Here is a 115,343-nt window from a genome sequence, read left to right as displayed (position 1 = left end):
CGATTTCCGAGATAATCGTTGTGACCCAAGCGTATAAATTGCCATGTTTTTTAAATTTTTTGGTCTTTTTTTCTTGATTCATTGTAAACCTCCTTTAGTTATAACGTAATAATACGATAATCAAGAAAAAAACAACATCGATAAAGAGCATTCGTTTATTACAGTTTTGAAATAAAAAAAATTCAAATAGACGAGAAATAAGAGATTTGAGTAATACGTGTCTCTTTTGGATTGTTTGCAAAAAGTATAGTAATCCATGTTGTGGAATGGAGTCATTTACTCAATATAATTACTCAAATTAAATTGAAAGTTGACTAAATTTCTTCAAAATGGTAGAGTACCTCTGAGGAAGGTGTTTCAAATGTACGTATTATTTATTTCAACTCTTAGCTCCCTACAACTTATTTTTGATGAAGTGTTGTGTGGAGCTTAATCGGAAAGCTTATGAGCTTTTCTTATTCATCAGTAAATGTCGTATACTAAAAAATAGCACAAGTTTGCTATGTATTTAGTCTACCTATTTACTGAAGAATATATAGATTATAAGGCCCTAGACATTTTGTCTATGGGTCTTTTTTGTATGTTCTTTAGTAAAAATCTATGAAACCAAATGGAAGAGGAAAAATAAAATGGAATTATTACAAGTCAAAGAATTAACGTATGCAGTACCAGATAAACAGCTTTATGAGAACAGCTCATTTACTTTAAGAAGCAATGAACATATGGGAATTGTTGGTAAAAATGGTGCAGGAAAAAGTACCTTACTAAAAATGCTCTTAGGCACAGTATTACCAGATGCAGGATCGATATCGTGGAATCCAGCGGCTACATTAGGGTATTTAGACCAATACGTGGATATGGATCAATCGCTAACCATCAATGAATTTTTAAAATCAGCCTATCAAGAATTATTTGCTACGGAAAAAGAAATGTTGAAACTCTATGAAACCTATGGAGAAACGGGCGATGACCAATTATTGACAAGAGCAGCTACTTACCAAGAAAATTTGGAACTGAAAGGTTTTTACCAAGTTGAAAACGATATTAACAAAGCCATTACAGGACTTGGGATAAGCGATGCTGATCAACCATTAGCAGCTTTAAACCGTGGAGATCAAATCAAGGTCATTTTGGCAAAGTTACTATTAGAAAAACCGTCTGTCTTGATTTTAGATGAGCCGACTAACTATTTGGACCAAGAACATATTGAATGGCTGACAGAGTATTTAAATGCTTTTGAAAATGCCTTTATTATTGTTTCCCATGATACAGAATTTTTAAGTAACATTGCAACGTGTATCTGTGATATCGATTTTGGTTCGATCAAGAAATACCATAGTAATTATACTGACTTTTTAAAACAAAAAGCTCATTTAACAGAGGCTTACCAAAGTCAGTTTGAAGCGCAACAACGTAAAATCAAAGAAACAGAAGCGTTTATTCAAAAAAATATTGCAGGGATCAAAACGAAAATGGCGCAAGGCAGAAGAAAACATTTGGAAAAAATGGATCGTTTGAAAGAACCAGAGAAAAAAGTGGCATCTAACTTTTCCTTTAAATTAATACCTCAAAGCTCACCGAATGCGTTAACGATCGATGAACTAACAGTAGGCTATAAAGCCCCCTTACTTACTGTACGTGATCTACAAGTGAAAAAAGGCGAAAAAATAGTAATTACGGGTCAAGATGGGTTAGGAAAATCTACACTAGTAAAAACACTTTTAGCAATGGTACCGGCGATTTCTGGAAAAGTACAATTTTCCCCTCAAGTTGTTACAGGTTATCACTCACAAGATATCGAGTGGGAAAATACTGAATGGACACCGATTGAAGCATTAGCCAATAAATACACGAAACTTACGTATGAAGATGTTCGTCGAGAGTTAGCGAAGTGTGGGGTGAAACGAGAAATTGCATCTAAAAATATTTTTATGTTAAGCGGTGGGGAACAATCAAAAGTGAAATTATGTGATTTAACCATGCAACCAAGTAATTTTCTGATTTTAGACGAGCCAACCAATCACTTAGATGTAGAGTCAAGAAAAGCGCTGCAAGAGGCCATAAAGGCTTTTAGAGGCAGTGTCGTATTGATTTCAAATGACGAAGAGTTTTATTCAACTATAGGTGATCATATCTATACAGTTGCGGATAAAAACCTTGTGAAGCAATAAATCATGTAAAACATTCTGGTATAACGTTTCAACGAGTTGTAGAAATACGGAATCAAGTATTCGATGAAGTTCATCCTACAATTTATCGAAATCAATAGAACGAAGGTTAAGTCGTATAGTAGTGATGACATAGATAGAGAAAAGCCGAATCTACAGCAACATAAATAGATTGGGCTTTTCTTTTTCTTACTAAATTACAATATTAGGATTGTGTACTATGTCACAATACGATATGCTATGTTTAACAATTTGGAGAAAGGAGTATTTATGGATAGAGCGAATAAATAAAAACTCAAATTTATTCGAAAAAAAGTAGCTTAAATAATGGGATTCTTCTCATTGGCAAAACAATCGCTAGAAACGATCGTAGAGGTTACAACTGGGAAAGAAAGAGCTTCGGAACTGAAGGCAAGAATTAAAGCATTAGGTTACAACCGATAGTGAACCAGTACATATTTATTAAAGGAGAGCGTAAAATGACAGAGCTAAAAAAGAAAGAATATTATTTTCGAGGGATTAGTGTGAAAAAACTAGGAATTGTGCTATTTTCTTTATTATTAATCCTGCTATTTAAAGTCAATGACTCAGAAGCAGCTAGCTTGGGTAATCACTCAAAATGGATGAATGCAATACGGGATGATACTGAAATATCACGTCTTTCCATACCTGGAAGTCATGATAGCGGGACGTTCAAATTAAGAGACCTTATCAAGCAAGTCTGGGGAATGACCCAATATCGAGATTTCGAAGATCAGTTCAGTTATGGCGTCAGTTTTTTTTGATATCCGTGTTCGAGCAGTAAAAAATGATCAGCTAGTCCTTCATCACGGAAGTATATTTCTGTATGCATCGCTATGGGAGTTTATAAATAGTGCTAATACGTTTTTAAAAAATAATCCATCTGAAACGATTATAATGTCTTTGAAAACGGAGTATGAAGCCATGCCAGGTGTTACAAAAAGTGTAGAAGAAATATTCAGAGATACTTATTACGACAATAACTTTTACAAAGGAAATTCTTTGTACCCTAAATTAGAAGATGTAAGAGGCAAAATTGTATTGATGAACAGGATGTCTGGTAGGATAGATTTTTCTGGTATACCGTATATAAGATGGGATGACAATAAGACTTTTAGCAAGTGGATAGGCAGTCGGGCTATAAATGTTCAAGATCAATATAATGTGAGCTATTACCCTAAAAAAGAGGCAATTGAAGAGTTCCTTCGTTATACAAATAATAATGCCGATGATAGTAGTTATTTTATCAACTTTGTCAGTTTAAGTAGTGGCGGAGCAATGTGGAGTAGCCCATATTACTACGCAGGTTATTTAAATCCTTCTACGGCACAATATATAAACTCAAATAGTTCACAAAGAGCTGGTTGGGTAATTATGGATTATGCAGGAAAAGAATGGGAACCAAGGTTGTATGAGTCTGTCATTAAAACGAATAGTAGATTCACGAAATAAAACTAAAAAAACTTTTAATGGAGAGTAAGTTGGGTAATTATTACTAAGGGGTTCGCTTTATTTATTTAGTAGAGTTTACATTATTGTAAGTCTGCTTTAGCATGTTATATTCATCAGTAATGGGGGATAAAGCAAGAGAAAAAATCGGAAAAATAAAATCTGCTTAAAAGTTTTAGAATAACTTGAAAAAGAAGAATATACTGAGTCCCAAGTAGTCATCGAAGAAATAGAAAAGCATTTCAAAAAGACGATAAATGAAGAAAATTTTTAGTATTTGTCCCAACTTCATCTGGATTATTTTTAAAAATTATACCACAAAATCAAGTCATTCTTCCCTAAAGAAGGTAAAAGAGATAGAAGTTAACTTTAATGATATGCAACCTAATAAATCAAACGATGATATACATAATATTATTACTGAGAATTGGTGCCGTAACTATCCCAAAAAAGATCAAGAATAAAACATTTTAAGGAGAGCAACATGAGAATATTTCGAAACTATTATAAGCTTATTAACAATTTTTATAATGAAAGTTCAAATTTTATTAAGTTATCAATACTTACTGCTACTTTTATAACATCATTGCTAATTAAAGAAATGCTATTTGAAAATATTGATGGTATATTCGGTTATATTCTAGGGTTGACGTCATTCTTGATACTATTTTCTTTATATTCATATTTGTTTTATAAAATTAATCATTAGCTCTTTATAAAAACAAGGTAGTCTGTATCAAAACGATTGGTATAGGGAACCTCAATAATACATAAAATGTTGCTATGACAGTTACCAAATGGCTAAATTCATTATAAAATCCATCTTAATACATACTATTTAAATTACAATGAGATTTTTATAATATTCTAAAATATAAATATTGAATTTGTTAATATACTATTATTAATAAGTATTGGAGAGATAATTTTATGAAAAAGAGAAACTTTATTCTTTGTATTTTGATTTTTTTATTTGTTTTTACGGGAACTAAAGACGCATTTGCAGATACAGTAAATGGAGAGATATGTGATTCAAATGGAAATCCTCTAATTTACGGAAAAGAGTACTATGTTTGGCATATAGGAGATACGAATATAAAAAGAGGTGGATTAACTTTTGAACCTCATCTTAGTTATGATAATTTACTTTTTTCTAATAATTCTAGTGCAGTCGGAACAGCTCAAGTAATAACGGGAAAACCTAGCGGAGAAATAGTACACGAAGGAGACACTGTTAAAGTAAAGTCAACGAACGGTAACTGGGGAAACGAACGTGAGTGGGCATCTAGAAACTACTTCACGGGGGGGATATATAATGATATGATTTTAAAACAATCTGGAGATAATTTGTTTATTGCAGGAAATAATGTAGATGGAAAAGGTCAAATTGGATTTGGTAAGTATGAAGCGGATGTTTATTATGGAAATATAGCGGTATATAGCACAAATTTAATAGCTAGAACAGGTAAACAAAATAAACTATGGTTATACATGAATAGAAGTCAATTGTTAGGTAATAAAATTCCTACAGATCCTGCTGGCTTAAATTTTGTATATAGAACTACAAGAAAAAATTTAGAGTTTAGACCTGTAAATTAACAGTATTCATTTTTTAATTAGCAATCAAAGAGCGGAAGAGAGAGCTATTTTAGAAGTGGTACAACTTTTGTGAAAAACGATTAGTAGCAGCATACATGAGATCCAAAAGGAAAGAAAATAGTTCTTGATTAAATGTAAAAACAGTTCACCTAAAACCTTATATGATGTAGGATATATTTATACATCATATAAGGTTTTTGAATTTGGAGTGATTATTTAAATTTAAAACCGAGAGTATTATGCTGTTTCCTGAAGCAAGCGAAAGCCTGTCAGGACTAATTAGAGGATGAGTTACATAAACAACATAGTTATGCAATGGAAAGTCAAAAAGGAGTTGGCAATCAAACCAGCTCTTTTTGTGTAAATTCGAAGCAAATAGCCATAGACTATTTTGCTCAATAATTTTGAACTAATGAGTATCTTTTCGCTTACTAATTTTTCTCGCTTTTTCTGCAGATGCTAATTTTGATATAAACAACGAAATAATTCCTAGACCAACCGTGACATAAAGCATTGTAAAGGCTTTTCCTATCGCAGTTACAGGATACATGTCCCCATAGCCGATGGTTGTCAAAGTAATAAAACTTAAATATAGCGCATCAAATAATGACAGTGACTCTGCCCAACTATAAAAGATTGTGCCAGATATTAATGTCAAGAAAGTCAAGGCAAATAACGCTCTGAACTCATCATCATCTACGAGTTTAAAAAAGTCCTTAAAAAGTCTTTTAATAATAAAATAAAGAGAAATCATTTATTTTCTCCTCTCCTCAATAATCATTTAACACCTAAGATTGAGTATAGTCTTTATTCATAAAAATAATCAAGAATTTTTTTATCTTTCGCATATCTTTATTGGAACTACAGAAGATGATTTTGCTTGTATGTGAGAAGAAATTTGGGTTGGTTCTTTGTAAATGAAAGAACGAGAGGACTCCATTTAGACAGTTGATTGACACGGTGTATAATTTTTTTAAGAACAATAAAGGAAAGGTTAAATTATTTATAAAAGTAATAAAAAAATTTAGAATAATTTTTTCATTTTTATTCCCTACAACGATTCTGTCGGAATTTTTATATAAGCGTATTTTAAAGTAGAGTGTATTAAACATTTTTAGTATATATAATAGGTTATTTTTGAATAATAGAGCTGAAAAAATAACAGAAAATATCAGAAACATTTAACTTGATAAGGAGAATCAATCATAAAATTTAAATTTTCTTTATATTTTTAAACATAAGTATAGATTAGAGACATACTTTTAATACTAAAGATGAGTTATTGAATTTACGGAGAAATTCGCCTTTTTTTATGTTGTTTTATGAAAATGAAAAGTAAAATAATTGCATATTTATCAAAATTGTTTTACAATTCATTTCTAAATAAATCATGTGTTTATCGATAAATGGAAATATCATCATAGTAGTTACAATTTTAAAAAAGATATCTTATTGAGGTTTTTTTAGTTTAAAATCTATTTTTAGTATGGACTTTGTAAATATCTTTTTTAATGTTTGTTTTACGTTTCGTTTTTTATAACTATTACAAATTAAATTCATTGATTTATAGAGGATAAGTGAATCTAGGTCAATATCTTGGACACATTATAGTAGAGATTGATAAGCTATTTTCCTTTTCGTTAAATTTTCAAACTGCTTTGGATTTATGTAATGGATTGAAGTATGGATTCAATTACTACATTATCAGAAAGTGTGCTCGTATAACTGTATGAATGCCTTATTTTTTGATTTCAAGACATTTTTTCTATTTCGATTGCCGTATGTTTTACATCAAGTGATTGGTTAAGAATGAATGTAAAACTAAAGTGAATGGTTTTAAGGAGAATAATTATGAAAAAAAATATTTTTCTTTATCTGAGTTTATTTTTAGTTATAGAATTACAAATTATGTATCCAGTGTCTGTTTTAGCAGATACAGCAACTCAAGTTAATTCTTCGGATAAAGAACAAACATCTGAAAGATCTAAAGAAGTAATGGAAACATCAACAACTTCTGATAATTCTAATGTATCTTATGAAACACTTGAATCAGGTGATTCAAGTACATCAAAAACTGTAAATAATAGTACTGAAAATGAAAAAAAAGAAAGTATTACTGAGCAAACAGAAACAACAGCAGAATCTACAAATTCAAGATCGCGTGCAAAAGTTGCATTAGCTACAACAGCTGAAGGATCATGGGGAAAAGTCACTTGGATATTTGACAGCTCATCTGGAGCATTAACAATTACTGGAACAGGTGCTTTAGGTGACTCAAAAACATCACCATGGAATCGAACGGATGATTTAAAGATTAATGCAGCGGATGTAAAAAAGATTGTATTTACAAAAGCTGTCACAGCACCATCTGATAGTTCGTTCCTGTTTTCTTCTTTAAGCCCCAGATCAAATCGTTTAAGATCATTAATTAGTATAGAAGGAATAGAAAATTTAGATACAAGTCAAGTTATAAATATGTCTAACATGTTTTATGATATGACTAGTATAATATCTCTAGATCTATCAACCTTGAATACTAATAAATCTACTAACTTCTATAGTATGTTTGAGGGAGCGTCAAGTCTAAAAGAATTAAATATTACCAACTTTAATACTCAAAATGGAAGTACGAAAAACATGTTTTTTGGAGATAATAATTTAAGTAAAATTACTCTAGGAAGCAATTTTAAGGGCCAAGCAACGGGATTGCCAGCCATAAGTCATAGTAACGGTTATTCAGGAAACTGGATGAATCAAACAACGAATGTGTCTGTGGGAACTTCGGATGCTTTCATAACAAATTACGATGGTTTAGCACCTGGGACGTTTGTCTGGCAAAAACAACTTTGGAATGATGTATCATGGGATTTTTCAAATGGTGTTTTAACATTTTTAGACACTGGAAGCTTTAATGAATCTAAAAATTCACCATGGAATCGAACGGATGATTTGAAGATTAATGCAGAGGATGTAAAAAAAATTGTATTTACAAAAGCTGTTACGGCACCATCTGATAGTTCATTCCTGTTTTCTTCTTTAAGCCCCAGATCAAATCGTTTAAGATCATTAATTAGTATAGAAGGAATAGAAAATTTAGATACAAGTCAAGTTACAAATATGTCTAATATGTTTTATGAAATGAGTAGTATAGCTTCTTTAGATTTATCAGCATTTAATACCAATAAATCTACTAACTTTTATAGTATGTTTGAGGGAGTATCAAGTCTAAAAGAATTAAATATTACCAACTTTAATACTCAAAATGGAAGTACGAAAAACATGTTTTTTGGAGATAACAATTTAAGTAAAATTACTCTAGGAAGCAATTTTAAGGGCCAAGCAACGGGATTGCCAGCCATAAGTCATAGTAACGGTTATTCAGGAAACTGGATGAATCAAACAACGAATGTGTCTGTGGGAACTTCGGATGCTTTCATAACAAATTACGATGGTTCAGCACCTGGGACGTTTGTCTGGCAAAAACAACTTTGGAATGATGTATCATGGGATTTTTCAAATGGTGTTTTAACATTTTTAGACACTGGAAGCTTTAATGAATCTAAAAATTCACCATGGAATCGAACGGATGATTTAAAGATTAATGCAGAGGATGTAAAAAAAATTGTATTTACAAAAGCTGTTACGGCACCATCGGATAGTTCGTACCTGTTCTCTTCTATTAGTTCAACATCGAATCGTTTAAAAACGTTAACTAGTATAGAAGGAATAAAAAATTTAGATACAAGTCAAGTTACAAATATGTCTAATATGTTTTATGAAATGAGTAGTATAACTTCTTTAGATTTATCAGCATTTAATACCAATAAATCTACTAACTTTTATAGTATGTTTGAGGGAGCATCAAGTCTAAAAGAATTAAATATTACCAACTTTAATACTCAAAATGGAAGTACGAGAAACATGTTTTATAGAGATAATAATTTAAGTAAAATTACTCTAGGAAGCAGTTTTAGAGGTCAAGCAACGGGATTACCTAATGTTCCAAAAGATGATTTGTACAGCGGAACATGGGTGTATCAAACAAATAATCAAACTGTAGGGACTTCACAAGAATTCTTAGCGAATTATGATGGACAAAATCCTGGAACATATGTATGGGGCTCAGCAGAAGATCCTCTAAATCCAACTGATCCTAATCAAGCTAATTTAGTATTAAAGTCTGTTCCAACAGCCTATACATTTAAGTCAAAGTTATTTTATTCCAGCTATAAAGTTGACGGGACAGTGAGTACCGATAATCAAGTGGTGGTTTACAATAATCGAATGGAAAGAAATTGGTCTGTCAAGGCAAGTATTGTAGGGGATGAATTGACATTGAAAAATGGTACATCAATAATACCAGTAAATAGTTTTACGATTAATTCGTCTAACATACTCGATCCACAAACTAAAGGTATTGTTGCTGAATCACCCACGGATAAAACAATAAGTAATAATGTAGGAGATGTTCAAACAGATGTTTCTAATGTCAGCATTGGATTTACTGATACCGATAATCAATTGAAAGTTGGTTCAGAACTACAAGGCACCATCCGATACCAATTATATAATACAGCTAGTGCCGAATAATCCAAATAGAGATTATTGGAGGAAAAAATGAGTAAGAAAAAAATTATATCATGGGTGGGTTTAGCAGTGTGTCTCATCGTCATGAGTGGGTCTATGTTAGCTCAATCAACCCTTGCAGCGCAGGAAGAAACAATTGATCAAAATACTAATCAGGTTACTCTTACGTTGTTACCGAAAGAATCGGGAAGTACAGGCACAAATTCAGGCAATAAACCACTCAATAATAGAAATACGATGTTTCTTAAAACTGGGGAACAAAGTAATCTGTTACTAACTATTCTTGGCTATGTACTAGTTAGCATGGGAGTTATTTATATTGTTTATCTTTCAAGACGAAAGGTGGAAAATAATGAAAAATAATATATTCATATTTTTAACTGTCCTTTTGTTTTTCGTTACTTTATCATATACTCCTGATGTGAATGCAGAAGAAGTCATAAACAGTTATCCAAAAAGTGGTATTAGTATTACGATAACGGAACGAACATTATCATTAGATGATGTGAGCATTCCGACGTTTAAACCAATTGCTGTGACTGGTAAAAAAATGACGTTGAAGCCAACGAATGATTTCACCGTTACGGTAAGTGATAAACGAAATGGGTTAAGAAATCAATGGACCTTAAACTATAACATATCTGTTTTCTCTAATAGCAATGGAGAAACAGTTTCAGATCAACGACTTTCGTTTGGGAAAGGAACTGTAGAAAGCTTAGCAGATACATTCTATGAAGCATTAGACGTAAATGTAATGCCAGATGCTACAAAACCAATGTTGCGAGTAGCTGAAGCAACTAAAACAACTTATAAGTATACCGTTCCAAAAGATACTATATCATTATCTTTTGGAGCTGATACGAAACCGGGAGATTATGTAGCCAAACAAACTTTGTTGTTAGCTTCACTTCCAGTTTCACAATAAAATAATTTTTATAAGCGAAAGGAAAATCAAATATGAAAAAATTAGTATTAAGCAGTGCATTATTAGCAATTATCGGGGTAGGAACAATAGGAACATCAGTATTCGCTGATGAAGTACAAGGAAATAGCAAAGAATCTAAAGTAAATGTAACAATTGAAGATGAAGATTCTGGCACAGACCCTTTAGATCCAACAGATCCTGACCAAAAACTTTTAAATCTAATAAGTGTTCCGGAAAAATATGATTTCACATCATCATTAACAAATGGCACTTATTCATTAACAACAACATTATCTGACCAAGATATTGAAGTATTCAATAGTCGTAGTACTCGTGAATGGAGTGTTAAAGCATCTGTTGCAGAAAATAAATTAACATCAGATAGTACAAATTTCGATGTAACATCATTTAAGATCAACAACAATGAATTAGTTGGTGCTGGTGCAACCCCGATTGTTGCAAAAAATGGTGGATTAACAGATGAAGCAAATACTGGGACCCTTTCAACACCAGTAACTACTGCATCAATTTCTTTCTCTGATCCAAGTGGAAAACTTAAAGTGGGTAGTCAATTAACTGGAACAATCAATTATCAATTATACAATACTGCTAATGCAAATTAATTTATATTAAAAGGTAAAACGATAGAATTTTTCTATCGATTTACCTTTTTATCAGAAAGGAATTATATGAAAAAGATTAAAGCAATAATGCTTAGTTTGCTTGGTACTTTTTTATTCTTAACAATGTTCAATACAATTGTTCATGCGGAAGAGGGGAATGTTGGTTTCAATATTCAAATGCTTGATTCAGATGCTCAGCATGATAAAAAGGCCAGTTACTTTGACTTACGCCTATTACCTGGTCAAAAAGAAACCATAAAATTTCGATTAAACAATACTTCTGATGCTAAGAGCTCTTATACAATCCATGTCAATCAGGCTTATACGAATTCTCAAGGATTTATTGACTATACTGATGCAGATGGGGCAAAAGAAAACGATGTTCCTTATAGAATTGGTGACATGGTGACCTATGGAAAGAAAGTCACAGTAGAAGCAAAATCATCTGTGGATGTTCCCATAGAAATTACTATGCCAGATAAACCATTCGATGGACAAATTGAAGCAGCTATCCAGGTATTAAAAGATCAAAATAAAAGTGATGATCAAATCAATGTCGATTATGGATACATATTAGGTTTAAAGTTGACTGAAGCAGATACTGAAATAAAACGTGATTTAAAGCTAGTTGATGTGACACCAGAAGTGTCTTTTGGGCAACCTTCTATCGTGGCGACTATTCAAAATCCAACGATGGATGCTTATGGGCATTTAAAATATGTTGTCGAAATCAAAAATAAACAAGACAATAAATTAACCTATTCAAAAACCTATGATTCAAATATGGAGATGGCGCCTAACTCATTGTTCAAGTTAGCCATCAATACAAAAGACCAGAGACTAGTTGCGGGTGATTATACCTTAAAATTAACAGTTACAGATGCCAAAGACAACAAATGGACTTTTGATAAAGATTTTATTATTAGTAAAGATCAAGCAAATAAAATCAATGCGGTAACTATTGATCAAGGGAAGAAACAAACAATTCCTTATGTATGGATTGTTATAGGTGTTCTTGTTTTAATTATTATTATTTTGTTGTTCTATTTGAAAAAGAGAAAAATAATTAAAAGTGATTAATAACAGTTTTCTGTTTTTTTATTTATATTAAGAAGTATTGATAGTAGTATCGGCTCTTTATTAACTAAAATGAATGAAGAAAGTCTAAAGAACTAAATCAAGATGTATGATTCCTAGAGGAAAATTCCTCTAGGTTTTTCTATATGGTTGAAAAAGAACAGGACTAAAGTACAAAGAAATTCTTATCTTAAAACTATAAAGGTTACGAAAACCATCGGCATTTCTTTTCAGTACTTTGATATGGTTATTCAAGTCTACTAATTGCCCATTAGAATAAGGCAATTCTAGTGCGTTTTTAATTTCATTTTGGTAGTTCTTAAAGGGATCAATGGTTGTTTGATAAATACGGAGGAAGCAGAGAATAATTTTCGTTTAATAACTCGTAAAAATCTTTCGTAATCTTCTGTATGTACAGCGCAGAGAAAGTCTTGATAATAGAAGTAATCAAGTCTTAATGCGTCATCATAGGAAAGCAGACGATCAACAAATGTTCGACTGATGTGTTGGATAATATGAAAATGATCAAGTATAATCTGAGAGCTGGGAAAGCTTCTTGGCTAAAGAAAATAAGGGGTGTACATATCACAAGCAATAGATTTTACCGATTGACGAACAAACAAAGAGAACTGTGAAAAGTAGCGTTCTAAAAATGGCAACTGACGGTTTGAGACAACATCAATTAACCGTCTTCCATCAAAATAAAATACATAGAAGCAGTCACTTCCATGATTGATTTAACTACATCAAAAAAGAGGACTTTAGGTAAAGTCAGCTGATTGATTTTTTTTGGTTCATAAATTTGTTTCAAGACACGATAAACAGAATCCTTCTTTTGATGCGTAATTTCACTCATAGAAGTGATTTTCTTAAGCAATTGGCAACAGACAGCTTGACTTTCTTTAAAATCGAGCAACATTTTTGAATAAGGCTTGTTTCTGTAACGAATGTTCTATCGCAAGAATGGCAGAAGAAACGACGTTTCTTTAACCGTAAATAGGTTTGATACTCAGACACATCATTCATTAACACCAAACACGTTGTAAAGCCCCAACGGATAATTTTCTTCTCTTGTTCATATTGGCAATGAGGACACATATGAGCAGTATAATCGAGCATACAACAGTAGGCTTGACAGACTCTCCCTTTGACTCGTTCTTTTTTAAGCAATTTTCATTAAAAGTGATGTTTAAGTCTAGAATATCTTAGGTATTTTTTGATAAGATTTGTATAAGACATCTTGAATTTCCCTTTTGTTTGGTTTTAGACGACTTAATTCTAAGGGAAATCAGGTGTCTGTTGTATTAATTTACATTAAAAAGATGTCGATGATTTCTCACTAACATCAAAAAGTATAGAGCCTTTTTTTAAAGACCTCAAAGTCAACAAGATATTGTGGATGAACTATTATGCTACGATGATGCCCTACAGACAGGCTATGATGGGATTCAATACTTAAAATATGTTCTTTCTCATCGAGAACAGACATTCTTTTTTGAGTATCTTCAAAAGCTAGATAATCAGCTACCACATTGCTTCAAAAAGAAATTACTCTTCTTTAACAAATATAAAGAAGGCATTAAAAATTCTTTTCGCTTCCCTTATTCTAATGGTATCACTGAAGGGTTAAGCAATAAACTTAAGGTAATCAAACGGGTAGCCTATGGCTATCGAAACTTTTATCACTTTCGTTCACGTATTTATATTATTCAAGCTCTTACTTTTTCACAACAATAAAAAAGCCTGATAAGAATTGTCTCTCCTTGTTAGACTTAGATTTCTAATCAGTTTTTTTGCTCATCAACACAATTCGGCGTATAACCTTTATAAGTTGATGAATTATTTTTTAAATAGCTATTTGCGGAATACTGAAGGCATTTCTAAAAAGAAAAGATTGATTCTATAACTATAGGTATTTGCTTAGGTGTAGTACTTGGTGTAATATTCGTTGATTTCGTGAAAAATATGGTGAACTTGCTTGTGAAAAAAAAGACCTACCTTTAGGTGAAGGTAGGAAAAGGAGTTGAAAAATGAAAAAGTGTTTTGTTAGGGTGTTTGTTTGGTATAAGCAAATAGTACCTTAGATTAATGAACAAAATATGAATAAAAATCATCATTTTCATTATTAATTTAGAGCGTGTCTATAATTGGAAAAGAAAAATGTATAGACAAACTAACATTCATGGCTAGACTAATAAACATGAGAGTGTTTACGGTATTGTTTAACCATAATTGGAATAGCGATAGCAGCAAGTATAACGAATGTTTTTTTCATAAAATCATTCCTTTCTAAAGTATTTATTTTATTTCAAGTGCCAAAACACAACGTGGACGGTAGGATTCGAACCTACACCTCGATGATAGAGAACAAACAACCGTTTAGACTCTAGGAGTTAAACACCACGTTCACCCACATGAATTAAGATTAAGGAAAGAGGCAAATGAGCCTCTTTCACTCAAAAGTTTGGGACAAGTTTCTTACTTTCTTTGTAGAACATATAAACGAATCTGAGGTATCTAATTGTTTCAAAAGCAATGATCATCTCTTTTGTTTATCTATATACAGAATACCGTTTAAACCTTAAATCAAGCCTAAAAAAGTAAGAAGTAAGTATGAAGAATGATTAACTAAGTGATAAGAATCGTAGCTCCTAAAATAGACTAATAATAGAAGTAAAGAAATGTAAAAGATAAAATGAAGGATAGGTGTAAAGAGTATGAAAACATTGTATTTAATGAGACACGGACAAACACTATTTAATGTGCTGGGTAAAATTCAAGGAGCATGTGATTCACCTTTAACTGAAAAAGGAATAGAGCAAGCTCAGATTTCTAGGGACTATTTTATAGCTCATGGTATAACGTTTGATTATGCATATTCATCTACACAGGAAAGAGCCGTTGATACCGCAGAAATTGTATGTGACTATAAAAGTATTATACGATTAAAAGGTGTCAAAGAATGGAACTTCGGTTTGTTTGAGAGTGAAAGCGAACAATTAAATCCAAAAATTAAAGCAGGAGAGACCTCGTATGGAGATTTTTTTGTAGATTACGGTGGAGAATCCAGTGAACAAGTACAAAAGAGAATGAATACCGCTCTTATCGAGGTGATGGAAAAAGAAGGCCATCAAAATGTTTTATGTGTTAGTCACGGTGGTTCTATGTATCGATTTATTCAGAAATGGTTATCTCAAGATCAGATTAAAACAATTCAATTTACCAACTGTTGTATTTTAAAATTTGAGTATTCAGATGGACTATTTGAATTTAAAGAATCAATCAGTCAAGATTAGTAGAATAGTGTAACAGAATTGGTTAGGAGAAAAAAAGATTCTATAACTATGAGAATTTGCTTAGGTGTAATTTTTGATAACTTTGGTTTAGGAATAGCATTAGGTGCTATTGCCTTAGTTTAAGCATTTAAAACGTTCTAAGGAGAGTAATAGATGGAGTTGTTTGGTATGATTGAATAAGACAATGCAATAGCGAAAAATATGAACAAAGAAAGTCATTTATATCGTTGATTTATTAAGTACTTTAAATAAGAATTGTTCGGGAGAGTCGCCGTTTTGGGTGATAGGCTTTGGACAGTTCAGTCTTGACTAGCTTAACATAAGGAGTAAAAGATATGGGTATCCAATTTCAGTTGGACACAGGGGATAGAATATATCGTAATGAAGATATTACAGCAAAACTTATAAAAGATTGTTTAGATAAGGTAGACAAGAATGAAGTAGAATTTTTAGTGTTGAAGCCTAATAGAGCAATTAAAGATAGTTTATTCATACAAATAATAAGTCATTTTGTAGTGGAAATTCGTTTTGAAAATCGGGAGAAGGATTTTATTCATTATTCTTATATTACTGATAATCAAGAAGAGGTTTTGAACATACTTATTGATTATTGGAAAGTAAATAAAATTCCTGATATGAAAAATTGGAAAGATATATCTGATTCATTTAAACTTAATTTTTTATCTCGATTATTCAATAAATTAAAAGGATTTAATAATGACTAGTGGCATGGAAAAAGAGTTTTAAGCTGTAAATGGATTGGTAGTTAGACTGCTTCCTTCACTGACTACGACGTATAAGAAAAGCATCATTCACGTCAAAGGCCCTTTGAAAAATAGTGGAATTTGAACGGAAATAAATGGACTCCTTGCAAAAAATGATCTTGAGTTGCTCTAGAACTCAAGATCATTTTTTATATAAGGTACAACTAGTTAAAAAATTTTAGCTATTCTTTTTTAAGGCTAAGTATACGTCACGAGCCTCTTTTGACTCTTCTTTCATCGTTGGATAAGCTTTTTTTATATCGTTCGCAGTAATAAAAAAGAAAATAATTGCTACAATTTCAAGAGGGAAGACAATCAAGCCCATTAGGCCCAAAGAAACATCTCCTGTTCCCCCGCTATATATTTCAGAAATCATTAAAAGACCAATACAAAAACCAATTGCATCTGCTACATACATGATTATTGGGGCCACATATTTTCTTTTAGAAACAAGTGTTAATTTACTTGCACCAATATGCGCTAAAACCGTAAACACAAAGATAATCGTGCCGACTGAGTTTAGATCCATTCCTAAAAAAGACAAAATAAATACAGCGATAATAATGATTGGAAGGGCCAAATAGTATCCATATATTTGGTACGGCCTAACTTTGTCTTTCATTTCTTTTTTTGCAACCTTTAAACTTTCTTTCATAACTAACATCCTCCTTAATTTTAAAACCATTTGTTATTATACCATTTATAACATTCTTAATACCATATAAAATCAGATTATTTCAGATTCTATTTTTTCCTAACTTGCATTTAGAACAGTCTGTTCTTTTAACAGAATGTCTTTAAGGTAGAGAGATTCAAGTGGAGTTAAATCAGTCTGCAAAAAGTTATATAAGCGTAAGATCCGTTTTGGATAGGTTATATTTGCAGAGAACGAAAAATAATTATACGGGAAAGTATGTTATTAAATTGATGCCTATTTATAAACATAAAGGTGATATTTAGATTTGAACTATCGAACCTTTAGCAGTATGAAAAAATCAGTCTTAGTGCTGATAAATTATAAAATAGACTTTGTTATAATTAAAATGAAAGAATCGCTATAGGAGGTAGTGGGTGTTATGGAGTTGGGTACTATTGGTAGGTCGGTTAAAGAAAAACAAATGAGTACTGGTGGGCTTGATGTAGTTAAATATGTAGCAGCAATTTTAGTGATTTGTTTTCATTGTGAAAGAATTTTTCAAGATCCAGCAATCAATCATTTATTCAAAAATGTCTTATGTCGAGTTGCTGTTCCTTATTTTTTGATTTCTACCAGCTACTTTGTTAGAAGAGGACAAACTCAATCATCAGATTATATAAAACAATATATCAAATCGTTGGCGAAATCTTATTTATTTTGGAGTCTGATTTATTTGCCAGTTGGCTTTATGTGGGTCCAACAAAATCATTCTCTCAGTCCAATGCTCTACCCAATTGCATTGATAGTAGGAGTTTTTTATACAGGAATGTATTATCATCTATGGTATATTCCAGCTATGATTTTTGGTATTATTTTCGTTCAGTGGTTACTTGAAAAAGTGGGCTATATCGTTTTATTTGTTTTTTCGGGGGTAGCATACGGATTTGGTTCATTGGAAACTTATTATGCTTATATAGAAAATGAACAGCTGAAAAAGTTTGTTGATCAGTATTTGCGTTTATTCCTTACCACTCGTAATGGTTTATTTTTCGCATTAGTTTTTGTAGCAGTAGGTTTTTTCTTATGGGATTATCAAGAAAAATTCATTCGCTTCCATAAGTATCTGATTACACTTTTAGTTGGGTTGGGAACATTGTTAGTAATTGAAGGTATTGTGGTTTATGCTAATGTAGGAATCGATAAAAATTTTATGTGGATGTTGATTCCGTTTACTAGTTGTCTATTTTGTTGGAGTTTGTCTATAAATGTAGATGAAAGAATTGACGTAAAACGATTAAGAGCGTTAGGAAAGTATTATTTCTTCATTCATCCATTATGTATTTTGTGGACTGCCACTTTAGTAAATAGTTATGCATTTTTTGGCAATACGTGGTTACAGCTAACTGTAACGCTTATTACAACGCATTTATTGAGTTCACTCGTGATTTCATTGGTTCAACAATTACCTTATTACTATTTTGATTTAAAGCTTATGCTGCAAGTCAATCGTTCCTATTTAGAAAAGTTTATATGAAACGCGGAGAGGTGCGGATACAGAAGTAATCCCATCGGAAAGAAGCTGGAATTCATAATCACTTTGAAGAAAAAGTGGTTATGAATTCCTTCTTACTTTCTGGGAAGTAAACATTGTTATCTTTGTTCCTCGGTTTTTAAGTAAGATGAACCCCTTTGTCTACATAAATAATGTCCCCGACAATACCAGCAGCCAATTCGCTGACTAAAAAGGCACATGTATTCCCCACTTCTTCAATCGTAACACCGGCTTTATCTGGTGTACGACCTTCGGAAATCTTGATCAATTGGTCATAATCTTTCACACCAGTTACTGCAAGAGTTTTGATAGCGCCAGCTGAGATGCCATTCACACGGATCTTGTCTGCTGCAAATTCATAAGCTAAATATTTTACGGCAGTCTCTAAAGAAGCTTTAGCGATTCCCATCATGTTATAGTTCGGGATGGCTCTTTCAGAACCTAAATAAGTCATTGTAACAATCCCGGAACCAGGATTTAACATTGGTTTCGCATGATGTGCAACAGCTAAAAGTGAGTAGCTGCTGATATCTTGGGCTAACAAGAAACCAGAACGGCTGATATCACTTACATTGCCATCTAATTCTTCTTTGTTAGCAAAAGCAATAGCATGAACTAGCCCATCGATCTTATCAACTTTTTCTTGAATCGTTTGGAAAGCTTGTGCAATTGATTCATCAGAAGCAACGTCACATTCAACAAGTAAATCTGTTGGTTCAGCTAATTTTAGCAATTGTTTTTTCATGCGTTCGTTTTGGTATGTGTAAATAATATCAGCACCTTGTTCTTTTAGTGCTTTAGCACATCCCCAAGCGATACTTCTTTTGTTTGCTACGCCCATTACGACGACTTTTTTATTTTTTAGAAACATATGGTTTTTCCCCTTTTAAAATTATTTTTAGTGTGTGAAAAAGGTCTCACATCTTAAAAAAATCTAACTATCTGACTTTATTTAAGTTGACGGATAAAAGTGCAACTGGTATTATCTGTGTTGAGAATGATAAAAAAATTCTCGAACGAATAAACAACACCAATACAGACATTTTATCGGATGTCTGAATTATTAACTAAAATACTTTGAAAGTCAAACTATTTTACTTAAATTTAAACAAAAAAGTGTTGTTTATGCTAGTTTTTTTTAATTTGATAGTCAAAACAATGGTGGAGGTGCACAATGAAACGAGTTGTAATAACAGGAATGGGAGCAGTGACTCCTTTAGGAAATACGGTAAAAGAGTATTGGCAAAATTTAGTCAATGGAAAATTAGGAATCGCTAAGATTACTAAATTTGATTCTGAAGATACAGGTGTAGCACTTGCAGGTGAAGTGAAAGACTTTGATCCAAGTGAGGTTCTTGATCGTAAAGAACAAAAGAGAATGGATTTATTTTCGCAATATGGTTTAGTTGCTGCAATGGAAGCTTGGAATATGAGTGGTCTGACGAAAGAATCAATTGATCCAAAACGTTTTGGTGTGATTGTGGGTAGTGGAATTGGTGGCATGACAACCTTACAAGATCAAGTCAGAGTTATGGATAAAAAAGGAGCTAAACGTGTCACACCTTTCTTTGTACCAATGGTGATCGCAAATATGGCTTCAGGAAATATTTCAATCAAATTAGGGGCAAAGGGTCCTTCTCAAACAATCGTAACGGCTTGTGCATCCGCGACAAATGCAATTGGAGAAGCATTCCGCACGATCAAATACGGTTTGGCTGATATGATGATCACAGGTGGAACAGAAGCAACGATCTGTGAAATCGGTATTGCTGGTTTTGCTGCTCTAAGCGCTTTGAATACAACGGAAGATCCAACGAGAGCTTCGATTCCATTCGACAAAGAGAGACATGGTTTTGTGATGGGTGAAGGTGCCGGGATGCTGATGCTAGAAGAATTGGAACACGCTCAAAAACGAGGGGCGACAATCTTAGGCGAAATCGTAGGATATGGCAGCAATTGCGATGCTAGTCATATGACGGCACCATTGAAAGATGGTAGCGGAGCAGCAGATGCTATCGAATTAGCCTTAGCAGAAGCGGCAATTGATGCCTCAGCTGTAGGCTATGTCAATGCACATGGGACATCAACACCAGCCAATGATGCAGCCGAGACGGCAGCCTTGAAGCGAGTGTTTGGCGAACGTGCGCATGCTATTCCGATTTCAAGCACGAAAAGCATGACAGGTCACCTTTTGGGAGCCGCTGGAGGAATTGAAGCAATTGCTTGTGTGAAGACTTTACAAGAAGGTCTAGCGCATCCTACAGTAGGGTATAAAGTAGCAGATCCAGAATGTGATTTAGATTATGTAACAGACGGTTCACGCCCCGTACAAGCAGAATATGCGATCAGCAATTCGTTTGGTTTCGGTGGTCACAATGGTGTTATTTGTATGAAAAAATGGGAGGAAAACTAACAATGACAAGATTAATGAACGCAACAGAAATTATGGAAATGATTCCAAACCGTTACCCAATTTGCTTTATCGACTATGTGGATGAGATTATTACAGATAAAAAAATCATTGCCACAAAAAATGTAACGATCAACGAAGAATTTTTCCAAGGCCACTTTCCTGGAAACCCAACAATGCCAGGTGTTTTGATTATTGAAGCTTTAGCACAAGTTGGATCGATTTTGATTTTGAAAATGGATCAATTTAAAGGGGAAACAGCCTATATCGGAGGAATCAACAAAGCGAAATTCCGTCAAAAAGTTGTTCCCGGAGATGTATTGAAATTACATTTTGAAATCGTTAAGATCAGAGATTATGTAGGTATTGGGAAAGCAACTGCTTTTGTTGAAGATAAAAAAGTGTGTGAATGTGAATTGACCTTTATTGTAGGCAGATAATGATAAATGAATTGAATAGCGTAAAAATAGGCTAAGACAGAAGCGTTTAATCCCGAGAAATAAAAAGGGATTGCTTCTGCTTCCACCGTTTATTCGCATTTAGGGTATGATACAAAAGTGATTGTTACTTTTGTATCATACCCTTTTTTGTCAGAATGTTCAGTGATGTAAATCATATAATCTGAGTGCTAATTGCAATGCAAACGTATTTTTCTCCTGATCCAATGCTACAGGTAACAGCATTTTGATCTTTTTAATTCGATAAAGCAATGTATTTCGATGAATAAATAGGGCTCTGGATGTTGTTGCAATATTCAAGTGATGTGCTAAATAGGCTTTTAAAGTTAGGGTGAAATTCGTTTTATTTTCTAAATCATAGGTCAATAACGTGTCTAAGTAATGAGTATAGAACTTTTTTCCTTGCTCTTTTGAAATCGAATCAACTAGAAAAGAATCAAAATAAACGTCATCAAAAAAATAGATTTTTTCTTCTTTTGAGTCATTCTCTAATAACTGGATGACTTTTTTTGCTTCCTCAAAACTTTGAGTTAGTTCTTGGATCGGTAGAGTTGAGCCGATTGTGCAAAAAAATTCACGTTCAGCTGGTCCCTGCTGTTCTAAATACATCCGAATTCGCTCAGCTGTATCGGATAATTCATTATGCGTTTTGAATGCACTCGATTTAGGATCTGTTCCTAAAAGTAGAATCAACTGATTTTTACGGCTGAATAAATGAAGATGTGGAAATCGATTTGCTGTATAGCTTGTCAAGGAGGACAATAAGCTTTTCATGATGCGATCCTCAGCTTGCTTTTTTTTCATCAGAGAGTCCGTTTGTATTCCTGATTTCTGAAGAGACAGAATCAAAACCGTATAATTCAAGGTAGGATCGATTGGCGTCTCATAGGCAGCTAAAGCATCCAGGTCCTTGATTTGACCAGATAATAAGTGATCGAAAAAATCACGGCGAATACGATTTTCCGTCCGTTCAATTTCAAATAGACGGATTTGCTCTAGCGCAAATGCCATCGAGCCATTTTCTAAAGCAATATAATCAAAATCAATCAGCGGCCTTTCTATTTGAACGACCAGAATAAAACCATAATGAACCGTATCGAAATAAACCGGCACGATTACACAGGGATATTCTTTTTCGGCAAAAAAGAATGGGCGAGTAATCGGCTTTTTTATGCGTTCAAAATTAGTGGGTAAATCAGTAAAAAATTCAATTGGAAATGTAAAGGTATTTCCAATCTTTTTGATCGTTTCTTGGATTAAGGGATGTTTATTATCATTACAAGCGATGACTGACCAGTCACTGTCAATTAGCACTATAGGATTTTGCACCATCTTGGCCAAGCTAGCAGCAATTTTCTTCATCCCACCACCATGTAGTGAAATCTCAAAGAATTGTGAATGAATAGCTAAAGAGGCTTGATTTCGTTCATTCATACGACCAGAGATTTCACCCATAACGATATTCATGATTTTTGAAAAGGCAATCCCGTAAGGAATTTCGATGATCGGTAAGGCTAATTCGTTGGCTAAATCACGCATAGATTGCGGGATGCCCTTTAAATAAATATGTGGTTTGATGCAAATTGCCGAACAATTGATTTCTTTAAACCGTTGGATAAAACGTTTTTGAATTTCGGTATTTTCACTAAAAAAATAGCCAGAAGTAATTAATAATTCCCCAGCGGACAACCAATCAGAAGCATTTGGATTATCTAAAATATTGACGCCAGTAATGTCATTTTCAAGACCATTCGCACCAGCGACTAATTTGAACGTTTTAAACGGAGCAAGCTGTAGAAAATGATTGACTGTTAACATACTATCCCCTCTTTCTAATGTATGATTTCATTCCTTTAACTATACGTTAATTAGTTAAAGTATACAAATTGAAAAGGAAATATTTAGCTGTTTTATCCGTATATGAGAAGGCTCTCTTAGTGTAGATTATAGAGTATAAAGAAGTTGAAGTGAATAAGGAAGTGAGGGGGTTGTACATGAAAATCCCTGTCAAAATAGCAAAAATTCTTGGCTAAGATTCAAAAAAATAGAAAGGAGAAATTCACAGTAGGATTAATTTGGCAATCAACTTCATTTTATGAAAAGGGAGGACTATATAGGATAGTGGTAGAGGGATTAGACAATGTATCTAAATTCGTTGGGTGATGATTGTGTAAATCAAAATAATGTAAAAACGAAACTATTGATCTAAACATCAGCTTTATCTATTAGTCAAACGAGTCATTCGATTGCAAAAATGAGAGAAGTATTGGATTTTATGCCCAGCGGTGGTTTGTCGGTCCTTCAAAAGCATGGCCAATCAATGCAGCTACTGCTCATAAAGAAGCAGGAATCACCCTCCACCAATGTCGGCTGTTGAAAAAGCAATCGTGACCGTTAGCGAATAACTATAAAAAATAAAGAGGAGCAAAGTTATGGACACCATAAAAACCAATCAAGCGTTGCTAAAAGCTGTAGAGAACAATGATAAAAAACAAGTTTTTCAGTTGTTGAACGAAGGCTTGGATATTTCTTTGACTGATAAAACAGGCCGCTCACTTTTGATGATTGCGGTACAACAGAACGAACGTTCAATGGTCAAAGAATTATTAGCTTTTGGAGCAGATGTAAATCAGCGAGACAACACGCAACTAACACCGTTTATCTGTGCTGCTGCGAATGGATTTGATGAAATTGTTCGTGAGATTCTTAAAACAGGAGCTGCCGATTTAGCTTCAGTTAATCGTTTTGGCGGAACTGCTCTGTTACCCTCTAGTGAAAAAGGCTATTTAAAAACAGTTCAGTTGTGTTTGAATGCAGGAGTACCAGTGAATCATGTGAATCGTCTAGGCTGGTCAGCATTATTAGAAGCGGTGATTTTAGGCAATGGCGGTTTCTTGTTTCAAGATGTAATCAGGGAACTCGTTCAGCATCAGGCTGATAGCTCTCAAGTTGATGCTACTGGTAGAAATGCTCTTGATTATGCAATTGAAGTCGGTCAAGATGAGCTGATGGCTATTCTAGATAAAGAGGAAACATCAGAGAAAAATTTTACTAAGATCCGAAATTATTTGCGGAGTGATGAACTGACAAAAGCTCTAACAGTATTAAAAACATTAGACCAATCAAATCTAAAGGTATTATATTATTTAGGCTATACGTATCAACGAGCAAAAGACTATCCCAAAGCGCTTGAGTATTATAAAAAAGGCTGGTCAAAAGACGACCAATTTGCTTTTTATGTAAGCAATAGTTATCGGATGATGGGGGCGATAGAACAAGCATTACAAGCATATGATCAAGCAATAGAAACGGATCGAAGTTTCTTTTATCGCTATCATAAATCTAATTTTTTAAGAGAATTAGGGCATCATGAAGATGCTGTTCAACTAATGGATAACTTGTTAGCCGACTACCCTGAACGAGTTGATTTTTATTTTCATAAGGCCAATAGTCTACGGAGTTTGAGCCGACATCAAGAAGCTATTGAAGCAATGGAAAGGGCGATTCAAATCGAACCAGGAAATCCATTATTTTCAGAACACCGTGCACAATCAATTCAGTTGGTAAAAAACTAAAGGAATGTATTGGTAGGAAAGTCAATGGCATCAGTAGAAAAACAAACAATTGATATAGACCAAGAGAATGAAAGAGGGGCAGTTTCGTTGTTCTTTTCAGTTTTTTATGTTAATGATGCCCATCCGATAATGTTAACGTTAATTTCGTTTGACGAAGAGAAGGTAAAACCTTTCAATCAACGATAGCAAGTCAAAAAAAAAATTGGAGCGGTCAAAGAGAAATCGTTGATTGTGTGTTAAGAATTGAATGAACTAGAAAAGCTGTGTCCATTTGTTGGAACACAGCTTTTCTAGTTCATTAGATGCTATGAAATATCCTGTGTTCAAAACAACATCCTGTTAAATAGAAAAAATGTAAAAAAAATACAAAAGAAATTAATTTGTGATACAATATATTTATAAGTTTAAGATAAGGGGATTATTTATGAAGAAAAAAATAATTAAGGTGTTGGTTCTATTACTTGTGTTGGTTCAAGCAATAGATGTAATTGGTATGTTCAGGTATATAGCTGTTGCGTATGCAGAAGAAACTGTTGCAAGGTCAGTTAAAGAAGAGGTTATTGAAAACGATGATAAATTGGAAGAGATAGATACATCTGCAAATTGGAAAGAAGAAATAAAGGAAACTGAAATCTCGGAAAAACAAATCCTTGATATTCCAGAACAAGAAACAATTGCTAGTGAAGAGAGTCAACGATTGGCAGATAATGGCATTGAAGAAGAAGTTGCAACCGTTATTGAAAATGAAGAGATTCTTAGAGATCAAACTTATGAACTAGTAACAGATGTTTATCCAAATCTAAATAATGCAGACGGAACGCCTAAATTAGAGTATTGGGCCGGAGAAGAAATTGCTTTGTATTCTAAACTAGTGATTTCTAGTGGCACTTTCCCGTCCAATCAAGTGAAATTTAGAATAGCCTTGTCAAAACAACATTTTGCATATTTTGGAGTAGTTTCAGATGGATTAACCTTTCCAGTGACAAGTGAACTTTCAAGTGACAGTGAAAATATATATTTAGATATTACGATAGACAATATTCGAACGGGGATGGATATAGCGATTCCTTTTAGAGTGAAGTTTCTTTCTGATCAATTATATTATGGAACCAAAGTTCCTCTTACTCAGATTCTTTACGGTCAGAATGGAGCAGTATTAAAAGAAAATTCTCTTAACCTAGAAGCAAGAACATCGAATAGAAAGATTGTATTTGGTAAGGAATATTTTAACCAAAATAATAGACAAGTTCCCAATGAATTTGTTGATGATGATGATTTAATTAGCTCGGACTTTATCGATGAAGTACCATTCCAAGTTGTAGGAGATAGTGCTAATGACGCAGGTGATTCTTTAGTTGAAATTAAGCTAACAAAGAACGTTATATTTAAGGCGGAAGACAATAATGTAGCATGGGCATATGATGAATCGAGCCATTCAATTAGTAGGATGCTGAGATCAAGCATCAATATAAGCAGTACATTTAAAGTGAGGTATCAGGATGTTTATACAAATACACTAGACTACCCTGTTAGATTTACTGGTAGTGTTAACGTATTGAACATAAACGGGGAAATTGAAACAAACTTAGAGAAGGCCAGCGCAATAGAAGAAAGAAAGTTCTTCTCCAGACAAGTTGGTGATACTGGTGTAAAATTCATGGATTGGAAAGACCAAAACGCTAAATATTACGTAGAGGAAAACCAAGATAAAGAAATAAGTGGTGGCATACGTGCTAAGTACAACGAAGAAAAGGGTAAAATGTTTTTAAGTAAGATCGAAGATGTACCGACCAAAGTGACGGAAGTTTCACCGTTTACTCTTACGGAAATTTGGTTAAGTAAAAAAGGGAATCCGACAAATACAGATAAAAATAAAGTGTACGGGATCACAGAAACTGGGGAATCTACTTTGATTGCTGAAGATTTAGGTTCTACAGCGTTTAGTTTAAAAGACCCGAAGCCGTTTGTTTCATTTTATATTAAATTCGATAATGCGGTAGAACTAAACGATTTAACTGATGAAGTTGTATTAAATTTTTCTGCGAAAAGAAGTTCAGAGTATTGGGAATATTTAAGCGAAAATTTATCAGAGATGTCCCATTCAGCGTATAATGTTGGGAATGTTTACTACACTGACCAGAATGGAGATAAAGGGAAGGATACTTCAACTAGTTCTGTTTCTACTGAAAAAGCTGTGAATGATATCAGATTTTTAGACCTACCAAATAAATCAATGGTCTTTTTCGGTGAAAAATTTGAGATGACATTTTGGCATGGTATTAAAAATACTACCAATCCTAAATTAATTAATCCTAAATTGCTTATCATGCTTCCTAGAGGGATAGAGTTAATAGAATTCACTCATGATGCAACGAGTGTAACGTACACTGAAAAGCAAAATTTTATGAATAGTGGCAAGACGGCCATCATTATCGAGCCAAAGACAAAATGGAGATTAGCAGACTTTGCAAAGATATTCGCCCCACATCAATCAAAACTACACTTACAATTCAATAATTCTGCAAGTTATGGTAGTCATTTTATTGAATCGTATCTGACCTATGAGAATAATGGAGAGAATGGTATAACAATGTCGAGAGCGGGAAATCAAGAAGCGTATAAGCTATCTAACGTGGATCCGTATCAACTTCTTAGTGATGCAACTGAAAGAAATGAGATGTTCGTCTATTCAAAACCAATCACTCTAATTGCACCAAGCAGTGTATTTGTAGATGTAGCTGCAAAGGTCAACGAGCAACAAGGATTTGTTCACGGCAAAACCGATTTCGTTGATCAAGGGGAACGATTTAATCAAAAGATATCCATCATCAATTACAGCAATAATGATGTTAGCACTGTGACTGGAATCAATGTTTTACCTCATGTTGGAGACCTCAGTACTGTGGTAGACAAAGATGGAAAGTATGTTCCAAGAGGCTCGGATTTGGGTGGTTTGTTAGATGGAGAAGTAGAAGGACCAGAGGGATATACGGTCTATTATTCATATGATAAACCATCACATCTAATGGCAGAAAATCAACAAAAAGGATGGATACAACAAGGAGAGAAAATTGACTATAATAAAGTCACGATGATTAAAATCGAATTAACCAATGGCGTTCTGGAAAAAAATCAGGAGTCAGAATTTACTTTTCCAGTCAAAGTACCGATTGATAAAGCAATCAAACACGAGGATAAGATGGTTAATACATTTACGATAACAACGAATGATACCAACTGGATTGAATCACGAGGTTCAGAAATTCCAGTAACAGCCTATTCGGTTAAAGGTTCAGTTTATCGAGACAAAAATAAGAATAGTCAAAAAGAGTCAGATGAGCCCTTTTTAGTAGGGTATGAAGTAGAGTTGGAACAAGAGGGAGTAACAGAACCGATTGCGAAACAATGGACGAATAGTCAGGGAGAATATGATTTTTCACCTGTTCCTTCCAGAGGAGATTACACGATCCGAATCAAGACAAAAGAAGGAGATATCATCTCTGAATACTCACAAAGTAGTGAAGAGCGGATAGCAACAGATGTAACGCTTGATCCAACGAATAATAAAGATGGGATAGCGACGGTTACTCTAGCACCAGATACCGTTTCCCACACGATTAATATGGGGGTTGATTCAGATCTTCCGATTTTAGGAACAATCGAATTAACGAAATTAGACAGTGTAACCAAACAAGCATTAGCTGGAGCCAAATTCCGTTTTGAACAAGCAGATGGTGGAATAATTGAAAAAAGTATGACAACGGATACTGGAGGAAAAATATGGCTAAAAAATGTACCCTTAGGAAACTACAAATTTGTAGAAACGGAAGCGCCACTGGGCTATGAATTAGACTCTACACCAATCAATATTGAATTAACAGATGCAACCATTGTAAAAGTAACCAAAGAAAATACGCCAATTCTTGTTCCGATTGTGATTCTTGGATCAGTAGAGTTGACGAAAATCGATAGTATGACAAAACAAGCTTTATCAGGAGCAACCTTCCTATTGGAAAAAACAGATGGTACCGTTGTTCAAAGTGATTTAAGGACGAATGAAGAAGGCAAATTGCTGTTAACAAATTTACCATTAGGCGGCTATCAGTTTATAGAAACCACTGCACCGATTGGGTATGAATTGGACGTGGAACCTGTTTCTTTTGACATCACAGAGGCTTCAAAAACAGTTCAAGTGACAAAAGAAAACGCTAGAAAAGGAGAAAAAATAATCGAACCTTCTACAATTCAGCAAACAGGAAGGGGCATGACCAACAGAAATGGCATGCTACCTGTCACAGGCGAACAGAAACTGACCTATTTTATTTACTTAGGCTACACGTTAATATTTCTCCTATTGTTGCGAATGTTCTCAAAACAAATGTATAGAAGGTATCGCAATGATATGCTGAATGACTAAAGATGAAATGTAATAGTAAATTCAAGAGTGGAGACCAGTCTCTGCTCTTTTATGGTTAAAAACTGACACGATGTCATTTACCCTCAAAAAAAATGAATCCAAACAACGTATTCTCTAGAATATCCGCTAGTAATCTGCTACAATGATTGAGAAGAATTTTTTTAAGAAGCATCCATCTCCTAGTTGCAAAGCGATTTAGGCATAGTGGATACTATATTAGCGTTTCGACAAGATCAGTGTAAATGAGATAGTCGAACCTTAAAGAAAGAGGAGAAAACAACATGATAGCAGTAAGTGATCTTAAAGCAGGCATGACTTTTGAGCAAGACGGTAAACTGATCCGTGTAATGGATGCTAGCCACCACAAACCTGGTAAAGGAAATACGGTTATGCGTATGAAATTGAAAGACGTTCGCACTGGTGCTACAACGGATACAACGATGCGCCCAGATGATAAAGTGAAAAAAGCGTTTATCGAAAGCAAACCAGTTCAATACCTATACAGCCAAGATGATACAGCTAACTTCATGGATTTAGAAACGTATGAACAATACGAAATCCCAACTTCTGTGATCGAAGAAGAATTGAAATATCTTTTAGAAAACATGGAAGTAAAAATCCAGTTTTACGGATCAGAAGTAATTGGTGTGACATTGCCGACAACAGTGGTTTTAAAAGTAAAAGAAACACAACCATCAATCAAAGGCGCAACAGTTTCTGGTTCAGGTAAACCTGCAATTATGGAAACTGGACTAGTGGTTAACGTTCCTGATTTTATCGAAGCAGACGAATCATTAGAAATTAATACACAAGAAGGTACGTATCTAAAACGCGCTTCAAAATAAGGTAAATGAAATGGCTGACAGAAGGGCAATTGATCTGTCAGTTTTTTATTATGTTTATAGTGGAAGAATCGTTTCAGCCTACCAAATTTAGTAGGCATGGTACAATAAGTTATATCGTTTTATAAATAGAAAGGGAGAGAAATATGGGGTTTTTATTAACGTTGTGTCTGGTCTTATTATTTACAAAACTTGCGGGACATTTTTGTAATCGAGTGGGAATTCCTTCGGTGATTGGAGAATTGTTAGTCGGTATTTTGATTGGGCCTGCCTTATTAGGTTGGATCAAGCCAGATGATTTTATGCATTATTTTTCAGAGATCGGTGTTATTATCTTAATGTTTATTGCAGGGTTAGAAAGTGACTTGGAATTATTGAAAAAATACTGGCGGCCAGCCTTATCAGTCGCGCTTTTGGGAATCGTATTTCCTGCGGCAATGGGGTTTGGTGTTGGGGAAATGTTTCAGTTTTCCGTTCAGAATTCGATTTTTCTAGGGGTTCTTTTTAGTGCTACGTCTGTTAGTATTTCTGTTCAAGTGCTAAAAGATTTGAAAAAGATAGATAGCGAAGAGGGGGCGACGATTCTTGGCGCCGCTGTTGTCGACGATATCGTTGTCGTTTTGATTTTAGGAATCATGTTAAGCCTGATGAATCGTTCTACACCGGGAGGAAGTTTACCGATGTGGGAAGTGTTGCTATTGAAAGTCTTCTTCTTTGTTGTTATTTTTGCGGCTAGTAAATGGCTCGTACCTTGGCTGTTGAATTTGAGCAAAAAGTTGATTGCAATTGAAGCTGTTTCTGCCATTTCCTTAGTCATTTGTTTAGGATTTGCCTATTTTGCAGAGATGTTAGATATGGGGGCAATAATTGGGGCCTTTTTCGCAGGGGTAGCAATTGCTCAGACCGATTATCGCAAGCAAGTAGATGAGAAATTAGAGACGATTGGCTATACCGTATTTATACCGATGTTCTTTGTTTCTATTGGGTTGAATATGACCTTTGCGGGTATGTCAAAGCATTTTCTTTTCATCATTGTTTTAACGGTTGTGGCAGTGTTATCGAAACTCTTAGGGGGCGCTTTAGGCGCTCGTGTAACTGGATTTAAAGGTGTTTCAACACTGATTATCGGCTCTGGAATGGTGTCCAGAGGTGAAATGGCATTGATTATTGCCCAAGTAGGATTGACCTCAAGCTTTCTTTCAGAGGAATACTATTCATCTGTGATCATTGTCATTATAGCTACGACGATCATTGCACCATTGTTGTTGAAGGCGACAATTATGAAACAAGAAAAACAACTTCATTATTAGAAAAACAGTTTCCACCAAAGCATATTCCATTTAGCTTTGGTGGAAACTGTTTTTATTAATGGATGGAACCCATTAATTTCTTGATTGGATTCTTAGAAAGAATCAGTAAAATACCCGCAATTACAGCGACAATACCGACAATACCGAAATAGGCAGACTCTGTTTGAGGTGTATAAAAACGTGCGATTTGAGCGTTGATAGCTTGCGATGCGGCATCTGCCAATAGCCAAATTGCAACGGTTTGTGACTCAAAAGCTTTTGGAGCAAGTTTTGTTGTAATCGATAGTCCAACTGGTGAAATACACATCTCACCTACGATCATAATGAAGAAACTAAAAAATAACCACAAAGGACTAACTCTTGTATCCGTCCCGTAAAGTAATCCAGGGAGCATTAAAAGTACAAAAGATAAACCAGCAAAAACCAAGCCCAATGAAAATTTTACGACAGTTGAAGGTTGTTTTTTCCCTAATTTTGTCCATAAAGTTACAAATACCGGAGTTAAAACAACAACGAAAATCGGATTTAAGGATTGAAACCAACTAGGAGCAATCGAAAAACCAAACAATGTATCATTTGTCCGTTCACTTGCAAATAATGCTAAAATTGAAGAGCCTTGTTCTTCTAATGACCAAAAGACGATCCCTGCTAAAAATAATGGGATGTAGCCAAGTACTTTCGGTCTTTCCTCTGCTGTTACATTTTTTGAAGTAAGCATCTTGATGAAATAATATACCGGCAATAAAATACCCAGCACACTCACACTATTGATGAAGAAACCAATGGTTAAATGCCCTGTAGTAAAGGCACCGCCAAAAAGTACGATGACAAAAACAAGCGCGATCAATGACGAACGTAGGAACGTTTTGCGTTCTGCTGTCCCAATCGGATTGGTTGGTTTTAAGCCGATTCCGTCTAATGATTTTTTCCCTTGTAAATAATATTGCAGTAAACCAAAAAACATACCGAACGCGGCGACAGAGAACCCAACATGATAGTTATACGTTTGGCCCAAAGTCCCAACAATGAAGGGTGCCAGCAATGCGCCGATGTTGATTCCCATATAAAAAATAGAAAAACCAGCATCACGACGTGTATCTGTTTTTGAATAAAGATGACCGACCATACCTGAGACATTCGGTTTCAACATCCCTGTACCAATTACAATAAGTAGGATAGAGAGAAATAATGCCGCAATGCCAAACGGTGTAGCTAGAACGATATGACCAACCATGATAAATACGCCACCGAAGAAAACGGTCTTTCTAGCACCTAACACTCGGTCAGAAATCCAACCACCAACAATACTGGACATGAATACTAGCGATCCATAAATCGACATAATTGCCAAAGCAGTTTCTTTTGGTAAACCTAAACCACCGTTTGCAACCGTATCATAAATGTAATACAGTAGAATTGCCCGCATACCATAGTAACTAAATCTTTCCCACATCTCAGTGAAAAAGAGTGTGGACAGTCCCTTTGGTTGACCTAAAAATGACTTGTCCAACTGCTGCTCGTCCATAAATAATAACCTCAATTCTTTTTAATATTCAGAAAATTTATTTAACCTAATGTTTCAGAAAAAACTATACAGAGTACATTGTATACTGTAACTCTTTTAGAAATCGTAAATTTTCATGAATAAAGTATAAGAAAAATTGTATTTATATTCATTTTGTTTTCATGTAATGATAGAAAGGAAGATGCTTTTTGAAGAGAATAGTGCAACGACAGCAAGAATGGAGCTCACTTAAATATTTAATTTTGTCAAAATCTCAACCAGATTATAGAGCAATCCGGAAATTATTTGCAGATGATGGGTGGGACGAAGCAAAAGAACAAGCATTTCGAGGTTATCTGAAGCATGCATTAGCTGAACCAAGCAAAAAAGGCAATCTTTTAAATGCCTATCAACATGTTTGGGGATATTTTAAAAAACAAGCAACAGAGACAGAACGGCAACAGTATGAAGTGTTGAGCGTAAATTTTTCGGTAGATCAAGATGCATTATCTCTATTCCTAAGAGAATTGACGCTAAAATATCAAGAACCATATCTATTGCAGTCTGCTCTCCTCTTCCCTAAAGAAGAGAACTAACGAAAGAATAAGAAAAAGGCAATCCAAATAGCGGATTTTAGTTTTAAGTTCGTTATATAAGTATGGATTTGTCTTTTTTTATGTATAAATAAAGTTTTCGTTTAATACCCGAATGTTTATTGTGTAAAATCAAAAAATATATTGAAATTAGTTTGAAAAATGAGTATACTGAATCAGTGGAAAAACGAACGAGGAGTGTATAGATGAACAAGAATGTTCCGTATTTTATTGTAGCACCTGGGATGATTTTATTGCTATTTTTCTTAATGATTCCTTTGGTTACAAGTATTTTACCAACTATTTTTACAGATCATGGGGTGACAGTAAGCAACTACCTCGATTTTTTTAAAGACGAATATAATCTGTCGATCTTTTGGCGCACAATTAGAGTATCATTGATCGTTACGCTGATTTCAATTCTACTTGGAATCCCAACGGCGTATTACATCGCTGGTGTTAGTAAAAAATGGCGTGGCATTTTAATGGCAATGACCTTATTTCCGTTGTTGACCAATTCTGTTATTCGTAGTTTTGCTTGGATCAATATCTTAGGGAAAACAGGTGTGGTCAATTCATTGTTGTTAAAAACAGGTTTGATTGATCAGCCATTAAACTTACTTTATACAGAATTTGCTATTATCATTGGCTCTGTTTATCTTTTCCTACCAACAATGATCATGACCCTAGTAGGTGTTATGGAAAATATCGAAGGGGAAATGCTGGAAGCTGCTGAAACGCTAGGTGCAAGCCCGTTTACTGCTTTCCGAAAAGTCGTGCTGCCACTTTCTATTCCCGGGACGATTGTTGGAAGTATCTTAGTTTTTACTGGGACATTGACAGCTTATACAACACCGCAATTATTAGGTGGAAATCAGAAGATGATGATGTCGACATTTCTATATCAAAAAGCCAATACTTTGGGAGATTGGAAAGCAGCAAGTGTTTTGGCCTTGATCATGATCGGTGTAACCTTGATCGTCATGAAGGGATTAGATCTGGTTGCTAAAAAAGTTGATAGGAGAGAGGCAAACAATGCGTAAACAAAAAGGGATGACGCTAATTGCGATCCTAGTATTCTTATTTTTATTCTTACCACTTTGCTTGATTGTTGTGACGTCTTTTGGAACAGCCGCAGCAATTCAGTTTCCGATTAAAGGATTTACACTGGATTGGTACGCAAAAGCGTTGCAGTCAGATACATTTATGAGCAGTTTTAAATTAAGTTTGATCATTGGTGTGCTAGCGACTGTTTTGGCATTGGTTGTTGGGATTCCAGCTTCTTATGCATTAGCACGGTATTCAGTAAGAGGACGAAACTTTATAAAAAGCTTCTTTTTATCCCCAACAGTGATTCCAGGAATCGTTGTGGGGTATACTTTGTTTCAATATATTGTAATCAAATTAGGTTTGCCGATTTTCCAAGGCTTACTGATTGGACATTTTCTGATTAGTTTACCGTATATTATTCGAGTAGTTGGTTCAAGCATGGAGCAGTTGGACTATTCGATGGAAGAAGTTGCGTGGACATTAGGCTGTACGAAAACTAGAGCCTTTGTCCAAATTGTTTTGCCGAACGTCTCTTCAGGAATATTTGCAGCATTTATGTTAGCATTTGTTAATTCATTTAATAATGTGCCAGTATCGATGTTTTTATCAGGACCAGGAGTTACGATGTTGCCGACATCTTTACTTAGCTATATGGAATACAATTATGATCCAACGGTTTCTGCCATTTCAGTAATGTTGATGTTATTGACGATGGGATTAATGTTTTTGATCGAAAAAACATTAGGATTAGCTTCGATTGCGTAAATAAAAGAGAACGCAATTACAGAGTTTGAACTTAATAGGTAGAAAGAGGAGAAAATTTTGACTTTTGTTGATTTAAAAGAGATTCGTGTGAGCTATGACGGCAAACAGGATATATTAAAAGATTTAAGCATTTCCATGGAAAAAGGGGAATTAGTTTCTCTTCTAGGTCCAAGTGGCTGTGGGAAAACAACAACACTTCGAGTGATTGCAGGATTGATCAAACCAAACGACGGCTCTTTTAAGTTAGATGAGGACGATTTGACGAAAGTACCGGTTCATAAAAGAAATTTTGGTATGGTATTTCAGAGTTATGCACTATTTCCGCATTTGACGATTGCAGAGAACGTTGCGTTTGGCCTGAAATTAAGAAAAGAATCGAAAGCGAGCACAAAAGAAAAAGTCGAAAAAATGCTAGAAGTTTGTGGATTAGAAAACCTTGGTGATCGTTATCCAAAACAACTTTCAGGTGGACAAAGGCAACGTGTCGCTTTAGCGCGTGCGTTGATTATTGAACCAAAATTATTATTGTTAGATGAACCGTTAAGTAATTTAGATGCAAAGTTAAGAGTAGCGATGCGAATCGAAATCAAACGAATCCAGCAACAATTAGGCATAACAACAGTATTTGTGACCCACGATCAAGAAGAATGTTTTTCTATTTCAGATAAGGTTGCAATCATGAATAATGGTGTGATTGAGCAATATGATTCACCTGAGAGGATCTACCGTTTACCCAAAACAAAATTCGTTGCACAATTTATTGGCTTTGAAAACTTCTTTAACGTAACGAAAAATGCTGAAGGACACTATAAAAGCGAGAATGGTCAAGTGTTTACTACCACAAACCCGCAGCCAACGGCAACTGAGACTGTTGCAACGATTCGCCCAGAAGATATTGAGATTGTCGCAACAACAACGCAAACCTCAATCGAAGGAAATATTCTTGTTAGAACCTTTTTAGGGAAAAGTTATCAATATGAAGTAACAACACCACTTGGCAAACTATTAGTCAATGGAACAAGTGAACAGATTTATGAAACAGGGGACACAATCAATTTAGCTTTTCCAGCGGATAAATTAGTTATTTTAGATAAATAAACGATAAGACAAAGGGGAATAAATAGAATGAATAAGAAACTAATGATCGGTGCTTTAGCAACAGTAACTTTATTAATGGCAGCTTGTGGGAATAGCGAAGCGAATACTAAACAAGAAAGCAAATCAGGCAACAAGGCATTAGTTGTATCTACCTTTGGATTAAGTGAAGATATTGTAAAAAAAGATGTTATTGCTCCTTTCGAAAAAACAAACGATGCTAAAGTAACCTTAGAAGTCGGAAACAGCGCAGATCGTTATACAAAATTATTGAATAATCCCAATGCTGGAATCGATGTGATCGAATTAGCGCAAGCCAATGCCACACAAGGCGAAAAGGAAGGCCTCTTTGAAAAGGTAACAGAAAAAGAAGTACCAAACATTAAAGATTTAACTGCTGGAGCGAAAGAAGTCTACGAAAGTGGAGCAGGTATCCCGATCGCCGTCAATAGTGTGGGGATTGTTTACAACAAAGAAAAAGTCGGCAAAGAAATTACTAGCTGGGATGATTTATGGTCGTCTGACCTAAAAGGGAAAATTTCAGTTCCGGATATTTCTACAACAGCAGGACCATTAATGTTATACATTGCTAGTGACCATGCAGGTATTGATATTACTACCGATAAAGGCAAAGCAGCTTTTAATGCAATGAAAGAGCTAAAACCAAATGTGGTTAAGACGTATTCAAAATCATCAGATCTTGCAAATATGTTCCAATCAGGTGAGATTGACGTCGCTGTTGTCGCTGATTTTGCTGTCGATATCATTCAAGGTGCTTCAAAAGAGGCAACATACGTTGTCCCTGAAAGTGGTACGTACGCAAATTTCAACACGATCAACATACCGAAAAGCTCTAAAAATAAAGAATTAGCCTATACATTTGTTAATGAACGAATCAGCGAAGAATCGCAAAAAACAAAAGCAGTGTCATTAAATGAAGGTCCGACCAATAGTAAAGTGGTTCTTGATGAAAAACAAGCGAGCAATAAAACTTACGGTAAAGTCGCTGATCGAGCAAAAACAGTTGATTTCTCATTTATCAATGACAACCTGTCTGATTGGGTCGATCAATGGAACCGTACAATGAATCAATAAACGCGAGAAGGGCGATAAGTATGAACGTAGATATAATCATTCAAGATGTTTGGGTTTTCCAAACAGCAACACAGTCTTTTATCAAAAAAAATGTCTCTATTAAAGACGGAAAATTTCATTACATCAGTATTACAGAGATGGCTCACTTAATGCCGGAAACAATCATCAAAGCCGAGAATCAATATATGATTCCCGGCTTGATTGATGCCCACATGCACATTGAAAGTTCAATGACGACACCAACCATCTTTTCAAAAGCAGTATTACGTCATGGGGTCACCACAGTTGTGGCAGATGCGCATGAGATGGCAAATGTCTTTGGTTTAGAGGGGTTAGAGGAATTTATGAAGGCTGAAACAGAGCTTGATATTTTCCATGCGATTCCTTCTTCTGTGCCTTCGACTACACCAGAATTAGAAACGACAGGTGGCATCATTGGACTAGCTGAAGTGGCAGAATTGTTAAAAAATCCTAAGATTGTTTGTTTAGGTGAAGCGATGAATTTTAAGGGGATTGCGTATGAGCCAGAATCCTTGATTCGACAAATTATTGATTTATGTAAAAAAGAGCGACCAACAATGCCCTTAGAAGGTCATTGTCCTAAGATTTACGAAGAAGAGCTGGCAGCCTTTTTATATAGTGGTATTACCTCAGATCATACGCATCAGTTTCCAGAATCCTTAAAAGAAAAAATTGAAGCCGGTGTTTTTATCCAATTCCAAAATAAATCGATCACGTCTGAAAATATGCAAGTGATTATAGAAAATGAGTTTTATGAGTATGCCAGTATTATCACAGATGACGTAATGGCAGATGATTTGCTTCATGGCCATTTGAATGAGAACTTGAAGAAAGCCGTAAAAGCCGGTTTGCCACTTGAAAAAGCTATCTATATGACAACATACACACCAGCTAGACGTATGGGGTTTCATGATCGTGGAGAAATTGCACCAGGTCGTACAGCTGATTTTATTTTAATAAATGATTTAGAAGAGTTTTCGTTTGAGGCTGTTTATAAATCAGGAAAAAAAGTGTATGAAAAAGGAACGGGAATCGACTATCCTGAGGTGACGGAGGTATTTCCAGCTGAGTACAAAAAATCTGTCCATTGCAAACCGCTCACGGTCGCTGATTTAGTAATTAAAGTAGCAACTGATAAAGAGAGTGTTCGCTGTAACGTGATTCAAAAGCAAGAAGTCGGAACGTTTACTGAGCGAATCACAAAAGAAATTCCAGTGAAAGATGGAATTTTACAATGGCAAGAAGCAGACTGTGCTTTGTTGATCGTGATGGAAAGATATGGCAAAAATGGCAATATATCAATTTCATTGATGGATAAACCAATCAGTGAAAAAGGGGCAATTGCGACGACTTGGGCGCATGATCATCATAATGTGATGGTTATGGGAAATACGTTAGAAGATATCGTGCTAGCACAAAATGAATTGATCACGATTCAAGGCGGTTATATCGTGGTTGCAGATGGAGAAATCACTGGGAAATGCCCTCTGCCTATCGGTGGAATTCTTTCCCAAGCCCCAATTGAAGAACTAGGCGGAGACTTGCAAGAAGTCCGAGCAAGCATGCAAGCTTTGGGATACAAAAACATGAATGAGATTATGTCTTTCTCAACATTATCTCTGCCCGTCTCTCCGGCAATCAAAGTAACAGATAGGGGAATGATGAATACAAAAACACAAGAATTTTACCCTTTGATTTTCCCAGAAGATGGAGTGTTGTTGAATGAAGACACTCATTAAAGATGTTCATATTCTTTCAATGGATCACGATTTTTCAGAAGTTAAAAATGGTTTTGTACTGATCGAAGAGGAGCGGATTACTAAAATCGGCTCTCGTTCAGAACTTGACTCAATCACTATTCAAGTTGACCAAGTGATTGATGGCAAAAATGGACTGTTGATTCCTGGTTTGATCAATACGCATACCCATGCAGGCATGATTCCGTTTCGTTCATTAGGAGACGATGTACCGGATCGACTCCGCCGATTTTTATTTCCTTTAGAACAACATATGACAAAAAAATTAGTAAGAGCCAGTAGTAATTATGCGATTGCAGAAATGTTGCTGAGTGGTGTGACGACGTTTTGTGATATGTACTATTTTGAAAATGAAGTAGCTGAAAGCTGTAAAAAAATGGGGATCAGAGCACTCGTTGGTGAAACAATCATAGATATGCCGATTTGCGACAGCCAGAGTCCCTCTGGTGGCTATGAATACTGCGAAACGTTTTTAAAAAACTGGCAGAATGATCCATTAGTAACACCGATTATTGCACCACATGCGCCGAACACTAACAATCCAGAGATATTAAAAAAAATCGTTGAACTTAGTGAAAAATATAATGCACCAATCACGATGCATGTGGCTGAAATGACTTATGAAATGGCAGAATTTCAAGAAAAATATAAACAAACACCAATAGAATTTCTACAAACATTAGGGTATTTTGAACGTGATTTTATTTTAGCTCATTGTATCTTTGCGACTGAAAAGGATTTAGAAATCATTGCTAGTTCAAACGGCAAAGCCCGCGTCGCACATTGCATCGGTGCGAATACAAAGTCAGCAAAAGGGGTAGCACCTATTAAAAAAATGCTCGAAAAAAATATTGTTGTAGGTTTAGGGACAGATGGGCCTAGTAGTGGCAATACCCTAGATTTGTTTAGTCAAATGCGTCTGTTTGCTAATATGCATAAGACGCATAATCAGGATCGCGCACTTTTTCCTGCCAAAGAAATTGTTCGACTGGCAACGTTAGGTGGAGCTGAGACATTAGGGATAGCAGATCAAGTAGGTTCCATAGAAATCGGAAAAAAAGCAGATTTAACGTTGATCGAAACGGACTCTGTAAATATGTTTCCAATTTTTGATCCCTATTCAGCAATTGTATATTCCGCTAATGCCAGTAACGTGAATTCGGTTTGGGTCAATGGGCGAAAATTAGTCAGTGAGAAAAAAATGGTTGAACAAGGATTGAAAGAAATCAAAGAAACATTGTATCATGAAATGGCAAACTTCGTTGTAGAAGCCAAAAAATTATAAAAAATCAGAACAGGAAATCCAATACATTTCCTGTTCTGATTTTTTATAATTTTGACAAGTAATGTTCGATTGGTTTTTGATAATACTCCCAATCGTTCTTTCCTTCATTGAAATACTTAGCTAAAAGAAAGCCAATATAAGGTCCAGTTGTTAGTCCGGAAGATCCTAAACCACTTGCTATGACAGCAGTAGGATTATTTGGTAAAAAATTGAAGAAAGGGGCGAAATCTGAAGTGTAGGCGCGTGTTCCTACACGATAGGTAGATTGGTATTTTTCAAAAAAAGTTGACTCTGCTAAAAAAGGTACTGTTTTTTGTTGCAATAGAGAGAAGGCTTCTTTCGTCGGGGTTAAATCAAACCCACCATCGTTTTCGTGAGTTGCGCCCACTAGAATTTGTCCTTTTTCAAAAGGGATCAAATCACTTTCGCCATCTAACATCGCAACTGGCCAACTACCGCTATCTTTGAAAGGTGTTTCAAAAGCTAAAAGTTGTCCCTTTTGTGCTCTGATATCCGTTTTAAAATCAATAGACGCTAACAATGAAGGCAAGCCAGGTCCAGTACAGAGCGCTACTGCATCGAATTGTTCAGTTTCATCAGCGATTTGAACAAGCCATTGATCATGGCGCTGACTAAGCATGGCTGTACCAGTTTTTAAGACGATCATGTTTTCTTGTGCACGTTGTCTTAAGGTTTCTAAGTAGCTAGCACCGTCTAATTTCCCACCACCTGTGATAAATAAAGCCGATTGTACCTTCAATAAAGGTAATTTTTCCACGACCTGTTCCCCAGTCAATAATTGAATGTCACCAATTTCGGGTGCATGTTGTTTTCTTTCTTCTGCTAATTGCATCAGTGCATCAAGTTCACCATCTTTTCGAAGAATCAGAGTGCCAGTTTGTTGGTAAACGTTATTCGATAGAGAGAAGTCTCGAACTAACTTAGGATAAAAAGCGGCGCCATCTTTAGCTAGTTGATACCATTTTTTATTGCGTCGTTTTGAAAGCCAAGGTGAAATGATGCCAGCGCTTGCTTTAGTTGCTTGCCCAACGGGATTGTCATAAACTGTTACACTATATTTTGTCAAATCAATGTAGTTGGCTAAGGTCAAACCAATGATCCCGCCGCCTATAATGGCTAATTTTTTCATGAGAAACTCCTTTTTGTCCTTATAAAATCAAGTAACTCATTTTCACATAAGTTTGTAGAGGATGCAAGGGATTTTGACAGTCGAGCATGAGTAGGGATAATGGGGAACTTTTGCGAAACAAATAAATGTCAATATAAAACGTTTAGGTCCATAATGATAAGAAAGAGCTAAATGGAGGAAGAACAAATGAATGAAAAAAATCAAATGAATGTTGTAGGTTTTTTTGAAGGATTTCCAATTGAAAATGAAGCGAGTTTTATAGATGACTATAGCTCGGTTCCGATACCTGGCGCGTCAGATATCCTTATAAAAGTTAAGGCAGTATCTATAAATCCTGTCGACTCAAAATTAAGACTAACGACAAAAAAACAAAATCAATTACGTATTTTAGGATTCGATGGAGTCGGAGAAGTTGTTTCTGTTGGGGAAAAAGTGAGCAAGTTTGCTGTAGGGGATCGTGTCTTTTATGCGGGGACAACTAAACGTGCAGGTAGTAACCAAGAATTCCAATTAGTCAACGAAGGAATCGCCGCTTTAGCGCCTAGCAATTTAAAGGATGAAGAAGCAGCTTCTTTGCCTTTGACCGCTTTGACTGCTTATGAATTATTATTTGAAAAATTTGAGTTGATTCCAAAAGAAAATGCCAATAAAGGGAAATCCATTTTGGTGATTAATGGAGCGGGCGGTGTAGGATCGATTTTAACTCAACTTGCTCATTGGGCAGGAATGACTGTTTTTGCTACAGCCAGTCCCAAAAATGTTGATTGGTTAAAATCAAACGGTGTGAATCACCCTCTTGACTATCATCAGGATCTTAAACAAAGCATTGAAAAAACAGGGACTCATACTATTGACTATATTGCGGTTTTATTCAATATACAGCCGTACTTTGATACAATAGCTGAGCTGGTCACCCCTTTTGGGCACGTTGGGACAATCGTTGGATTAGATGAGAAACTAGATATCGGTATCTTAAAAAATAAATCTGTCAGTTTTGATTGGGAGTATATGTTTGCGAAAACAGATTTTGACTATAAAATCGAAACCCAAGGAGAAGCACTTGCGACAATCAGTCATCTTGCAGAAACTGGGAAAATAAGAGCGACGGTTGGGAAACTTTATGCAAATGGAATCAATGCTGCCAATCTGAAAAAAGCCACAGCTGATGTCGAGGCGGGGCATATGAGAGGGAAAGTTGTGGTTAGTGGCCCATTTAACGGAGAACCAGAAGAAAAAGGGGATTCTGGTACAGTCTAGAATAGTTAGATAATTTTAGTTTTACAGGAGAGTAAAAGGCACAAGAGTAGACAAAAGCATCTATCGCTTTTGTCTACTCTTGTGTTTTTTGATTACAAAATGAAATAATCATTCTGTTTTGGATATTGTTTTACTAGTTTTTATATAATTGAATTTAAATAAAAATCTGTGTTAAATGTGGAAAATGATGAATTAAGAGTGGAATTAAAAAGGTGACAAGATTTTGGTGAGTAGCTTATAATAAAGTAAACAGTCGAATGAATGGGCTTCATAGAATCGCCCTATCTAGTTTTTAAAATAAGGAGTACACAGATGACACTAAAAGAAAAAATAATAGAGGAAAGTAAGCGCTTAGGCATCGACAAAATCGGTTTTGCCTCTGCTGAGCCTTTCTATGAATTAGAAGATTCACTGATAGAACAAAGAGAACTCGGGTATAACTCTGGGTTTGAGCATCAAGTGATAGAAGAACGAATCTACCCAGAAAAGACCTTTGAAAATCCTAAAACGATCATTTCTATCGCGTTAGCTTATCCTACTAAAATCGAAGGGAAAGTACCCAGAGACGAAAAACGAGGGATGTTTGCTAGAGCTTCATGGGGCATTGATTATCATGATGTTCTACGAGATCGTTTGTCAAAGTTGATTGCATTTATTCAATCTCAAACACAAGGTCTAGAAGAAACAGGTGAATGGCGTTTTGCACCTCAAGTTGATACTGGAGAGTTAGTTGATGTAGCTGTTGCGCAACGTGCGGGTCTAGGGTTTATTGGGAGAAATGGGCTGTTGATTACCGAAGAGTTTGGTTCTTTTGTTTATTTAGGCGAAATCGTAACCAATATCGATTTTGAAGTAGATGAGCCGATTCCTTTTGGTTGCGGGGATTGTACTCGTTGTGTGACAGCTTGCCCCACGCAAGCACTTTTAGGGAATGGTAGTATGAATGCTAAAAAATGTTTATCTTATCAAACACAAACCAAAGATATGATGCCAGAAGAATATCGTAGAAAAATGCATAATGTAATTTATGGCTGTGATATTTGTCAGTTGGTCTGCCCTTATAACAGAGGGAAAGATTTTCATTTTCATAAAGAAATGGAACCCGAAGTCGATACGGTGTATCCGAAGTTAAAACCAATGCTGAGTCTGTCCAATAAAGAATTTAAAACACAATTCGGACATTTATCGGGCTCTTGGAGAGGGAAAAAACCGTTACAACGAAATGCGTTGATTGCATTAGCTAACTTAGGTGACCGCAGTGCATTACCCGACATCGTCGTTTGCGCAAAAGAAGATGTCCGTCCTGTTATCAGAGGTACAGCTGCTTGGGCAATCGGCAAATTAGGCAATAAAGAAGCGGAAAAATGGGTTGATTTTTTAACTGAGTTGCTAGAGGTAGAAACAGAGGAAGAAGTCCTTATAGAAATAAAGAATGCGATCAAACAATTAGAAAAGACATAAAGAAAAAGGTGTGAGACAAAAGTAAAAATCACTTTTGTTTCACACCCTAAATACAAATAAACGCTTCTATTCCAGTCTTTTCTTGATAGTTAACTAATAAGTTTAAGCTTTAACAGCTTCTTTAGGTTCGCGGCCTAAAATAGCTTGTAAGACTGTTAAGACGCCATATGAAGCTAAAATTGTGTAAATCAAGCTTGAATAAGTTGTAATCTCGAAATCCCACGTTTTGTAAATAACTAAAACAATTGCTAAAACAATAGCTGCAAGAACGTTGAAGAATGCAAAAGCCCATAAATTTCCGTTTTCTTTACGTGAAAGATAATAGATCGAAAACCATAAACTTAATACGCCCCAAGCGATGCAGACCAAAATTGCTGCCCAATAAATAATAAATGCTACCACGAATTTTCACCTCACTTTTATACATTAAGTATTCTATCACGTTCTCTTTTGTTTGTCATGAAAAGACAGTGAAAAACCTAACATTCTTAAAAGCTTCTCACATGGTTTTTATTACATATAAATAGTATTCCAAGTTGTACAGCATAGAGTCTTTCTTTTGATTTTATATGAATATTTTTTCTTTCTACTCCTCATTTACGTTATACTATATCTATTAGGAGATGAATGTATGCAAACGATTGATAAGAAAAAGGCTGCAACTCTGATTGAGCAAGCTGAAACAATCACATTCTTAACAGGTGCAGGTGTTTCGACTGCTTCTGGTGTACCCGATTATCGCTCACTATCTGGACTATATCAAGGGGTTGAACAACCTGAATATTTGCTAAGCCATTCATGTATGATTGAAGAACCAGAAAAATTTTATTCATTTATACAAACGCTGTACCATCCGAAAGCAAAACCAAATATGATCCATTTAAAAATGGCAGAATTAGGACGAATAAAAGATACCTGGGTCATCTCTCAAAATATCGATGGACTACATGCCGCTGCTGGAACGAAACATTTGGTCAACTTTCATGGAGATTTGTATGACTGCTATTGCAGAAAATGCGGACAAAACGTTTCAGCTAAAACGTATCTACTGTCTGATTGTCATGATCGATGTGGCGGTCAAATTCGTCCAAATATCGTATTATATGAGGAAGGATTAGAAGAAAGAGCAATTGAATTATCTATCGAAGCAGTCGCTAAGGCGGATTTAGTTGTTATTGTAGGAACTACTTTTCAAGTACATCCATTTTGTGACTTGATTCATTATGCAGCAAACACCGCCAAAATTTTGGTAATCAACCAAACAGCGATTCAATTAAATAGAGATGCTTACTTTTTTAAACAAGACGCGGCAAGCGTTTTTGAAACTATTTTATAGAGGAGTTTTTTTATGGAAGAAATCAAATCAGAACGACAAAAAATGATCGATGGCGAACTTTATTTTGCAGGAGATCCAGAATTAGCAACGGCACGCAAGTTTGCTAGGGAGCAAATGAAACTGATCAATGGAGAAGAAGATCGACAAATTCGTCGTCAGTTAGTGGAAGAAACATTTGGCACTACTGGAACAGGTAGCTACATTGAACCGTCAATCAGTTTCGATTATGGCTTTAATATTCATGTCGGAAAAAATTTCTATGCTAATTTCAACAGTATTTTTCTAGATATATGTCCAATTACAATTGGTGACAACTGTATGTTTGGGCCGAATGTTCAATTATACGCAGCGACACATCCATTGCATCCGGTTAAACGAAATAGTGGTTTGGAATATGGTAAACCCATCACAATCGGGGATAATGTTTGGCTTGGTGGAGGGGTTGTGATCACGCCAGGAGTAACATTAGGGGATAATGTGGTAGTTGCGGCAGGCGCAGTCGTAACAAAATCTTTTCCAGCTAATTGTGTGATCGGTGGAAATCCAGCGAAAATCATCAAAGAAATCGAATTGGATGAAAAACGTACACCGTTAACTGTTCAACGGGATAAAATCAATGCTTTGGATAAACAAATCGTTGCTTTATTAGAGGAACGAATGGATGTAGTCAAAGCGATTGCTACGATCAAAAAAACATCGGATCAACCCGTACTAGACTCTTCAAGAGAACAAGAAGTTTTAGCAAAAATAGACACATATATTGAAAATGACCAATACAAGGAAACCATCAAAGAAACCTACCAAGAGATTATGGATGCTTCAAAACGGTTTCAACAAAAGCAACTAGATTAGTAAGCGACAGGAGGAAATTGGATGGAGGGTATTAAAAGACGAGAAGCAATTTTACTCGAATTAGAATCAGCAGATAAACCAATGAGTGCCAGTCGTTTTGCAAAAGAATTCAAGGTCAGCCGCCAAATTATAGTTGGAGATGTGGCACTCTTGAGAGCCGCAGGTTACGAAATTATCGCAACAGCAAGAGGTTATTTGCTTGAGTCTGAAAAAGACAAGCAAGGGGTTACCCGAAAAATAGCTTGCCAACATACGCCAGAGCAAACTGAAGACGAACTGCTAACGATTGTTTCATTGGGTGGTGAAGTGTTAGATGTGGTGGTTGAACATCCGATTTATGGTGAATTAATAGGAGGGCTGCATATTCACACGGAAAAAGAAGTGACTGAGTTTGTCAAAAGCTATAAAAAAAACAGTGCTTCATTATTATCTGAGCTGACGAGTGGCATTCACTTGCACACGATTCGTTGTGAAGATGAAGAAGCACATAATCACATCAAAAAAGCATTAGCGCAAAAAGGAATTTTGTATAAGGAATAACAACGTAACATTCAGTTCGTGCTTGTTTTATTCGAGTGAGCGTTTTGTCAAGAACATGCAAGGAGGCAGTAAGAAATATGAAAAAACAGATAATAATTGGTTTGGGATTGTTTGTATTATTAGCCGGATGCGCAAATGGCAAAATGAAAGAAGTTGCCAGTAGTTCAACTGAAGGAAACAATCAGAGCAACAGTTCGATTACTCAAACGACATCACCGCATACAAGTAATTCTACGCTATCTACAACTAGAAACTCATCAGAAGCGTGGAGTTCAAAAGAAACGTCAACATCTGGCGGAGACAAAGAATATTCATATGAAGTATCGTTGGATAGCATAAAAGCAGTGGATGTTTTTACACGAAATGGAATGAATATTCCTCAGATGATCGAATTGTCATTTAAAGAGGATCCTCAAGGAATAGCTGCCTTTATCATTAAGGGTTCAGAACGAGATTCTGTGACAAGCTATGAACTTTCTTATCAGCTAATTGCCACAAAAACAATCCGTGTTTTTTCAGCAGAAACGAATGAAATACGGACTGTACATGTAAATACAGAGTTAGTAATGGGGGAGTTACTTTCCGGTGATCAAGGTCGCGATATGTCCGGTAATCTATATGTTTTTGTGAATAAAAGTGGTCGCTTATCGTTAGCCACACCGAATTATGCTGGAAATGTTGAAGAAAAAGACGCCGATGTGATGTTAGAATATTTACCGAGGTAAGTAGAGAAAATAAAAAGCTTTATCAGAGATCACAACGAGATCTGATAAAGCTTTTTAATCATTTTTTTAATTATTTTCTGCTTCAAATTTCTCGAAAGCTGATTTGATAACGTCTTTAAGAGCATTAGCAGAAGCATTCATTCGATCCATTTCAGAATCTGTCAATGGAATTTCAATCACTTGTTTGATTCCTTGACGATTGATTACAGCCGGTGCACCAATGTAAATATCATTTTGGCCATATTCACCATCTAAGTAAACAGAAAGTGGGAAGACAGAATCTTCATCGTCTAAAATGGCTTTTGTTATTCGAGCTAAAGCAGCTGCGATTCCGTAGAATGTTGCACCTTTTTTCTCGATGATTGAATACGCAGCATCTCGTACATTAAAGAACAGGTTGACCATTGCTTCCTCATCTACATCCGGGTTATTTTTGACCCACTCATAAATTTGCAAGCCGGCAACGTTGGCGTGAGACCAAACTGGAAATTCAGTGTCGCCATGTTCACCTAAAATATAAGCATGGACATTACGAGCATCAACATCCACTAATTCAGCAATTGCTTGACGGAAACGTGCTGAGTCAAGAGATGTTCCTGAACCGATAACGCGTTCTTTTGGAAATCCAGAGAATTTCCATGTAGAATAAGTTAAAATATCAACTGGATTTGCTGCGACTAAGAAAATACCGCTAAAACCTGAATCAACGATTGCAGTGACGATTTGTTTGTTGATTTTTAAGTTTTTATGAACGAGATCGATTCTTGTTTCACCTGGTTTTTGTGCCGCTCCTGCTGTTAATACGACAAGATCAGCATCATGGCAATCATCATAAGTAGCAGCATAAATCTTTTTAGGAGAAGTAAAGGCTAGTGCGTGTGATAGATCTGCTGCATCGCCTTCCGTTTTCTTTGTATCTATATCAATAATACCAACTTCTTGAGCAATATTTTGAGTGACTAAGGCAAAAGCATAGCTTGATCCGACAGCGCCATCTCCAACTAAAATTACTTTTTGGTGGTCTTTGTTTCCTACTGCTGCAGTCATGTGTATCATTCCTTTCAGATAATTGTTTTATCACTATGATATTACCATCGTTTGTGAGGTTTGTCACGTTTTTTGTTTATATAAAATAATACAGTTTCCAGGGGTGTTTCATAAGAAAACTCTTTCATGTGCGCTATTTCACTATTTGTTGGTTTTATCATTTTTTTAATTTTCTAAACTATAAATGGAGCTTACGGCTTTTTTAAGAATTTAAATGAGCCGGTAATTGCTTGTTTTATGGTATAATTATAAAAAAACTGGGCAAGGAATTCTCCTGCCCAGATATTTTGTGTTGGACAACGAATACAGGGTGGTAAAATAGCACCTTTTATTAAGGAGAATATAGATAGATGAAAATGATTGTCGGATTAGGTAATCCAGGAAGTAAGTATCAAGAAACAAAGCATAATATTGGATTTATTACGGTTGATGAAATTGCGCAACGCAACAATGCACCCTTTAATAGAAGTCAATTTGAAGCGGATATCGCTGAATTTTTTATAGGAACAGAAAAAATCATGTTAGTCAAACCTCTTACATTTATGAATGAGTCTGGTCGTTCAGTCGGACCCTTGATGACCTATTATGGTGTAGAAGAAGCGGACTTGATCGTTATTTATGATGACTTAGATTTAGAAATCGGTAAAATTCGTTTACGTGAGAAAGGCAGTGCTGGTGGACATAACGGCATTAAAAGTTTGATTTCTCATTTAGGCACGAATGTGTTTCCAAGAATCAAGATCGGTATTGGACGCCCTATCGGTAGTAATACAGTTGTTCATCATGTATTGACCGGTTTTCCTAAAGAAAAACACGAAGAGATTTTAATAGCAGTGAAAACTGCGGCAGATGCAGCAATTTACGCTTGTGAAGGCCATACATTTGTTGATACGATGAATCAATTTAATGGAAAATAAGCAAAATAGAAAGTATAAAAGGAGGAGCCAGTTTTGAACATCATTGAACGAATTGGTGCAAGTGAGCTAGCCCAAGAGTGGCAAAATCAACTAACTAAAAACACACGCCAGTTGATTACAGGGCTAGCCGGCTCTGCTAAAACATTAGTCATGACGAGTGGCTATAAAGAAAAAAATAAAAAAATCATCGTAGCTGTTCCTAATCTTTATTATGGTAACCAGCTAGTTGAAGATTTTCGTAATATTTTATCAGATGAAGAAGTCTATATTTTTCCTGTAGATGAAGTTTTGTCTGCGGAAATGGCTTTTTCTTCCCCAGAAGCGAGAGCGGAAAGAGTTGCGGCTCTTAATTTTCTTTTAACGGATCAAGCGGGGATTGTTGTTGTTCCCGTAGCAGGTCTAAGGAAATATTTACCGAGTAAACAAACATGGGAACAAGCGCAGCTTCATTGGGAGATTGGCGGGGAAATTGAACTAGATACATTAGCACAACAACTAGTTTTGATGGGCTATGAGCGTCAATCTTTAGTTGGAAAACCAGGCGATTTTAGTATTCGGGGCAGTATCGTCGATGTTTATCCGTTGAATTCTGAATACCCTGTAAGAGCAGAATTATTCGATATTGAAATCGATTCTCTCCGTTATTTTGAAGCAGATACCCAACGTTCAGTGGGGGCGATTGAATCGGTGACACTTTCACCAATGACGGATTTAGTATTTTCAAATGAAGACTTGATCTATGGCGAAAAACAACTAACTAACGCATTAGAAAAAAGAATTGCGATAGCCAAAGATACCGCTGAAAAAGAGTTTCTTCAAGATTATTTTGGCCAGTTGACGACTTCTTGGAGCCAAGGAATTCCAACTGATACAGCTCATTACTATACTGATTTTTTATATGAAACAAAAACAACTTTATTGGATTATATACCAGAAGATAGTTTCGTTTTTATTGACGATTATGCGCGAATCTTAGAAGCAGAACGTGAAATCATTCGTGAAGAAAGTGAATGGCAAGTCTTAAAGCTAGAAGAAATGCGTGTCTTTCCTGAGCAAACTTTTGGATTAGAATTTCACGAGCAAGTAAGGAAAATGACTTTTGCGACAACATTTTTTTCGTTGTTCCAAAAAGGAATGGGAAACCTGCGTTTTCAAGCGGTTCATAATTTTCAGTATCGCTCGATGCAGCAATTTTTCGGTCAAATGCCATTACTAAAAACCGAAATGGATCGCTGGCAAAAACAGGATCAGACGGTTGTTGTTTTTGTGCCAACTAGAGAACGGAGTCAAAAAGTCGAAGAACTGTTTCGGGATTTTGATATTTCCAGTGTGACCGCTTCTGCTGATAAATTAATAGAAGGAAAAATTCAAATCGTAGAAGGTTCTTTGCAGTCAGGGTTTGAATTACCTGTCGAAAAAATCGTTGCGATCACTGAAAAAGAAATTTTCCATACTACGACGAAAAAACGAGCACGACGCCAAACCGTTTCCAATGCAGAACGCTTAAAAAGTTATAGTGATTTAAAAAATGGTGACTATGTTGTGCATGCGAATCATGGTATCGGTAAATATATTGGGATGCAAACGTTAGAAGTTGATGGTGTTCATCAAGATTACATCACGATTTTATATCAAAATGATGATAAGTTATTTATCCCAGTTACCCAATTAAACTTGATTCAAAAATTCGTCGCATCCGAAGCGAAATCACCAAAAGTCAATAAATTAGGTGGTAGCGAATGGAGTAAAACCAAACGCAAAGTTTCTTCTAAAATCGAAGATATCGCAGACGATCTGATTCAACTATACGCTTCAAGAGAATCCGAGAAAGGATATGCTTTTCCGCCTGACGATGCTTATCAAAAAGAATTTGAAGATGCCTTTCCATATAGTGAAACAGACGACCAATTACGCAGTACAGCTGAGATCAAACATGATATGGAAAAAACTCGACCGATGGATCGATTGCTGGTTGGGGATGTTGGATACGGAAAAACAGAAGTCGCTTTGCGTGCTGCATTCAAAGCAATCAATAATAATAAACAAGTCGCTTTTCTCGTTCCTACAACAATTTTAGCACAGCAGCACTACGAGACGATGTTGGATCGGTTTGAAGGGTTTCCGGTGGAAGTCGGCTTATTGAGTCGATTTAGAACGAAGAAACAACAAAATGAAACAATCGAAAAAATCAAACATGGACAAGTGGATATTGTTGTTGGAACGCACCGTTTACTTTCGCAAGATGTGAAGTTTAGTGATCTTGGACTTTTAGTGATCGATGAAGAACAACGCTTCGGTGTAAAACACAAAGAACGTTTGAAACAATTAAGAGCACAAGTGGATGTGTTAACCCTAACTGCAACACCGATTCCTAGAACATTGCATATGTCGATGCTAGGCGTTCGAGATCTTTCAGTTATTGAAACGCCACCAGAAAATCGTTATCCGATCCAAACATATGTCATGGAGAATAATCCAGGCGCGATTCGAGAAGCAATCGAACGTGAAATGGCGCGTGATGGACAAGTGTTCTACTTGTACAATCGCGTGGATACCATTGAACAAAAAGTTGAAGAAATTCAAGCGTTAGTTCCAGATGCTAGAATTGCGTACGCACATGGTCAAATGACCGAAGTTCAGCTTGAAAATACTCTGTTTGACTTTATTGAACGCCAATATGACGTGTTGGTTACGACAACGATCATCGAAACCGGTGTAGATATCCCAAATGCGAACACTTTATTTGTGGAAAATGCCGATTATATGGGCTTATCTACACTTTATCAATTGCGTGGTAGAGTCGGACGAAGCAATCGAGTAGCGTATGCTTATTTTATGTATGAGCAACAAAAAATATTAAATGAAGTTAGTGAAAAACGATTAGAAGCAATCAAAGATTTTACTGAACTTGGTTCTGGGTTTAAAATTGCGATGCGAGATTTGTCGATTCGAGGTGCTGGAAATCTCTTAGGCGCCCAACAACATGGCTTTATTGATTCTGTTGGATTTGACATGTATTCACAAATGCTTTCAGAAGCAGTTGCACGTAAACAAGGGAAAAATATTCAAGATCAAAAAACATCTGTGGAAATTGATTTAGGAATTGATGCTTACTTACCAACGACTTATATTTCGGATGAACGTCAAAAAATTGAAATCTATAAACGAATTCGTCAGTTGGAAAATATGGACATGTATGATGAGTTGGAAGCAGATTTACTCGATCGTTTTGGTGAGTATCCAGATGAGGTAGCTCATTTACTAACGACGGGACAAATCAAAATGGATGGAGATCGAGCATTAGTAGAAACAATTCGTAAGAGACAACAAGAAATTACGTTTACGTTGAGTAAAATTGGCACAAAAACATACAATGTAGAACAAATTTTTGAAGCCTTGTCACACACGCAGCTAAAAGCAGATCTTGCAGTAGACAATGAGAAAATGGCAGTTCGTTTAAAAGTGCCTAAAGACATGAAAGAAGCAACTTGGCTACAAGAAGTAGCACTATTTACAAGTGCTTTAAGGCAAGAGAAGTATAAGACTGTAGCAGTTGAGGCAGAGTAAAACAATGAGCTACGAGGGCAAGCTCTTTGGGAAAAATAGAATGTGAAAAAGACGTCACAGTCCAAGTTCTATTTCCCACTCAGAGCTAAATGAGCCTGTAACGCTTTTAAAATAGGAGGTCAACGAATGGCACACAAAGAAATGCGGTCGATGATGCAAGGTGCAGCTATTTTGACGATTGCATCGTTTATTGCCAAAGTACTGAGTGCGGTTTACAGAGTACCTTATCAAAATTTGGTTGGGGACGAAGGTTTCTATGTTTATCAGCAAGTTTACCCAATCTATGGCATTGCGATGACCTTAGGGTTATCTGGACTGCCGCAATTTATTTCAAAAATTGTCGCAGAGCAACCAGATATCAGCAAGCAAAAGAAAATGTTACAACAGCTTTTTCCATTTGTTTTTGTTATTGCGAGTTTGTGTTGGGCGTTTTTCTTTTTGGGAAGTCATGAAATTGCTTTTATGATGGGGGATCATCGATTAGCCTCTTTGATCCAAGTTGTTTCGTTTACATTCTTATTAGTTCCAATACTGTCTTTTTATCGTGGAAATTTCCAGGGGCATTTAATGATGGTTCCAAGCGCCGTTTCACAAGTAACAGAACAAATTGTTCGAGTCGGCGTGATTTTGATTGCAGCGTATTCATTTAGCCGCTTTGGCTGGTCGGTCTATCAGACGGGGACCATTGCAATGGGTGGTGCGTTGTTTGGTGGCATCGTTGCTGTGGGGATTTTATGGTATTATGACAGGAAAATACGGGTAGGAAGTTCGGCGTATCTTACGCAATGGAAAGTTGAAAAAGGTTCTGGGAAATTGTTTGGTCGTTTGGTCATCGAAGGTGGAATTGTATCCTTATATAGTGCCTATTTGATTTTCTACCAATTGATCGATTCTTTTTTAGTCAAAAATTCTTTAGTAGCTGCTGGAATCAGCGATGCTGCTGCGAAAGTTGATAAAGGAGTCTATGATCGTGGACAGCCACTGGTTCAACTAGGTTTAGTTGTGGCACTAGCCTTAAGCTCGAGTTTTCTACCAGCGTTGACAAAATATTTTATGAGCCAAGAAAAGACTCGATTTTTACAAGTCGCTAAACTATTTTTACGCTTAACTACAACGGTTGCTACAGCAGCTTCGATAGGATTAGCCTTGTTGTTGCCATATATAAATTTCGCTTTATTTAAAGATTACAAAGGGAATGGCGTGTTAGGCGTGTATGTTTGTTCGATTGCATTTATGGCAGTCATTCAAGCTTATCAGAGTATTTTACAAAGCCGCAATCAATTTATGACATCGATAGTTTCAGCAGGGATAGGGTTGTTAGTCAAGCTATTTTTAACAAGCTCTTTGACCTATAAATGGGGGACGCTAGGAGCAAGTGTTTCAACAATCGCAGGTTTAATTGCGACCTTATGTTTACTGATCCTATTTTCCAAAAATGAAATCAATCGTTTTATTGTAGAAAATCATTTCTTCCGAAAATTAACAGCGAGTATTGGAACAATGGGGATTGTATTGCTCTGTTACCAAGGAGTTATTGCACTCTTATTAGGGAACATTGAGCATCGTGGACAAGCGTTGATCATCGCCATCGTGGGTGTTTTGATCGGCGGCGCTACATTTATTTTTATGATTATTAAAATACGGTTATTTACAACACGGGAATGGCTAACATTACCGTTTGGAGCGAAAATATTAAGAATGAAGAGGTAAAAATTATGCGCTTAGACAAATTTTTAAAAGTTTCACGTATTATTAAAAGAAGACCTGTAGCGAAAGAAGTTGCAGATAAAGGTCGGATTCAAATCAATGGAATCTTAGCAAAATCATCAAGTAACGTAAAAATTGGTGATCAAGTAAAGATACAATTTGGTAATAAAATCTTAGAAATCGAAGTCCTTGAACTCCGCGATTCGACGAAAAAAGAAGATGCGGAAAAGATGTATCAGATTATTTCAGAGAAAAGAGTCGAAAATAGTGACAATTTAGATTAGACAAGCCTCTTAGATGTTGGTATAATAAGACAGACAAACCAAAAAACGAGTGGAGCGGAAAACATGGGCAATAAGAAAAAAGACATGGAGAAAGTTGCTGCATTAGATAATGAGTATACCAAAGAACAGTATGCCGAGTTTCAAAAACAGCAAAAGCAGTTGATTTTCAGGCGCCGACGTCTGGCAGTAGTTTTTCTCGTGGCGTTTGTGATTTTTATCGTTTCAGGCATCCAGCTAATGAAGGACTATCAACAATTGAGTGTTTTCAAAAAGCAGCAGACAGAAGCTGTAGCTGAATCGGCAGAAGCCGATAAGAAGTTAAAGCGTTTAGAACAGGACGTTGCTCTTCTAAGAGATGAGGATTATGTGGCGAAGTTGGCTCGTAGTCGGTATTATGTCTCTAAAGAAGGCGAACAAATTTACAACATTCCAGAGTTAGGCGGAACGACTAGCTCCAGTAATGAACAAAAAGCATCAGATAGTCAATCACAGTCTCATTCATCTGAAAAACAATCAGGCGAATAGCTGCAGATATAATAGGGTAAATAATAGGAGGAACATTTTTTTTATGTCAATCGAAGTAGGAGCGAAGTTGCCAGGAAAAGTGTCTGGTATCACTAATTTTGGTGCTTTCATCGATCTAGGTGAAGGGAAAACAGGGTTGGTTCACATTAGTGAAGTATCAAATGGATTTGTAAAAGATATCCATGATGTATTAACCGTAGGAGATGAAGTGACAGTAAAGGTTACTTCTGTCGGTGATGACGGTAAAGTAGGCTTATCTATTCGTAAAGCACAAGAACAAGCGGCAGAGCCAAAACGTGAATATCAACGTCGTGATAACAATGAGCATCAAGGGAGTCGCGATCGCGGCGCTCGTCCAGCACCTAAAAAGCAATTTACAAGAGCACAACCAATGAATTCAAAACAAGATTTTGATTCATTGATGAGTTCATTTTTAAAAGATAGTGATGATCGTTTAACTTCTCTAAAACGCAATACAGAAGGTAAGCGTGGCGGACGTGGTGGACGTCGTAACTAACGAATAAATGATTGAAGCTGAGCGAAAGCTCGGCTTTTGTGTTTTGGGCATTTTTTTGAGTAGTCTATAAACGATGAAACAAAGAGGTGAGTAGATGTTTCAAGAATTTTATGATCATTGTAAAAGAAATAAGTACTGGTTGCCATATCAAAAAGTGTTATTGGCTGTTTCAGGTGGAGTCGATTCAATGGTTCTATTAGAATTGATGCAAACTGCCGCACAAAAAGATCACTTAAAATTAGTGGTAGCCCATGTCGACCATCAGTTGCGCTTAGAGTCAAAAGCTGAAGCAGAGTATCTTAAAAGTTATTGCCAACAAAAAGAAATTCCTTATTTTAGTAAAGTATGGGAACGATCAGACAAAACAAAAAACACAGAAGCCCTTGCTCGTGAGTTTCGCTATGATTTTTTTACGAAGCTCATGGAACAAGAAAATATCCCAGTACTTTTAACCGCACACCACAGTGATGACCAAGCTGAGACGATTTTGATGAAACTGACAAGAGGTAGTGCTTTACCGAATTTAGTCGGAATTAGAGCAACACAATCATTTGGAAAAGGCAAATTGACTCGTCCTTTATTAATTTTTTCCAAAGAACGATTGGAACAGTTCGCTAAAGAGTCAACAATTGTGTATTTTGAAGATAGCTCAAATCGCAGTGAGGCATACATGCGGAATCGTTTCAGGCATCAAGTGGTTCCAATCTTAAAAAAAGAAAATCAAAAATTTTTGCAGCATATGGCTGATTTTAGTGAACAAATCGCCTTAGCGGACGAGATTATTCAGTTGGTTATAGAACCAAAGTATGACAGTTGGGTGGTAAAAACAACAGAAGGTTGGCTTGTTCAATTGACGGAATTGAAACAAGAAAAAAGAAGTGTCCAGATATTTTTCTTGATGACCTTGTTTCAACGAACAATTGTCCCAAAAGGTGTAACCATCAACCGACTGCAGATTGATCAGCTTCTTTTATTGCTGGATCAACCCGCTCCACAGTTGTCTATGGATTTGGAATATGGGTGGCAAGTTGTGAAAGAGTATAACACCTTCCATCTGAAAAAAAGCGAATTAACCCATGAAGCAAAATCGTTTCATTTAAATGTAAACGACCACGTCTTCCTCTCTGAAACTGAATGGCTGGGTTTAGAAACGGCAGAGAAAAAAATCGTACTACCTGAAAAAGTAAAAGAATGGTCCGATTATTCATTGCTTATAAGTGGACAAACACCATTACCATTGACGATTCGTCATCGGAAAAATGGAGACAGAATCTCGTTAACACCGAACCTCACCAAAAGGCTAAACCGACTTTTTATTGATCAAAAAGTGCCCAATTTAATTAGAGAACGTGCGTGGGTCATTCATTCAGCGGAGGATCAGATTATCTGGGTTCCTCAATTCGCAAATTCATATTTGAGTATTCCTAAAGAAACTGATAAAATACTCTACAGGCTCCTTTATAAAATAAAAGAGTAACAACTGAAAAATACTTTTATTCAAAGAAGCAAAATAACATAAAATAATAACTAAAGACCTTAAAGGGAAAGGAGAGCCGTTTCTCTGGTGAATGGATTCGCTTAGAAGCAAAGGACATCGAACCTTAAAGGAAAAAGGAGAATAATATGTTAGAGAACGATATTAAACATGTTTTGATCACGAAAGAACAAATTCTTGAAAAATCAACTGAACTTGGCAAACAACTAACAGAAGATTACCAAGGGAAAAATCCTTTAGTAATTGGTATTTTAAAAGGTGCAATACCTTTCATGGCAGATATCACACGCTGTATCGATACTCATTTAGAAATGGATTTTATGGCTGTATCTAGCTATGGAAATGCAACGGTATCCTCAGGAGAAGTGAAAATCATCAAAGATTTGGATACAAATGTTGAAGGACGTGATATCCTGATCGTAGAAGATATTATCGACAGCGGACGCACGCTAGCCTACCTAGTTGACCTTTTCAAGTACAGAAAAGCAGCTTCTGTTAAAATCGTCACGTTATTGGATAAACCAGAAGGACGTGTAGTTGATATCGTCGCAGATTATGTGGGCTTTGATGTGCCAAATGAATTTGTTGTAGGGTATGGTTTGGATTATGCAGAAGCTTACCGCAATCTACCTTATGTAGGCGTATTGAAACCTGAAATCTACGAATCAAATTAATATCTCTCTTAGATTTAGTTATGTTACAATGTAAAGGTCAGAATTGATAAAAAATAAAACGTAAAATTAAATTACGCGCATTAGTCAAAGGAGGACAGGCATGAATAAAAAGAATAGCGGCATGAAAAATGGCCTATACTATGTATTGCTGATTTTGGCGATGGTCATGGTTGTGTATTTCATTTTTGGAAATAACAATCCCCAGTCACCAGATATCGAATACTCAACATTTAATACCCAGTTAGAAGAGGGGAAAGTCAAAGAACTGACGATCCAACCAACCAATGGTGTATATAAGATCACAGGTCAGTACAAAGAAAAACAAGAAATCAAAAACACTGGGGGTCTTTCTTTATGGGGATCAACAGAAGTTTCCACAAAAGCCTTTACCACAATTGTCTTGCCTAGTGATATAACCTTATCAGGTATCCAAGATATGGCCAAAGACAATAATGTGAAACTTACAGTAAAAGAGCAATCCACAAGTGGTGCTTGGCTGTCCATCTTATTTAGCTTCTTACCAATCGTATTGTTCATCTTCTTATTCTATATGATGATGGGACAACAAGGCGGCGGTGGAGGTGGCGGCGGTCGTGTTATGAACTTTGGTAAATCAAAAGCCAAAGAAGCAGACAAAAAAGCCAACCGCGTGCGCTTCTCTGATGTAGCAGGAGCGGAAGAAGAAAAACAAGAATTAGTCGAAGTGGTTGAGTTCTTAAAAGATCCACGACGTTTCGTTGAATTAGGTGCTCGTATTCCAGCGGGTGTTCTTTTAGAAGGACCTCCAGGAACAGGTAAAACATTACTTGCTAAAGCTGTTGCCGGTGAAGCTGGCGTACCTTTTTATTCCATCTCAGGTTCAGACTTCGTTGAAATGTTTGTCGGTGTCGGTGCAAGCCGTGTTCGTGACTTATTTGAAACAGCTAAGAAAAATGCACCAGCAATCATCTTCATCGATGAAATCGATGCAGTTGGTCGTCAACGTGGCGCTGGTATGGGTGGAGGACACGATGAACGTGAACAAACCCTAAACCAATTACTGGTTGAAATGGATGGATTTGATGGTAATGAAGGTGTTATCGTCGTTGCAGCAACCAACCGTTCAGACGTGCTAGACCCAGCTTTACTTCGTCCAGGGCGTTTTGACCGTCAAATTTTAGTTGGCCGTCCAGATGTTAAAGGGCGTGAAGCGATTCTTAAAGTTCATGCACGTAACAAACCATTAGCTGACGATGTTGATTTGAAAGTCGTGGCACAACAAACACCAGGTTTTGCTGGTGCAGATTTAGAAAACGTCTTAAACGAAGCAGCACTAGTCGCTGCTCGTCGTAATAAGAAGAAAATCGATGCATCCGATGTGGATGAAGCGGAAGATCGCGTTATTGCAGGACCTGCGAAAAAAGATCGTGTTATCAACAAAAAAGAACGCGAAATGGTTGCTTACCATGAAGCTGGACACACAATAGTCGGATTAGTCTTGAGCCGTGCCCGTATCGTGCATAAAGTGACGATCATCCCTCGTGGACGCGCTGGTGGTTACATGATCGCTTTACCAAAAGAAGATCAATTCTTAATGACTAAAGAAGATATGTTTGAACAAATCGTTGGGTTGCTTGGTGGACGTACAGCAGAAGAAATTATTTTCAATGTACAATCAACTGGTGCATCTAATGACTTCGAACAAGCAACAGGGATTGCCCGCAGCATGGTAACTGAATATGGAATGAGCGACAAATTAGGTCCAGTTCAATATGAAGGAAACCACCAAGTTTTTGTTGGCCGCGATTACGGTCAAACAAAAGCGTACTCCGAACAAGTAGCATTTGAAATCGATCAAGAAGTACGTCGTATCTTGATGGAAGCACACGATAAAGCACGTGAAATCATTGAGGCTCATCGTGCACAACACAAACTGATTGCTGAGAAACTATTAGAGTATGAAACGTTAGATGCTCGTAGTATCAAATCATTGTTTGAAGAAGGTGTTATGCCTCAAGACGTTATCGATAGCCAATTCCCTAGCGAAAAAGCTCAAACGTTTGAAGAAGCAAAACGTGCACTAGAAGAAAAAGATGCACAAAGACAAGCCGAAGAAAAACAAGATTTTGAAGAAGCAAAACAAGAATTAAACGACGAAACGGAAGAAGTAAAAGCGGACAGCGAAAAAACAGAAGAAAAAGTTCAATTAGAAGTAAAATCTGATGATGAACATAAAAATGATTCTGAATATGACCGTAACAACTTTGATGATCGTTACAAATAAAACACGTAGAGCATCCTTTAAATAGGGTGCTCTTTTTTAAGCTGGAATTATTTAGTTGAAAAAATAATCAATTCCTAGTATTATCGGGTAATGAGTTAGAAAAGTACCAAGTGAGAAGAGGGAAATAAAAATGGAAGATTACTTAGTAAAAGCATTATGTTATGAAGGATCGATTCGCGCTTATGCAGTTTGCGCAACTAATACAATTTCAGAAGCACAAAAACGCCATGACACATGGAGCTCGTCCACCGCTGCATTAGGTAGAACAATGGTTGGCGCTTTACTACTTGGCGCAACATTAAAAGGTGAAGACAAATTAACGGTTAAAGTTCAGGGGAATGGACCAGCTGGTAGTATTGTTGTGGATAGTGATGGTAGCGGAAATACTAAAGGATACATAAAAAATCCTCACGTGAGCTTAACGTTAAACGAGAGCGGTAAGATCGATGTTCGTGGAGCTGTCGGAACAGAAGGTATTTTTACGGTGATAAAAGATTTAGGATTGAAAGAAACATTTTCAGGACAAACACCAATCGTTTCTGGCGAAATTGGAGAGGATTTTACTTACTTCATGGCCGTTTCAGAGCAGATTCCATCAGCGATTGGTTTAAGTGTTTTAGTCGATACAGATGAAAGTGTCAAAGCAGCCGGTGGATTTATGATTCAAGTCATGCCTGGAGCAGATGAAAAAACGATTGATTTTATAGAACAACGTTTACAAGAAGTACCGATGATATCTCGTTTGATCGATGAAGGTGAGTCACCTGAGGGAATATTAGAACGACTACTTGGTAAAGATCAAATCGAAATCTTAGAAAAAATGCCTGTACAATTCAACTGTAACTGCTCGAAAGAAAAATTTGGTACAGCGATCATTGCAGTCGGTTTAGATGAAATTAATGCCATGATTGAAGAAGACCATGGGGCAGAAGCGGTTTGCCAATTTTGCGGTGATAAATATCATTATAGTGAAGACGATCTAATTGAATTAAGAGATGAAGCAATCAAAAATACCCGTGAAAAATAGGAGCGTATCCTTATGTGGAAAATAGGAAATATCGAAATTCCAAATCGTGTCGTTGTAGCACCTATGGCTGGCATCAGCAACGCTGCGTTTCGCGTGACGGTCAAAGAATTTGGTGCAGGACTTGTTGTCTGCGAAATGATTAGCGATAAAGGAATCCAGCAAAGAAACCAAAAAACGTTAGATATGCTCTATATAGATGAGCGAGAATATCCATTAAGTGTGCAAATTTTCGGTGGAGATAAAGAGAACTTAGTTGAAGCGGCAAAGTTTGTTGAAGAAAATACTAAAGCTGCCATTATCGATATCAATATGGGATGTCCAGTAAATAAAGTAATTAAGGCAGAAGCAGGAGCTAAATGGCTTTTAGACCCGAATAAAGTCTATGAGATGGTTGAGGCGGTCTCCTCTGCTGTAGATTTACCAGTTACCGTCAAAATGAGAACTGGTTGGGATGAAGATCACTTATTTGCTGTAGAAAATGCACTGGCTGCAGAAAAAGCCGGAGCGTCTGCCATCGCTATGCATGGGCGTACTAGAGTTCAAATGTACGAAGGACAAGCAAATTGGGATATTTTAAAAGAAGTGAAACAACATCTAACCATTCCCTTCATGGGAAATGGTGATGTACGTACACCAGAAGATGCTAAACGTATGTTGGAACATGTTGGTGCAGATGGTGTGATGATCGGTAGAGCCGCTTTAGGAAATCCGTGGATGATCCAACGGACAAAACATTATTTAGAAACAGGAGAACTTATGCCTGAACCAGCGCCACACGAAAAAATCGAAACAGCCAAAGTTCATTTGCAACGTTTAGTAGAATTAAAAGGTGAAAAAATCGCCACCAGAGAGTTTCGTCAGCACGCTTCCTACTATCTAAAAGGAATTCCTCGTGCGGCTAAAGTAAAAGTAGCAATCAATCAAGCAGAGACTCAACAAGTGATGATTGACTTGTTAGATGCTTTCGAGGAAAAAGCAGAAAAACATGCAGAAAAAGAAACAATCTAATAAAAAAAGCAGGCTGAAACAGAAATACGGCTTGCTTTTTTTTGTTTCAATGTGGCATTATAGGGGTATGTGATTTCAGAATGGAGGAAATACAGTGGCAGATGAACAACAAGCGCACCTAGAGGATTTAAACGATCAAATGCTTGTGCGTCGTGAAAAAATGGAAAACTTACGTGAAGAAGGGATCGATCCTTTTGGTAAACGTTTTGACCGGACACATAATTCAAAAGAATTACATGAACAATTTGACCAATACTCAAAAGAAGAATTGAATGAAAAAGATTTATCAGCAAGTGTAGCTGGTCGAATGATGACAAAACGCGGCAAAGGAAAAGCAGGATTTGCGCATTTGCAAGATCGTGAAAGTCAAATTCAACTCTATGTGCGGAAAGACCAAGTAGGCGATGAAGCGTACGAAATCTTTAAACACGCAGATTTAGGTGATTTCTTTGGTGTGACTGGACAAATTATGAAAACTGATACAGGCGAAGTGACGATTAAAGCAAAAACAATCGTATTATTGACGAAAGCCTTGCGCCCTTTACCAGATAAATACCACGGTTTAACAAATATCGAACAACGTTACCGTCAACGCTACTTAGACTTGATTAGTAATAAAGACAGTTTCGATCGTTTCATGAAACGTAGTCAAATTATTAGTGAGATTCGCCGCTATCTCGATAGTAACGGTTATGTGGAAGTAGAAACACCTGTTTTGCACAATGATGCTGGTGGAGCGCTGCACGTCCGTTTATCACACATCATAATGCACTGGATATAGATCTATATTTGCGAATTGCTTTAGAGTTACATCTGAAGCGTTTGATTGTCGGTGGCATGGAAAAAGTTTATGAAATCGGTCGAGTATTTCGTAATGAAGGAATCGATACAACACATAATCCAGAATTTACAATGCTAGAAGCTTATACAGCGTATACTGATTACAAAGATGTAATGGATTTAACTGAAGGTATTATTCGGAATGCTGCAGAAAAAGTATTGGGAACAACAACTATCACATATGATGGTCAAGAAGTTGATCTAGGTTCTGAGTTTAAACGTGTGCACATGGCAGATGCAATCAAAGAACAAACCGGTGTAGATTTCTGGCAGGAAATGACTGTTGATGAAGCGCGCGCTTTAGCGAAAGAACATAATGTAGAAATCAATAATAATATGGCAGTTGGTCATATTTTAAATGAATTCTTTGAAACGTTTGTTGAAGAAACGCTTCAACAACCAACATTTGTCTATGGGCATCCAGTAGAAGTATCTCCTTTAGCGAAGAAAAATCCAGAAGATGGTCGCTTTACCGATCGCTTTGAACTATTTATAGTAGGAAAAGAATTTGCTAATGCATTTACTGAGTTGAATGACCCAATTGATCAACGTGAACGTTTTGAGGACCAAGAAAAAGAACGTGAACAAGGAAATGATGAGGCGCACGGTGTGGATGAAGACTTCATTGAAGCTCTAGAATACGGATTGCCACCAACCGGCGGATTAGGTATTGGGATAGATCGTTTAGTTATGCTCTTAACGGATGCTCAATCAATACGTGACGTCTTGCTATTCCCAACAATGAGATAAAATTTTAAAAGAAGAGATTATTTATCGATAATCTCCTCTTTTTTATTTACTGAAAAATAGTGTATGTGCTCCTCGTATCATGCAATTTAGATGATTAGAAACGAACAATAAAGAACAAAAGTAATAAAACAATCGGGAACCGAAAAAACTTTAAAAAAAGCGCAAATTTTAGTTGACCTAAGCCTATAATCTTGGTATATTATATCTTGTCGCAAGGCACTGATGAAACACGCCGAACGATGAGCATAATATAACAACTTAAAGTTTAAAAAAACTTTGAGAATCAGGAAAAAAAGTTGTTGACAAACAATAAGTAACCTGATAAACTAATGAAGTTGTCGCAAGAACTAAAGACGACGAACAAGAAATAGAATAACATTTCAAGTCCTAAAAAAACTTGAAAAATCAGGAAGAAAGTTGTTGACAAATAACAAACAACCTGGTAAACTAATGAAGTTGTCACGAAACATCCGATAACATCAAGCAGAAAAAAACTTTGAAACTTTTTTAAAAAAGTGTTGACATCGAATCGAAGATTTGGTATGATATAAAAGTTGCTGCGAGGTAATACAGTAGACCTTTGAAAACTGAACAAAGTAAGACGAACCAAATGTGTAGGTTGTTTTTACAACGGTAAAAGCAAACAACAATTTTAACAAAGCGAAGCAATATGCTAGCAAACAAATGAGCTTAACAATCTTCGGATTGTGTTCAACTTTTATTATGAGAGTTTGATCCTGGCTCAGGACGAACGCTGGCGGCGTGCCTAATACATGCAAGTCGAACGCTTCTTTTCTACCGAGTGCTTGCACTCATTTGAAAAGAGGAGTGGCGGACGGGTGAGTAACACGTGGGTAACCTACCCATCAGAGGGGGATAACACTTGGAAACAGGTGCTAATACCGCATAATAATCGACACCGCATGGTGGCGATTTGAAAGACGCTTTCGGGTGTCGCTGATGGATGGACCCGCGGTGCATTAGCTAGTTGGTGAGGTAACGGCTCACCAAGGCCATGATGCATAGCCGACCTGAGAGGGTGATCGGCCACACTGGGACTGAGACACGGCCCAGACTCCTACGGGAGGCAGCAGTAGGGAATCTTCGGCAATGGACGAAAGTCTGACCGAGCAACGCCGCGTGAGTGAAGAAGGTTTTCGGATCGTAAAACTCTGTTGTTAGAGAAGAACAAGTAGGAGAGTAACTGCTCTTACCTTGACGGTATCTAACCAGAAAGCCACGGCTAACTACGTGCCAGCAGCCGCGGTAATACGTAGGTGGCAAGCGTTGTCCGGATTTATTGGGCGTAAAGCGAGCGCAGGCGGTTTCTTAAGTCTGATGTGAAAGCCCCCGGCTCAACCGGGGAGGGTCATTGGAAACTGGGAGACTTGAGTGCAGAAGAGGAGAGTGGAATTCCATGTGTAGCGGTGAAATGCGTAGATATATGGAGGAACACCAGTGGCGAAGGCGACTCTCTGGTCTGTAACTGACGCTGAGGCTCGAAAGCGTGGGGAGCAAACAGGATTAGATACCCTGGTAGTCCACGCCGTAAACGATGAGTGCTAAGTGTTGGAGGGTTTCCGCCCTTCAGTGCTGCGAGCTAACGCATTAAGCACTCCGCCTGGGGAGTACGACCGCAAGGTTGAAACTCAAAGGAATTGACGGGGGCCCGCACAAGCGGTGGAGCATGTGGTTTAATTCGAAGCAACGCGAAGAACCTTACCAGGTCTTGACATCCTTTGACCACTCTAGAGATAGAGCTTTCCCTTCGGGGACAAAGTGACAGGTGGTGCATGGTTGTCGTCAGCTCGTGTCGTGAGATGTTGGGTTAAGTCCCGCAACGAGCGCAACCCTTATTGTTAGTTGCCATCATTCAGTTGGGCACTCTAGCGAGACTGCCGGTGACAAACCGGAGGAAGGTGGGGATGACGTCAAATCATCATGCCCCTTATGACCTGGGCTACACACGTGCTACAATGGGAAGTACAACGAGTCGCTAGGCCGCGAGGTCATGCAAATCTCTTAAAGCTTCTCTCAGTTCGGATTGTAGGCTGCAACTCGCCTACATGAAGCCGGAATCGCTAGTAATCGCGGATCAGCACGCCGCGGTGAATACGTTCCCGGGCCTTGTACACACCGCCCGTCACACCACGAAAGTTTGTAACACCCGAAGTCGGTGAGGTAACCCTTGTGGAGCCAGCCGCCTAAGGTGGGATAGATGATTGGGGTGAAGTCGTAACAAGGTAGCCGTATCGGAAGGTGCGGCTGGATCACCTCCTTTCTAAGGAATATTACGGAAACTTACACATTCGTCGACACTTTGTTCAGTTTTGAGAGGTTTACTCTTATAAATAGAAGTTAATCATTGGATTTTCTTCCTTATTATATGATTCTCTCAAATGAATTGTTCATTGAAAACTGGATATTGAAGTAAAAAGTAATCAAAACAAACCGAGAACACCGCGTTGAATGAGTTTTTTAAGTAAAATAGTTCGAAGCTTATTTTATTGGTGACGCCTCTATCGCTAGAGAAACGAACCAAACAATTGACCGTAAGGTCATCAGGTTAAGTGAATAAGGGCGCACGGTGGATGCCTTGGCATTAGGAGCCGATGAAGGACGGGACTAACACCGATATGCTTTGGGGAGCTGTAAGTGAGCTATGATCCAGAGATTTCCGAATGGGGAAACCCAGCATCTTTTATAGGATGTTACTTTCCAGTGAATACATAGCTGGTTAGAGGTAGACGCAGAGAACTGAAACATCTAAGTACCTGCAGGAAGAGAAAGAAAATTCGATTCCCTGAGTAGCGGCGAGCGAAACGGGAAGAGCCCAAACCAACAAGCTTGCTTGTTGGGGTTGTAGGACTCCGATGTGGTAGTCTGTCAAGATAGTCGAAGAACCTGGAAAGGTTCGCCAAAGTGGGTAATAGCCCCGTAGACGAAATGTTGGCAACACCTAGGAGTATCCTGAGTACGGCGGAACACGAGAAATTCCGTCGGAATCCGCGGGGACCATCCCGCAAGGCTAAATACTCCCTAATGACCGATAGTGAACCAGTACCGTGAGGGAAAGGTGAAAAGCACCCCGGAAGGGGAGTGAAATAGATCCTGAAACCGTGTGCCTACAACAAGTCAAAGCCCGTTAATGGGTGATGGCGTGCCTTTTGTAGAATGAACCGGCGAGTTACGATTGCATGCGAGGTTAAGGTGAAGAGCCGGAGCCGCAGCGAAAGCGAGTCTGAATAGGGCGAATGAGTATGTAGTCGTAGACCCGAAACCATGTGATCTACCCATGGCCAGGTTGAAGGTGTGGTAAAACGCACTGGAGGACCGAACCCACGTACGTTGAAAAGTGCGGGGATGAGCTGTGGGTAGCGGAGAAATTCCAAACGAACTTGGAGATAGCTGGTTCTCTCCGAAATAGCTTTAGGGCTAGCCTCGGAATTAAGAATGATGGAGGTAGAGCACTGTTTGGACTAGGGGCCCATCTCGGGTTACCGAATTCAGATAAACTCCGAATGCCATTCATTTATATCCGGGAGTCAGACTGCGAGTGATAAGATCCGTAGTCGAAAGGGAAACAGCCCAGACCACCAGCTAAGGTCCCAAAATATATGTTAAGTGGAAAAGGATGTGGGGTTGCACAGACAACTAGGATGTTGGCTCAGAAGCAGCCACCATTTAAAGAGTGCGTAATAGCTCACTAGTCGAGTGACCCTGCGCCGAAAATGTACCGGGGCTAAACATATTACCGAAGCTGTGGATTACACCTCTGGTGTAATGGTAGGAGAGCGTTTTAAGGGCGTTGAAGGTCGATCGTGAGGACGGCTGGAGCGCTTAGAAGTGAGAATGCCGGTATGAGTAGCGAAAGACGGGTGAGAATCCCGTCCACCGTATGACTAAGGTTTCCTGGGGAAGGCTCGTCCGCCCAGGGTTAGTCGGGACCTAAGCCGAGGCCGATAGGCGTAGGCGATGGACAACAGGTTGATATTCCTGTACCAGTTGTTTTTGTTTGAGCAATGGAGGGACGCAGGAGGCTAAGGAATGCATGCGACTGGAAGTGCATGTCCAAGCAGTAAGTCTTGAGTAGAGTCAAATGCTTTACTCTATACGGATAAGCTGTGATGGGGAGGGAAATAATAGTACCGAAGTTCCTGATGTCACACTGTCAAGAAAAGCTTCTAGTGAGAAAACAACTGCCCGTACCGTAAACCGACACAGGTAGTCGAGGAGAGTATCCTAAGGTGAGCGAGCGAACTCTCGTTAAGGAACTCGGCAAAATGACCCCGTAACTTCGGGAGAAGGGGTGCTGACTTCGGTCAGCCGCAGTGAATAGGCCCAAGCGACTGTTTATCAAAAACACAGGTCTCTGCAAAATCGAAAGATGAAGTATAGGGGCTGACGCCTGCCCGGTGCTGGAAGGTTAAGAGGATGGGTTAGCTTCGGCGAAGCTCAGAATTGAAGCCCCAGTAAACGGCGGCCGTAACTATAACGGTCCTAAGGTAGCGAAATTCCTTGTCGGGTAAGTTCCGACCCGCACGAAAGGCGTAACGATTTGGGCACTGTCTCAACGAGAGACTCGGTGAAATTTTAGTACCTGTGAAGATGCAGGTTACCCGCGACAGGACGGAAAGACCCCATGGAGCTTTACTGTAGCTTGATATTGAGTGTTTGTACCACATGTACAGGATAGGTAGGAGCCGATGAACCCGGAACGCTAGTTTCGGTGGAGGCGCTGGTGGGATACTACCCTTGTGTTATGAACCCTCTAACCCGCACCACTTATCGTGGTGGGAGACAGTGTCAGGTGGGCAGTTTGACTGGGGCGGTCGCCTCCTAAAGAGTAACGGAGGCGCCCAAAGGTTCCCTCAGAATGGTTGGAAATCATTCGCAGAGTGTAAAGGCAGAAGGGAGCTTGACTGCGAGACTTACAAGTCGAGCAGGGACGAAAGTCGGGCTTAGTGATCCGGTGGTTCCGCATGGAAGGGCCATCGCTCAACGGATAAAAGCTACCCTGGGGATAACAGGCTTATCTCCCCCAAGAGTCCACATCGACGGGGAGGTTTGGCACCTCGATGTCGGCTCGTCGCATCCTGGGGCTGTAGTCGGTCCCAAGGGTTGGGCTGTTCGCCCATTAAAGCGGCACGCGAGCTGGGTTCAGAACGTCGTGAGACAGTTCGGTCCCTATCCGTCGCGGGCGTTGGAAATTTGAGAGGAGCTGTCCTTAGTACGAGAGGACCGGGATGGACTTACCGCTGGTGTACCAGTTGTTCTGCCAAGGGCATTGCTGGGTAGCTATGTAGGGAAGGGATAAACGCTGAAAGCATCTAAGTGTGAAGCCCACCTCAAGATGAGATTTCCCATTTCTTTAAGAAAGTAAGACCCCTGAGAGATGATCAGGTAGATAGGTTGGAAGTGGAAGTGCAGTGATGTACGGAGCGGACCAATACTAATCGGTCGAGGACTTAACCAAAGAAACGAAATAAAAAAGAGTTTCGGAATGTTTGATTACTACTTCAATCCAGTTTTGAGTGAATAATCACTCAACTAAATAGCAACAACACCCAGTGTGGTGGCGATAGCGAGAAGGATACACCTGTTCCCATGCCGAACACAGAAGTTAAGCTTCTTAGCGCCGATTGTAGTGAAGGGTTTCCCTTTGTGAGAGTAGGACGTCGCCACGCTAAAGTGTTGTCTTGGAGGTTTAGCTCAGCTGGGAGAGCACCTGCCTTACAAGCAGGGGGTCGGCGGTTCGATCCCGTCAACCTCCATTTTTTGAGCCGTTAGCTCAGTTGGTAGAGCATCTGACTTTTAATCAGAGGGTCGCAGGTTCGAGCCCTGCACGGCTCATAGAAATATTTTGCGGGTGTGGCGGAATTGGCAGACGCACTAGATTTAGGATCTAGCGCCTTACGGCGTGGGGGTTCAAGTCCCTTCACCCGCATTTTTAGTCTCGTTTTATAACTAGGCGATTATAACGCCGGCTTAGCTCAGTTGGTAGAGCATCTGATTTGTAATCAGAGGGTCGAGGGTTCAAATCCTTTAGCCGGCATCCAGACTGCGGAAATAGCTCAGTGGTAGAGCACCACCTTGCCAAGGTGGGGGTCGCGGGTTCGAACCCCGTTTTCCGCTTAGCCTTTTCAAAACGCCGGGGTGGCGGAACTGGCAGACGCACAGGACTTAAAATCCTGCGGTGAGTGATCACCGTACCGGTTCGATTCCGGTCCTCGGCATTGCTTTGAAGCACTATGAATGGCAATTCTAAAATTGACAGAATAGATGTGACAAGTACGAAGCAGATGAACACATCTGACTTTGATCCTTGCTTTAGCACCCATAGCTCAACTGGATAGAGTGCTTGACTACGAATCAAGAGGTTAGGGGTTCGACTCCCTTTGGGTGCATTATAGCTACGGGAAGTAGCTCAGCTTGGTAGAGCACTTGGTTTGGGACCAAGGGGTCGCAGGTTCGAATCCTGTCTTCCCGATTTTATTTTTGTGGGGCCTTAGCTCAGATGGGAGAGCGCCTGCTTTGCACGCAGGAGGTCAGCGGTTCGATCCCGCTAGGCTCCATTAGTACTTTATTATTTTCGCGGTGTAGCTCAGCTGGCTAGAGCGTCCGGTTCATACCCGGGAGGTCGGGGGTTCGATCCCCTTCGCCGCGATTTTTTTAAGAGCCAAGGACCTTTAGCTCAGTTGGTTAGAGCAGACGGCTCATAACCGTCCGGTCGTAGGTTCGAGTCCTACAAGGTCCATTGTAGTGACGATTTGAATAGTAGTATTTTTTATTTCGGAGGATTACCCAAGTCCGGCTGAAGGGAACGGTCTTGAAAACCGTCAGGCGGGTAAAACCGTGCAAGGGTTCGAATCCCTTATCCTCCTTTGCTAAGAATCACAATGCTTTAGCGTTGATGATGAATTAGTACATGTTAACACCTTTCTATAGTCAATAGGGACTATAATTATCGCGGGGTGGAGCAGTCAGGTAGCTCGTCGGGCTCATAACCCGAAGGTCGTAGGTTCAAATCCTGCCCCCGCAATTGCTTTTAAATATAAAAGCATAGTAACATAAAGTGATGCAATACAGTTACATTGGTTTGGTAGTTCAGCTGGTTAGAATGCCTGCCTGTCACGCAGGAGGTCGCGGGTTCGAGTCCCGTCCAGACCGTTTTAAAGTATTGCGGGTGTAGTTTAGTGGTAAAACCACAGCCTTCCAAGCTGTTGTCGCGAGTTCGATTCTCGTCACCCGCTTTATGGGCCTATAGCTCAGCTGGTTAGAGCGCACGCCTGATAAGCGTGAGGTCGATGGTTCGAGTCCATTTAGGCCCATTTTTTAAATTATTTTCTTGGGGAAGTACTCAAGTGGCTGAAGAGGCGCCCCTGCTAAGGGTGTAGGTCGGGAAACCGGCGCGAGGGTTCAAATCCCTCCTTCTCCGTTTCATAGCGGCCCGTTGGTCAAGCGGTTAAGACACCGCCCTTTCACGGCGGTATCACGGGTTCGATTCCCGTACGGGTCATTTTTTAATATTTATTTCGGAGGATTACCCAAGTCCGGCTGAAGGGAACGGTCTTGAAAACCGTCAGGCGGGTAAAACCGTGCAAGGGTTCGAATCCCTTATCCTCCTTTGCTAAGAATCACAATGCTTTAGCGTTGATGATGAATTAGTACATGTTAACACCTTTCTATAGTCAATAGGGACTATAATTATCGCGGGGTGGAGCAGTCAGGTAGCTCGTCGGGCTCATAACCCGAAGGTCGTAGGTTCAAATCCTGCCCCCGCAATTGCTTTTAAATATAAAAGCATAGTAACATAAAGTGATGCAATACAGTTACATTGGTTTGGTAGTTCAGCTGGTTAGAATGCCTGCCTGTCACGCAGGAGGTCGCGGGTTCGAGTCCCGTCCAGACCGTTTTATAATTTTTGGCGCAGTAGCTCAGTTGGTAGAGCAACGGATTGAAGCTCCGTGTGTCGGCAGTTCGATTCTGTCTTGCGCCATTTGAAAGAAGAAACATGCGGGTGTAGTTTAGTGGTAAAACCACAGCCTTCCAAGCTGTTGTCGCGAGTTCGATTCTCGTCACCCGCTTTTTTTCTTTAAGGGCCTATAGCTCAGCTGGTTAGAGCGCACGCCTGATAAGCGTGAGGTCGATGGTTCGAGTCCATTTAGGCCCATAATTTTAAAAGGCCCGTTGGTCAAGCGGTTAAGACACCGCCCTTTCACGGCGGTATCACGGGTTCGATTCCCGTACGGGTCATGTCTATTGAAGCATTTTGCTATGTGCATAATGTTTTTTTTATTTATAAAATATTTTTATGAAAACGTTGACATTGTTATTACTATAAGGTATTCTATGTTTGTACACAACAAGTGAATATCTGGATAGTGATTGTTTAAATACAAGCTAAACCTAATTTTTCTAAATAAGAAGAGTCTCTTCTTATTTAGAAAGGTTGGGTTTTTCTTTTTATACAATCAAAGGAGTTGGCGTTATGAAAGGAGCGAAAAAATGATTATTCAAAAAATTTTGAATAATAATGTTGTGATTACGTTGGATGTGAATGAACAAGAACAAATTGTGATGGGACGTGGTATTGCATTTAAAAGAAAAATAGGAGACTTTATTGCAGAAGAACAGGTAGATCAAGTGTTTCGTTTAGCAAATCAGGATACAGCATTAAAATTTCAAGAGTTACTGGGAGAGTTGCCATTGGAAGTGATGCAGCTATCTGATGACATTATTAAATATGCAAAAACAAAACTTGGTCCGAAGTTAAATGACACGATTTTTATTTCTTTAACAGATCATCTTCATACAGCCTTGGAACGGATGCGACTAGGAATTGAAGTGAAAAATTTTTTATTATGGGACATCAAGCGTTTCTTTTCAGATGAATATTTTATTGGAAATAAAGCTGTTGAAATGGTTAAAGAAAAATTCGATGTGCAGCTACCGGAAGATGAAGCTGGATTCATTGCGCTACATCTTGTTAATGCTGAAATGGATGAAGAAGTTGGCAATGTTTACGAATTAACAAAAATTATGCAGGAGATCACGAATATCGTTAAATATCATTTTAAAATTACTTTCAATGAAGATTCCGTTTATTTTTATCGTTTTAGTACTCATTTAAAATTTTTTGCTTATCGTTTATTAAATCATAAAGAATTTCGTGATGAAGATGATGGAGAATTATATGAAGTAATCAAAAAAAAGTATCGTAATGCATATAATTGTGTGAATAAAATTGCTGATTTTTTGACTGAACGTTATTCTTATACTGTTTCAAAGGAAGAAAAGATGTATTTGATCATTCATATTGCACGTGTAATACAAACCAATAGTTAGCGAGATTATTAAATATTGATAGATCAGTAATAGGATGAAAGGTGGATAGAAGTAGCGGTTCGGCAAGACCCTTGGATAGTGACATTAAGTTGGCTAAACCTTCAAAAGTAATGTAGTAAAAAACTAAACTTTGGAGGAATAAAAAATGGGAAAATATCATGATTTAGCAGAGAAAATTGTTAACAATGTAGGCGGAAAGGAAAACATCAATAGCTTGACACATTGTATTACACGCTTACGTTTTAAATTGAAAGACGAATCAAAAGCAAATGACGAAGTGTTAAAAAACATGGACGGTGTCGTTACTGTAATGAAAAGCGGTGGACAATATCAAGTAGTAATTGGGAACCATGTCCCAGCTGTGTATGAGGATGTTGTAAGTATTGCTGGAATTTCAGCAGATGCAGAACAAGAATCATCTGGTGGTAATTTATTCAATCGTTTAATTGATATTTTAAGTGGCTGTTTTCAACCATTTCTGGGCGCATTAGCGCTGCTGGTATGGTAAAAGGACTAAATGCTTTACTTGTTTTCTTGAAACTATATTCAGCTACATCTGGAACGTATACGATGTTAAATGGTATTGGTGATGCAATTTTCTATTTCATGCCAGTGATCCTAGGGTATACCGCAGCTAGAAAATTCAATTTAAATCCAATGGTGGGAATTGTTATTGGAGCAGCTCTTTGTTATCCAACGGTTCAAGGAAGCGCATTACAAGCAGCTTTTGAAACAACCGCAGGTTCAGGTGCAACAGCACCCTATAGTTTGTTAGGGTTACCTGCTTATGACACGTTTTTAGGTATTCCGTGGGTAGGTGCTGGTTACACAAGTAGTGTTGTACCGATTATTTTTATTGTTGCATTTGCAGCTCAAATTCAAAAACTCTTCAAGAAAATTATTCCTGAAGTGGTTCAAACGTTCTTGGTACCATTCTTTGTATTATTAATTGCATTACCGATTGGTTTTTTAGTGATTGGACCAATCATCAGTATGTTAACAGATTTACTAAGTGCAGGTTTCCAAGCTTTGATGGGCTTCTCTCCAGCATTGTACGGTGTGATTCTAGGTTTCTTCTGGCAAGTACTGGTTATTTTTGGTTTGCATTGGAGTGTTGTACCACTTGCAATCATGCAAATTACCCAAGAAGGGGCGAGCCAGGTACTAGTAGGTTCTTTTGCGGCAAGTTTTGCTCAAACAGCAGTTGTTATGGCAATGTTCTTCAAATTAAAAGATGCAAAAATGAAAGCTCTTTGTCCACCAGCAATTATTTCGGGAATCTTTGGTGTAACAGAGCCAGCCATTTATGGTATTACTTTACCTAAAAAAACGCCATTCATTTTTTCAATGATTGGTGCAGCAGTTGGTGGATTATACTTGATGATTAACAGTGTTACTTCTTATACAATGGGTGGATTAGGAATTTTCGGTGTTTTAAACTTTATTAATGGCGATAACGCAAGCGGAATGATTCATTCTTTTGTAGCTATTTTAATTGCTATGGTTATTGGTTTTTCATTAACCTTCTTCTTTTGGAAAGATGATGCTGTAGTAGAAGAAATTACAGAGAACAAAAAAGTACAAAAAGCAATCAAAGAAGCAGTTTTAAGTCCAGTTAAAGGACGTGTTTTACCCTTAAGCAAAGCAAGCGATCAAGCATTTGCGCAAGGAGCTTTAGGAAAAGGTATTTTGATTGAACCTACAGAAGGCGTAGTAAGAGCACCATTTGATGGCACTGTGATGACCCTGTTTCCAACTCTGCACGCAATTGGCTTGATATCTGATCAAGGCATGGAGTTACTGATTCATATTGGAATGGATACCGTTCAACTAGAAGGAAATGGATTTGAAGGGAAAGTAGCACAAGGCGATAAAGTGAAAAAAGGACAAGTGTTAGTCACTTTTGATATTGAAGCGATTCAAGCTGCTGGCTATAGTGTAGAGACACCAGTTATTGTGACAAATACGGATGATTATTTAGATATTGTAGAGACACAAGAACGTGAAGTTACCTCAAATGATACGTTGATTACTGGTTTAACTTAAACATAACAGATAAGAATGAAGCTTGCGGTGAACCTTGATTGGTTTTACTGTAAGCTTTTAAAGAAAGGGATTTTGAAATGGCATTTAGAAAAGATTTTTTATGGGGCGGCGCAACAGCTGCCAATCAATGTGAAGGTGGCTATAAAGAAGGCGGACGTGGGTTAGCGAACGTAGATCTAGCACCTGTTGGACCAGATCGTTTTCCAGTGATCACAGGCGAGAAAAAAATGTTTGCGTTTGATGAGGACCATTTTTACCCAGCTCAAAATGCGATCGATATGTACCATCGTTATAAAGAAGATATTGCACTATTTGGCGAAATGGGTTTTAAGACGTACCGGTTATCGATTGCTTGGAGTCGTATTTTCCCTCTAGGAGACGAAACAGAGCCGAATGAAGAAGGCTTGCAGTTCTATGAGGATTTGTTCAAAGAATGCCGCAAACACAATATAGAGCCCCTTGTAACCATTACGCACTTTGACTGTCCAATGCATTTAGTAGAGAAATATGGCGCATGGCGCAGCCGTGAAATGGTTGGCTTTTATGAGAACTTATGTCACGTGATTTTCAACCGATACAAAGGCTTAGTAAAATATTGGCTGACCTTCAATGAAATCAATATGATTTTACACGCACCGTTTATGGGCGCTGGTCTTTACTTTGAAGAAGGCGAAAACAAAGAACAAGTCAAATATCAAGCGGCTCACCATGAGTTGTTGGCAAGTGCAATCGCAACAAAAATTGCGCATGAAGTCGATCCAGAAAACCAAGTGGGTTGTATGTTAGCGGCAGGCACAAACTATGCCTATACTTGTAAACCAGAAGATGTTTGGGCAGCGAAAAAAGCGGATCGTGAGAATTTCTTCTTTATCGATGTGCAATCTCGTGGGGAATACCCAGCATATGCACTGAAAGAGTTAGAACGTGACGGGATTGTATTACCGATTGAAGAAGGTGATTTGGAACTACTGAAAGAACATACGGTAGACTTTATTTCATTCTCTTACTATTCATCTCGTGTGCAATCAACAGATCCAGCAGTCAATGAAAAAACAGCCGGCAATATTTTCGCTTCAGTGAAAAACCCATATTTAGAAGCAAGTGAATGGGGTTGGCAGATTGATCCGTTAGGATTGCGTGTGACAATGAATGACTTGTACGATCGTTATCAAAAACCATTATTTATTGTTGAAAACGGCTTAGGTGCTGTTGATACACCAGATGAAAATGGCAATGTGATCGATGATTATCGAATCGAGTATTTAGCAGCGCACATCCAAGCGATGAAAGATGCGGTAGAGCTAGATGGCGTCGACTTATTAGGGTACACAACATGGGGCTGTATCGATCTTGTCTCTGCCGGAACAGGCGAAATGAAAAAACGCTATGGTTTTATCTATGTCGACCGCGATAATGAGGGAAATGGGACCTTGAACCGTTCGAAGAAAAAATCATTTGATTGGTACAAAAAAGTGATTGCGACGAATGGAGAAGATCTGAACAACGAATAAAAAAGGAGACAATCAAATGAAAAAGATAGGAAAACTATTAGGGGTTTTCATAGTAAGTATGTTAGTAGTGGCAGGATGTGGTAATGGTAATACTAAAAAAGAGGATACCTCAGTTGCTAAAAAGACACCAGAAGAGTTGACTTTGTATATTGTTCGTCATGGTAAAACAATGCTAAATACAACCGATCGAGTTCAGGGCTGGTCAGATGCAGTTTTAACGAAAGCCGGTGAAGAAGTTGTAAAAGCAGCAGGTGTTGGATTGAAAGCAGTCGATTTCCAAAATGCCTATAGTAGTGACAGTGGTCGTGCGATTCAAACGGCAAATCTAATCATAAAAGAAAATGAAAAATCATCCGACTTAAAAGTTATGACAGATGAACGTTTAAGAGAATTCAACTTTGGCACATATGAAGGTGATTTGAATCACACTATGTGGCAAGATATAGCGGACGATCAAGGAGTAACGTTAGAAGAATTTTTGAAAAATATGACGCCAGAATCGTTTGCTAATAGCGTAGCTAAATTAGATGCTAAAAATGTAGAAGAAGCTAAAGTCAATTGGCCAGCGGAGGACTATAAGACGATCACTACTAGACTTAAAGCGGGGATAGAGGATATCGTTGAAAAAGAAATGAAGAATGAAGGCTCAGGAAATATTTTGATTGCTTCGCATGGTTTAAGTATTTCTGCATTACTTGCTACCTTATTCGATGACTATAAAATACCCGAAGGTGGTTTAAAAAATGCAAGTGTCTGTACTGTGAAATACAAAGATGGAAACTATACTTTAGAAAAAATCAATGACTTAAGTTATGTTGAAGCAGGTCAAAAAAAATAGAAGAACAGTTGAACAATAACTAGCTTGTTTAGTTCAATCTTATTCAGACAAAATTCGATCAAAGAAACCATTTTGATCGAATTTTGTGTATAATAAGAACAAAAAGAAAGAAAAGGGATAAAAAATATGGTGACTATTACAAATTTTCGTGATATCGGTGGTATCCAAAATAAAGAAGGGAAACAAATTAAGAAGAACGTATTTTTAAGGTCAGGTGAGTTGTCTACATTATCGAAAGATGATGAGCAACGTTTGGAAACAAAATACCGTGTAGGTAAGATCATTGATTTAAGAAGTGAAGCTGAAGTCGAAGAGCGTCCGGATATGTCTATTCCAAAAGCAGAATATATCCATATTGATATTTTGGAAGATATTCAAGATGAAGGAGCATCAATTGAAGATTTTGTTAAAATCGGCTCCCCTGAGAAATCAGCTGCTTACATGGAAAAACTTTATACTGATATTGCTCTGAATCAGACATCACAAAAGGGCTACAATAAATTTTTTGAACAAATCTTAACGTTACCAAAAGAAGAAAGTATTCTATTCCATTGTTTTGCGGGGAAAGATCGTACTGGGATTGCTGCACTGCTGGTATTAGAAACGCTTGACGTACCAAGAGAGGCTATTTACACTGATTACTTATTAACTAATAATTTAAGAAAAAAAGAAAATGCAATGATTTTAGAACAAGCGAAAGAAGCCGATTTAGAAGGAGCGAATTTAGAAGCTTTACATGTTGCTTTAAATGTAGATAGCAGTTATTTAGATAATTTTTATCAGACCGTTGAAAAGCAATACGGGGATGTTTCGACTTATTTAAAACAAGCAATTGGAATTGATAAAGTGACGAGAGAAGCATTCAATAACCGTTTTGTTGATTAAAGATTATTGAAATAAGAGGGACTAGTTATGATGAAAAGTCAGCATATTGACCTATTGAATCGATGTATTGAAATTTCCCGTAGTGCTCGCGAACATGGTAATACACCATTTGGGGCATTGCTTGCGGACAAAGATGGAATGATTCTTTTAGAACAGGAAAATATCGAAATCACTGAAAATATCTGTACGGGGCATGCAGAGACTACATTGGCAGCAAAAGCATCACAAAAATATAGCAAAGAATTTTTATGGGAGTGTACATTGTATACTACTGCTGAACCATGTGCGATGTGCACTGGCACAATTTATTGGGGAAATATTGGTACAATTGTTTATGCAATGACTGAAAAACGTTTGTTAGAACTAACGGGTGACAATGAGCAAAACCCAACGTTTGACTTACCTTCGCAAGAAATAGTGAATCATGGCCAAAAAAACATCCAAGTCATTGGCCCTTTTCCAGAAGTTGAACAAGCAGCGCTTGCTGTTCATCAAGGATACTGGAATTAAAAATAGAAATCATTTATAGAAATGTGGGGCAAAACTTGGTTTTAGCGTTGCTCCACATTCTAACGTTAGACAGTTTATCTAACAAGTTAGATAAACTGTCAGAATTTTCAAAAATGTTATTGACTTATTGAAAAGTAAAGGTAATAATGAATAAAATTACATACAAAAGTATAGGGAGTTGCTGTAAAATATGATCATTAAACCATCACTACCTCAAGAAATGACAATTTTTTTCGATGCAGAAAATCAACCAAATGAAAAGGTTCAAATGGGTGTAGTTATCCTACAACCAGGAGAAAAAAGACCATTAGAAGGATTTGCTAGACATGACCAAGATGAATATTCTTATGTTGTTTCGGGTGAAGCGCATACTATTTTAGAAGACGGCCAAGACTTGGTAGGAAAACCTGGCGATGCTCAGTTGATCGAGGCAGGAGAAGGGCATATCAATTATAATGACGGGGACCAAGCAGCAGTGGTTGTTTGGATGTTAGTAGAACGCGCATAAAACAAATATAAGGGAGAACGATATGAAAAAAGTAGTCAAATCAATTATTGGTCTAACGTTAATACTGACCATTATTTCGGGATGTTCTAGTGGTAAAGAAGCAAAACAAGCAAAGGAAACAGCACCGTTAAACTTAATGTCACCTTCAGAATTAACGACCTTGGATACATCCGTTATGTTGGATTTTCCAGATGCAATTGTTCAAACCGCAGCATTTGAAGGGCTATATGCACTAGATGACAAAGATCAATTAATTCCGGCAGCAGCAAAAGAAATGCCTGAAATTTCTCAAGACGGTAAGACGTATACGATTAAACTTAGAGAAAATGCTAAGTGGAGTAATGATGATCCCGTGACCGCAGCAGATTTTGAATATGCTTGGAAAAAAATGATCGATCCTAAAAATGGTTTCGTATACAGCTTCTTAGTTGCAGATACTATTTTAAATGCTGAAGAAATTTCAGCTGGCAAAAAGTCAGTGGATGAACTTGGTGTAAAAGCAATTGATGATCAAACGCTAGAAGTGAAACTAAAAGAAGCAAAACCTTACTTTACATCAGTTCTTGCTTTTCCAACATTTTTCCCTCAAAATCAAAAATTCGTTGAAAAAATGGGAACGGATTACGGAACAACGAGTGAAAATGTTGTGTACAATGGTCCATTTACTATAGAAAACTGGAAACAAACCGATTTAAGCTGGGATCTCAAGAAAAATGAGAACTATTGGGATCAAGCAAATGTGAAATCAGATAAGATCCATTATGAGGTAGTCAAAGAAGCTTCAACAGCATTAAATCTTTTTGAAGATGGACAGCTGGATGTAGCAACAGTAACTGGAGAATTAGCAAAACAAAACCAAAGTAATCCAAACTATCACTCTTATCCAACAGCAACTATGAACTATATCCGCTTAAACCAAAAGCGTAAAAACAAAGAGACACCGTTAAAAAATGAAAACTTAAGAAAAGCGTTAGCACTAGGAATCGATAAAGAAAATCTAGTGAATAATATTATTGCCGACGGATCAAAACCATTGTACGGCGCCGTAACAGAAGGGTTCGTAAGTAACCCGAAAACAGGCGTAGATTTCCGAGAAGAAGCTGGTGATTTAATGACCTACAATAAAGAAGAAGCTTTGAACTATTGGGAACTAGCTAAGAAAGAATTAGGCGATAACATTACTTTAGATTTAATGGTAACAGATGATGGTTCTTATAAAAAAATGGGCGAAAGTCTTCAAGGTAGCTTAGAAAAACTACTACCTGGTTTAACTATCAACTTAACCGCGTTACCAACTGAAACAGCATTGAATCTTAGTCGTGAAAGTGACTATGATATGTTCTTGATTTACTGGACACCAGATTATCAAGACCCGATTTCGACACTAAACATGTTACGGACTGGAAATGATCGTAATTACTCAAATGTTAAATATGATACTTTGTTAAATGATGCATCACAAAAATACGCGACCGATATAGAAAAACGCTGGAAGACTTTGATTGCCGCTGAAAAAGAAGGAATTGAAGAGACGGCAGGAATGATTATTATAAGCCAAAATCAGCAATCAGTTTTACAAAATGAACAGATTAAAGGGGTAAACTATCACACTTTTGCTGCACCATTAACATTAAAAAATATCTATAAAGAATCGAAATAACAGTCCAAAAAAAGGTATGGAACAAAAAATCACTTTTGCATCATACACTAAATGCGAATAAATACTTCTGTCCTAGCCACTTTTAGTCTAAAAATTTGGTTCATTGTACGATAATTGAAGAAATGCTATCATAAAATCAAGTAGAAAGACAAAATAGTTTAGGAGTACAACATGGAACAACACCAAGCAACTGAGAATGAGTACAATCAGCTCGTTGAAATATGGGAAAGGTCGGTTAAACAAACCCATGATTTTCTAGACATTGAAGATTTTAAAACAATAAGGAAAGAACTACCGACCTATTTTCCTCATCTAGATGTATGTGTTTGGACAGAGGGAGACAAGATCATCGGCTTTTCTGGTGTGGATGGTAATAAATTAGAAATGCTTTTTTTAGATCCACTTCATATTGGAAAAGGATATGGCAAGCAAGTAATAACGAATTTACTTAAGATGAAGGACATTCAATTGATTGATGTTAACGAACAGAATCAGTCTGCAAAAGCATTTTATCACGTAATGGGATTTGAGGAATATGCACGAAGTGAAGTGGATGATGCAGGTAGACCATATCCAATTTTACATTTACAAAGAAGTAATAAGGAAAAGTGACATTTTCCTTATTACTTCTTTCTATTTCACGAATGAAAGTCTAAAGAAGAGAAAAACTGTTCATTTAATGGTTAGATAAAATCTCTTCCTTTTGAGCAATATAGTTTAACCTCTACAGACTAATGTGTATAATCTAAAGTAACGGCTTTTTTATCTGATTTATAATAGATTAAAGTAACTAAAAGTATTCTTTTAGAAGAAACGATTAAAACTTTATTAATAATAAAATCAAAAAATAATAATGTTCAATTGATGTTGAACTAAATTAAAATGACTCGATTTCCCTTGTAAACACTGGGTGATGGGCTTTTTTTTTATTTTAAAGTAGAAAAAAAATAGACAAAGGAATGAAAAAAATGACAAAAAAATTTCATTTTAATAGCATATTACTTGATATAAGAACTCGAGAGATACTATAATGGAGATAAGTCAGCGTTTTTAGCTGCTTAGTTATGGGAGGAGAGAGCATTATGTATAGTTATACGGATATGATTTTGTCAGTAATGCAACGAGTTGAAGTCTACAATGAGATTTTTAATGCCATTTCTAAGGAAGTACAAGAGAACAGCTGTAGCCAAGCCATTAACAGAAGGGGTAAAGATACTTATTTATTTTGCCGCAGCAATGTTAACCGGTTCTTTGTAGAAGAAGCAAGTTTTAGAAAAGAATTAGTATTTTATGGCGAAAAAGAAGCAACCAAAATCCTGTTGGAGGGCTTAGATACTTATAAAGAAGGAATCTACTTTTGGCTAGAAGCATTGAATGACAAATGTGAAGTAGTTGATGAAATCAAGTACACACGTGGATTAAACAGTACTAAAAGTTCGTTTAGATTGATCAATCAGGCTTGTAAGGAAGCATGCGGTGGTATCCAAAGTGCGCATAGTGTTCATAAAATGTAGTGATGTTTAGTCAAAGAGAAAAAAATAACCGAATATAAGCAGATAATAAATATTTTGTAAAATTATTTTGTGAACTATCAAAAATTATAAGGATTAAAATAAACTATAGAGCTTTAATTGTTTAGCGTTTGAAATTTTTTTGATTATTTATTTGGAAAATCCCAAAACTAGTATACATCTAGTCTTGGGATTTTTTTATTTCTATATTATCTTTAAGAACTTTATCGATTAAAGGATCTAATGCAGTCTCAATTCTATGAGCATTCTCAAAATCTATATGTAAAAATACCGATTGAAAAGAGTTCTTGCAATTAAGGTTGTTCCGGTTGCGTGTAATCTAATTAAAAAAATGGTCATTTGAGGGAGGAACAAGGTTTTCTCCATAAGGCCCTAAAACAAGATAGGTTCACTTTGTTGTATACTCATCAAGTGTTCAAATTCCATAAAATCCATCGCTAATAAATTTCCTTTTTTTCACTAAAATGAGTTAGTAATCGTTCAATCGGTTTGTTTCTATTCCTTTTTTTACCGCCCTAATGTTTACAACATAATGCTAGAGGAGATGAGTTGTCTTTTAGAAAGTGTTTCTACATCAAAACTTTTATCAATAACTTTCCAAAAAAAAAGTAGAAAAATTAATAAGAATCGATAGGTTATTCACATAATTCTCAAAAATTTATGTTATTTATCAAAAATATGATAAATAAAAGAACTAAATTATGTAGACTTGATAAATAAAATAGATTAAACTTATTTTAGTTTTGTAAGTATATCTTTAATATATCTTATTTATAACTTTTCAGATATAGAAAAGTATGTGATAAATAAATTATAACGATCAGAGCAATTCATTTAATAACAAAATCGTAAAGGAGAATTCCGAATGTACAACATAGGATTCGTTTTGGCTGGTAATACAGATGAACAAAAATACATAGATTCATTAAAAAGTATTCAATTGGACGTGCATCCAGTTAACAAAGATGAAGCTGCTGAAACTATAGGGAATTATGATGGAATCATCATCAATGAACAACAAGCACAAAATATTGGTATGATCTGTGAATTGATTATTCTATTGAAGAAAAAACAGGATACTTTTATATGGGTGATTTCAGAGAGAGAAAATAAAATGAATCACATTGTTTATTTACAGCTTGGTGCAGATGGAATAATAGACAATGAATGTGCTCCAGAAGAGTGTCAACTTATGATAACAAATGCTCTTAATAGATACAAAAATGCGCATCAAGTTAATGTAAAACGCACGGAAAAAGTGAGTAACGACTGTCAGTTCCAACTACGACCATGTAATTTTAGCGTTATATTAAATGGAATTGAAATCAATTTGACCAAACTTGAATTCAAAACAATTGAATTTTTACAAACACAGCAAGGCGTAGCTGTATCTTATGAGGAAATTTACAAAAATGTTTGGGAGAACGATGGAAATGATAAACAATACCGTGTATCGAATTTAATTTTTCATTTAAGACAAAAAATTGAAAAAGATGCGGCACATCCTGAATACATTAAAACTGTTCGTTCAAAAGGATACAAGCTATCGATGTAGTGCTATTTACTGAATGAATTGAATCTGTCATGGCGGTTGATCGGATATGTATTACGACAATGACGGTGACAAAAGAATCAAGCGAAATATGTTTTCTCTTTTTCAAGCCAACTGTTGAAAACATAAACAAAAATAGAGAAAATCAGTGTGCTTTTTGTCGACATCCAGGTAGAGAACAGCCATTCTCTATGGAGCGTTGAACAAAAGCGTAACACTAATTTTCCCCTGCATTGTGAATGTATCAAAAAATGGAACAATTGGCAAGAAAAATAGAAATAGATTGTGCGTTCTTCTAAGACAGACGTACAAAAAAATTATTAAGGGAGGAGTTGAGAAGATATGAAAATCGGAAAAAAGTCTTATTTTATTGGACTAGCTTTTGTTCTATTCAGTATTTTAGTGGTTGTTTTACTTAATAACTCCACTCAAATTAAAGCGTCTGAGGAACCTTCGACAGAAAATAGAGATGCTTCTACTTCACCAAAAACAGAAGCAGATTTGCATAACCAAGAGAATATTACTGTGCCACAAATGGAAGCATACATGGATGGAACTGCTTATCAATCGGTTGAGAATAAATCAAGCAATAAAATCACTGGTAGCATGACAAATGAAGAATATCAGTCCCAATACAAAACGTTAAATGCTCAGCAAAATGATGAGTGGAATGCGAAATACAATTTTCGTCCAGAAACAAAAGTAGTTCATGTAGCAAACTGGACAACTTTTAGAGCAGCTTTTGAAGATGATTCAGTTTCTAAAATTATTTTGGATGCAGACATTTATTATGGTACCGCTATTCGTATTTCTAGAAAAGAATCTCTTGAGTTAGATGGACAAGGTCACTTACTAGAAATGATCAATGGTTCTCTTAATGTCGATGGTGTTACCTCTCTAGCAACCTTTGGTAAAGCCTTTTCCGATGTGCCTGTTTTTCATATGCACGATATTCAAGTTGCCAATAATACGGGATATGGTGCTTTAGAAGGAAACTTAGGAACTGCTTGGGCCTTTATCAACGGAAACGGTCAGTGGGGACCAGGAGTAAATTATGGTCAACAACGTGGATTGTGGCGCTATCGTATCGGGAATGTTTACACACCCTATGACAAAAGTAAGAAAAGTAGTAACCAACGTATTGGTGGTCGTTTGATTAATGGGAATCGTGCAGAAATCAGTATTTATGGATATAACACTGTAGTGACTGGTGCTGAGAATTTTTATACTGGCGGCATCACGTATGATCCATCGACTTTTTATAAAGGAACAAATGCTTACTATGATTACTCCGTTGTTTGGTTCATTTCAAATACTGGTGTTGATGATAATGGAACAGTTACTGGTACTAGAAAATTTGATATTGGTGATAATAGTTTTGTTTATCTAAATTATACAGCTAGTGGGACGAACTATCCTGCTGTTTACAACATGTTTGATGAATTGAACGTTGGTAAAAATGCGACGTATAATGCGAATATGCCAGGTTCAGCTGCTTATTTCAATGTCGATAATGCTAGTTTTACGGCTGAAGAAGGTTCGACAGTCAACTTACTTTCTCGAGCTGGTAGTCGAGCAACTGTACAATCAGGTGCGGTAAACGCGACAGGTGCAGGATCACAAGCCAACCCTAAAAATACGAAATATGAATTTAAACCAAAATCAAATGTCTTTATTGTTGGAAATAACAATGGTGGAGTAATTGCTTATAACTCAACAAATGGTGGCAATCAATTTATATTTGATAGTCCTGAATCATTTGATATTCGGAATTCATTTAATAGTACAACGACAACGAATGCCTTTTTAGGTGATACAACATCAAATAGGGGAACAAATAGTTTCCAGATAAAAAACTCCGATATATCGGTTTGGAACAATCAAGTGGGGATAGATGATGCACCGACGTATGATTATTCAAACGTAACTGATTTTACTGTAACAAATTCATCAGCAAGTGGAGGCGTTACAAGTTCCGATCCAGCTCTTCAAAGCCAATTCACTCGTCCGAATTACAAACGTATTTCCGGAATGAACAGTACACCTGAATTGACGTGGACCCCGGTTACAGATGCTGATTTTGACCAACAGACACGTATCTTGATAGGTTACACAGCAGTTGGTGGAAACGATCCGTTTGACGAAGATGGTAATGCAAAAACAAAACCCGTTTATGCAGATAGCATTCGTAAGGCTTATGTCGATTTCACTGATACTTTGGGAAATACTTATACAGGAACAAGTACCGATGATAACTATGTCCATTGGAAAAAAGCAGATCATGAGATACCTGGCTTTCAACTTGCTCAAAAAGACATGTTTGGAACGCCTTATCGTGCATCGTACGTCAATAATATTTTGACTCCATATAGAATGGGGGAAAAGACCCCCACAACTGTAATTGATGTTACGCCACCAGAACCAGCTATTGTGACTGGCGATAAAGTAACTAATGGAATGAAGCAATTGATTGGGAAAAATGCTGAACCAAAAGCGAAAATCTATGTTGATATCAATGGTACACGTCAAACAAATGTAGGGTCAGTCAATGATGATGGTACATGGGCATATAATTTACCTAGATATTTAAACACAGGCGAAACCGTCCAAATTTTCTTAGAAGATAATGCTGGCAAAATTACTGAGACTCTAGATCCAGCAGCACCTTCAACTAATAGTGCTAATGGAAATATCAATCCGGCAACCGAAATGAATTATCGTGATGCAACCTTCAAGCCTGCAACGAAATATAGTGTAGAAGACGGACTTCCAGACAATCCATTAATGGAAAAAACTGTTGTTTCTTCTGGCGATAAAACAACCCAAGTTGGTGATATTCTAACGTATACATTAACAGCCACAAATGGAAAAAATGCTAGTCTAGATGCTGTTTGGAATAAAGTAACGGTAAAAGATACGATTCCAGATGGATTAAAATTTGATCCAGAAACAGCAGACGTTACGATTAATGGCAAAGTGGCAGCAGAAACTGACTTTACCTATGACGTCGATTCTCACTTGTTGACGGTTAATGTCGGAAACTTGAAAGCGGGAGCTTCTGCAGTTGTAACCTTTAAAACAGAAGTTCAACAATCTGCAGTTGGTAAAGTGATCAATAACGTTGGGATAGCAACTGGTTTTTCACCAAGAGAATCTGGGGAATTTATAGAGGGACCTGATGATCCTAGCCGAGCGCATGATGTGTTCTCTAAAGAGGCAAACGTTGATAATCCAGGAGGAAGTATTTTTGGTATTCTGGAGCTTGTTTCAGCGCCTAAAAATATCAACTTTGGAGCAACTACGTTCAGTCCTAAAGGAACAAAAATCAATAATCCTTCTTATGAAGGAGAAGATCTAGTCGTGAAAGATGGCCGTGCTGTTCAAGAAACATGGACATTGAATGTACGTTTAGAAAAAGAATTAGCCAAAGTCGATGAGCCAGATGTCTTTATTCCAAGAGCGATTCGTTATGTACACAAAAATGATGAAATCACGTTAATGGGTGCATCACAACCAATCATATCACGTAAAAATGATAATAATGATCCATATAATATCAGTAGTACTTGGTCACCAGATGGTGATGGATTCAAATTAAATGTTGATTCTGGTCAATCAATAGCTTCAGGTAAATATGAAGCCACAATCGTTTGGGAATTAGTTGCAGGACCACCATCAGAAAATCCATAAAATAGGAGAGAAAAGTATGAATAAAAAAAGAATAATTATTATGCTGGCTTCTATCATGTGTATGGTGGCACTCGCATCATTTTCATCAAATGTGAGTGCAGCTGACAACCAAAATGGTGGACAAGTTGCGACTGAGGGAATCATTACGTTTTATGAAGACTCCACCGAACCAACAACAGAACCTTCAAAACCAACCCCGCCTAACTCGTCTGAACCTAAGGTCACAAAACCTGTTGGAAGATATCCTTCCACGGGCGAAATTATCAAAGGCTCAATTGGGATTAGCGGAATTGTTCTAGTTGCTGTTGCACTTTTTATTTTCTTCAAGAAGCGTAAAAAAGAACAGGAGGCAGATGAATGAAAAAGAAAAGATTGATTTTAGCTGCCTTCATGTTGTTTTTAGCAACAGTAGGAGTAATGGATTTTGCATCTGCGGAAGAAAAAACGGTGACAGGTCGTGGAACCGTCGAATACACTGGCGAACATCCAAAAGAGCCAGTTGATCCTGAAAACCCAGTCAAGCCAGTTGATCCAGGTCCAGGACCCTCAACGGATGGGGATCTTAGATTTGATTTTGCGCCGACGTTGAATTTTGGTAGAAGTAAAATCACTGAAACAGACCGCAACTTTTACGTGAATGCGCAATTGTTTCATGATGGCACGCCTGCCAGAGGCAACTACTTGCAAATAACGGATTCCAGAGCAGAAGCTTCAGGATGGACGCTTCAAGTTCGTCAAGAGTACCAATTTAAAAATGATGTTATTCAAGATGACGCTGAAAAAGAATTGAAAGGGGCAGTTCTATCCTTTGATAAAGCGTGGGCAAATTCTGCGTATACTCAAGAGAAATCGCCCCAACTCAGTAAAGATATCATTCAATTGAATGCACCTGGCACAACATTTCCAGTAGCTTCAGCTGATCAAGGACAGGGAAAAGGCACATGGATTATCTCCTTTGGAGCATCCGCTGAAAATAATGGTGACCAAGCAAACACCATTTTCCCTAAAGTTGATGAAAAAAATCAGCCGGTCTTAGATGAGAACTTCGAAAATCAGCAAGTTCAGGGAAACAAAGCAATCTTTTTATCCGTACCGGATGCAGTTAAAATCCATCCTGTACAATATCAAACCGAGTTAACTTGGATATTAGCCGAGTTACCATAAAACACACACATATATAAACTAGGAGGAAACACAAATGAAATTCAAAACATTATGTTCAGTAGCAGTAGTAGCAGCAATCACAACAGGAGCTTTAGCACCGATGGCAGCGAATGCTGAAACAGAGGCAAAATCATTAACAGGTAAAGGTGAAGTAACGTACGAAGAAGATAACGGAACAAACAAACCTGGTGACCCTGAAATTCCTGATGGAACAGACGTTGATCCAGGGAAAAATCCGGACATCACAATTAACCCTGATGGCGGACCAATCACAATAGACGTTGTTTCTAACTTGATTTTCCCTAACCAAAAAATTGGTGTATCACCAAAACCAACAACAGCAACAGCAAATCCTGTTTCATTAACGTTGACAGATGGAACAACTGTAACACGTGGTAACTACGTACAATGGACAGATAAACGTGCAGGGAATGACCACAAATACCAAATCAAAGCAGCGATGACTAAACAATTTACTAACGGTTCAAATACGTTGAACAATGCAACAATTTCTTATGCTAATGGCTTCCTAAACTCAGAAATGGGAGAAGCGAACTGGCCAAAAACTCGTCCAGCAGACTTTGTTTTATCTCAGGATGGAGTGAGTCAAGTTGTTCTTGACAACAATACAGCTGAATCAACAGGTGCCCGTGGTTTAGGTACATTCTACGCTGAATTTGGGACATCAACTGCAGATGCTAAAAATACTCTTGAAGAAAAATCTACTGGTTTAGCAGGCAAATCTGTTGAATTATCAGTTCCAGCTGGTCAAAACATTGTTAAAGGTAAATATGTTGCGGATATTACTTGGTCAATCGAGTATACTCCAGCTCCAGCAGCTCCAGCAGCTCCAGAAACTCCAGAAACCCCAGCAGAATAATTAAAAATAAAACATAACAAAATAGTCAATACTCAAGATGCTGATTCCTTTATTGGAATCAGTGATCTTGTTTATAGTTTTGAATGGAAGAAGGAAAAATTATGAAAAATAAACTAACATACATAGTAACAGCAGTTCTTATTTCACTTATTACATTTATCGCAAGGCCAACCAATAGTCTCGCTCAAGAAGCAGGTGGTGCAACAGGATTTGTTTATGAAATTAAATTTCCTGAAAATCAACAAAAAGAGGCTGGCTATTTTGATTTAAAAATGACACCCGGTCAAACCCAAAAAGTACAAGTGTTACTAAAAAATCCACGAGACAAAGAAATAACCGTTGAAACAAGCCTAAATGGTGCCAAAACGAACATGAATGGTGTTTTAGAATATGGTCCAATCAATCTAAAAAAAGACGCATCGCTAAAATATGATTTTGTTGATCTTGTTAAAGCGCCAGAAAAAGTGGTATTACCACCAAACTCTGAAAAAACATTAGACATAGAAATTACCATGCCCAAAGCCTCTTATGATGGTGTGATTGTCGGCGGAATTCAGTTGAAAAAAGCAGATGATGAGGATCAAAAAACGCAAAACGGCGCAAACGTAATCAATAAGTACGCCTATGTTATTGCGATGGTTTTACAAGAAACAGATACTAAAGTAGAACCAGAATTGAACTTGAATAAAGTCAATGCAGGACAATCAAATGCGCGAAATGTTGTCTATGTGGATGTTTCCAACACGAAAGCAAACTTCTTAGACAATTTATCAATGGAAGCTCAAATCATGTCGGACAAAAGCGATGAAGTATTGTACGAAACAAAGAAATCTTCCATGCGGATGGCCCCAAACTCTAATATGACTTTTCCTGTAAGTATGCAAGGAGAGGAAATGGTTCCAGGGAAATACCGCGCGCACATTTTGGCAACTTCTGGAAGTAAAAAATGGGAATGGACAGAATCATTTGAAATTACTGCAGAAGAAGCTGATAAATTTAACCGAGAAGATGTTGGATTAGTCCAAGAAAAAGGAATTAACTGGCCACTGATCATCGGTGCAGCAGTAGGATTGTTCGTTGTTATTTTAGTTATTTTCTTTATTATTCGTATGATTCGTAAAAGAAGAGAAGCGGCTAAAAAAGCAGAACGTCATAAAAAGAACAAGCTAAAGTAAGGAACATACTAGCTGGAGGGAAGGATCATGACAACATTAGATTGGTTTTTTAGCATAGGATTAGTGTTGGCAGTCCTTGCCATCCTATTTTTTATCCTTTTTCTGGTTTTAACAATCAGAACTGGAACTAAATTAAAAACTATAAGTAGAAAAAGAGCCAAAACAAAGAAAAAGAAGAAACGACTTCGCATTGCAAAAAAGAAATTGATTCGACAAAAGAAGAATCAGCGCACAGCTGCGATTATTTCGTTAGTGGCAAGTCTATTGCTAGGAGCTGGCGCTTTTTATTCGGCTTATTATCAAGCAATGAATTTAACCACAGATGACTCTGACTCAATTTCTAAAGGGTATTATCTTTTAAGTGATTTTAATGGTGAATTGTCCAAAGCAGGCAGTGGATCAGAATCTCAAGATAAAATGGAAACAAATTTGCGTTATCTTGCAAATAGCATCGCAAGTTATGGAACGAAAAAAGCCAGTACTGTAAATACCCAAGAAGGCCAATTAACCTTAAACCGTTATTATAATGCAATGAAAGAACTCGGTACAAACGTAATGAGAAATTACACTCAAATTTATAACAATCCTGATTTGGCAAAAGGCTATCAAGAAGATGTCAAGAAAGTAAAGGAATACGAACAAAAAGTATTCAAACTGTACAATATCAATGAAGCTGCTTTGGATCAAAAAAAGTAAACAATTGAGGTGATTTATCATGGAATCACAAAAACGTACAGCCAAAAAGAAAAAATACCGCGCTAATCAAAATCAAAAACGGAAGCCGAAAAATGTAAAACCACAAAAAAATAGTTCATCAAAAATCAAAAAACGGCGTACAGGAAAATCAAAAAAAGCGCTCATGGAAGCCAAAAAGAGGAGAAAGAATCGCAAACGAAAAATTTTTTTATTGGAATTTTTAGGTGCAATAGCTATTACTAGTATTCTCGTTTTCCTCATGTCTTTGTTTTTATTTTCTCTTCCTAAAGTTGAAGGATATTCTATGGTTTCCACATTGAGAGATGGAGATCGGGTTTACGTAAATAAGATTGGGAAACTCAAAACGTTTGAATTAGTATATGTTCAAATACCAGGAACCAAGGAAAAAGAAGTTCGACGAATCATCGGGATGCCAGGACAAAGGGTAACCTATAAAAATGATCAGCTGCAAATAGATGGACAAGATAGAGAAGAAAAATTTATCTTCGATGAAAAGCAAACTTCACAAGAAAACGGTCGACTTTATACGGATGATTTTTCGATTTTTACTTTAACTGGAACATCAAAAATTCCAGAAGGAAAATACTTACTGTTAGGGGATAATCGACCGTATTCAGTTGACAGTCGTCAGTATGGATTAGTAGATCGAAAAGATATTATTGGTGTGGTGGAAATGAGAATCTTACCGTTGCATCTGTTACAAAGATTCTAGTTTTCTTCATATCTGAAAGATGGTTTATTTATAGAAGTGATAAGACAGGCCCAACAGCTTTGTCTTATTTTTTAATGGTAAACTGTATTTTTTTGCAAATAGCAAGTCTTTTGCTAGATAATCTGTTATACTAGTAAGCGTTACAAGTTCCCGAAAGGATTTGTTGTAAAATAGTAGACTTTTCGATGAAATATTCTTGTTGGATATGAAGCGAGTGGTACTACATTTTGTACAAAGATGCCTTGTAACCGACTAAATTTAGGGGGAATACATTATGACAGAGAGACATTTATTTACATCAGAATCAGTTTCAGAAGGACATCCGGACAAAGTTGCCGATCAAGTAAGTGACGCAATACTAGATGCGATTTTAGAACAAGATCCGCTAGCCCGTGTGGCATGCGAAACAAGTGTAACAACAGGTTTGGTTTTAGTTTTTGGAGAAATATCTACTACTGCATACGTAGATATCCAAAAAGTTGTTCGGCAAACATTGAAAGATATTGGCTATACACGAGCTAAATATGGATTCGATGGCGATACCGTTGCAGTTCTTGTTGCAATAGACGAGCAATCACCCGATATTGCACAAGGGGTGGATGATGCACTAGAAACACGTGGTGAGAAAGATACCAAAGATGATATTGGAGCTGGAGACCAAGGATTGATGTTTGGTTTTGCAGTAGATGAAACGCCAGAATTAATGCCGTTACCAATCTCTTTAAGTCATAAACTTGTAAATCGTTTAGCACAATTACGTAAAGAGGAAAAATTGCCTTATCTACGTCCTGATGCAAAATCACAAGTGACAGTAGAATATGATGAAAACGGCAAACCGCAACGTGTAGACACAGTTGTGATCAGTACACAACATGATGAAGAAGCTACGCTGGAGCAGATTCAAAAAGACGTGAAATCTCTCGTCATTGAAGAAGTGATTCCAGCAGAATTACTAGATGAAGAAACAAAATACTTTATTAATCCTACAGGTCGCTTTGTTATTGGTGGACCTCAAGGAGATGCCGGCTTAACTGGACGTAAGATCATCGTCGATACATATGGCGGATATGCTCGTCATGGTGGCGGCGCCTTTTCTGGAAAAGACGCGACTAAAGTTGATCGTTCTGCAAGCTATGCAGCGCGATACATTGCAAAAAATATCGTTGCAGCAGGATTAGCTGAAAAAGTTGAAGTTCAGTTAGCGTATGCCATTGGTGTAGCACAACCTGTATCGATTTCAATCAACACTTTTGGGACAAGCGAAGTACCTGAAAGCAAATTGATCGAAGCCGTTAGAGAAAATTTTGACCTGCGTCCAGCGGGAATTATAGAAATGCTTGACTTACGCCGTCCAATCTACAAGCAAACGGCAGCATATGGTCATTTTGGTCGTACAGACATTGAACTACCTTGGGAGCAGACAGATAAAGTCGATGCAATCAAGAAAAGCTTGATGGAGTAAACGAGGCGGCGCTACTAATGAAAATTAGTGGCGCCGTTTTGCTGTGAACCACCACGACTGGCTCCGCCAGAGTGGATGATGAACAGTACTTGACGACCAAAGGGAGAGAAGTTGCCTATTAAAAGAAACATCAAGTATACTACAAAGTTCCATCTAATCAACAGTACTAGGAACCAAAGAGAGCGTCGCTACCTTACTTAGTAAAGTCTCAACACTGTACCAATAAAATGTTGTAAATGAATTCATAAGTAACTTTATTAAACTAAAAAATAGCAAAAGGATGGAGATACATGGAAAGAAAAACAAACGTCAAACTTGTAACAATCAGTGTTTTTGTTGCAACATTTATGACAGCAATCGAAGGAACAATTGTTTCAACAGCAATGCCAACAATCGTAGGATCATTACATGGCATGGAAATTATGAACTGGGTCTTTTCTATTTATTTATTAACAAATGCGATGCTAACACCGATTTACGGAAAGCTAGCAGATAAAATTGGGCGTAAACCGATATTCATGGTTGGAATTATTATTTTTATCATTGGTTCGTCACTTTGTGGTTTAGCACAAAATATGATGACATTGATCATTGCTCGGGCAATTCAAGGAATTGGAGCAGGAGCAATCATGCCTGTTGCTTTAACGATTTTAGCTGATATTTATTCAATTGATAAACGTGCAAAAATGCTTGGATTAAATAGTGCTGCGTGGGGAATTGCTAGTATATTTGGTCCACTTGCAGGTGGATTTATTGTGGACACAGTTGGTTGGCACTGGATTTTCTTCATTAATGTACCGATCGGACTTGTTTTAATGGGCTTGATTGCTTACTTTTTAGTGGAACCAAAAAGAGAAAAATCTAAAGTACCAATGGATATCTTAGGTAGTGTTCAACTGATGTTCGTTTTATTAACACTGTTATTAGGATTCCAATTAATTGGTGATGGTGGTTTTAGCTTAAAAGTATTTCTTTGTTTGGGCGCATCAGTTTTATTCTTTATTGGCTTTATTTTTGTGGAAAAAAGAGCCAAAGATCCTGTTATTGATTTAATGCTGTTTAAAAATTCTACGTTTGTGATTGTTAATATCGTAGCGGCTTTGATCAGTGGCTTTTTGATGGGCGTAGAAGTTTATATTCCAATGTGGATGCAAGGCGTTTTAGGGAAAAGCGCAGGGATTGGTGGCTTAGTATTAGCGCCTATGTCCATTTTATGGATGGTCGGTTCGTTCATTGCGAGTAATTTAATGGAGAAACATACAACAAAACGAGTACTGACGATTGGCTTAAGTATTACATTGTTAGGCGGTATTTTCTTAGTATTAGTACCAGCGTCCATTTCATTTGTCTGGTTCTTTGCGATTTCTTCTGTTTTGGGTGTTGGTTTTGGGATTACGATCACAACCACTACAGTGACGGCTCAAAGCAGCGTGGATCCATCTGAAATGGGTGTTGCAACGTCATTTAATACATTAGCGAGAACCATTGGACAAACATTGATGGTATCAATTTTCGGGGTAATCATCAATGCAGTCACAACCTCAGAATTAGCGAAAAGTACATTACAGGTCGATCCGGATGTGATGAATCAACTTGTTAATCCACATACAGCAAATACAATACCAGCAGATTTACTGAGACCTTTACGAGGTATGCTTTATGCAGGTCTTCATAATGTATATGTCGTTGGGATTGGCTTGATTATTGTTGCGATTATTTTAAATGTGAGTGTTAAAAAGAAAATAGCAAAGTAGATGGATCATTATTTCTTTATAAAAAAGAACCATGATAGACGAAAATTTGACATACAAAGTTCATAATTACTTTGTAAGATAAAGACATACCAAAGGCAACTAAACAAAATAAAGTTCGTTTCATTTTAACTCCTCCTCCCGCTCGTTCTTCATTGAAGAACGAGTTTTTTTGATCTATACAGTGCAAAAAAAGAGCGATTTAATGCTACAATAATAGAAAACAGAAAATGAGGGAGATTGGATGGCTTTTTTGCAAGCAAATATTTATTCTAACGTGTTAGAAATGGAAGTATCAGTAAATGTAGTTTTACCACAAAAAACAGAGAAAAAAATTGGTACTGCTACAAAAGGAAATTTTACAGATGTCCCTGTCTTGTATCTACTTCATGGGATGGGGGGAAATCATAGCGTATGGGCACGTCGGACTTCGATAGAACGTTATGTTTCGGATTTAGGGCTGGCTGTGATTATGCCATCTACAGACCTGGGTTGGTACACGGATACAACCTATGATATGAATTACTGGACGTTTATTTCTGAGGAACTACCAACCATCTGTCATGAATTATTTCCTCAACTATCAACGAAAAGAGAAAAGACGTTTGCGGTTGGATTATCGATGGGGGGATACGGTGCTTTAAAACTTGGGCTTGCCAAACCTGAAAAATTCGGTGCTGTGGCTTCCTTATCAGGTGCTGTGAATCTTGCTGGTAGAATAGAAGATTTGCTAGCAATCAAAGGGAGAACGTTTTGGGAAGGAATTTTCGGTCCATTAGAAAATGTTCAAGGATCGATCAATGACCCTATGTTTTTACTAGACCAACTAGTCGCTAGCGGGGAGAAAGTACCAGATATTTTTCTTTGTTGTGGTGAAGAAGATTTACTTCTTTATGGAAATAAAACAATGGCAAATGCACTAAAAACTCGCAATATTGATCATACATTTAAAACGGGGCCAGGTAACCACGATTGGGTCTTTTGGGATGAGTGGATTCAACGAGTATTAAACTGGCTACCATTAGAAAATAAAAAAAGCTTGGACAAATAAAAATGTCTGAGCTTTTTTGCGTATTTAATACTAGACGAACGTATCTAACCCATTCAAAAATACCCGCAATGTTTTCATAAAGAAATCTTTTTGTTTTTCCTTCTGGCGATAATGAATACTTTCGCTGATATTGTGTAACTCATGCTCTTGAACGTATTGTTTCATCAAGATAATTTGCGTTTTCAAATAGTCGTCACCGGCCATGACTTTATTATAAAGTTTCTTCTCTTCGGCAGAATCCATCAGCATGCCAAATAGTAAATGCTGTAAAGAGGTAACCGTCATATAACTTAATTCGATGGAGAAACCAGCTTGATTTAGAATCCCGAGAATGGCGTCTAGATTTCTTAAACGCGATGGATAAGAAGGAATTGTATGAATTTCGATCTCCATAGCACAAGGATATTGTTGATACAGTTCATAATAGTTTTCCATATAAGCATAAATTGTTTCTTTCCAATTTTCTTGCGGTTTTGGTGGGATAAATTGATTTTCAATCTCTTCCGCCATACATTGCAGCAACGCTTGTTTATTTTCTACATGCCAATAAATAGCGGGGGCTTTTATATCAAGCTTTTGAGCGACTTTCCGCATGGATAATTTTTCTAATTCAGGATTTTCTGTTAATAACTGAAATGCAGCTTGAACGATTCTTTCTTTTGATAATTTTGATTCCAAATTTTCTCATCCTTTTATATAACAACTATAGATTAATTTCTTGAAATTTTTTCTCAGAAATGGTACATTGGTGTGCGGCTTAATTTTACAGTGTTAAATTAAGGGAGTCAAACAAAGGATTAATGTCTCATCTTGTATGCTCATGAACGAATTATAACACTAAATAATCGTTGAAAGTTGTACAGAGAATCAAGTTAGGCTAGTTTTACAAAGAAAGTTGGGATATAAATGAGTATTATTATGGAACATGTTAAAAAGTACAAGTTGGAAGTTACCATAGCGTTGTTTACTGTCGTTATTATGGTCATGTCGGCATTATGGCAACCTAAACTATTACAAAAAGTGTTAGAAGCAATTATTAAAGAGGATAAGAGCCAAATGAAAGAACTGGGGTTGTATTTGATTGGAATCGCAGGTTTAGGGTTGATTGCTGGTGTTTTCAACACGATTTATTCTGCAAAAGTCGCACAAGGTGTGAGTGCAGATATTCGTGAAGCAACGTTTCGTAAGATTCAAACTTTTTCATTTGGAAATATCGAAGAATTTTCAGCAGGAAATTTAGTTGTTCGTTTAACCAATGATGTGACACAAATTCAAAATGTGATCATGATTGCATTACAGTCCTTATTTAGAATCCCGATTTTATTTATCGGTAGTTTTATTCTAGCGATGATGACATTACCACAATTATGGTGGGTCATCGTGTTATTAGTTATCGCTGTATTCATTATCACAGCATTATCATTTTCACAAATGGGCAAACATTTTATGATTATCCAAACATTGATCGATAAAGTAAATGGATTAGCAAAAGAAAATCTTTTAGGAATTCGCGTGGTGAAATCTTTTGTTCAAGAGAAGAATGAGTTAAATCGCTTCACCAAAGTCAGTGAAGAATTGACGAAACATAATTTGATTGTTGGAACACTATTTTCTGTCATGATTCCCTCATTTATGTTAGCAGCTAATCTCGCGGTTGTAGGATCGATTTTTCTAGTTAGTAACCTAGTCAAAGATGACCCAACTGTAATTGGCGGAATTGCTTCGTTTATGAGCTATTTGATGCAAATTATGATGGCGATTATTATTGGTGGAATGATGATGATGATGACCTCTCGTGCGGCGGTCTCAATCAAACGGATCAAAGAAGTTATGGAGACAGTTCCAGCGCTTACGTATAAAGATGTACCAGAACAAAATTTAGACGGAAGCGTGGTATTTGATCATGTTAGTTTCCGTTATCCAGGTGATGAGACAGATACTTTGAAGGATGTTTCATTTTCTATTAAACCTGGTGAAATGATTGGGATCGTAGGTGCAACTGGTGCTGGTAAATCCACTTTAGCACAATTGATTCCACGTTTATTCGATCCTTCTGAAGGGACGGTAGAAGTTGGTGGTATCGACTTGAAAGAGGTTAATGAGCATAGTTTGCGTAAAGCGGTCTCTTTCGTATTACAAAAAGCAATTCTTTTCTCTGGTACCATCTCGCAGAATTTACGTCAGGGAAAACGGGATGCGAGTGAAGCGGATATGTCTCGGGCAACTGAAATTGCACAAGCAAAAGAATTCATCGAGAAATTAGCGCTACAATATGAAGCGCCTGTTGCTGAACGAAGCAATAATTTTTCCGGGGGCCAAAAACAACGTTTATCTATTTCACGAGGCGTAATCGGAGATCCTAAGATCTTAATCTTAGACGACAGCACAAGTGCCTTAGATGCTCGCTCAGAACGTTTAGTTAGAGAAGCTTTGGATAGAGATCTAAAAGATACAACTACGATCGTGATTGCACAAAAAATATCTTCAGTTGTTCATGCAGATCGTATTTTAGTTTTGGACAAAGGTCATTTAGTGGGTGAAGGTACCCATGAACAGTTAGCTAAAACAAATTCAATCTATCAAGAAATCTACGAAACACAAAAAGGAAAGGATGAAAATAATGACTGATTTAATAAGAGCAAGTAAATTCTTTTTTCATTATTTAAAACGGTATAAACTTTCCTTCTTGTTTATCTTTGTAACGATTGTTATTGCAACTTATTTACAAGTAAAAGCGCCTCAATTTATTGGGGAAGCGATTCAAGAATTGGCAAATTACGTGAGAGCTTTAGGGCAAGGAACAGATGATAAGAGCAAGTTTATCGATATTACCTGGAAGTTATTGATTTTTTATGTACTGACTAGTGCAGCAAATTTTATTTACAGCATTTTATTCACGCAAGTTGTTGGAAAATCAACAAATCGTATGCGTATAGGATTATTCAATAAATTAGAAAAGTTAACGATTCGTTTCTTTGACTCTCATCAAGATGGTGAAATTTTAAGTCGTTTTACCAGTGATTTGGATAACATCCAAAATAGTTTGAATCAAGCATTGCTTCAAGTGTTGACCAATCTTGCATTATTCATCGGAGTGTTGATCATGATGTTTCGTCAAAATGTTCAGTTGGCATGGGCAACGATTGCTTCTACACCTGTAGCAATACTGATTGCTGTCGTTGTTATCAGCAAGGCAAGAAAATATGTTGATATCCAACAAGATGAAGTTGGTAAATTAAATGGTTATATGGATGAAAAAATCAGCGGACAACGCGTGATCATTACAAATGGTTTACAAGAAGAAACAATCGATGGTTTCTTAGAACATAATGAAACAGTGCGTAAAGCAACATTTAAAGGACAAGTTTACTCTGGTCTATTGTTTCCAATGATGCAGGGAATGTCTCTTGTAAATACCGCTATTGTTATTTTCTTTGGTGGTTGGTTAGCCTTGAATGGTGATTTGGAAAAAACTGTTGCGTTAGGATTAGTAGTAACATTTGTTCAATATTCACAACAATATTACCAACCGTTGATGCAGATTTCTTCTGGTTACAGTATGATCCAGTTAGCGATTACTGGCGCTCGTCGTTTGAATGAAATGTTTGATGAGCCAGATGAAATTAATCCAAAAGATGGAAAAGAAATCGATGGAATCAATGAATCCGTTTCGTTGAATCATGTTGAGTTCGGCTATGATCCAGAAGTGCCAATTTTAAAAGACGTTTCAATTAATGTAAGTAAGGGTGAAATGGTCGCTTTAGTTGGTCCGACAGGTTCAGGAAAAACGACAATCATGAATTTATTGAATCGTTTTTATGACGTAAATAGTGGTTCGGTTACATTTGATGGAACGGACATTCGTGAAATTGAACTAAGTAGCTTGAGAAGTCACGTAGGAATTGTCTTACAAGATTCCGTTTTATTCTCTGGTACAATTCGAGCAAATATTGCATTCGGTAAACCAGAAGCCGTTGAGGAAGACATTATAGCGGCGGCTAAACAAGCGAATATTCACGAGTTCATTATGGAGCAAGAAAAAGGCTATGATACTGAAATCACTGAGGAAAATAATATTTTCAGTACGGGACAAAAGCAACTGATCAGTATTGCGAGAACCATCATCACAAATCCATCATTATTGATTTTAGATGAAGCGACTAGTAACGTAGATACTGTAACAGAAGCTAAGATCCAAAAAGCTATGGATGAAGCAATCAAAGGCAGAACCAGCTTCGTAATTGCTCACCGTTTGAAAACAATTTTGAATGCAGATCGTATTGTCGTTTTAAGAAATGGTGAAGTGATTGAAGAAGGAAGTCATCATGAATTGTTGAAACAAGAAGGTTTTTATTCAGAACTTTATTACAATCAGTTTGTATTTGAGTAAATAGTCTAAAATAATATAAGAAAATCAACATGTAAAAACGAACTTGATTCTTGCCTATTGCGAGACTCAAGTTCGTTTTTTGTTATATATTCAATTGGTTGTGTGGGTTCTATTTTTTTCAATACAAAATAAAATTGGTGGATTATTCTTTTGATTGATAAATTGGTAGGTCAGTACACTATATTCTTCTTGAGCTAATTGTTGAGAATACTTTTGAACTAATGCTAATTCAGCTTCTCCTCCAGCGTGTCCATAATAAACGACTAAAATAATTCGTCCCTTCCGCTTTAAGCGAGCAACTAGTGCATCTAGAGCTTTTTTAGTAGTATCTGGTTTTGTAATGATTTGTTTATCACTTTTAGGAAGGTATCCTAAATTAAAAATAGCTGCTGTTAGTTCTGTTTCTTCTGGAATTGTTTTTCCAACGGTTTCATGACCTTGTTGTAATAGAATAGTCTGGTTGTTTAAACCTAATTCAGTAATTTTTTTTTCAGTGTTTATCAGTGCTTGCTCTTGGATGTCAAATGCATAGACTAAACCAGTTGAACCAACGAGCTCTGCTAGAAAAGCTGTGTCGTTCCCATTACCCATCGTAGCATCTACGACGACATCTCCAACTTGAATGATCTCTTTTAAAAGCGTATGACTAAAATGAAGCGCTGTTTGCAACATCAACTAAAAACCTCCTTAGCGTTACGCACATTATAAAAACCTTGAACACTGTTTCGACGTTTCATCTCATCATCAATGGCATTCAGGACTTCCCATTTCTTCAAACTCCACATCGGACCAACTAAAGAATCAGTAGGTGCGTCCCCCGTTAAACGATGGATCACGATTTCTGGTGGAATCATTTCTAACTGATCACAGATAACATTTACATAATCAGTTCGGGTCATTAACTGCAAACGTCCCTCGTGATAATCTCTTAACATACGAGTATTAGTCATAAGATGCAATAGGTGCAATTTGATGCCTTGAATATCTGAATCAAGAATCGTGCGACGAACATTTTCTCTCATCATGTCTAGACTTTCTCCAGGCAAACCGTTGATTAAATGAGTACAAACTCGAATATCATGTTTCCGTAATTTTGCTACACCTTCTAAATACGTTTGATAATCATGGGCTCGATTGATTATACTACTTGTGTTTTCATAGGTCGTCTGTAACCCCAATTCCACCCACAAATAATACCGCTGATTCAGTTCAGCTAAATACTCGACGACCTCATCAGGCAGACAATCTGGACGAGTTCCAATTGAAATGCCGACAACTCCTTTTTCATTAACGACTTGTTCAAAACGATGCCGAATGACTTCAATAGGCGCATGAGTATTTGTGAAGTTTTGAAAATAGACGATGTATTGAGCGACATTTGGCCATTTTTTATGCATCATGTGAACTTCCTTTTGAAATTGGATCGGTAAAGGGTCCTGTGGTGCAACGATCATATCACCCGAGCCTGATACGCTACAAAAAGTACAACCACCTTTAGCAACAGTCCCATCTCGATTCGGACAATCAAAGCCACCGTCTAAAGGAACCTTGAAAATTTTCCCGCCAAATTGCTGACGTAAAGCATAATTCCATGTATGGTAGCGTTTGTGTGGATCTTCTGTATAGATAAATTCAGCCATCTTTCTTCTTCCTTTTAATGTTGTTTACTTTTAAAGCGCCAGACAAAACGTTTTTCTAAATAAATTGGATACGTCATTAAGAGCCAAGCTAAACCAAAACAGAACCCACCTATGACATCGCTAGGAAAATGAACGCCCACATAAATTCGGCTAATACCGATTAGAAAAATTCCTAATCCCAAGAGAATTTGCAAAAATAAACAAAGATTTTTTTGTTTAATAAATTGTGGCAGTAATAAAATAATCGTGCCATACAGTAAGACACTTCCTGTAGAATGGCCACTTGGGAAACTGTAACTGTGTTCTGTTACTAAATGATTCAATGTTGGGCGGGGGCGCATAAATAATAACTTAATCAATGGATTGGCTATACCGGCAATCAACCCTACATTTATCAATAGCCAAAACATCTCCGCATAAAATTTTCCTCTGTAGAGAATAAATGTGATGGCTAAGGTGAGAATTCCGACTGTCAACGGATCTGCAAATTTTGTATACCAGATGAAAAACTGATTTGCAGAAGGATAAGGGGTTCGTACGATTGTCGTGATTGTCTGATCAAAACCGTTTAACCAACTAGAATAAAAACGCACGACATAACCTAAAAACATAAAGACAACTAAAAAACAGCTGCCCGCAAATTGATAGTATAGTTTATTTTTCATGAAAAATCCTTTCCAAAGTAGATAACGTTTATTATAACATCAAATAATCAAGAACACAGCTGAGAATCATCAAAAAAGAAGAGGTTGGTATAAATACCACGAGAGCTATCTCTCGCAAGATATTTATACCAACTTCTCTAAGTTCAAAAGAAAACTAGCTTTCTTCGCCATCTTCATAATCCGAAGGACCTTCAACTGAAATATCCCCAGAATTTGTTTGTAAAGTGAGTGATTTTGTTCCTTTTCCTTTTTTGTAAGACGTTCGTTCTTTACCGAAAATCGTACTATCACCCAATTTTGTTTTTGTTTCGATTGTTACATCATATAAAATTTCTTCGGTATGCAGGTCAATACTTCCTCTTTTAGTATCAACTGCTAATTTTTTAGGAATTACAGCTCCGTATAATGAAAAATCACCATTGACACTCTTGATGTCCGCTTCGCCTTTAAGATCAGTTGCTTGGATTTCACCATTGGTAGTCTCTATTTTAGTGATTCCTTTTACTGCATTCAGGTAAACATCACCAGATGCGCTAGTAATAGACCAATTAGCTGCAGTAAAATCATTTACTTGAATATCACCACTGTTGGTGTTGAATGTTGCTTTATCCGCTCGAACATCACCTTGAATGTTAAGATCACCATTAGATGTTTTAAGCGCCAATTTTTCTGTATTAGTATTATTAATGTTAAGATCAGCGTTAGCTAATGTAATAGATAAATCTTTTGTTGTAATGCTCGAAAGATTGATAGTCCCATCAGCTTTACCATCGATGATCAGGCGTTCGGTATCATCAGGAATTGTCAACGTTACAGCTGAGCCACGGTCGAACATCCCTAACGCTATTCCGTCTAGTTGTTGTTTTTTCTTAGTACTACTGGCTGAAACAGTTAAATGATCCTCTTTTTCTTGAACATCTAAAGAGCTTTTAATTGAAATTGGCATAGAACTCCGAGTATTTAATACAATTTTGTTCGAGTTTTCAGTGATAATGTGAAACTCAGCATTACCTGAAAGATCAAGATGGACTTCTTTTGTACTTTGTTTATTTTTTATCTCATAGGTTTGTCTTTTTACATCTGTCATATAAATTTCAGCGCGTCTAAAGTAAACAGCACTCCCTATTCCACCTATGATCATAGCTAAAACTCCGATAGTTAGAAAAAAAGCAGTAGTCTTTTTCATATTAAATCTCTCCTCTTAAGACGTGAATATTCCATTGCAGATAACGTTTTAATATTTTTCCAAAGAATTTTGTTAGAGGTGTCAGGATCAATAAGCCGATGATACCAGCACCAGAAAGAAAAATACTAACAAACAATTGGAACATCGCTCCATCATTAAATCCAGAAAAGATTGAAATACCTCCAAGGATTGGCGAAAATAAGAGAACGATAGCGACTAACCAACAAGAAAATAAAACCATAATAAAAGCAAAAATCATCCAAAACATAAAGAGAAAATTAAAGGCAAGAACTCCTACAACCTGGCAGAACCGTGTAAAGCCGGTACGTTGAGGACGTTCATAAGAACGAAAAGCATCATCATAAGGATGTTCAGGGGTATCTTCATAGTGATCATCATTATTTGTGATAGGTTGTATTTCTTGCCAACCATCTCGTTCAAGTTTTTTTTCAGGAACAGTGATATCGAATTCCTGTAAAATTTCTTCAGCGATCCCTCTTGGTTTTCCTAAGCTTTTTGCAATCTGTTCTTCCGTTTCACCATCAGCTAAGCGCTCTTTAAAGATTGTTTCATATTTATTCAAGATAAACCCTTGCTGTTGATTTGTTAAAGGCTTTAAGTAGATTTTCAGTTCGATTAAAAAGTGCTCTTTATTCATTTTTTTCCCCCATCTCATTTTATTCGTCAGCTTCTCCTTTTCCACTATAATTTTTTTTAGACGTAATAACAAGTCTTTCGTCAAAAAATCAGCCTAAGGTAAAGAGCGATATCAGACTTGAGACCTAGTCTAGCCGAAAAAGAAAAAATCAATTATCTAATCGATAAAAATATTCAATTAGAAAGAAATGTTAAACAATATTTTGTGTGATTTTGGAAAGAAAAACTAAAAAAATATTTCTATTTTCTTTAAAAAAAGGGTATAATAAAAATTAAGGAATAGTTTTTTTAGAAAATTTGGAGGACTTATCATGGAGAAGTACAACACATCAAGAAAAGGGCGAAGAAAAGCGGAGCAGAACAAGCTTGCTTATGATCAGCTAAAAAAAGGAACCACTGTGCTTAGCTCTGCGATTGTAGTTTCCTCAATTGCTGCCCCGATTGCCGCCCCAAAAATAGCTGAAGCGGCAGAAGATCAACATTCAAGTGCTCAAGTAAGTTACTCAGACACAAATACACATACAGAAGGCGTTCAACCAACGACAACTGACTCTAACGATTCGATGACGCAAGAAACTCAGACGACAGCACCTGAGACCTCTTCCAGTGAAGAAACGTCTGAAACACAAGAATCATCAGAATTAAATACATCAGAAACAATCGAAAGTACTGAGACAACTGAATCAACTGTAACGACAGATTCTTCAACTCCTGAAAAGGAAGAATCAAAAATGCCAGAAATTATGATGCGTTCAGCAGCAATCCCTCAATCTAGAAGTATTAGCCCGAGTACCTTCATTGCTGACATCTCTGGTCACGCACGCTCAGTTGCAGCAGCAAATGATTTGTATGCTTCTGTAATGATGGCGCAAGCAATTCTTGAAAGTGATTGGGGCAGAAGTACATTATCGGCAGCACCGAATCACAACTTATTCGGAATCAAAGGTAGTTATCAAGGACAATCGGTTACCATGTTGACATGGGAAGTCTATAATGGACAGTGGGTTCAAGTAAATGCTACTTTTAGAAAATATCCTTCTTATTCAGAATCATTTAGTGATAATGCGTATGTCTTAAGAAATACATCTTTTCAATCAGGGATTTATTATTATTCAGGTGCATGGAAAAGCAACACGAATTCTTACAAAGACGCAACAGCTTGGCTGACAGGACGTTATGCAACTGATCCTACCTATAATACCAAACTTAATAATATCATAACAACGTACAATTTAACTCAATATGATACGCCTTCATCAGGCGGCGGAAATACAGGTAGCGACAATAACAGCGGTAATACCGGGGGCAACACAGGTGGAAATACCGGAAGTGGCAATAATAGCGGCAATACAGGCGGCGGAACAAGCAGTCAAGATGTGACGCATACTGTAAAAGCTGGCGATAGTTTATGGGGATTGTCAGCTAAATATGGCACGTCAATTGCTAATATTAAAAGCTGGAATAAACTTTCTGGCGATGTCATTTATGTAGGTCAAAAATTAATCGTGAAAAAAGGTTCTGGTAACGCAGGCGGCAATACAGGTGAAAATGCCGGAGGTGGCAATAGCAGTGGCAATACAGGTGGTGGAACAAGCAATCAAGATGTGACACATACTGTAAAAGCTGGCGATAGTTTATGGGGATTGTCAGCTAAATATGGCACGTCAATAGCGAGCATCAAGAATTGGAACAAACTTTCTAGCGATGTTATTTTCGTAGGTCAAAAATTGACCGTAAAAAAAGGCTCTGGTAATGCAGGTGGTAGCATTGGTGGAAATACTGGAGGTTCAAACGGGAATACAGGTGGTTCTGGCAACACTGGAACCTCGAATTCTTACTATACAGTAAAATCAGGTGACTCGTTATGGGCAATTGCTAATTCAAATGGTATAAGTATTGCAAGCTTGCGTCAATGGAATAATTTAAGTGGCGATATCATTTATCCAGGCCAAAAACTGATCGTGAAAAAAGGGTCAGGAAATACAGGTGGAGGTAACACAGGCGGTAATGCAGGTGGCTCAACTGGTAATACGGGAAGCTCTGGCAATACAGGAACTTCAAACGCCTCATACACAGTAAAATCAGGAGATTCACTATGGGCAATTGCCAATAAAAATGGTATAAGTATTACTAATCTACGTCAATGGAACAAGTTAAATGGCGATATTATTTACCCCGGTCAAAAATTGATCGTGAAAAAGGGTGCAGAGAATACAAGTGGTAGTAATAGTGGCTCAACTGGTAATACTGGTAGCTCAAATAATGCTGGAACAGCTACTAGTCACTACACGGTAAAATCAGGTGACTCACTATGGGCGATTGCTAATAAAAATGGCATAAGTATTGCAAACTTGCGTCAATGGAACAATCTAAGCGGAGATGTGATTTACCCAGGTCAACGTTTAGTTGTGAGAAAAGGCCAAGGAGGATCTGCTAGTTCATCTAGTAATCAAGGTAGTAACCAAACAGCAGGATCACACACTGTAAAAAGTGGAGATACTTTATGGGGACTTTCTCAACAATATGGAGTAAGCGTCCAAAAAATCAAACAATTGAACGGGGCATCTAGCGATATAATCTATATTGGTCAAAAATTGAAAGTAAAATAAAACAATTGAAATTGTTTGAAATATTTGGTAGTATGATAGCACATGATAGATATGTAAACAGTGAAGAGGAATAGTAGAAAGAACCATGTTTTAGAGAGCGTATGGCTGGTGAAAATACGTACAGAAGCTTTCGAACTCGCCTTTGAGTTATTTTACTGAATGAGTTAGATGTAGTTAACTTTATTAAGTATAATCGGCGGCGGCCGTTACAGCGCTGAGGTTTGTATTTATACAAGCGAATTTAGGTGGTACCACGTTGTCAATCACACGTCCTATAGGAATATTTTCCTGTAGGACGTTTTTGTTGTGAATCACTACGATTGGCTCTGCCAGAGTAGCTGATGAACAATACCGGACGCGTAAAGAAACAGCCATCAACATATCATTGAATGACTGCCAAGTAATGACTTAAAAATGGTAGAGAATTAATTTAAGAAAACGGAAAAAAGTAATAAAAAGCTACTTAAATAGGAGGAAAAAAACGTGAGTTACGATCACAAGAAAATCGAGAAAAAATGGCAAAAATATTGGGCTAAACATAACAGCTTTACTACTCATGACAACCCAACCAAAGAAAAATTTTATGCTTTGGATATGTTTCCATATCCGTCAGGACAAGGGCTCCATGTTGGTCACCCAGAAGGATATACAGCGACAGATATTTTGTCACGTATGAAAAGAAGTCAAGGATACAGTGTGTTACATCCAATGGGCTGGGATGCATTTGGTTTGCCAGCAGAACAATATGCATTAGATACTGGAAATGATCCAGCAGAATTTACGAAAAAAAATATTGAAACCTTTAAACGTCAAATCAATTCACTAGGATTTAGTTATGATTGGAATCGTGAAATCAATACGACAGATCCAGATTATTATAAATGGACACAATGGATCTTTACTAAACTATATGAACACGGTTTGGCTTATGAAGCAGAAGTTGCCGTTAACTGGGTACCAGAACTTGGAACTGTGATTTCGAATGAAGAAGTTATCGATGGAAAAAGCGAGCGTGGGGGGTACGATGTTGTTAGAAAACCGATGCGTCAATGGATGCTAAAAATCACAGCATACGCTGACCGATTATTGGATGATCTAGACTTAGTTGATTGGCCTGAAAGCATTAAAGATATGCAACGTAATTGGATTGGCCGTTCTGAAGGTGCAAACGTGGATTTTAAAATCAAAGGAAGTGACGACAGCATCACCGTCTTCACGACACGAGCAGATACTTTATTTGGTGCTAGTTACTTAGTTGTTGCACCTGAATTAAAACTAGTTGATGCAATCACAACTCCGGAGCAAAAAGCAGCAGTGATAGCTTATCAAGAAGAAGTTAGTAAAAAATCTGATTTAGATCGTACCGATTTATCTAAAACAAAAACAGGCGCTTTTACAGGAGCTTATGCAATCAATCCCGTGAATGGCAAAGAAATACCGATTTGGATCGCCGATTACGTATTAGGTAGTTACGGAACGGGTGCTGTTATGGCGGTACCGGCTCATGATGAAAGAGATTACGCGTTTGCTGATAAGTTTGGCATCGAAATGATTCAAGTGATTGAAGGCGGAAATATCAAGGAAGAAGCGTACACTGGTGACGGTCTTCATATCAATTCTGGCTTCTTAGATGGCCTAACAAAAGATGAAGCGAATGAAAAAATGTACCAATGGCTAGAAGAAAACGGCTGTGGTAAAAAAGAAGTTACTTATCGTTTACGTGATTGGTTATTTTCTCGTCAACGCTATTGGGGCGAACCAATTCCAGTGATTCATTGGGAAGATGGGACAACAACGACAGTTCCAGAATCTGAATTACCTTTGACATTACCGAAAACAGATGATATCAAACCTAGTGGAACTGGCGAATCACCACTTGCAAACATTACTGAGTGGATCAATGTCATTGATCCTGAAACGGGTAAAAAAGGCAAACGTGAAACGAATACAATGCCACAATGGGCAGGTAGCTCTTGGTATCATTTACGTTATATCGATCCACACAATAAAAATGAACTAGCGAATTATGAAAAATTAGAGCGTTGGTTACCTGTTGATATTTACATTGGCGGAGCGGAACATGCCGTTCTTCACTTATTATATGCGCGTTTCTGGCATAAATTCTTGTATGATATCGGTGTTGTACCAACAAAAGAGCCCTATCAAAAATTGTACAATCAAGGAATGATTTTAGGTCAAAGTTTCCGTGACAGTCGTGGTGCATTAGTACCTACTAACATGGTTGAAAAAAAAGACGGCGTTTGGGTAAATATTGAAACAGGGGAAGAGCTTGAAGAAGCACCAGCCAAAATGAGTAAATCCTTGAAAAACGTCGTAAATCCTGACGATGTTGTCGAAAAATACGGTGCAGATACACTAAGAATGTATGAAATGTTCATGGGACCGCTAGATGCATCGATTGCATGGAGCGAAAATGGACTTGAAGGTAGCCGCAAATTTTTAGATCGCGTGTGGCGCTTGATCGTAGATGAAAATGATAAGATGCGTGATCGTATCACGACAATGAATGATGGACGTTTGACTAAAGTGTATAATCAGACAGTGAAAAAAGTGACAGAAGATATGGAAAATCTACACTTTAATACGGCAATTTCGCAATTGATGGTCTTTGTGAACGAAGCAAATAAAGTCGATGTTTTACCATATGACTATATTGAAGGATTCGTTCAATTACTAGCGCCAATCGCACCACACGTCGGTGAAGAGCTGTGGGCAATCCTTGGAAACGAAGAAAGTTTAACAAATGCGCCTTGGCCAACATTTGATGAAGCTGCATTGATTGAAGACGAAGTCGAAGTTGTTTTCCAAGTTAATGGAAAAGTTCGAGCGAAACTGAATATTACTAGAGGATTGAGCAAAGAAAAATTAGAAGAAAAAGCTTTAGCAGCAGAAGAGATTCAAGCCTTTATTGATGGGAAAACAGTACGCAAAGTCATTGTTGTTCCAGATAAATTGGTAAATATTGTAGCGAATTAAATATAGTTGAAACAGAGGTGCTGCATAAAATCGGTGTCTCTGTTTCGCTATAAATAGGAATAGGAGAGAAAACTGATCAGTTATATCACGTTTATTTGACCTACAAATAGGGGAACTAGTGGAACAATTAAAATAGTATAAACAAAAAAGTAAATAAACACATTTTGCACAAATCAAACTATCATGCTACAATAATCCTAATAAATGACGAAGGTGGTGAATAAGTACAATGGTCAACATGCCAAAAATAACAACGGGTTTTTCTTATGTAATAGGCTACCTAGCTTTTTGTCATGTTATTATTTTCAATTTTTTATCTCAAGGGACAAGTGTGTCCAAAAAGGGATAAAAAATTAAATAAAACAGACCATTCAGACTTATTTACTTGAAACGAATGAATCATAAAATAACGAAGAAGTAGCAATGAGGGGTTCACTTGTCTTAATCAAAAAAGTGTAGCTTCTTTAGCTTTATAGTAAATAATGAAGGTTGAACGAAGATAATTGTTCAGCTTTTTTGTGTACGCTAAAATTTATTAATGGTGATCTGTCTGAATGGCAGAAAGAGGCAAAGATGTTACTCCAATTACAAAAAATAACTAAAAATTATGGAACAGAACCACTTTTTGAAGAGTTAAATTTACAAATAAATGAAGGTGAAAAAATAGGATTGATCGGAACAAACGGCTCTGGTAAATCGACTATTCTAAAAATTATTACTAGAATGGAAAGCATAGATTCAGGAACAATCAGTTGCAAGAAAAATACACGAATTGGCTATTTAGCTCAAATACCGGACATTTGCGAACAGAAGGTCAAAGACTATTTATTAGAAACGTTCACATTACTGAATACGATTCAAAATCAATTAATACAATTGGAAGAGCAAATGATGAGTCCAGAATGTGACATAGACAAAATAGTAACTCGCTACGGTCAAAAACAAGAAGAATTTCAACGAGCTGGCGGTTACGAGATGGAAAACAAACTAGAGATGATCGCCAATGGACTAACAATCAATTACTTGTTACCAAAAAGAATGTCGGAATTAAGCGGCGATGAGCAAACAATTGTTGCATTGGCAAGAATTCTGTTACAGGAAAATGATCTTATACTGTTAGATGAACCAACTAATCACCTCGATGCCAAAAGAATTACCTGGCTGGAAGGCTATTTGACTCACGAAAAAACGGCTTATTTGATTGTTTCCCATGATCGATTGTTTTTAGATCATACAGTTGAAAAAATCGTAGAGCTAGAAGATGGTAAATTACAAGAATTCAAAGGCAATTATTCTGCATATAAGCGACAAAAGGAAGAACAGCTTGAAAAAATTAGAAAAGATTTTGCAGAACAGCAAAAAGAAATGAAAAAATTGAAATTGGCAATTCGTCGCTTTCGACAGTGGGGACACGAAGGAGATAATGAAAAATTCTTCAAAAAAGCCAAACAACTTGAAAAACGGTTAGAAAAAATTCAGAAAATCCCAAAACCTAAAGACGAAACCGCGAAAACAAGAAAAAAATTCAAGGAAACATATCGATCTGGGAAAGAAGTTCTTCAATTTAAAGAAGTCAGCAAAAGTTATGCTGACCAAAAACTGTTCGATAAAGTCGAATTTTCACTATTTTGGAAAGAGCGTGCAGCGATTGTAGGAGAAAATGGCGTAGGAAAAAGCACGCTACTAAAGTTGGCACTTGCAATGGAGGAGCTTGATAGTGGGGAAATCAAGCAGGGAACGAATCTTCGCATTGGCTATTTGCCTCAAGTAATACATTACGATACGCCTAAACAAACTCTATTACACTCGTTCAGGGAAGCTTGCGTCTTAGATGAACAAGAAAGTCGTCGTGCATTAGCTAACTACGACTTTTACAATGATGATGTAATGAAACAGGTTCGATTTTTAAGTGGTGGAGAAAAAGTGCGTTTGGAATTAGCAAAACTGATGTATAACGAGGTTAATTTTTTAGTATTAGATGAGCCAACAAATCATTTAGATATCGAAACGAGAGAAGAAATAGAAGAAATACTAGAAGCTTTTAAAGGAACGATGTTAGTCGTTTCGCATGATCGTTTCTTTCTACAAAAAATGGTTGATACATTTTTAATTGTTGAAAAACAGAAAATCACAAAAGAAATTGGATATTACTCAGATTTACTTACTCTTAAATAGATAAAAACAAATCAAAAATAAAAGGTGAGGCTGGGATAGAAGCTTATTTCTGGAAGGAGTGTTCCTGATCCCACCGTTTATTCGCATTTAGGGTGTGAAACAAAAGTGATTTTTACTTTTGTCCCACACCCGTTTTTCTTTTTCAACTGGACTTCATAAAGAAAAATCTCGAAATTGAGCCATAAAATAGTGTAGAGTAAAAGAAAAATGGAATAGTTTACAAAAAACTTAACAATTGGGAAAAGCTGAATAATCAAGCTTGAATAATCAAAAAGAAATAAAAAGTAAAGAATAACTTACTTTAATTAATGAAATAAGTATATTTTTTTTAAAAATTAACGCCATTGAATTGATATTCACTACGAATTACAATACAATAATAAAAGAAAGATTTATTTTTTGTTGATTTATATGCAAAATATTAAGGGAGGACTGTCGTGAAAAAAAAAATTCGATTGATATTTATCAGTTTTATCATTTTAATTATTTTTCCAAGTGATTGGTCCTATGCTATAGAAATTCAGCAACCTGTTGCAGAAGAATCGGTAACAAGTGAGTCAACGGAAGAAAGTATGCCATCTGAGTCGTCAGAGATCCCTGTTGATGATTCTTCGTTTAGCCAAGAATCAACGACTGAAGAAGAATCAATAGAAAATGGAAAAATAACTAATACAAATGATACGAATAACTTAGTAGATGAAAATAATTCTGAAATAAATAGCAAAAATATGTTGAGAGCAGATGATCCACAAGATACAGATGGCTTCTGGTTGGTCGACACAGCAGCTACTTTGACTGAGTATTTAAAAGATAGTCAAAAACTGAAATTTCGACTAACGGATAATATTGATTTGGGATCTAATGGCTATCAGTTGAAAGATGGCATGATCATCGATGGTGCTAATCACATTATTACATACAACAAAGGCACTTCGGCTACTCGTGGTTTTTATGCAAATCAGGAGAACGCAGTAATTGAAATTCGTAATACACAGTTTGGAAACAGCGATGGTTCTGGTGCTGTTGGGTATTATGGCTTTTTATCTGGAGGTTCAGCCATTAATATGACCTTTATTTTCGATAGTGTTGATTACTATTCAACAAATGGTCAAATGATTTACAACACTAATGGATCGGTCCTTATGCGAGGACAAAATACGATCGATCAAAGAGGTACGAGTACATATTCCCAAGAATGGGCAGAAATCAACTACG

At 37.0% G+C, this 115,343-nt stretch carries 84 protein-coding genes, 25 tRNA genes, 3 rRNA genes, 3 pseudogenes, 1 riboswitch and 1 other annotated feature (1 of these 117 only partly in view); of the genes and pseudogenes, 100 read left to right on the top strand and 15 right to left on the bottom strand.

Features of this window, described 5'->3' with window-relative positions:
- Nucleotides 1-629 precede the first annotated feature (629 nt).
- The 4 genes from AC1PU0_RS14830 to AC1PU0_RS14815 all read left to right on the top strand — a co-directional run bounded on the left by AC1PU0_RS14830 (nucleotide 630) and on the right by AC1PU0_RS14815 (nucleotide 5,237).
- On the top strand, nucleotides 630-2,171 hold the full coding sequence (locus AC1PU0_RS14830) for an ABC-F family ATP-binding cassette domain-containing protein (protein ID WP_206849280.1): 1,542 nt from the start codon (nucleotides 630-632) through the stop codon (nucleotides 2,169-2,171).
- Between the two features lie 476 nt (nucleotides 2,172-2,647).
- Nucleotides 2,648-2,953 carry a hypothetical protein gene (locus tag AC1PU0_RS14825; protein WP_206849281.1) on the top strand — a complete coding sequence of 102 codons (306 nt, stop codon included), beginning with the start codon at nucleotides 2,648-2,650 and terminating at the stop codon, nucleotides 2,951-2,953.
- Nucleotides 2,934-3,641, top strand: coding sequence for a phosphatidylinositol-specific phospholipase C domain-containing protein (locus tag AC1PU0_RS14820; RefSeq protein WP_206849282.1), 708 nt, complete (start codon nucleotides 2,934-2,936; stop codon nucleotides 3,639-3,641). Before AC1PU0_RS14825 ends, AC1PU0_RS14820 begins: the two co-directional genes overlap by 20 nt.
- 927 nt (nucleotides 3,642-4,568) lie before the next feature.
- A complete protein-coding gene (locus AC1PU0_RS14815) occupies nucleotides 4,569-5,237 on the top strand; it encodes a hypothetical protein (protein WP_206849283.1) in 669 nt (222 codons plus the stop codon).
- Between the two features lie 409 nt (nucleotides 5,238-5,646).
- Here AC1PU0_RS14815 and AC1PU0_RS14810 read toward each other — a convergent pair whose 3' ends face one another.
- Entirely contained in the window at nucleotides 5,647-5,991 is a 345-nt protein-coding gene (locus tag AC1PU0_RS14810; RefSeq protein WP_069655060.1) for a potassium channel family protein, read from the bottom strand.
- 1,097 nt (nucleotides 5,992-7,088) lie between these two features.
- Here AC1PU0_RS14810 and AC1PU0_RS14805 point away from each other — a divergent pair.
- From AC1PU0_RS14805 to AC1PU0_RS14785, 5 genes are all read left to right on the top strand, one after another.
- Nucleotides 7,089-9,827, top strand: a complete 2,739-nt coding sequence (locus AC1PU0_RS14805) for a BspA family leucine-rich repeat surface protein (protein WP_206849284.1) — start codon at nucleotides 7,089-7,091, stop codon at nucleotides 9,825-9,827.
- A 27-nt stretch (nucleotides 9,828-9,854) separates the two neighbouring features.
- Nucleotides 9,855-10,187, top strand: a complete 333-nt coding sequence (locus tag AC1PU0_RS14800) for an LPXTG cell wall anchor domain-containing protein (RefSeq protein ID WP_206849285.1) — start codon at nucleotides 9,855-9,857, stop codon at nucleotides 10,185-10,187.
- A complete protein-coding gene (locus tag AC1PU0_RS14795) occupies nucleotides 10,177-10,749 on the top strand; it encodes a hypothetical protein (RefSeq protein ID WP_206849286.1) in 573 nt (190 codons plus the stop codon). Before AC1PU0_RS14800 ends, AC1PU0_RS14795 begins: the two co-directional genes overlap by 11 nt.
- 32 nt (nucleotides 10,750-10,781) lie before the next feature.
- On the top strand, nucleotides 10,782-11,372 hold the full coding sequence (locus AC1PU0_RS14790; RefSeq protein ID WP_242596550.1) for a hypothetical protein: 591 nt from the start codon (nucleotides 10,782-10,784) through the stop codon (nucleotides 11,370-11,372).
- A 66-nt stretch (nucleotides 11,373-11,438) separates the two neighbouring features.
- Nucleotides 11,439-12,452 (top strand): WxLIP family cell surface protein, encoded by a 1,014-nt coding sequence (locus AC1PU0_RS14785; RefSeq protein ID WP_206849287.1) that lies wholly within the window; start codon nucleotides 11,439-11,441, stop codon nucleotides 12,450-12,452.
- A gap of 129 nt (nucleotides 12,453-12,581) precedes the next feature.
- Here AC1PU0_RS14785 and AC1PU0_RS14780 read toward each other — a convergent pair.
- A pseudogene (locus AC1PU0_RS14780) lies at nucleotides 12,582-13,688 on the bottom strand (transposase).
- Nucleotides 13,689-13,841: 153 nt separating this feature from the next.
- Between AC1PU0_RS14780 and AC1PU0_RS14775 the strand changes: the two are divergent.
- The 3 genes from AC1PU0_RS14775 to AC1PU0_RS14765 all read left to right on the top strand — a co-directional run bounded on the left by AC1PU0_RS14775 (nucleotide 13,842) and on the right by AC1PU0_RS14765 (nucleotide 16,470).
- Nucleotides 13,842-14,186, top strand: a complete 345-nt coding sequence (locus AC1PU0_RS14775; RefSeq protein ID WP_479998814.1) for a transposase — start codon at nucleotides 13,842-13,844, stop codon at nucleotides 14,184-14,186.
- A 980-nt stretch (nucleotides 14,187-15,166) separates the two neighbouring features.
- Nucleotides 15,167-15,745 (top strand): histidine phosphatase family protein, encoded by a 579-nt coding sequence (locus AC1PU0_RS14770; RefSeq protein WP_206849288.1) that lies wholly within the window; start codon nucleotides 15,167-15,169, stop codon nucleotides 15,743-15,745.
- 335 nt (nucleotides 15,746-16,080) lie between these two features.
- A complete protein-coding gene (locus AC1PU0_RS14765) occupies nucleotides 16,081-16,470 on the top strand; it encodes a hypothetical protein (protein ID WP_206837798.1) in 390 nt (129 codons plus the stop codon).
- A 217-nt stretch (nucleotides 16,471-16,687) separates the two neighbouring features.
- On the opposite strand, the gene AC1PU0_RS14760 is transcribed toward AC1PU0_RS14765, so the two are convergent.
- Nucleotides 16,688-17,164, bottom strand: a complete 477-nt coding sequence (locus tag AC1PU0_RS14760) for a hypothetical protein (protein WP_069655064.1) — start codon at nucleotides 17,162-17,164, stop codon at nucleotides 16,688-16,690.
- A gap of 421 nt (nucleotides 17,165-17,585) precedes the next feature.
- Between AC1PU0_RS14760 and AC1PU0_RS14755 the strand changes: the two genes are divergently transcribed.
- Nucleotides 17,586-18,680, top strand: a complete 1,095-nt coding sequence (locus tag AC1PU0_RS14755; protein WP_206849290.1) for an acyltransferase family protein — start codon at nucleotides 17,586-17,588, stop codon at nucleotides 18,678-18,680.
- A gap of 136 nt (nucleotides 18,681-18,816) precedes the next feature.
- Here AC1PU0_RS14755 and fabI read toward each other — a convergent pair whose 3' ends face one another.
- A complete protein-coding gene (gene fabI, locus AC1PU0_RS14750) occupies nucleotides 18,817-19,569 on the bottom strand; it encodes an enoyl-ACP reductase FabI (RefSeq protein ID WP_206837803.1) in 753 nt (250 codons plus the stop codon).
- Between the two features lie 303 nt (nucleotides 19,570-19,872).
- On the opposite strand from fabI, the gene fabF reads away from it, so the two are divergent.
- Nucleotides 19,873-21,111: a beta-ketoacyl-ACP synthase II gene (gene fabF, locus AC1PU0_RS14745; protein WP_069655067.1), complete on the top strand. Its 1,239-nt coding sequence runs from the start codon at nucleotides 19,873-19,875 to the stop codon at nucleotides 21,109-21,111.
- Between the two features lie 2 nt (nucleotides 21,112-21,113).
- Nucleotides 21,114-21,548 carry a 3-hydroxyacyl-ACP dehydratase FabZ gene (gene fabZ, locus AC1PU0_RS14740; RefSeq protein ID WP_010762460.1) on the top strand — a complete coding sequence of 145 codons (435 nt, stop codon included), beginning with the start codon at nucleotides 21,114-21,116 and terminating at the stop codon, nucleotides 21,546-21,548.
- Nucleotides 21,549-21,707: 159 nt separating this feature from the next.
- Here the strand turns inward: fabZ and AC1PU0_RS14735 are convergent, their stop codons facing one another.
- On the bottom strand, nucleotides 21,708-23,384 hold the full coding sequence (locus AC1PU0_RS14735; RefSeq protein WP_479998509.1) for a PucR family transcriptional regulator: 1,677 nt from the start codon (nucleotides 23,382-23,384) through the stop codon (nucleotides 21,708-21,710).
- A gap of 614 nt (nucleotides 23,385-23,998) precedes the next feature.
- Here AC1PU0_RS14735 and AC1PU0_RS14730 point away from each other — a divergent pair.
- From AC1PU0_RS14730 to AC1PU0_RS14710, 5 genes are all read left to right on the top strand, one after another.
- A complete protein-coding gene (locus AC1PU0_RS14730; RefSeq protein WP_206849294.1) occupies nucleotides 23,999-25,141 on the top strand; it encodes an ankyrin repeat domain-containing protein in 1,143 nt (380 codons plus the stop codon).
- A gap of 24 nt (nucleotides 25,142-25,165) precedes the next feature.
- On the top strand, nucleotides 25,166-25,327 hold the full coding sequence (locus AC1PU0_RS14725; RefSeq protein WP_206849296.1) for a hypothetical protein: 162 nt from the start codon (nucleotides 25,166-25,168) through the stop codon (nucleotides 25,325-25,327).
- A gap of 238 nt (nucleotides 25,328-25,565) precedes the next feature.
- Nucleotides 25,566-29,558, top strand: a complete 3,993-nt coding sequence (locus AC1PU0_RS14720) for an MSCRAMM family protein (protein WP_206849297.1) — start codon at nucleotides 25,566-25,568, stop codon at nucleotides 29,556-29,558.
- Nucleotides 29,559-29,839: 281 nt separating this feature from the next.
- Entirely contained in the window at nucleotides 29,840-30,403 is a 564-nt protein-coding gene (gene efp / locus AC1PU0_RS14715; protein WP_069655071.1) for an elongation factor P, read from the top strand.
- Between the two features lie 143 nt (nucleotides 30,404-30,546).
- Nucleotides 30,547-31,710 (top strand): cation:proton antiporter, encoded by a 1,164-nt coding sequence (locus AC1PU0_RS14710; protein ID WP_069655072.1) that lies wholly within the window; start codon nucleotides 30,547-30,549, stop codon nucleotides 31,708-31,710.
- Nucleotides 31,711-31,765: 55 nt separating this feature from the next.
- Here AC1PU0_RS14710 and AC1PU0_RS14705 read toward each other — a convergent pair whose 3' ends face one another.
- Nucleotides 31,766-33,235: a peptide MFS transporter gene (locus AC1PU0_RS14705; RefSeq protein ID WP_111247540.1), complete on the bottom strand. Its 1,470-nt coding sequence runs from the start codon at nucleotides 33,233-33,235 to the stop codon at nucleotides 31,766-31,768.
- Between the two features lie 188 nt (nucleotides 33,236-33,423).
- Here AC1PU0_RS14705 and AC1PU0_RS14700 point away from each other — a divergent pair, with 188 nt between their 5' ends.
- From AC1PU0_RS14700 to AC1PU0_RS14670, 7 genes are all read left to right on the top strand, one after another.
- Nucleotides 33,424-33,810, top strand: coding sequence for a YbgA family protein (locus AC1PU0_RS14700; protein WP_111247539.1), 387 nt, complete (start codon nucleotides 33,424-33,426; stop codon nucleotides 33,808-33,810).
- Nucleotides 33,811-34,013: 203 nt separating this feature from the next.
- Nucleotides 34,014-34,850, top strand: coding sequence for an ABC transporter permease (locus tag AC1PU0_RS14695; RefSeq protein WP_206849298.1), 837 nt, complete (start codon nucleotides 34,014-34,016; stop codon nucleotides 34,848-34,850).
- Complete coding sequence (locus tag AC1PU0_RS14690) at nucleotides 34,843-35,622, top strand: ABC transporter permease (RefSeq protein WP_069655075.1); 780 nt, start codon at nucleotides 34,843-34,845, stop codon at nucleotides 35,620-35,622. Before AC1PU0_RS14695 ends, AC1PU0_RS14690 begins: the two co-directional genes overlap by 8 nt.
- A 57-nt stretch (nucleotides 35,623-35,679) precedes the next feature.
- Nucleotides 35,680-36,720 carry an ABC transporter ATP-binding protein gene (locus tag AC1PU0_RS14685; RefSeq protein ID WP_069655076.1) on the top strand — a complete coding sequence of 347 codons (1,041 nt, stop codon included), beginning with the start codon at nucleotides 35,680-35,682 and terminating at the stop codon, nucleotides 36,718-36,720.
- 27 nt (nucleotides 36,721-36,747) lie between these two features.
- Nucleotides 36,748-37,812, top strand: coding sequence for an ABC transporter substrate-binding protein (locus AC1PU0_RS14680; RefSeq protein ID WP_069655077.1), 1,065 nt, complete (start codon nucleotides 36,748-36,750; stop codon nucleotides 37,810-37,812).
- Entirely contained in the window at nucleotides 37,788-39,572 is a 1,785-nt protein-coding gene (locus tag AC1PU0_RS14675) for an adenine deaminase (RefSeq protein ID WP_206849319.1), read from the top strand. The genes AC1PU0_RS14680 and AC1PU0_RS14675 overlap by 25 nt, the downstream gene beginning before the upstream one ends.
- A complete protein-coding gene (locus tag AC1PU0_RS14670) occupies nucleotides 39,556-40,875 on the top strand; it encodes an amidohydrolase (protein ID WP_206849299.1) in 1,320 nt (439 codons plus the stop codon). The genes AC1PU0_RS14675 and AC1PU0_RS14670 overlap by 17 nt, the downstream gene beginning before the upstream one ends.
- A gap of 43 nt (nucleotides 40,876-40,918) precedes the next feature.
- Here the strand turns inward: AC1PU0_RS14670 and AC1PU0_RS14665 are convergent, their stop codons facing one another.
- Nucleotides 40,919-42,025 (bottom strand): NAD(P)/FAD-dependent oxidoreductase, encoded by a 1,107-nt coding sequence (locus AC1PU0_RS14665; protein ID WP_206849300.1) that lies wholly within the window; start codon nucleotides 42,023-42,025, stop codon nucleotides 40,919-40,921.
- Between the two features lie 186 nt (nucleotides 42,026-42,211).
- Here AC1PU0_RS14665 and AC1PU0_RS14660 point away from each other — a divergent pair, with 186 nt between their 5' ends.
- On the top strand, nucleotides 42,212-43,282 hold the full coding sequence (locus tag AC1PU0_RS14660) for a zinc-binding alcohol dehydrogenase family protein (RefSeq protein WP_206849301.1): 1,071 nt from the start codon (nucleotides 42,212-42,214) through the stop codon (nucleotides 43,280-43,282).
- A 312-nt stretch (nucleotides 43,283-43,594) separates the two neighbouring features.
- Nucleotides 43,595-44,743 carry a tRNA epoxyqueuosine(34) reductase QueG gene (queG, locus tag AC1PU0_RS14655; protein ID WP_206849302.1) on the top strand — a complete coding sequence of 383 codons (1,149 nt, stop codon included), beginning with the start codon at nucleotides 43,595-43,597 and terminating at the stop codon, nucleotides 44,741-44,743.
- Between the two features lie 102 nt (nucleotides 44,744-44,845).
- Here the strand turns inward: queG and AC1PU0_RS14650 are convergent, their stop codons facing one another.
- Nucleotides 44,846-45,145 carry a hypothetical protein gene (locus tag AC1PU0_RS14650; RefSeq protein WP_069655083.1) on the bottom strand — a complete coding sequence of 100 codons (300 nt, stop codon included), beginning with the start codon at nucleotides 45,143-45,145 and terminating at the stop codon, nucleotides 44,846-44,848.
- A gap of 229 nt (nucleotides 45,146-45,374) precedes the next feature.
- Between AC1PU0_RS14650 and AC1PU0_RS14645 the strand changes: the two genes are divergently transcribed.
- The 4 genes from AC1PU0_RS14645 to AC1PU0_RS14630 all read left to right on the top strand — a co-directional run bounded on the left by AC1PU0_RS14645 (nucleotide 45,375) and on the right by AC1PU0_RS14630 (nucleotide 48,196).
- Nucleotides 45,375-46,079 carry an NAD-dependent protein deacylase gene (locus AC1PU0_RS14645; RefSeq protein WP_069655084.1) on the top strand — a complete coding sequence of 235 codons (705 nt, stop codon included), beginning with the start codon at nucleotides 45,375-45,377 and terminating at the stop codon, nucleotides 46,077-46,079.
- Nucleotides 46,080-46,091: 12 nt separating this feature from the next.
- Nucleotides 46,092-46,931 (top strand): chorismate mutase, encoded by an 840-nt coding sequence (locus tag AC1PU0_RS14640; protein ID WP_111247530.1) that lies wholly within the window; start codon nucleotides 46,092-46,094, stop codon nucleotides 46,929-46,931.
- Nucleotides 46,932-46,952: 21 nt separating this feature from the next.
- Nucleotides 46,953-47,471 (top strand): transcription repressor NadR, encoded by a 519-nt coding sequence (locus AC1PU0_RS14635; RefSeq protein WP_206849303.1) that lies wholly within the window; start codon nucleotides 46,953-46,955, stop codon nucleotides 47,469-47,471.
- A gap of 77 nt (nucleotides 47,472-47,548) precedes the next feature.
- Nucleotides 47,549-48,196 (top strand): hypothetical protein, encoded by a 648-nt coding sequence (locus AC1PU0_RS14630; protein ID WP_206849304.1) that lies wholly within the window; start codon nucleotides 47,549-47,551, stop codon nucleotides 48,194-48,196.
- 66 nt (nucleotides 48,197-48,262) lie between these two features.
- Here AC1PU0_RS14630 and AC1PU0_RS14625 read toward each other — a convergent pair whose 3' ends face one another.
- Entirely contained in the window at nucleotides 48,263-49,243 is a 981-nt protein-coding gene (locus AC1PU0_RS14625; protein ID WP_069655088.1) for an L-lactate dehydrogenase, read from the bottom strand.
- A gap of 350 nt (nucleotides 49,244-49,593) precedes the next feature.
- Here AC1PU0_RS14625 and pth point away from each other — a divergent pair, with 350 nt between their 5' ends.
- The 61 genes and pseudogenes from pth (at nucleotide 49,594) to AC1PU0_RS14320 (ending at nucleotide 97,809) form a co-directional block, all read left to right on the top strand.
- Nucleotides 49,594-50,160, top strand: coding sequence for an aminoacyl-tRNA hydrolase (pth, locus tag AC1PU0_RS14620; protein WP_069655089.1), 567 nt, complete (start codon nucleotides 49,594-49,596; stop codon nucleotides 50,158-50,160).
- A gap of 33 nt (nucleotides 50,161-50,193) precedes the next feature.
- Nucleotides 50,194-53,727 carry a transcription-repair coupling factor gene (mfd, locus tag AC1PU0_RS14615; protein ID WP_206849307.1) on the top strand — a complete coding sequence of 1,178 codons (3,534 nt, stop codon included), beginning with the start codon at nucleotides 50,194-50,196 and terminating at the stop codon, nucleotides 53,725-53,727.
- Nucleotides 53,728-53,853: 126 nt separating this feature from the next.
- Nucleotides 53,854-55,437 carry a putative polysaccharide biosynthesis protein gene (locus AC1PU0_RS14610; protein WP_206849308.1) on the top strand — a complete coding sequence of 528 codons (1,584 nt, stop codon included), beginning with the start codon at nucleotides 53,854-53,856 and terminating at the stop codon, nucleotides 55,435-55,437.
- A 5-nt stretch (nucleotides 55,438-55,442) separates the two neighbouring features.
- Nucleotides 55,443-55,718, top strand: coding sequence for an RNA-binding S4 domain-containing protein (locus tag AC1PU0_RS14605; protein WP_010763793.1), 276 nt, complete (start codon nucleotides 55,443-55,445; stop codon nucleotides 55,716-55,718).
- A gap of 63 nt (nucleotides 55,719-55,781) precedes the next feature.
- A complete protein-coding gene (locus tag AC1PU0_RS14600) occupies nucleotides 55,782-56,243 on the top strand; it encodes an FtsB family cell division protein (protein WP_206849309.1) in 462 nt (153 codons plus the stop codon).
- Nucleotides 56,244-56,286: 43 nt separating this feature from the next.
- The gene (locus tag AC1PU0_RS14595; RefSeq protein ID WP_069655093.1) at nucleotides 56,287-56,760 is read left to right on the top strand and encodes a S1 domain-containing RNA-binding protein; all 474 of its coding nucleotides are present in this window, start codon (nucleotides 56,287-56,289) and stop codon (nucleotides 56,758-56,760) included.
- A 94-nt stretch (nucleotides 56,761-56,854) separates the two neighbouring features.
- Nucleotides 56,855-58,237, top strand: coding sequence for a tRNA lysidine(34) synthetase TilS (tilS, locus tag AC1PU0_RS14590; protein ID WP_206849310.1), 1,383 nt, complete (start codon nucleotides 56,855-56,857; stop codon nucleotides 58,235-58,237).
- Between the two features lie 146 nt (nucleotides 58,238-58,383).
- Nucleotides 58,384-58,929 (top strand): hypoxanthine phosphoribosyltransferase, encoded by a 546-nt coding sequence (hpt, locus tag AC1PU0_RS14585; protein WP_069655095.1) that lies wholly within the window; start codon nucleotides 58,384-58,386, stop codon nucleotides 58,927-58,929.
- A gap of 100 nt (nucleotides 58,930-59,029) precedes the next feature.
- Nucleotides 59,030-61,192, top strand: coding sequence for an ATP-dependent zinc metalloprotease FtsH (gene ftsH / locus AC1PU0_RS14580; protein ID WP_206849311.1), 2,163 nt, complete (start codon nucleotides 59,030-59,032; stop codon nucleotides 61,190-61,192).
- 130 nt (nucleotides 61,193-61,322) lie between these two features.
- Entirely contained in the window at nucleotides 61,323-62,219 is an 897-nt protein-coding gene (hslO, locus tag AC1PU0_RS14575) for an Hsp33 family molecular chaperone HslO (RefSeq protein WP_206849312.1), read from the top strand.
- Nucleotides 62,220-62,231: 12 nt separating this feature from the next.
- A complete protein-coding gene (dusB, locus tag AC1PU0_RS14570) occupies nucleotides 62,232-63,227 on the top strand; it encodes a tRNA dihydrouridine synthase DusB (protein WP_206849313.1) in 996 nt (331 codons plus the stop codon).
- A gap of 94 nt (nucleotides 63,228-63,321) precedes the next feature.
- Nucleotides 63,322-64,817, top strand: a pseudogene (lysS, locus tag AC1PU0_RS14565) (lysine--tRNA ligase).
- 719 nt (nucleotides 64,818-65,536) lie between these two features.
- Nucleotides 65,537-67,098, top strand: a 16S ribosomal RNA gene (locus AC1PU0_RS14560).
- Nucleotides 67,099-67,381: 283 nt separating this feature from the next.
- Nucleotides 67,382-70,293, top strand: a 23S ribosomal RNA gene (locus AC1PU0_RS14555).
- Nucleotides 70,294-70,388: 95 nt separating this feature from the next.
- Nucleotides 70,389-70,504, top strand: a 5S ribosomal RNA gene (gene rrf, locus AC1PU0_RS14550).
- The 16S, 23S and 5S rRNA genes sit together here with 25 tRNA genes alongside, the layout of an rRNA operon.
- A 14-nt stretch (nucleotides 70,505-70,518) precedes the next feature.
- Nucleotides 70,519-70,591, top strand: a tRNA-Val gene (locus AC1PU0_RS14545).
- 6 nt (nucleotides 70,592-70,597) lie between these two features.
- A tRNA-Lys gene (locus AC1PU0_RS14540) sits at nucleotides 70,598-70,670 on the top strand.
- A 12-nt stretch (nucleotides 70,671-70,682) separates the two neighbouring features.
- Nucleotides 70,683-70,764: transfer RNA gene (locus AC1PU0_RS14535), tRNA-Leu, on the top strand.
- Between the two features lie 35 nt (nucleotides 70,765-70,799).
- Nucleotides 70,800-70,872: transfer RNA gene (locus AC1PU0_RS14530), tRNA-Thr, on the top strand.
- Nucleotides 70,873-70,880: 8 nt separating this feature from the next.
- Nucleotides 70,881-70,952, top strand: a tRNA-Gly gene (locus AC1PU0_RS14525).
- 15 nt (nucleotides 70,953-70,967) lie between these two features.
- Nucleotides 70,968-71,053: transfer RNA gene (locus AC1PU0_RS14520), tRNA-Leu, on the top strand.
- Between the two features lie 97 nt (nucleotides 71,054-71,150).
- Nucleotides 71,151-71,224: transfer RNA gene (locus tag AC1PU0_RS14515), tRNA-Arg, on the top strand.
- A 9-nt stretch (nucleotides 71,225-71,233) separates the two neighbouring features.
- A tRNA-Pro gene (locus tag AC1PU0_RS14510) sits at nucleotides 71,234-71,307 on the top strand.
- 12 nt (nucleotides 71,308-71,319) lie between these two features.
- Nucleotides 71,320-71,392, top strand: a tRNA-Ala gene (locus AC1PU0_RS14505).
- Nucleotides 71,393-71,410: 18 nt separating this feature from the next.
- A tRNA-Met gene (locus AC1PU0_RS14500) sits at nucleotides 71,411-71,484 on the top strand.
- A gap of 16 nt (nucleotides 71,485-71,500) precedes the next feature.
- Nucleotides 71,501-71,574, top strand: a tRNA-Ile gene (locus tag AC1PU0_RS14495).
- Between the two features lie 37 nt (nucleotides 71,575-71,611).
- A tRNA-Ser gene (locus tag AC1PU0_RS14490) sits at nucleotides 71,612-71,701 on the top strand.
- A gap of 84 nt (nucleotides 71,702-71,785) precedes the next feature.
- Nucleotides 71,786-71,859: transfer RNA gene (locus AC1PU0_RS14485), tRNA-Met, on the top strand.
- 54 nt (nucleotides 71,860-71,913) lie between these two features.
- Nucleotides 71,914-71,987, top strand: a tRNA-Asp gene (locus AC1PU0_RS14480).
- 12 nt (nucleotides 71,988-71,999) lie between these two features.
- A tRNA-Gly gene (locus tag AC1PU0_RS14475) sits at nucleotides 72,000-72,070 on the top strand.
- A 4-nt stretch (nucleotides 72,071-72,074) separates the two neighbouring features.
- A tRNA-Ile gene (locus AC1PU0_RS14470) sits at nucleotides 72,075-72,148 on the top strand.
- 19 nt (nucleotides 72,149-72,167) lie between these two features.
- Nucleotides 72,168-72,255 (top strand) — tRNA-Ser (locus AC1PU0_RS14465).
- 9 nt (nucleotides 72,256-72,264) lie between these two features.
- Nucleotides 72,265-72,336 (top strand) — tRNA-Glu (locus AC1PU0_RS14460).
- Nucleotides 72,337-72,354: 18 nt separating this feature from the next.
- A tRNA-Ser gene (locus AC1PU0_RS14455) sits at nucleotides 72,355-72,444 on the top strand.
- A gap of 84 nt (nucleotides 72,445-72,528) precedes the next feature.
- Nucleotides 72,529-72,602 (top strand) — tRNA-Met (locus AC1PU0_RS14450).
- 54 nt (nucleotides 72,603-72,656) lie between these two features.
- A tRNA-Asp gene (locus tag AC1PU0_RS14445) sits at nucleotides 72,657-72,730 on the top strand.
- A 13-nt stretch (nucleotides 72,731-72,743) separates the two neighbouring features.
- Nucleotides 72,744-72,816, top strand: a tRNA-Phe gene (locus AC1PU0_RS14440).
- A gap of 17 nt (nucleotides 72,817-72,833) precedes the next feature.
- Nucleotides 72,834-72,904: transfer RNA gene (locus AC1PU0_RS14435), tRNA-Gly, on the top strand.
- A 12-nt stretch (nucleotides 72,905-72,916) separates the two neighbouring features.
- A tRNA-Ile gene (locus AC1PU0_RS14430) sits at nucleotides 72,917-72,990 on the top strand.
- Nucleotides 72,991-73,001: 11 nt separating this feature from the next.
- Nucleotides 73,002-73,073: transfer RNA gene (locus tag AC1PU0_RS14425), tRNA-Glu, on the top strand.
- 252 nt (nucleotides 73,074-73,325) lie between these two features.
- Nucleotides 73,326-74,165 (top strand): BglG family transcription antiterminator LicT, encoded by an 840-nt coding sequence (licT, locus tag AC1PU0_RS14420; protein WP_206850613.1) that lies wholly within the window; start codon nucleotides 73,326-73,328, stop codon nucleotides 74,163-74,165.
- Between the two features lie 145 nt (nucleotides 74,166-74,310).
- Nucleotides 74,311-76,211 (top strand): annotated as a pseudogene (locus AC1PU0_RS14415) (beta-glucoside-specific PTS transporter subunit IIABC).
- 77 nt (nucleotides 76,212-76,288) lie between these two features.
- Nucleotides 76,289-77,722, top strand: a complete 1,434-nt coding sequence (locus tag AC1PU0_RS14410) for a 6-phospho-beta-glucosidase (protein WP_479998508.1) — start codon at nucleotides 76,289-76,291, stop codon at nucleotides 77,720-77,722.
- A gap of 16 nt (nucleotides 77,723-77,738) precedes the next feature.
- Complete coding sequence (locus AC1PU0_RS14405) at nucleotides 77,739-78,560, top strand: histidine phosphatase family protein (protein ID WP_206848941.1); 822 nt, start codon at nucleotides 77,739-77,741, stop codon at nucleotides 78,558-78,560.
- A 126-nt stretch (nucleotides 78,561-78,686) separates the two neighbouring features.
- Nucleotides 78,687-79,445, top strand: coding sequence for a tyrosine-protein phosphatase (locus AC1PU0_RS14400; RefSeq protein ID WP_206848943.1), 759 nt, complete (start codon nucleotides 78,687-78,689; stop codon nucleotides 79,443-79,445).
- Between the two features lie 27 nt (nucleotides 79,446-79,472).
- Nucleotides 79,473-79,955, top strand: coding sequence for a nucleoside deaminase (locus tag AC1PU0_RS14395; protein ID WP_479998507.1), 483 nt, complete (start codon nucleotides 79,473-79,475; stop codon nucleotides 79,953-79,955).
- Between the two features lie 190 nt (nucleotides 79,956-80,145).
- Nucleotides 80,146-80,463, top strand: a complete 318-nt coding sequence (locus AC1PU0_RS14390) for a cupin domain-containing protein (protein WP_069653570.1) — start codon at nucleotides 80,146-80,148, stop codon at nucleotides 80,461-80,463.
- A 22-nt stretch (nucleotides 80,464-80,485) separates the two neighbouring features.
- The gene (locus AC1PU0_RS14385) at nucleotides 80,486-82,123 is read left to right on the top strand and encodes a peptide ABC transporter substrate-binding protein (protein ID WP_206848947.1); all 1,638 of its coding nucleotides are present in this window, start codon (nucleotides 80,486-80,488) and stop codon (nucleotides 82,121-82,123) included.
- A 171-nt stretch (nucleotides 82,124-82,294) separates the two neighbouring features.
- A complete protein-coding gene (locus AC1PU0_RS14380) occupies nucleotides 82,295-82,735 on the top strand; it encodes a GNAT family N-acetyltransferase (RefSeq protein WP_206848949.1) in 441 nt (146 codons plus the stop codon).
- Nucleotides 82,736-83,205: 470 nt separating this feature from the next.
- Nucleotides 83,206-83,637: a hypothetical protein gene (locus AC1PU0_RS14375; RefSeq protein ID WP_111247593.1), complete on the top strand. Its 432-nt coding sequence runs from the start codon at nucleotides 83,206-83,208 to the stop codon at nucleotides 83,635-83,637.
- 883 nt (nucleotides 83,638-84,520) lie between these two features.
- Nucleotides 84,521-85,210: a winged helix family transcriptional regulator gene (locus tag AC1PU0_RS14370; protein ID WP_206848951.1), complete on the top strand. Its 690-nt coding sequence runs from the start codon at nucleotides 84,521-84,523 to the stop codon at nucleotides 85,208-85,210.
- A gap of 339 nt (nucleotides 85,211-85,549) precedes the next feature.
- Nucleotides 85,550-88,897, top strand: a complete 3,348-nt coding sequence (locus AC1PU0_RS14365; RefSeq protein ID WP_206848953.1) for an isopeptide-forming domain-containing fimbrial protein — start codon at nucleotides 85,550-85,552, stop codon at nucleotides 88,895-88,897.
- Between the two features lie 16 nt (nucleotides 88,898-88,913).
- Complete coding sequence (locus AC1PU0_RS14360) at nucleotides 88,914-89,258, top strand: LPXTG cell wall anchor domain-containing protein (RefSeq protein WP_111247595.1); 345 nt, start codon at nucleotides 88,914-88,916, stop codon at nucleotides 89,256-89,258.
- Nucleotides 89,255-90,061 (top strand): WxL domain-containing protein, encoded by an 807-nt coding sequence (locus tag AC1PU0_RS14355; RefSeq protein ID WP_206848955.1) that lies wholly within the window; start codon nucleotides 89,255-89,257, stop codon nucleotides 90,059-90,061. The genes AC1PU0_RS14360 and AC1PU0_RS14355 overlap by 4 nt, the downstream gene beginning before the upstream one ends.
- Nucleotides 90,062-90,095: 34 nt before the next feature.
- Nucleotides 90,096-90,941 carry a WxL domain-containing protein gene (locus AC1PU0_RS14350; protein ID WP_479998506.1) on the top strand — a complete coding sequence of 282 codons (846 nt, stop codon included), beginning with the start codon at nucleotides 90,096-90,098 and terminating at the stop codon, nucleotides 90,939-90,941.
- A gap of 101 nt (nucleotides 90,942-91,042) precedes the next feature.
- The gene (locus AC1PU0_RS14345) at nucleotides 91,043-92,116 is read left to right on the top strand and encodes a WxLIP family cell surface protein (protein WP_069653579.1); all 1,074 of its coding nucleotides are present in this window, start codon (nucleotides 91,043-91,045) and stop codon (nucleotides 92,114-92,116) included.
- Nucleotides 92,117-92,143: 27 nt separating this feature from the next.
- Complete coding sequence (locus tag AC1PU0_RS14340; protein WP_206848960.1) at nucleotides 92,144-92,812, top strand: hypothetical protein; 669 nt, start codon at nucleotides 92,144-92,146, stop codon at nucleotides 92,810-92,812.
- Between the two features lie 19 nt (nucleotides 92,813-92,831).
- Complete coding sequence (lepB, locus tag AC1PU0_RS14335) at nucleotides 92,832-93,545, top strand: signal peptidase I (RefSeq protein ID WP_242596534.1); 714 nt, start codon at nucleotides 92,832-92,834, stop codon at nucleotides 93,543-93,545.
- A 135-nt stretch (nucleotides 93,546-93,680) separates the two neighbouring features.
- Nucleotides 93,681-93,822, top strand: a riboswitch (SMK box riboswitch).
- Nucleotides 93,820-95,007, top strand: coding sequence for a methionine adenosyltransferase (gene metK, locus AC1PU0_RS14330; protein ID WP_206848962.1), 1,188 nt, complete (start codon nucleotides 93,820-93,822; stop codon nucleotides 95,005-95,007). It overlaps the preceding riboswitch by 3 nt.
- 290 nt (nucleotides 95,008-95,297) lie before the next feature.
- Nucleotides 95,298-96,761: an MDR family MFS transporter gene (locus AC1PU0_RS14325; RefSeq protein WP_069653582.1), complete on the top strand. Its 1,464-nt coding sequence runs from the start codon at nucleotides 95,298-95,300 to the stop codon at nucleotides 96,759-96,761.
- 241 nt (nucleotides 96,762-97,002) lie between these two features.
- Nucleotides 97,003-97,809, top strand: coding sequence for an alpha/beta hydrolase (locus AC1PU0_RS14320; protein ID WP_206848964.1), 807 nt, complete (start codon nucleotides 97,003-97,005; stop codon nucleotides 97,807-97,809).
- 30 nt (nucleotides 97,810-97,839) lie between these two features.
- On the opposite strand, the gene AC1PU0_RS14315 is transcribed toward AC1PU0_RS14320, so the two are convergent.
- The gene (locus AC1PU0_RS14315) at nucleotides 97,840-98,487 is read right to left on the bottom strand and encodes a TetR/AcrR family transcriptional regulator C-terminal domain-containing protein (RefSeq protein ID WP_111247602.1); all 648 of its coding nucleotides are present in this window, start codon (nucleotides 98,485-98,487) and stop codon (nucleotides 97,840-97,842) included.
- 228 nt (nucleotides 98,488-98,715) lie between these two features.
- Here AC1PU0_RS14315 and AC1PU0_RS14310 point away from each other — a divergent pair, with 228 nt between their 5' ends.
- Both AC1PU0_RS14310 and AC1PU0_RS14305 read left to right on the top strand, forming a co-directional pair.
- Nucleotides 98,716-100,437: an ABC transporter ATP-binding protein gene (locus AC1PU0_RS14310; protein WP_111247603.1), complete on the top strand. Its 1,722-nt coding sequence runs from the start codon at nucleotides 98,716-98,718 to the stop codon at nucleotides 100,435-100,437.
- Complete coding sequence (locus AC1PU0_RS14305; protein WP_206848966.1) at nucleotides 100,430-102,199, top strand: ABC transporter ATP-binding protein; 1,770 nt, start codon at nucleotides 100,430-100,432, stop codon at nucleotides 102,197-102,199. Before AC1PU0_RS14310 ends, AC1PU0_RS14305 begins: the two co-directional genes overlap by 8 nt.
- A 90-nt stretch (nucleotides 102,200-102,289) precedes the next feature.
- On the opposite strand, the gene mnmM is transcribed toward AC1PU0_RS14305, so the two are convergent.
- The 5 genes from mnmM to AC1PU0_RS14280 all read right to left on the bottom strand — a co-directional run bounded on the left by mnmM (nucleotide 102,290) and on the right by AC1PU0_RS14280 (nucleotide 106,348).
- Nucleotides 102,290-102,871 carry a tRNA 5-(aminomethyl)-2-thiouridylate-methyltransferase MnmM gene (gene mnmM / locus AC1PU0_RS14300; RefSeq protein ID WP_206848968.1) on the bottom strand — a complete coding sequence of 194 codons (582 nt, stop codon included), beginning with the start codon at nucleotides 102,869-102,871 and terminating at the stop codon, nucleotides 102,290-102,292.
- Nucleotides 102,871-103,839, bottom strand: coding sequence for a tRNA modification radical SAM protein MnmL/YtqA (gene mnmL / locus AC1PU0_RS14295; protein WP_069653588.1), 969 nt, complete (start codon nucleotides 103,837-103,839; stop codon nucleotides 102,871-102,873). Before mnmL ends, mnmM begins: the two co-directional genes overlap by 1 nt.
- Nucleotides 103,840-103,853: 14 nt before the next feature.
- Entirely contained in the window at nucleotides 103,854-104,504 is a 651-nt protein-coding gene (locus tag AC1PU0_RS14290) for a phosphatase PAP2 family protein (protein WP_069653589.1), read from the bottom strand.
- 154 nt (nucleotides 104,505-104,658) lie between these two features.
- Nucleotides 104,659-105,690 (bottom strand): DUF4097 family beta strand repeat-containing protein, encoded by a 1,032-nt coding sequence (locus tag AC1PU0_RS14285; RefSeq protein WP_206848970.1) that lies wholly within the window; start codon nucleotides 105,688-105,690, stop codon nucleotides 104,659-104,661.
- Nucleotide 105,691: 1 nt separating this feature from the next.
- On the bottom strand, nucleotides 105,692-106,348 hold the full coding sequence (locus tag AC1PU0_RS14280; protein WP_206848972.1) for a DUF1700 domain-containing protein: 657 nt from the start codon (nucleotides 106,346-106,348) through the stop codon (nucleotides 105,692-105,694).
- A gap of 310 nt (nucleotides 106,349-106,658) precedes the next feature.
- On the opposite strand from AC1PU0_RS14280, the gene AC1PU0_RS14275 reads away from it, so the two are divergent.
- The 4 genes from AC1PU0_RS14275 to AC1PU0_RS14260 all read left to right on the top strand — a co-directional run.
- Nucleotides 106,659-108,956 (top strand): muramidase family protein, encoded by a 2,298-nt coding sequence (locus tag AC1PU0_RS14275; RefSeq protein WP_206848973.1) that lies wholly within the window; start codon nucleotides 106,659-106,661, stop codon nucleotides 108,954-108,956.
- 51 nt (nucleotides 108,957-109,007) lie between these two features.
- Nucleotides 109,008-109,234: a binding site (T-box leader), on the top strand.
- Nucleotides 109,235-109,439: 205 nt separating this feature from the next.
- Entirely contained in the window at nucleotides 109,440-111,953 is a 2,514-nt protein-coding gene (leuS, locus tag AC1PU0_RS14270; protein ID WP_206848975.1) for a leucine--tRNA ligase, read from the top strand.
- Between the two features lie 573 nt (nucleotides 111,954-112,526).
- The gene (abc-f, locus tag AC1PU0_RS14265) at nucleotides 112,527-114,128 is read left to right on the top strand and encodes a ribosomal protection-like ABC-F family protein (protein WP_206849024.1); all 1,602 of its coding nucleotides are present in this window, start codon (nucleotides 112,527-112,529) and stop codon (nucleotides 114,126-114,128) included.
- A 437-nt stretch (nucleotides 114,129-114,565) separates the two neighbouring features.
- Nucleotides 114,566-115,343, top strand: partial view of a fibronectin type III domain-containing protein gene (locus AC1PU0_RS14260; RefSeq protein WP_206848977.1) — the start only. 1,874 nt of this gene lie beyond the right edge of the window; the window shows 778 of its 2,652 coding nt (coding positions 1-778); it begins with the start codon at nucleotides 114,566-114,568; the stop codon falls past the right edge of the window.

The organism is Enterococcus sp. XAF26B05_ASV22 (genome assembly GCF_056727285.1).
The sequence above is the reverse complement of the archived record's forward strand: the minus strand, read 5'-3'. Positions and strand labels throughout refer to the sequence as shown.

Bases quoted from the DNA above. Each gene is read 5' to 3' on its own strand.
- AC1PU0_RS14290 (WP_069653589.1), bottom strand. From the start codon at position 104,504: ATGAAAAATAAACTATACTATCAATTTGCGGGCAGCTGTTTTTTAGTT.
- AC1PU0_RS14625 (WP_069655088.1), bottom strand. From the start codon at position 49,243: ATGACTGCAGCAGTAGGAAACAAAGACCACCAAAAAGTAATTTTAGTT.
- AC1PU0_RS14660 (WP_206849301.1), top strand. From the start codon at position 42,212: ATGAATGAAAAAAATCAAATGAATGTTGTAGGTTTTTTTGAAGGATTT.
- licT (WP_206850613.1), top strand. From the start codon at position 73,326: ATGATTATTCAAAAAATTTTGAATAATAATGTTGTGATTACGTTGGAT.
- AC1PU0_RS14595 (WP_069655093.1), top strand. From the start codon at position 56,287: ATGTCAATCGAAGTAGGAGCGAAGTTGCCAGGAAAAGTGTCTGGTATC.
- AC1PU0_RS14815 (WP_206849283.1), top strand. From the start codon at position 4,569: ATGAAAAAGAGAAACTTTATTCTTTGTATTTTGATTTTTTTATTTGTT.
- AC1PU0_RS14350 (WP_479998506.1), top strand. From the start codon at position 90,096: ATGAAATTCAAAACATTATGTTCAGTAGCAGTAGTAGCAGCAATCACA.
- AC1PU0_RS14795 (WP_206849286.1), top strand. From the start codon at position 10,177: ATGAAAAATAATATATTCATATTTTTAACTGTCCTTTTGTTTTTCGTT.
- tilS (WP_206849310.1), top strand. From the start codon at position 56,855: ATGTTTCAAGAATTTTATGATCATTGTAAAAGAAATAAGTACTGGTTG.
- AC1PU0_RS14635 (WP_206849303.1), top strand. From the start codon at position 46,953: ATGGAGGGTATTAAAAGACGAGAAGCAATTTTACTCGAATTAGAATCA.
- metK (WP_206848962.1), top strand. From the start codon at position 93,820: ATGACAGAGAGACATTTATTTACATCAGAATCAGTTTCAGAAGGACAT.
- AC1PU0_RS14640 (WP_111247530.1), top strand. From the start codon at position 46,092: ATGGAAGAAATCAAATCAGAACGACAAAAAATGATCGATGGCGAACTT.
- AC1PU0_RS14405 (WP_206848941.1), top strand. From the start codon at position 77,739: ATGAAAAAGATAGGAAAACTATTAGGGGTTTTCATAGTAAGTATGTTA.
- ftsH (WP_206849311.1), top strand. From the start codon at position 59,030: ATGAATAAAAAGAATAGCGGCATGAAAAATGGCCTATACTATGTATTG.
- AC1PU0_RS14720 (WP_206849297.1), top strand. From the start codon at position 25,566: ATGAAGAAAAAAATAATTAAGGTGTTGGTTCTATTACTTGTGTTGGTT.
- AC1PU0_RS14360 (WP_111247595.1), top strand. From the start codon at position 88,914: ATGAATAAAAAAAGAATAATTATTATGCTGGCTTCTATCATGTGTATG.
- AC1PU0_RS14670 (WP_206849299.1), top strand. From the start codon at position 39,556: ATGAAGACACTCATTAAAGATGTTCATATTCTTTCAATGGATCACGAT.
- AC1PU0_RS14730 (WP_206849294.1), top strand. From the start codon at position 23,999: ATGGACACCATAAAAACCAATCAAGCGTTGCTAAAAGCTGTAGAGAAC.
- fabI (WP_206837803.1), bottom strand. From the start codon at position 19,569: ATGTTTCTAAAAAATAAAAAAGTCGTCGTAATGGGCGTAGCAAACAAA.
- efp (WP_069655071.1), top strand. From the start codon at position 29,840: ATGATAGCAGTAAGTGATCTTAAAGCAGGCATGACTTTTGAGCAAGAC.
- AC1PU0_RS14725 (WP_206849296.1), top strand. From the start codon at position 25,166: ATGGCATCAGTAGAAAAACAAACAATTGATATAGACCAAGAGAATGAA.
- AC1PU0_RS14375 (WP_111247593.1), top strand. From the start codon at position 83,206: ATGTATAGTTATACGGATATGATTTTGTCAGTAATGCAACGAGTTGAA.
- AC1PU0_RS14325 (WP_069653582.1), top strand. From the start codon at position 95,298: ATGGAAAGAAAAACAAACGTCAAACTTGTAACAATCAGTGTTTTTGTT.
- AC1PU0_RS14800 (WP_206849285.1), top strand. From the start codon at position 9,855: ATGAGTAAGAAAAAAATTATATCATGGGTGGGTTTAGCAGTGTGTCTC.
- AC1PU0_RS14285 (WP_206848970.1), bottom strand. From the start codon at position 105,690: ATGAAAAAGACTACTGCTTTTTTTCTAACTATCGGAGTTTTAGCTATG.
- AC1PU0_RS14390 (WP_069653570.1), top strand. From the start codon at position 80,146: ATGATCATTAAACCATCACTACCTCAAGAAATGACAATTTTTTTCGAT.
- AC1PU0_RS14400 (WP_206848943.1), top strand. From the start codon at position 78,687: ATGGTGACTATTACAAATTTTCGTGATATCGGTGGTATCCAAAATAAA.
- AC1PU0_RS14320 (WP_206848964.1), top strand. From the start codon at position 97,003: ATGGCTTTTTTGCAAGCAAATATTTATTCTAACGTGTTAGAAATGGAA.
- AC1PU0_RS14665 (WP_206849300.1), bottom strand. From the start codon at position 42,025: ATGAAAAAATTAGCCATTATAGGCGGCGGGATCATTGGTTTGACCTTA.
- AC1PU0_RS14790 (WP_242596550.1), top strand. From the start codon at position 10,782: ATGAAAAAATTAGTATTAAGCAGTGCATTATTAGCAATTATCGGGGTA.
- AC1PU0_RS14370 (WP_206848951.1), top strand. From the start codon at position 84,521: ATGTACAACATAGGATTCGTTTTGGCTGGTAATACAGATGAACAAAAA.
- mnmL (WP_069653588.1), bottom strand. From the start codon at position 103,839: ATGGCTGAATTTATCTATACAGAAGATCCACACAAACGCTACCATACA.
- AC1PU0_RS14610 (WP_206849308.1), top strand. From the start codon at position 53,854: ATGGCACACAAAGAAATGCGGTCGATGATGCAAGGTGCAGCTATTTTG.
- AC1PU0_RS14825 (WP_206849281.1), top strand. From the start codon at position 2,648: ATGACAGAGCTAAAAAAGAAAGAATATTATTTTCGAGGGATTAGTGTG.
- AC1PU0_RS14765 (WP_206837798.1), top strand. From the start codon at position 16,081: ATGGGTATCCAATTTCAGTTGGACACAGGGGATAGAATATATCGTAAT.
- AC1PU0_RS14355 (WP_206848955.1), top strand. From the start codon at position 89,255: ATGAAAAAGAAAAGATTGATTTTAGCTGCCTTCATGTTGTTTTTAGCA.
- AC1PU0_RS14395 (WP_479998507.1), top strand. From the start codon at position 79,473: ATGATGAAAAGTCAGCATATTGACCTATTGAATCGATGTATTGAAATT.
- AC1PU0_RS14280 (WP_206848972.1), bottom strand. From the start codon at position 106,348: ATGAATAAAGAGCACTTTTTAATCGAACTGAAAATCTACTTAAAGCCT.
- AC1PU0_RS14645 (WP_069655084.1), top strand. From the start codon at position 45,375: ATGCAAACGATTGATAAGAAAAAGGCTGCAACTCTGATTGAGCAAGCT.
- AC1PU0_RS14385 (WP_206848947.1), top strand. From the start codon at position 80,486: ATGAAAAAAGTAGTCAAATCAATTATTGGTCTAACGTTAATACTGACC.
- hslO (WP_206849312.1), top strand. From the start codon at position 61,323: ATGGAAGATTACTTAGTAAAAGCATTATGTTATGAAGGATCGATTCGC.
- queG (WP_206849302.1), top strand. From the start codon at position 43,595: ATGACACTAAAAGAAAAAATAATAGAGGAAAGTAAGCGCTTAGGCATC.
- dusB (WP_206849313.1), top strand. From the start codon at position 62,232: ATGTGGAAAATAGGAAATATCGAAATTCCAAATCGTGTCGTTGTAGCA.
- AC1PU0_RS14630 (WP_206849304.1), top strand. From the start codon at position 47,549: ATGAAAAAACAGATAATAATTGGTTTGGGATTGTTTGTATTATTAGCC.
- AC1PU0_RS14600 (WP_206849309.1), top strand. From the start codon at position 55,782: ATGGGCAATAAGAAAAAAGACATGGAGAAAGTTGCTGCATTAGATAAT.
- AC1PU0_RS14785 (WP_206849287.1), top strand. From the start codon at position 11,439: ATGAAAAAGATTAAAGCAATAATGCTTAGTTTGCTTGGTACTTTTTTA.
- AC1PU0_RS14705 (WP_111247540.1), bottom strand. From the start codon at position 33,235: ATGGACGAGCAGCAGTTGGACAAGTCATTTTTAGGTCAACCAAAGGGA.
- AC1PU0_RS14380 (WP_206848949.1), top strand. From the start codon at position 82,295: ATGGAACAACACCAAGCAACTGAGAATGAGTACAATCAGCTCGTTGAA.
- AC1PU0_RS14680 (WP_069655077.1), top strand. From the start codon at position 36,748: ATGAATAAGAAACTAATGATCGGTGCTTTAGCAACAGTAACTTTATTA.
- AC1PU0_RS14365 (WP_206848953.1), top strand. From the start codon at position 85,550: ATGAAAATCGGAAAAAAGTCTTATTTTATTGGACTAGCTTTTGTTCTA.
- pth (WP_069655089.1), top strand. From the start codon at position 49,594: ATGAAAATGATTGTCGGATTAGGTAATCCAGGAAGTAAGTATCAAGAA.
- AC1PU0_RS14830 (WP_206849280.1), top strand. From the start codon at position 630: ATGGAATTATTACAAGTCAAAGAATTAACGTATGCAGTACCAGATAAA.
- AC1PU0_RS14770 (WP_206849288.1), top strand. From the start codon at position 15,167: ATGAAAACATTGTATTTAATGAGACACGGACAAACACTATTTAATGTG.
- lepB (WP_242596534.1), top strand. From the start codon at position 92,832: ATGGAATCACAAAAACGTACAGCCAAAAAGAAAAAATACCGCGCTAAT.
- AC1PU0_RS14305 (WP_206848966.1), top strand. From the start codon at position 100,430: ATGACTGATTTAATAAGAGCAAGTAAATTCTTTTTTCATTATTTAAAA.
- AC1PU0_RS14755 (WP_206849290.1), top strand. From the start codon at position 17,586: ATGGAGTTGGGTACTATTGGTAGGTCGGTTAAAGAAAAACAAATGAGT.
- fabF (WP_069655067.1), top strand. From the start codon at position 19,873: ATGAAACGAGTTGTAATAACAGGAATGGGAGCAGTGACTCCTTTAGGA.
- AC1PU0_RS14340 (WP_206848960.1), top strand. From the start codon at position 92,144: ATGACAACATTAGATTGGTTTTTTAGCATAGGATTAGTGTTGGCAGTC.
- AC1PU0_RS14410 (WP_479998508.1), top strand. From the start codon at position 76,289: ATGGCATTTAGAAAAGATTTTTTATGGGGCGGCGCAACAGCTGCCAAT.
- AC1PU0_RS14695 (WP_206849298.1), top strand. From the start codon at position 34,014: ATGAACAAGAATGTTCCGTATTTTATTGTAGCACCTGGGATGATTTTA.
- AC1PU0_RS14710 (WP_069655072.1), top strand. From the start codon at position 30,547: ATGGGGTTTTTATTAACGTTGTGTCTGGTCTTATTATTTACAAAACTT.
- abc-f (WP_206849024.1), top strand. From the start codon at position 112,527: ATGTTACTCCAATTACAAAAAATAACTAAAAATTATGGAACAGAACCA.
- fabZ (WP_010762460.1), top strand. From the start codon at position 21,114: ATGACAAGATTAATGAACGCAACAGAAATTATGGAAATGATTCCAAAC.
- hpt (WP_069655095.1), top strand. From the start codon at position 58,384: ATGTTAGAGAACGATATTAAACATGTTTTGATCACGAAAGAACAAATT.
- mnmM (WP_206848968.1), bottom strand. From the start codon at position 102,871: ATGTTGCAAACAGCGCTTCATTTTAGTCATACGCTTTTAAAAGAGATC.
- AC1PU0_RS14690 (WP_069655075.1), top strand. From the start codon at position 34,843: ATGCGTAAACAAAAAGGGATGACGCTAATTGCGATCCTAGTATTCTTA.
- AC1PU0_RS14810 (WP_069655060.1), bottom strand. From the start codon at position 5,991: ATGATTTCTCTTTATTTTATTATTAAAAGACTTTTTAAGGACTTTTTT.
- AC1PU0_RS14275 (WP_206848973.1), top strand. From the start codon at position 106,659: ATGGAGAAGTACAACACATCAAGAAAAGGGCGAAGAAAAGCGGAGCAG.
- AC1PU0_RS14310 (WP_111247603.1), top strand. From the start codon at position 98,716: ATGAGTATTATTATGGAACATGTTAAAAAGTACAAGTTGGAAGTTACC.
- AC1PU0_RS14605 (WP_010763793.1), top strand. From the start codon at position 55,443: ATGCGCTTAGACAAATTTTTAAAAGTTTCACGTATTATTAAAAGAAGA.
- AC1PU0_RS14345 (WP_069653579.1), top strand. From the start codon at position 91,043: ATGAAAAATAAACTAACATACATAGTAACAGCAGTTCTTATTTCACTT.
- AC1PU0_RS14760 (WP_069655064.1), bottom strand. From the start codon at position 17,164: ATGAAAGAAAGTTTAAAGGTTGCAAAAAAAGAAATGAAAGACAAAGTT.
- AC1PU0_RS14820 (WP_206849282.1), top strand. From the start codon at position 2,934: ATGGCGTCAGTTTTTTTTGATATCCGTGTTCGAGCAGTAAAAAATGAT.
- AC1PU0_RS14675 (WP_206849319.1), top strand. From the start codon at position 37,788: ATGGAACCGTACAATGAATCAATAAACGCGAGAAGGGCGATAAGTATG.
- AC1PU0_RS14805 (WP_206849284.1), top strand. From the start codon at position 7,089: ATGAAAAAAAATATTTTTCTTTATCTGAGTTTATTTTTAGTTATAGAA.
- AC1PU0_RS14735 (WP_479998509.1), bottom strand. From the start codon at position 23,384: ATGTTAACAGTCAATCATTTTCTACAGCTTGCTCCGTTTAAAACGTTC.